The sequence below is a fragment of the Anaeroglomus insulsum genome (assembly GCF_050689095.1).
Taxonomy (GTDB): domain Bacteria; phylum Planctomycetota; class Phycisphaerae; order Sedimentisphaerales; family Anaerohalosphaeraceae; genus Anaeroglomus; species Anaeroglomus insulsum.
Genome location: NZ_JBOGCL010000007.1, coordinates 57,672 through 173,014, shown reverse-complemented (window position 1 = coordinate 173,014; position 115,343 = coordinate 57,672). Strand labels below are relative to the sequence as shown.

Here is a 115,343-nt window from a genome sequence, read left to right as displayed (position 1 = left end):
GATTATCTATCACATTTCCGGCTGCGGCGTCTGCAACGACTGCAGGCGGGGCTATATGATTTCCTGCACCAGCGAAAAATACCGCCGTGCCTATGGCTGGCAGCGGGACGGCGGGATGGCAGAGTACTTGCTGGCCGAGGAAAAAGACCTCGTCTTTCTCCCTGAGCCGCTGACCTATTCCGACGGTGCCCAGGTTGCCTGCGGTTTTGGGACTGTCTATGAAGGCCTGGAAAAAATCGGCATCTGCGGCAATGATGCAGTGCTGGTGACCGGACTGGGGCCGGTGGGGCTTGCCACGGCCATGCTGGCTCGGGCCATGGGGGCAGCCAAAATCTACGGTATCGAAGTGATTGACGAGCGGCTTGCCATTGCTCAAAAAATGAACCTCTTTGATGCGGTGTTCAAGGCTGGACCGGACAATGTTGCCCAGATTCGCAGCCTCACCGGCGGCAACGGTGTTGAACGGTCGGTCGATTGCTCCGCCAACGACAAAGCCCGACTGACCTGTATCCAGGCCACCCGCAAATGGGGTAAAATCGTATTTCTTGGCGAAGGCGGGACTTGCTCCTTCCAGCCCTCCCCGGATATAATCCACGACCAAAAGACCATCTATGGTTCCTGGGTGACTAACCTCTGGCGGATGGAAGAATTGGTCGAACGGCTGGTCCGGTGGAATATCCACCCCGAAACGCTCATTACCCACCGTTTCCCGCTGGACCGGGTCGGCGAGGCCTATGCCCTCATGGCCAGCGGCAAATGCGGCAAAGTGGCGGTGGTCTTTGACGAGGAACTGAAATAGGCAGGTTTGACTTTCAAGGAAAGGTAAACGTATGGCCCAAACAAGCTCAGGCAGCCCGGCACAACCCCTTTCGCATAAACCCGTGATTCCCAGGGATTTGATTTTTTCGTTCATTTTGGTAACGACCCTGTTTTCGCTATGGGGCTTTGCCAATGATATCACCAATCCCATGGTTGCTGCGTTCAAGAATATCCTGTTGATCAGCAATTTCGAAAGCTCGCTGGTTCAGTTTGCCTTTTATGGCGGCTATTGCGTGATGGCTTTTCCTGCCGCCTTGTTCATCAAGCGGTTCAGCTATAAAGCCGGGATTCTGGTCGGGTTGGCGTTATATGCTGCCGGGTGTCTGATGTTCATCCCCTCCGGCTGGATGATGGCGTTCTGGGCCTTCTTGATGTCCTATTTTGTAATGACCTGTGGTCTGTCGTTTCTGGAAACCAGTGCCAATCCCTATATTCTGGCGATGGGGCCAGAAGAAACCTCGACTCGCCGCCTCAATTTTGCTCAATCCTTCAACCCCATGGGGTCGCTGCTGGGGATGCTGGTGGCCCGGAATTTCATTCTCGCCAGACTGGATAGCACCGATGAAGCGACTCGCCGAACGTTGCGAGATACCGCCCCGGAGCAATTCTACACCATATGTCAGCATGATTTATCTGTGATCATTAAGCCTTATCTGATGTTAGGCCTGGTGGTGTTGGTAGCCTTTGTTATTTTTGCCGTTGCCCGATTGCCGCGCAGCAAAGGGGAAGAGGATACATCGCTGCATCTGGGAGCCACATTGATGCGGCTGCTCTCCAATAAAAAATATATCGAAGGCGTAATTGCCCAGGCCTTTTATGTGGGCGTTCAGATTATGTGCTGGACCTTTATTATTCAGTATGCCGAAAATGAACTGGGTATGAGCAAGACCAATGGCCAGATGTTCAACATGGTAGCCATGGTCATTTTTGTCAGCAGCCGTTTTATCTGCACGTTCCTGCTCAAATTCTTCAGCCCCGGCGGCTTACTGCTGAGTCTGTCCATTGGAGGATTGTTGCTGATTCTGGGTACGATTTTCATCCCCGGCAGTCCTCAAACGGGGGCCCAGTTCCAGCAGTATATTGACCAGTATCGCCAGACAGAGGGTATGGCTGCTCAACTGGCTGGCTATATTAAGGGTTTCTATTATGGAATCCTTCATGTCAAGGGGCTTGGCGGCCTGCTTTCGCTGGTTGGGGTTTCGGCCTGTATGTCGCTGATGTTCCCAACGATTTACGGCATTGCCCTCAAGGGGCTTGGTGATGATGCCAAGCTGGGAGCGGCAGGCCTGATTATGGCCATCGGCGGCGGCTGTCTGATGCCCCCCATGCAGGGATGGATTATGGACCAGAACGCAGTGAATATCGGCTTTATGGTTTTGTCCAGTACACGGGCCTCCTTTGTACTGCCGCTGATTTGTTTTGTGGTGATTGCCATTTATGGGTTTAGAACGTCCAATGTGCATGGACATAAATATTAGAATGACAAAGTCAGGAGATTCCTATGCTTAAACACATCCCCGCTATCCTGAGTCCGGAGCTGTTAAAGGTGTTGATGGAAATGGGCCATGGCGATGAAATCGTCATTGCCGATGGTAATTTTCCCGCCGCGTCCATTGCGCAGCGGCTGATTCGTGCCGATGGCCACGGCGTGCCGCCGGTCCTGGAAGCAATATTGAAGCTGTTTCCGCTGGATATCTATGTCCCCCGGCCGGTGGCCCTGATGCAGGTGGTTCCCGGCGATACCGTCAAGACTCCAATATGGGATCAGTACCGTACCATCCTCAGGGACAGCGGCGAAAAATTTACGGATTTTGAATTTGTTGAACGATTTGCATTCTATGAACGGGCCAAAAAAGCCTTTGCGGTGGTGGCCACGGGTGAATCGGCGTTGTATGCCAATATCATTCTGAAAAAAGGCGTCGTTACGAAGGATACTAATCCTGCTTGAAATTTCCCGTTTCGTTGCGGCTAAGTACACTCGCTTCAACCACGAGCTTTTTTGCTCGCGGAGTAATCATGCCCATTGGGTATAACAAAGGGTGCCTATGATGCGGCACAGGTGATGCGGGTTGTCTTGTGCGTTAAGCAGGGATAGATACTGCTTGGAGCTGCCGTTTACGGGTGAAATTGTCTTTGCCGACCTGTCTGATAGACAGAGCCATCGTTTTGGGTGCATAAAAAAAGCCCGGCGTTGATCCGGGCTTTTAAATTTCAAATGAATTCTGCAGCAAATTAAGCTTCGATGCTGTCGATGGTGACCTGCAGATATTTCTGCCGATGGCCAATCTTCTTGGCGCTGTTTTTACGTCTGCGGAAGGTCATTGCGATGACCTTGGGGCCTTTAACGACGGCGTCGGCCGCAGAAACCTTGAAGCTGGCAATAACCTTGGCACCTTCCAGGTAGGGGGTGCCGATCTTGACCTGGTCACCGTCACTGACGAACAAAACCTTGTTCAGCTCAATGGTCTTGGCATCCGGGGCAACTTCGGTCAGTTCAATATTAATAACGTCTCCCTGAGAGACCTTAAACTGTTTTCCGCCTTGTTCGATAATCGCGTACATGATGACTCCTCGATCTATACTGATAGAGTTCCAATATTTACTTTAGCATACAACAAAGACCCGTTATTTTAGTGTTCCATGAGCAATTGTAAAGAAAAAAGTTATAAACCCGTGATATTTTTCTGAAAACTTTGTTTTTACTGCTATATAAATGGATAAAATATCCATCATATATCAAAACCGTGTTTGTTTTCATAACATAAAGCCCGTACCAGGGTTTTGATTACTCTTTTTTACCTGTTTTGACGAAATATAATAAAAGTTATCATTGTAATATGTGATATAAATAGGTTGTTTTAGTCTTTTTTTAGGAGAACACCGCAGATGGAACTTGCGATGATTAATGATGATATGTTTCCAATGTCAAAAATCGACCCAGCTTATCTGGATCGCGGCATTTTTTTTGGCGACGGCGTTTATGAAGTCCTTCGCAGCTATGACGGCCAAATCTTTGCCCTCGATGAACATCTGGAACGATTTGAACGCAGCTTGCGTGAAATCTGGATTGAAAACATAGATATTGCACAAGTGCGTCGAAAAGTTTTGGAAGCCTATCAAAAATCCGGCTTTGGCAACGCCCGCTTGTATTTTCACATCACGCGTGGTTCGGAACCTCGTAACCATCTACCCGGAAAGAACTTAAATCCTAATTTCTTTCTGACTGTCAATGCATTGATCGACAAGCCCGGCGAAAAGGAACATGGCATTAAAGTCTGCACATATCCAGACTTACGCTGGAAACGCTGTGATATTAAATCACTGAATCTGCTGCCCAATGTCATGGCCAAAATGGTTGCTGAGAAAAAAGGCTGCTACGAAGCTATCCTTGTCAACGACGCTGGCGAGATCACCGAAGGCTCCGGCAGTGCATTTTTTGCTGTGGATGCCAAACAGAAGGCTCTTATAACAAGACCTCTTGGGTCTGATATTTTGCCGTCCATTACACGCAGCGTGGTTGTCAAAATAGCCAAAAACTGCGGCCTGAGTATCATCGAAAAAAATCTGACACCCGCCCAAGCGGCCCAGTGCGATGAACTGATTATGGCTGTAACCACCAAAGACATCGTCCCCATTGTTCAGTTTGACGGCCAGACTATCGGAACTGGCACCTGCGGCAAACACACCAGGGCGTTGATTGAAGAATTTGCCAAACTGGCCCGTCATCGCTGAAATCCGTCATCCTGAAATGCACAGACTGGGGCAATCTGCCATATTGGCATAGCAGTGATTCTGTATTCATATCTCTAACTTATTTTATGGAATAGAGATACAAATAATTGCTCTGCCGGCACATCGTTTGCACTAACTCTAATGGCTCGTGGGATAAATCACGAGGAAAGGAAAGTGAACGATGAAATTTGATAAATTTACAGTCAAAGTTCAGGAAGCCCTGGCGACCAGTCAGCAAATGGCCATGGCACGCAATCATACCATGATGACCCCATTGCATTTGCTGTATGTTCTGCTGGATGACCAGGAGGGACTTGGTGTTCAGATATTAAAGAAAATCGGAGCCAATGTCTCGCGAATCCATTCCATGACCGACAGTGAACTGAATCGTCTGCCCAAAGGCTCGGTGGGGACTCAGCTTATGCCGGACCCTGCCTATACTCAGGTCATTCTTGATGCCCAGAATCGGGCGGATAAGATGGGCGATGATTACCTCAGTGTTGAACATCTCCTGTTGTCACTGGCTGACATCAAAAGCGACGCCAAGGAAATCCTCAGCGTCAACTCCGTGACAGTCAAACAGATCGAACAGGCCGTGGAGGAACTTCGTGGCGGCCAGAAGGTCACCGATGACAACCCGGAAAGCAAATACAAAGCCCTCGAGCGGTTTGGGATCGATTTGCTGGAACAGGCCCGCAAGGGCAAGCTCGACCCGGTCATCGGACGCGACGATGAAATTCGCCGGTGTATGCAGGTATTGAACCGGCGGACCAAAAATAATCCGGTTCTGATTGGCGAACCCGGCGTCGGTAAAACCGCGATTGTCGAAGGGCTGGCCCAGCGGATTGTAACCGGCGATGTCCCCGCAGGCTTGAAAGATAAAAAACTGATTGCTCTGGATATGGGGGCGTTGATCGCAGGGACTAAATTCCGCGGCGAGTTCGAAGAACGTTTCAAAGCGGTATTAAAAGAAGTAACCGGCTCCAATGGACAAATTATTCTCTTTATCGATGAATTGCATACCATCGTCGGAGCAGGCAAGGCTGAAGGGGCCGTCGATGCTGGCAACCTGCTCAAGCCCGCTTTGGCACGCGGGGAATTGCGATGTATCGGGGCGACAACGCTCGATGAATACCGCAAATACATCGAAAAGGATGCGGCCCTCGAGCGGCGATTCCAGCCGATTATGGTGGATCCGCCTTCGGTTGAAGAAACGATAGCCATTCTTCGCGGACTCAAAGACCGCTACGATGCCCACCACGGCGTACGGATTGCAGATGCGGCGCTGGTGGCGGCGGCGACGTTGTCCAACCGGTATATTTCGGACCGGTTTTTGCCGGATAAAGCCATTGACCTGGTGGATGAGGCGGCATCGCGGCTGCGCATCGAAAATGATTCACTGCCTGCCGAACTGGACGATATCCGCCGTAAAATCATGCAGCTTGAGATTGAATGTCAGGCCTTGAAAAAAGAAACCGATGCGGCCAGTGCCAAACAGCTTCAGAAATCCCAAAAGCAGCTGGCGGAACTGAAGGCCCGCGACCAGGACTTAACCGCCCGCTGGGAACGCGATAAAAAAGCCATCGGACAGGTCAAGGAAATCAAAGAGAAAATCACGGCTGCCCAGATGGAGTTCGAAGATGCCCAGCGTAAAGGGGATCTGGAGCGTGCAGCCCGGCTCAAATATGAGACCCTCATCGGCCTGCAAAAACAGCTCAAGGCCGCCGAGGAAGCCCTTGCCCGAGCCAATGGCAGTACGATGGTGCATAACGAAGTAACCGAAGAGCATATTGCCCAGGTGGTCAGCAAGTGGACGGGGATTCCCGTGGCCCGGCTGATGAGCGGCCAGCGAGAGCGTCTGCTGAAGATGGAAGATGAGATTCGCAATCGCGTGGTCGGCCAGGATGAAGCGGTTGAGGCGATCTGCAATGCTGTCCGGCGGAATCGGGCCGGGCTGGGGGATCCGAATCGGCCGATTGGGGTCTTTCTGTTCCTTGGGCCGACGGGAGTGGGCAAAACCGAACTGGCCAAGGCCCTTGCGGAGTTTTTGTTTAATGACCCGGCGGGGATGGTCCGCATCGACATGAGCGAGTTTATGGAACAGCACTCCGTCGCCCGGCTGATTGGCGCTCCTCCGGGCTATGTGGGATATGAAGAAGGCGGCAGGCTGACCGAGGCGGTACGCCGTAAGCCGTATTCGGTGATTCTTCTGGACGAAATCGAGAAAGCCCATCGGGATGTGTTTAATGTCCTGCTGCAGGTGTTTGACGATGGCCGGCTGACCGATGGCAAAGGCCGCACGGTGGATTTCAAGAACACCGTGATTATCATGACCAGCAACTTTGCCAGCCAGCAGATTCTTCAGATGAGTCAGCAGCAGGGGGCCGACTGGGAGATCGAAGCCCATGTCAAAGAGGCCCTCAAGCAGTCGTTCAAGCCGGAGTTTCTCAACCGGATTGATGAGACGATTATCTTCCATACTCTGACACAGGACAACCTGAGCAAGATTGTGGATATCCAGCTGCGAAATCTGATTGCACGGCTCAAGGATCGCCACCTGACAGTGGAGTTTACCGATCGGGCACGTAAACAATTGATTGATGAAGGCTACGATCCGTCCTTCGGTGCTCGTCCGCTCAAACGGGTGATTCAGCAGCGGCTTGAAAATCCGCTGGCCCATGAGCTGCTGGCCGGAAAATTTGCCGAAGGAGATACGATTCGAGTGGATGCCGACGGCAATGTTTTTCGATTTGACAAAATCTGACGATTCCACGATACTTTGGCAGACTCAGGAACCTTGTTTCATGGAGAATAGCGATGATTATTAAAACCATCAGCGATGTTGCGGCGTCTCCGGTCCAGATGGAAGGGGCGAAAAATGTGTCTGTTCGGGTTGTCTTTGGGCCGGCGGACAAGGCTCCGACGTTTGCCATGCGGGTCTTTGAACTGGATGCCGGGGGGCATACGCCGTTCCATTCGCATGCGTTTGAGCATGAGGTGATGATTCTGTCCGGCGAGATTGCAGCGGTGACGGAAACAGGATCGATCCCCCTCAAACCCGGCCAGTGCATTCTCGTCCAGCCGAATGAAAAGCACCAGTTCAAGAATCTTTCGGCATCCAATAAAGCCAGCTTTATGTGCCTGGTGCCGATTGCGTATCAGAAATAAGCCGGGTATTCGGAAGCTGGAGAAGGTGTTGAATAAATGCGTTCGCGGCCGCGGAAAACCAGACAAAAGACCCGTTACGATTCAGTTTTGTGTTTGCGGTGCGGGCCATTGTCAGTTTTGCTCCGGCATTAGGAATCGAACCATTCTGGAAGTTGCGAGTTATCTATCAGGCCATGTTGCGTGAAATCGCCGCTCATCCGATCGAATGGAGACCGGGCCGAAATGAGCCGCGCATGGTGCGAAGAGACTGGAAACACTATCCGATGTTAACGACAACAAGAGCCGAGTGGAGGAAGGCCTATGTCGCTTAAGCAACCGCCATTCGTAACTGTCCCTAATATTTAATCCAGCAGATACAACTGGAAGTAATAAAACAGCAGAAAAAGTGTTTTATGTAAAAACTCCTGACAGGCAAAATCAGGGTGAAAGCGTAGGAGGATACTTTATGCATCCATTTAACAAATCAATCAAAGATATAACGCTAGAAGATATTGAAACATTAATTCAAGATCAGGTTCCTGAGGGTCGAACACTAGATTACAAACGGGATTTATATACAGGAAATGATAAGGGCAAGAAAGATTTTCTTATTGATGTTAGTGCATTAGCCAATACGGTAGGTGGTTATCTTATTGTCGGAATGGAAGAGTCAGAAGGTGTACCTAAATCAATTGTAGGAGTTGAAATACCTGAATTTGATAAATTGAAGTTAGATTTTGAGAACCTATTGAGGATGTCCGTTGATCCCCCAATTAGAGGGGTGGAGTTCCAAGCTATCGATGTGGCGAATAATAGAAAGGTATTAATTATTGAAGTTCCAAGAAGTATATCTCGTCCACATGCAGTAACTATTCAGAAATATCATCGTTTTCATGGCAGACATTCCAGTGGAACATATCCATTTGAGGTGAATGATATCAGGCGTGCAATACTGGAATCTGAAACGATTGCCATAAAAATTAGGAATTTCAGAAATGACAGACTTTCTTTGATATCCATTAATAACGCACCTTTACCGTTATGTTCTGGTGGGAAATTCGTTCTACATTTAATTCCCGCATCTGCTTTTGATTTGACGACAAAGATTCAATTCGAACATAATAGTCAGTATGATTTTCCTCCAATTGGTTCAAGTGGTTGGAATCACAGATTGAATTTTGATGGATATCTTACCTATGAACAAGGACATGAGAACAATTATGTGACAAGTTATACACAAATATTCAATAATGGCATTATCGAGGCAGTTGAAGGATCGATGCTGCAAGATCAATCAGACAGAAAGAAAACAATACCATCAGGGGTTTTTGAAAAAAAGATTATAGAATCAACCAATCAATATATTTCTTCTTTACAAAAATGTGGGATTACTCCACCTATTTGGCTATGTCTTTCATTACTTGGGGTGCAGAATTATGTTATGGCATTACCTCAATCTTATTATGACGATGTGGTTTGTATTGATCGGAATGATCTAATTGTACCAGAAATCCTTATAAATGATTTTAAAATAAAAACTGAACGTATTCTTAAACCTGCATTTGACTCTGTTTGGAATGCATGTGGTTTAGCTGGTTCAATTAATTACGATAAAGAAGGTAATTGGAAGCCCCGATAATGCTCCCCGAATTGAGTACCAGTGTATAAGATGGTGGTTGTGGTATAATTCAGTCGGCAATTAGAGAACAAAGGACATATGAATGATGACACACGATCGAATTGGTGGACATCAAAGCCCCTCAGGAAGGGGTAAAATATCCGGTCTGTTTGGATGGCCGGCGAGCCTGCCCGCCGGAAGACTGTGGAGGACTATGGGGATATTCAGATATTCTGGATGTATTACGAGGGAAAAAGAGCAAGCCAAGGGAGCAATTATTGGATTGGCTCGGGTATGAATTTGATCCGGAAGAATTTAATGTTGACGAGGTCTATGAGCTGCTCCGATAATCCCAGCAGAAAACCCATTTGAGAAAAGCGTTGCCGATCCTTTCACTCCGCGTCCGGCAGGGTGAATATTTATTTAAATTCATCCTTTTTTAGCTTGATTTTCATATTTTACTTATGATATGATGTTAAATCTGTATTAACTTTGGGGCGGGACAATCGCTATCTAACTTCACCCACTTTGGCGTATTAAGGTGAGAGGTGTCAAATAAGAGGCGATATATTTGTAAGTTGAAAACAGAATAAAGCAGAGCCAGAAAAAGCAGTATAAACAAGACCATACAATTGTGAGCAGTGAAACATGGAAAAGATCAGTAAAATCAGAAACATTGGAATATCGGCGCACATTGATTCGGGAAAAACCACCCTCAGTGAGCGTATTTTATATTATGCGGGTCGTATTCATCGCATTAACGAGGTCAAAGGCGATGGGGCCGGTGCCACGATGGACTATATGGAGCTGGAGCGTGAACGCGGTATTACCATTACCTCGGCAGCGACCCAGGTGGTCTGGGATGACAAGATCATCAACCTGATTGATACGCCCGGGCACGTGGATTTCACGGTGGAAGTGGAGCGTTCGCTGCGTGTGCTGGACGGGGCGATTATGGTGCTCTGTTCGGTGGGCGGAGTACAGAGCCAGTCGTTTACGGTGGACCAGCAGATGAAACGGTACCGCGTCCCTCGGATTGCCTTTATCAACAAAATGGACCGTACGGGAGCTGATCCGGAACGGGTTCGCCGGGACATTCGTGAAAAGCTGGGACTGAATGCTGTGGCGATTCAGTTAAATATGGGCGAAGGCGATACATTTGAGGGCTTGATCGACCTGATTACCATGCAGGCGGTGAGATTCGAAGGCGATAACGGCGAAAATGTGGTTCGTGGGCCGATACCGGATGCGTATAAGGATTCCGCGGTGATTGCCCGCCATGAGATGCTTGAATCGCTGAGCATGTTTAATGATGAAATGATGGAGTTGCTGCTGGATGAAAAGGAAGTCAGCGTTGAGATGATTCGCCAGACGATCCGTGAGGCGACCATCAATCGGGATATCGTGCCGGTGATGATGGGGTCTGCATTCAAAAATAAAGGCGTTCAGCTGCTGATGGATGCAGTCAGCTATTATCTGCCCAGTCCGCTGGACCGGTGCAGCTTTGCCCGCGACCACGACAATGGCGGCACTGAAACCCCGCTGGCCAGTGATCCGGAAGCACCGCTGGTGGCGATGATTTTCAAGATTGTGGACGAAACCTACGGGCAGCTCAGCTATACGCGTGTGTATCAGGGTCGGATTCTGAAGGGCCAGCATTATCGCAATGCCCGTACCAACAAGATGCAGCGTATTGGCCGTATTGTGCGGATGCATGCCAACAATCGTGAGGACATTTCCGATGCCGGTCCGGGTGATATTGTTGCTTTGCTGGGTCTGGATTGTGCCAGCGGTGATACGATTTGCGGAGAAGGGGTGAATTATTCGCTGGAAAGTATTTATGTGGCCGACCCTGTGATCAGTCTGTCGATTACGCCGGCCAGCAATGCTGACCAGGAACGGATGGCCAAGGCGTTGAACCGGTTTATGAAAGAAGACCCGACATTCCGTGTTTCCACAGACCCGGAGACCGGCCAGACGATTATTGCCGGCATGGGTGAATTGCACCTGGATGTGTACTGCGAGCGGATGCGTCGTGAGTATAAGGCCGAAGTCGTGGTGGGGGCACCGAATGTCAGTTATCGGGAAGCGCCGACGATTGAAGCGACCTTTGATTATAAGCATAAAAAGCAGACGGGTGGTTCGGGGCAGTATGCCCATGTCATTGGTCGGCTGATTCCGCTGCCGTTAAATGCAGAAACGACATATGAATTTGAGGATAATATTGTCGGCGGTCGTATTCCCGGGGAATATGTTCCTGCGGTCAATAAGGGATTCCAGGCGGCGATGAAAAAAGGTCCGCTGGCTGGTTATGAGATTGTCGGCTGCAAGATGTGTCTGGATGACGGATCGTATCATGCGGTGGACTCCAGTGAAATGGCATTCCGCATTGCGGCCCGCGATGCGTTCATTGAAGCGTTCCGCAAGTCGCGTCCGTGCCTGCTGGAGCCGATTATGAAAGTTGAAGTGGAGACCCCCAGCGAATATCAGGGGGCGATTGTCGGTGATTTAAATGCCCGTCGCGGCATTATCATGGGAGCGGAGAATCGCGGCAATCTGACCGTGATTACCGCGGAGGTGCCGCTGGCCAATATGTTCGGCTATGCCACGATTGTTCGGGGTATGAGCAAGGGCATGGCGAGCTTTTCGATGGAGATGTGCCGGTATGCTCCGGTGCCCACCAAGCTGGCCGAAGAAATCATTGCGCGTCGGCGTGAGAACGAAAAACAGGCGGCACAGAAGTAATTTGCCTGTTTTGTTGAGAGCCGTCTTTTCAAGCGGTTTCGCCCGGTGGCGGAACCGCTTTTTTGTTGGTTTAGAGTGGGGGTGGGCCGGGTGTTTGGAGACAGGTTCGTCGCGGGTCTGGAATCTCGGGCTGAAGTGTTAAAAGGCTTTGACAAAAAGAGGTTTTAGCGGTACATTGACACGTTCCAAAACAAGCCAGGAAAGCGTTTTGGGCAGTTCGACTGTTGGATTTATAAGCTATTTCACATAAGGGACTTATGGACGAATCAAATCAGGAACAGCAAGAGCCGCAAACGGCAGAGCGGATCGAGCCGATTCAGATTGTTGACGAGATGAAAACGTCGTATCTGAATTATGCGATGAGTGTGCTGGTGGCCAGGGCGCTGCCCGATGTGCGCGATGGTCTGAAACCGTCCCAGCGCCGCATTCTGGTGGCAATGAACGATTTGGGCCTTGGGCCTCGCAGCAAGCACCGTAAATGCGCCAAGATCGTCGGCGATACCAGCGGTAATTACCATCCCCATGGCGATCAGGCGACATACGGCACGCTGGTTCGGATGGGGCAGGACTGGAATATGCGGACGACGCTGGTGGACCCGCAGGGGAACTTCGGCAGCATTGATAATGACCCGCCGGCGGCGATGCGTTATACGGAAGCCCGGATGACGGCGGCAGCGGTGGATATGCTGGAGGATTTGAAGCAGGATACCGTTGATTTTGTTCCCAACTATGATGAAACCCGAACCGAACCGACGGTGCTGCCGGCGAAATTCCCGAATTTGCTGGTCAATGGTGCCACGGGTATCGCTGTGGGTATGGCGACCAATATTGCCCCGCACAATGTCGGTGAAGTCTGTGATGCGCTGCTGCTGCTGATTGACGATCCCAACTGCGGATTCAAGGATATTCTCGAAAAGCTGCCTGGGCCGGATTTTCCGACCGGGGGTATCATCTGCGGCCGCAAGGGGATTGTGGATGCGTATGTCAGCGGCAAGGGCCATTTGCGGGTGCGGTGCAAGGCCCATGTCGAGAGTCCCAAAAAGGGGCGGGAAAGTATAGTCATCACGGAAATTCCTTATATGACGGTCAAGTCGGCGATTGTGTCCAAGATTGCGGATTGTGTGCATGAGGGGCAGATCGATGAAATTGCCGATGTGCGTGACGAATCCGACCGTCAGGGAATGCGGATTGTGGTGGAACTGAAAAAGGACGCCGACAGTCAGGTTGTATTAAATAAACTCTATCGATTTACACCGCTGCAGTCCACGTTTGCGATTCAAAATGTTGCTCTGGTCAATAATCGGCCGGAAATGCTTAACATCAAGCAAATGCTGCAGTATTATATTGACCATCGTCTGGTGGTTATTCAGCGGCGGACACGGTTTTTGCTCAGAAAATACCGCCAGCGTGCTCATATTCTGGAGGGGCTGATTCTTGCCGTCAGCGATATCGATGAGATTATCAACCTGATAAAGTCCTCGCCGGATGCGCCGACCGCCAAGGAACGGCTGATGAAAAAGCCGCTGCGCCTGGCTGAAAGCCAGACATTGCGGAATATCCTGCCGGAAGCGTTTGTTGCCGAAAAGAGCCAGTCCGATCAGTTTTTGAGTGCTCAGCAGGCCGACGCGATTTTGACGATGCAATTACAGCGGCTAACGGGGCTGGAGATTGAAAAACTGGCCAAAGAATACGCCGAGATATTCAAGCAGATTAACGACTGCGAAGAACTGCTGGCCAGCCGCAAGCTGCAGCTGGATGTGATTAAGGCAGACCTGGAAGAGATCAAAAAGAAATATTCCACCCCCCGGCGGACGGAACTGGCTGGTGAAGAGGCCGAAGACATCAACATGGAAGACCTGATTGCCGACGAAGAGACTATTGTCACCATCTCGCACGCCGGATATATCAAGCGAACGCCGGTGGATGCCTATCGAAAGCAGGGACGCGGCGGGAAAGGGGTGATTGGTTCCGATACCAAAGAAGGGGATTTCCTCGAGCATTTGTTTGTGGCCTCAACGCATGATTATCTGCTGATTTTCACCAGCAAGGGCATTTGTCACTGGTTGAAGGTCTATCATATTCCGGAATTGTCTCGGCAGAGCAAGGGACGCAATATTGTGAACCTGATTCAGATTGGTGCTGACGAAAAGATCACCTCCATCCTGGCAGTGCGGGAATTCGATGACAAACGGCAGTTGATGATGGCTACGGCCAAAGGCAATGTCAAAAAAACCGTGCTGTCGGCCTATGGTAATCCCCGCAGCAGCGGCCTGATTGCGATTAAGCTGGAAGAAGGGGACAGCCTGATTGGGGCGGCGATTACCAGTGGTCAGGATGAGGTGATTTTGGGTACCGCTGACGGGATGGCGATTCGCTTCCATGAAGATCAGGTGCGGTCAATGGGACGTGCCAGTATCGGTGTTGTCGGTATTAAGCTGCGTGAGGGGGATGAAGTCGTGTCGATGGTGATTGTCGAGCCGGGGGCCTCCCTGCTGACAGTCTGCGAAAAAGGCTATGGCAAACGCACGGACCTGGATGATTATCGTCCGCAGCATCGTGGCGGACTGGGCCTGATCAATATTAAGACCACCGATCGCAATGGGCGTGTGGTGGCGATCAAGGCGGTTCACGATCACGATGAGCTGATGCTGATTACCGCCAAAGGCATGATTATCCGTACTGGACTGGATCAGGTTCGTGAAATCGGACGCAATACCGCCGGCGTGCGGATGATTCGCCTGGATGACGATGATAAGCTGGTCGCAGCGGAACGATTGATTGTGGAAGACGACCATTCCGACAAGACTGAGGCCTGATTATTCGTTCCTTCAATTGCAAACAAGTATGGCAGCCAGAAAAGCAGCACAACCCAATGAACCGTCGCCGTCGGCATTCAAGAGTCTGTATGTGATTGTGGGCCAGGATGCGTATCTGCTTGGTCAGGAAACAGAAAAATTGCTTTCACGTCTTCTGGAACCGGATCAGCGGGATATGGCACTCTATCAGCCCGAGGCGGACCAGGCTGATGGGGCGGAGGTGCTGGATGAATTGCGGACACTGCCGTTTTTGGCGGCCCGGCGGGTGGTGCTGATTAAAGAGGCCGAGCCGTTTGTGACCAAATATGCCGAATTGCTGGAAAAGTATCTGGATCATCCCAGCCCGACAGGAGTCTTGATTCTGACGGTCGGATCCTGGGACAGCCGCCGGCGATTGTCAAAGAAGGTTGCGACGGGCACTTGTGCGGAACTGATTGAGGTAGGGGAAATCAAGCCATGGCATATGAGCGGGTTTGCCTCGACCTGTGCCCAGGAGAAAGGGGTTCGGCTGGATCCCGGGGCGGCGGAGTTGCTCGTGGAATTGATCGGCAATGAGCCGGGACGTATCGTAGCGGAAATCGATAAACTCATTATGTTCAAGCACCCCGCCAAAACCATTGCCAAAAGCGATGTGGAGGATGTGATAGGTGCCAGCCGGATGTTTGATGCATTCGAGGTCATTGAGAGTCTATCCGGACAAGACAAAGGGGCGGCATTCGATCGACTGCGACGGATGTTTCAAGTCAGCCGAGATGCCGAATATACAGTGATTGGAGCGTTTGCATTTCATTTTCGACGCCTGTTTCGCTGCAAGGCCATGATCGAAAAGGGCGAATCAGAGCAGACGGCCATGCTTAAGGCTGGCGTGAAATTCCCAAAGATGCAGGAGAAATTCATCAAACAGATTCGACGATTCACCCTGCGTGATTTCGGACAGTTTTTGGCAGAGCTGGGGGGAATGGATTATCAGGCCAAAACCGGTCAGGGAGATATTCCGTCCAATATGGAAAAGTTTTTTCTGCGGATTATGAACTCATAGTGCGGTAAACACTGCCCAGGACTGGATTTGAACCAGCACGAGGTATAATCCCCATCAGGCCCTCAACCTGACGCGTCTGCCAATTCCGCCACCTGGGCTAAATCACGACTCACCGGGCCGTTGCCGGCCTGTTTTGTTGACAGAGCAGACATTATACTTGCCCCCCTGGATTTGGCAAGCCTTTTTTGAGCTTTCTGAAGGGAATGCATTATTTCCCTCGCTGGCCGGACCAAAGCATGACCTGGAGCCGCGGGCCAAAGGAAAAACCGGTTTGCAGACAATAATCGGCCAGCCACATGGATTTTTCAAGATATTGCTGACGGTCGGTCGCCTGGGGCATCAGGAAGACATTTTGAGGGCGAACCTCACCAAGCTGGTGAATGGTGCGTACCACCTCGTCGAGGTCTTCACGGGTATCGATGACAAATTTAAGCTGATAAGGGTAGGCTCCCATAAGTTGACGCAGGGCTGCCAGATTCAGGCGGATCCGTTCGTGGGTGGATGCCTGGATGGGGTCGGTCGGGGTGGAATTAGATAATTTAGGGCTGATGCTCATCAATTCACACGGCAAATCCGGGATAAACAGGATGCCCGAAGTCTCGATCGTCAGATGGATCCCAGGCCGGCGAATCAGTTTAATAAAGGCTGGCAGATTGGGTTGCGTCAAGGGTTCGCCGCCTGTAATGACGATATGGTGGGGCGAGTAACTCTGGATTTGTTCAGAGAGCCATTCGGGGGTGAATTGTGTTCCCGCTGAGCCGCTCTGGGCGTATTGGGTATCACACCAGCGGCAGCGTAACGGGCATCCGGCCAGCCGGAGAAACAGGCTGGGGACACCGGCCAGGCGGCCCTCACCCTGAAGGCTATAAAATAATTCATTGATCATCATCGATGCTCAGTTTCATCCATTTAGCCATGAAAATCAAGCGGTTTTGAGCTAAAATCGAACAAATCCGTTGAAAACTTCTTGCAAGCAAGAGAAAAATCGATATACTTTTCAGACTCTGGCAGGTTGAAAAACCTGTTCAAGGCGGCGTAGCTCAGGGGTAGAGCATGGGATTCATAAGCCCGTGGTCAGTGGTTCAAATCCACTCGCCGCTATTTTTTTTAAATCCAGACAAAAGACCTTAAAAACGCGAACGGTACCCAATTCGCGATCCCGCCCCCATCGTCTAGAGGCCCAGGACATCGGGTTCTCATCCCGGAAACAGGGGTTCGAATCCCCTTGGGGGTATTTGTAAGTGATTATTTTGTAAAGACTTGTGGTATTGCCTTGAGAGCATTTCTCATCGTAATGAACGCCATGCTGTAGTTGTCGGGACCTTTATCCGGATACGGATAGGCGTGGAAAGGCGATTTTTATCTGTTCCAAAAGGACATCTGTGTTCAGATGGGGCTTGAGGGAACAATTCAGCCATAGCCCCGGTTTTTTGCTGCGATACAAAAATCGACAAATCAAGCCTAAATTGTCCTGGATGTCTGCCGAGCAGATCGGTGTCCGACACGGATTGGCATCTTGAATAGCGGACAGGACCATATCAAGCTGTTCCAGTGAGAAGGAGAATTCACGAATATCGGAGGCGGTTGCGACAAAGGCAATCCATAACAGGTTCTTTCTGTCTTTTTGTGCCAAGTCGATGTGTACGACACAAAATTGCGATAGGGGGCTAATCTCACGAAATTCAGGCTGGGTTAGTTTTTTGAGCAGTTCAATTTGATCACGAATCTGGCGGGCTTTTTCGAACTCCAGATTTTTAGACAAAATCTGCATAGAGGCCGTCAGGTTGGCGATCTGTTCATCAGGCCCGACATTGGCAACCCGGACAGCATTTGCGATAGCCTGTTGATAATGAGCCTGTTGTTCCGGATGCAGACAGGGGCCTGGACAGGTTTTCATCTGATAATACGGACACAGGTCATATCGGCCTGAAGAAAGGCACTCGGCATTGCGGCACAAGTGAAATGCGTTAGTGAGGATTTCCGCATATTGATGGGCGTATTTGCGTGTAATGAACGGCCCCCATATGGCCGTATTGGGATTCAGTGTCGGTTTGTCCGTGACGGCAAACCACGGCAGCTTCTGGCGGGTATCGAGCTTGACAAAACAGGGCTTTGGCAACTGGACCAGATCGGCCAACTGATCTGCAAAATACATGCGGCACAGGGCAATATAGGCTTTCTGGCAGGCAAATTCACTTGGGATACTTGTATAATACACCCGTGTGCAGACTTTGGAGATGTCGGCTTTGCGAGAGGCTTTCCTCTGCTGAGTCAACAGCCGGGCACGTGCCGTACGGCGCAGATCCGCACACAACAGCATCTGAATGGGACGATCTGCGGCGTCGGCAAAAAGAATAATACCCCTGCGGGCAGGAATACCCGCAAGGGCTGGAATGATTTCAGTTTCAGAACCCAGACTCAAAGAGGATGCAAAGGACTCTTCAAGTCGGGGGGGCATCAGACATTCATTCCGCTGATAATGGTCTCGAAGGCCAGCTTGTCATTGACAACGCCCTGGACTTTGGCGGAGAATTGCCGACTTCGGACTTTGTGGATATGGCCCAGCATATACAGGCGATTACCCGGAACAACCGTTTCACGAAATTTGGTTTCGTCGATTCCGGCAAAACCGATAAAGCCCTTTAATCCGTAAATTCTCCTCATAAAGAAACTGCAAAGCTGTGCGGCAGCTTCAATCATGATGACGCCGGGCATAATAGGCCGGCCGGGAATATGTCCACGGACCCAGAATTCTTTGTCCGTAATATCTTTATAACCCAAACACATCATCTTATCGAGATCATGCCATATGATCCCGTCAAGTTGTGCCATTTCATACGATTGTGGATTGACTTCCGCGATTGCAGTGCGGTCGAACTCAACTTTGGTTAAATCCAGTTGCTTATAATCAAACAGCAGCGCTGGGGGCATAATTACCTCATACTACTAAGGGATACGGAACTCTCTATGAACGCAGCAAGGCATCCTGACACGATGACGCAAAGAGATATCGTTAATCGACCGTGCGAATCTCCAGAATCTTATTGCGGACGGTCTGGGCGGCCTGTTTGATCATCTGCATCTGCTTGCGAACACGGGTTCCAGCGGCCTTGTTGCCGCCTTCGGCCTTGTTGATGTCGTTTTCAATTTCAGCTACAAGTGTCTTGAGCTGTTCATATTCTTGCATTGCAAAACCTCCAAAGAAGATTATTAATATCGTAAAAATCCATTTGTATCTGAGTGTATCAAGCTTGGATTGGTTTGTCAAACTGAGTTTTTGATAAAATAATAAGGTTTTTATAAAGTGATGTCTTCCGGCTGAGTACCGCTTTGGGGACACTGATTTGGTATTTGCCCCTTTCACAAGGGGCTTAAGGTTACAAACCCAAAACTAAGCCTAATTTGCAGAATTGGGGTCGTTTGTTTTTTCTGCCTGAATCGGATCAATGCAGGTTTTGGTGCCCTTTTTGTCTTTCATTTGAAGCGAAAATTCATAGATGTTGTCATAGTTCCTGCCCATCGCCAAAAGGATTTTGCCGGTGGACTGCCCGTACACGACCGACCATACCGTAAAATCTTTCTGAGAGATGTTTTTCAGCAGCGTCATGGCCTGCTGGGGAGCAAGGTGTCCCTGTGCCTGTTCCAGTGTCTGCCAGGCAGTTTTGTAGCGGTTGCAGGATTTGAGTGCCCGATCCGTATCCAGGCCCGAGATAATAAAGTTGGTGGCAACCTGGAAGGGCCGTGTATTGCGGGTGATTGCTGGCGTACCATCCAGATATTCAATGATTGCCGAATTCCCTGCCGCATCATTGACCATGATATGATTGGTCGGGCTGTAGGTGAATACAATGTTGTATGTCTGGGCCAGTGCGATGGCCTCATCCACATTTTTGGCGTGGTCCAGCATCTGGCGGATAAGCTGCATCTGGCCCAGGGTCTTCTTATTCGGGTCGTTTCCGCCGTTGGATTGCGGAATCGCCATAATACCGACCGCCAGGCCATATTCATTCATGCCATCAAAGGGAATCTGGGGCGCCAGCAACAGGGCCAATTGATTCAGCAGGCCCGGCTTGGTGTTTTTATTGAATCCGAAGTAGGTGATATCGACCATGGATACGGAAGCATAACCGTCAGCAGGGTCCTTGAACAACAGCAGGGCGGCGTCGGTATTCCAGTCGAAATTCCGGCCGAATACTGCATCCGCCTGCGGACTCATCGCAGCAAAGCAGGCACACTGGGGATTATTACTCTGCGGGAGCAGCTTGTTGACTCCCCACTGTTCAAGGCAGTTCAGTCCCCGGCCGGTTTGAAGGTCTTTCATGCCATAATTGCCGTAATACCGCATGGAATAAAGCGGGAACTCATCCACTTTTTTGAATGAGCTCAGTGTTCGGCAGTCGTTGACGATGCAGCCTGTTGGGATAAAAAGAAGAAGGACTACACTCAAACGAAGTCGTATTGTCTGCTGTTGCTTGATGCGCTGCATACCCCGATGCATCATAATCAACTCCTTCCCCAAAGATTCAATGCCGCCAGATGCAATGCCAACAGACTATGTTTGACCCGGCCGTTTATCCAAACAGCTTCAACGTCAATTCCGCCACGCGCTTGCCGCGTCGGGCACATTGAGCCAGTACTCGTTCGTCGGGCCTGCCAATAGAGACCGGACCATAGTGGTCGCCCTGGGGATCTCCCTGGACTGTCATGCCATGAATCAACATGGTCTGAATGATTTCCAGAATGGTGGTTTCGTTGCCGCCGGCGATGTTGGCCGAGCTGGCAAAGGCCGCCCCGACCTTGCCGTCAAGCTTGCCGTGTTTGCTGACGGTTTCATCGAAAAACGCGGCAATTGGTGCAGCCGGTCTGCCGTAATAGGTCGGGGAACCGACCACAATCGCATCCGCCTCCAGTACATCGGAAACCTTGGCTTCGGCTACGCTTTTGCATTGGGTGGGCAATCCCGCCTGTGTCATCGCATTCGCAAAGGCCTGAGCCATGGTTTTGGTATTGCCGCTGCGGCTATAATAAATCACAATTCCTGTGGCCATGCTGAATCCTTTCCGTCTTTCTCGTCGAGGGTTTTGATATTTTTGCTGAAATCCGCCGGAGCATCGATAACAAACAAATTCTCCGGCAGCGACTTATTCAGCTCCGGCTTTGATAAAACCAGGTCGTAGATGTCACCCTGGGTGGACACCGACAGCATTCGCACCGGCAGATACAATTCGCTGTCAATCCATAAATCAATCTGGGTGTAATCGTCTTTATAAACCGAATCAGGCTTGACCTTCAGCAGCAGATGATACAGCTTCTTTTCATCTTCGGCAGGAGCAACCAGCGTGATGACAAACTGTTTCTGCAGGGTCTGTGTGCCCGAAAAACCCACAATCGGAAAGTTATGGCTGATGTAATCGAAGACTTCGACAGGCTTATCCGTGGGGGCCTGCTGGTACTGGTCGATCTGACGCAGCGTATAGTCGATCTTGGTTAGCCACACGCCATCAAAGAAATACTGTTCCTGTTTTTTCTGTTCATCACCCTCATCCTGCTTGATGGTGTCGAAATTCAGCCGCATCTTCGAGCCTTTGTCGTTCTTCTGATACAACAGGGTGCCCTTACGGAGTGTCCGGCTGTCCAGCAGTTCCGGTTCATGAATAAACAGATAATCCACGGCGGCTTTGCAGCTTTTTAATTCTTTGGCAGCATGGTTGATTTTTTCCAGCAGTTGTCCCAGCGGACTGGCCGGGTCAATGGCATTGGGATCGGTGACTTGCACCGCAGCAGAGGCCTCCGAGGCCGCTGCGGGGCTTTTGGGTTCTTCGGCAGACACAATCACGGAAAGACCGGTTGTGCACAGAACAATAACGGAATACCAGCTATATGTTTTCATTGTGTTATCCTTGCTTGGTTTCTAACGCATCGATAATTGTAAGAATCTCGTCCAGCCGGTCAATGGTAAAATCCGCCAGGGATGCAAATTGGTCGGCCTGATGATGGGTTCGTATCAGCACCGCTATTGCACCGGCATTTTTGGCACATTCCAGGTCGTGCTTGAAATCTCCGACCACCAGGGTATTGGCAGGGCTGACCCCAAACCGCTGACATAAATGACGCACCCCGAAACCATCCGGTTTCACCGGTCCATCTGTCCGATCCACAATCGCATCAAAATGCAGACCATGCAGCTCCACCACCAGCATGACGTTTTTTCTGACATTTCGGGTTAACAGGCCAATGGGAAGATGGCGCCGACGAAGGCTATCCAGAATCTCCATGGCACCTTCGTTTAGCGTGCTGTGTTGAGCGGCCCGGCTTTCATGCTCCAGGAGAATGGCTTCGGCCCGTTGACGCTGGGCTGGCGTCAACGCGGCAATCCCCTCCAGAACTCCGATGCCGGCAGGCAGACCGATATCCCGACGAATTTGGTCGAAATCCAGGAATGGCTCAGTCAGCGTTCCGTCCAAATCAAAAATGACCGCCTCGATGGTCATACCTCTGCCTCATAATCCTTTCGCATCAGCTCAATCAGATACTGTGCGGCCTTGCTGAGGGTTCGGTCTTTGCGAACGATGATACCGGTAGGGCGGTAAAAGGTTTCATTGACAAATGGAATGGCTTTTAATGACCCGCCAGATAATTCCATACGCAGGGAGGATTTAGGCAAAATGCTGATGCCGGAATTAATTTCCACAGCCCGTTTGATAGTTTCGATGTTATCAAACTCCATAATCACGCGAACCGTGATGCCATAACGGGATAAAATCGAATCAACCAGATTCCGAGTTGGGACATCCGAAGCGAAGGCAATGAATTTTTCTCCCTGAAGACGGTGGATTTCGATTTCTGTTTCACTGGCAAGCGGATGGTCGGGTGAGCACACCATCAGGAGGGGTTCATTCTCAAATGGGAAGTTCTGGATATTGCGGTCTCTGCGAGGCAGGGCTACGACACCAATATCGATACTCCCCCGGAGCAGTTTTTCATAAATGTCCTTGGCATTGTCATATTCAATGGATAAATTGACATCCGGATAAATAGCCATAAACTTTTTGATATAAGGCTGAAGCGTGTGCATTCCAATGCTGAAAATTGCGGCCAGATGGATCGAACAGGTCGTCTGATTCAACTGGGCCAATTCGTTGCTCAACCGATTATACCGCTCCAGAATGTCTTTACAGGCACGATAGAACAGCTCCCCCGAGGTTGTCAATTCGACAGGTCGTTTTTTGCGGTCAAAGAGCTGGATTTTGTGGTCCATTTCAATCTGGGCAATTTGTTGTGACACCGCAGACTGACTGATACCGTGCAGCTCGGCAGCTCGAGAAAAGTTCTTTAATTCCACTAAATCACAGAATAATTTAGCCGTTTCCAGGTTCATTAATATATCTTATGGTAAGTATTACAGGAGTTTATTTGCGTTATTCATAGAATCTATTATAAGTAGAATTTATAATTTGTAAAGTATTTGTTCCGGTTCGTTGGTGATGATTTGTGGCCTTCGCGAGGGGGCACAAATGGTGAAATAAAAAACGCAAAGAACCCAAAAAAGCATTGTCGAAAGGAAACCAAACATGTCCAAACAGTACGTCAACAGTATCATGGAGCAGGTGATTTCCCGGAACCCGGGAGAAGTCGAGTTCCATCAGGCTGTTCGGGAGGTCGCAGAAACCATTCAGCCGGTGATTGACAAGAATCCTGAATTTGCCAAAGCCAAAATCCTGGAACGCATTGTCGAGCCGGAACGGCAGATTATGTTCCGTGTTCCCTGGGTGGATGACAAAGGTCAGGTTCAGATCAATCGCGGCTTCCGTGTTCAGTTCAACAGTGCCATTGGGCCTTATAAGGGCGGCATTCGTTTTCATCCTTCGGTCTATTTGGGCATTATTAAATTTCTCGGTTTCGAGCAGATTTTCAAAAATGCGCTGACCACCACCCCCATTGGCGGCGGCAAGGGCGGCAGCGATTTTGATCCCAAAGGCAAATCCGACAATGAAGTCATGCGGTTCTGTCAGGCGTTTATGAGCGAATTGTTCCGTCATATCGGGGCGGATACCGATGTTCCGGCCGGGGATATCGGCGTCGGCGGCAGAGAAGTCGGTTATATGTTCGGCCAGTACAAAAAACTGGCTAATGTCTTCACCGGCGTGCTGACCGGCAAAGGCCTGGATTTTGGCGGCTCCCTGGTCCGCACCGAAGCCACCGGTTACGGCCTGGTGTATTTTGTCACCCGCATGCTTCAGGATCGCGGGACTGACTGGAAGGGCAAACGCGTGGTCATTTCCGGTTCAGGCAATGTGGCGATCTATGCCCATCAGAAGGCCACTGAAATGGGTGCCAAAGTCATTGCGATGTCTGACAGCAATGGTTATATCGTGGATGAAGCCGGCGTCGATCTGCAGTTGATCAAACGCATTAAAGAAGTCGAACGCGGTCGCATCAAACAGTATGCCGACGAACGCAAAGGGGCCCAGTATTTTGACAACTGGCATGGCATCTGGACGGTGCCGTGTGATATCGCATTGCCGTCGGCGACTCAGAACGAACTGGATGAAGCCGGCGCCAAGGCCCTGGTCAAGAATAAATGCATCGCTGTCGGCGAAGGTGCCAATATGCCCTCGACCCCCGAAGCGATTGAAGTGTTCCTCGATAACGGCGTGTCCTTCGGCCCGGCCAAAGCGGCCAATGCCGGCGGGGTGGCTACCAGTGCTCTGGAAATGTGCCAGAACTCCATGCGGCTGAGCTGGACCTTTGACGAAGTTGACTCTCGCCTGAAAATGATCATGAACGCCATCTATGATCAGTGCGTCAAGGCCTCCGAGGCCTATGGTGCCAAGGGCAACCTCGTCGCTGGTGCGAATATTGCCGGCTTCCTGAAAGTGGCCAAGGCCATGATGGCTCAGGGAGTGGTCTAAGCAGCCCGCCGGACATCACAAATGTGTTGAAATGTTCAGGAATCCCCTTGCTGTATGGCAAGGGGATTCTTTATTATATGCTGCAGAACAGAATCAATGATATAATCCTTGCGGGGACTTTACGATGGACCGATTTCCATATCCCAGTTCCGGATTAAACCATCTGGATGAAATGCTGGGCCGGTTTCAGTACGGCGATAACGTTGTCTGGCAGGTTGACGACCTCTTCCAGTACAAGCAGCTTGTCATTCCCTATGTACAGCGGGCTATTCGGGAACACCGCAAAATGATTTATGTGCGGTTTGCCCAGCACCAGCCGCTTCTGGAACCGCAACCTGGCCTGACGATCATTGAGCTGGATGCCGATACCGGATTTGAGACGTTTTCCACCCAGGTTCATACGATCATTTCCCAGCAGGGCAAAGGGGCCTTTTATGTGTTTGACAGTCTGTCGGATTTGCTGACGTCCTGGGCGACGGATTTGATGGTGGGCAATTTTTTTATGGTGACCTGTCCGTATCTGTACGAACTGGACACGATTGCCTATTTTGCCCTATTGCGGAATCATCATTCGTATCAGACCGTCGCACGCATTCGCGGCACGACCCAATTGCTGCTGGATGTGTATCATATTGAAGGCACGGTCTATATTCATCCGCTGAAGGTCTGGAATCGTTATTCACCGACGATGTTTTTGCCTCATCGTGACGAGCAGGATCGCATGACGCCGGTGACCAACAGTGTCGATGCAGCCCGCCTGTTTTCCTATATCTCCGACCAGGCCCGGGCTGCAACCCGCCGCAAGCTGGATTACTGGGATCAACTGTTTCTGCAGGCCGAGGAAATGCTCAATGACCCGACCATGCAGACTCAGCAGGAACAGGCCGTCGATAAACTGTGCCGGATTATGATGTGCCGTGAAGAGCGGATGCTTGCCCTGGTGAAACGTTATTTTTCGCTGCGGGATTTGCTGGATATCAAAGCCCGGCTGATCGGCACGGGCTATATCGGCGGCAAGGCTGTCGGCATGCTTCTGGCTCGTAAGATTCTGATGCAGGATACAACGTTTGACTGGCGCCAGCGGCTCGAAAAACATGATTCATTCTATATCGGTTCGGATATTTTTCATTCCTATATTGTGCAGAATGGTCTCTGGAAACTCCGGATGGAGCAGAAAACGCCGGAGGGCTATTTTTCGAAGGCCGAACCGCTGGCCCAGGGATTGCGCAAGGGCAAATTTTCCAGTGAACTCCGTGAACAGTTTCAGGAAATGATTGAGTATTTCGGCCAGTCCCCGATTATCATTCGTTCCAGCAGCCTTCTGGAAGACAGTTTTGGCAATGCATTTGCCGGAAAATATGAAAGCCTGTTTCTGGTCAATCAGGGCGACCCGGAAGATCGTTATGAGCAGTTTGAAAATGCGGTGCGGACGATTTATGCCAGCACCATGAGCGAAGATGCTCTAACCTATCGTCTGCAGCGGGGGCTGGACCAGATGGATGAACAGATGGCATTGCTGGTTCAGCGTGTTTCGGGTACCCATCACGGCCCGTATTTCTTTCCGGATATGGCCGGCGTTGGGGTTTCGTATAATACGTTCGTATGGAATAAAGACCTGAATCCGGCAGCCGGAATGCTGCGGATTGTCGTCGGGCTGGGCACGCGTGCTGTGGATCGGCCGGATGATGATTACCCCCGGCTGGTGGCGATGGATTATCCGCTGCTGCGTCCGCAGTCGTGTATGGATAATATTCGTCAGTTTTCCCAGCGTTTTATGGATGTTCTGAATATCCCGCAGAATACCCTCGAGCCGATTTCCATCAACCGCTATCTGGCCGAAAAGCCCGACTGGAATGTGGATCTGTTTGCCGTCGAAGATGAAGAAGCCGCCCGACGTATGAAACAGCTTGATATGGAAGGGACGCCGTCGTGGATTATGACGTTTGACCGGCTGTTGACCGAGACGGATTTTGTTCCCCTGATGCGTCGGCTGATGGATACCCTCCAGCGGATATATGATTACCCTGTGGATATTGAGTTTACCTACAACCAGGCGACGGGTCGTCCGGGGCAGTTGAATCTGCTGCAATGCCGTCCCCTGCAAACCCGCGGATTCGGGGCCAGGGTTCAGATTCCCGACTCGCTGCCTGCCGAGCAGATTTTGTTCCAGAGTCAGGGCGGCTTTATGGGGGGCTGTATCGCCCAGCCGATTGACCGAATTATCCTGGTTGACCCGTCGGCATATATTCAGCTTTCCCAGCAGGAAAAATACGATGTTGCCCGCCTGGTGGGCAAACTCAACCGGCAGATTTGCAATCGCGACAAAGATACGACCCTTTTGATGGGACCGGGACGGTGGGGGACCTCGACGCCATCGCTGGGAGTGCCGGTCCGATTCTCCGAAATCAGCCAGATTTCGGTTTTGTGCGAAATCTCTTACCCCGGCGGCAATCTGATGCCGGAACTGTCCTACGGCAGTCATTTCTTCCAGGACCTTGTGGAAGAGGATATTTTCTATATCGCTCTGTTCTGTGAGAAGCCCGATGTCGTGCTGCACAAACACCTTCTGCAAGGACGTGAAAACCTGCTGCGGGAATTGTTCCCCGATGCCCAAAAGTATCAGCATGTGGTGTATGTCTATGATATGCGTCATCAGAATCTCATGCTGATGGCAGATGTTTTAAGTCAGAAGCTTGTATGTTTCTTCAAAACCGCGTAAACTACGCCGACATATTGAATCCGTGGTCCGGAATTGTGACTACGATAGAGGAACAAGTCAGCGGGATTTGACCAGAAATGAATGTGGACCCAAAAAAAATAGCCGGCCAGTTGATCGAAATGGAACAATTTTTTACCGGGGATTTTGCCTTGAAAACAAAGAAAAAAGCAGATGTCACAGCTCCAGTTCAGGCATCTGCAACACAGACGGATGCCCAAACAGTGCTGGATGCGATTGCAAAACAGGTACGGGCCTGTCGAAAATGTGAGATTGGTTCTACCCGGCTCAATGCCGTCCCCGGCGACGGAAATCCGACTGCACGGCTGGTTTTTGTGGGTGAAGCTCCGGGTGCCGACGAAGACCAGCAGGGCCTGCCGTTTGTCGGCAGGGCGGGGCAATTGCTGGAAAAAATGATTAATGCCATGGGCCTGCAGCGGCGGGATGTCTTTATCTGTAATACACTTAAATGTCGTCCTCCGGAAAACCGCGATCCTAAACCCGATGAAATTTACAACTGTATGCCGTATTTGAAAAAGCAACTGGAGGCCATTCGTCCGGAAATTATTGTTGCCCTCGGTGCCCATGCTGCCAGAACGCTTTTGGATACAGACAGACCGATTGGTCAATTACGCGGCCAGTTTCATGAATACGTTTTTTCAGATGAACTCCCACCGGCGAAGCTGATGCCGACCTACCACCCCGCGTACCTCTTGCGAAACTATACCCCCGATAACCGCAAACGTGTGTGGGATGATCTGCAGAAGGTGATGGCCGAACTGGGACTTTCAAAAGAAAAAACATAAAATTATCTTGACTAAATTCACAGTTTTGGAATATAAAAAATGCAAATGGGTTGAATAAGCAGAAAAAACAACATTAAATTGGAGGGTAACGAAATGAATACCAAGTGGGTCGGAATTGTGTTGTTAGGGGGGATAGTCTCAACTCTTTCTCTCGCCGCAAGAACAGTAACTCCTTCCTATCTTAACGGCAATGTCGTGGGTTTCGAGGGCTATACCCAATGGAGTTTAGGCACACCCGGCAGTACCTGGCAGGATTGGACTAACCTGGAAGAAGGCTTTCTAGAGCTATCAAATTATTATAACCCCTATGTGGAAAAGAATCTTATCGCGTATATCACTGATTTTGGCGGATTGGGAGTAAACATCTCTGTACCGAATGTGGTATCTTCGCAAAAAACAATCTGGTTTGAGGTAGTATATCAAGGCAGCATCCAATATTCGATTGATGATATTGATAATCTTGATAACGATCCAGAAGATGTTTTGCTTTCGACTGGTTTAGATACAAACGATAATCCAATAACAGATGGGGTAGAGCTATTTTACGAAGATATTCTCAATTCCACATCCGGGTGGAAGGTGATGACCTTGGGGTGGACAGTCAAACCGAGTCCTTCAATGGAATGGTTCACATTTTACCTTCTTGGTGACACGATTGCCATTCAATCAATTTCTATAGATACTCTCTCCCATGTTGTCCCCGCCCCTGGTGCGGTGGTTTTGGCGGGCTTGGGAGCAGCGATTGCTGGATATTTCCGCCGGAAATATTAATCAAATATTAAAAATTGATAACAAATTTTTATAGTTCCTTAATAATCGACGTTATTGCTCTAATAATATGGATTTTGTATCCGTATTTTCACCTAATTTCTTGCGAATAAGACTTTTAGGTTGACTCGGTCGATGGATTTTTATATACTCATACTGTGCTGGGGTCTAAGGAGAGCCAGTATATAAATTGGGGAAAAAACAGAATTATATTTGTGAGGTGAGATATGGAGAAAACTCTTGCAAGAGCAGCAATTGCCGTTGTGTGTTTGTGTGCAATTGCTCAAGCGGCGCCGACTTACATCGATGACGGTTTGATGGCGTGGGAACGCGGGGCCGCCGGTAGTACCTGGCAGGAATGGGATTTTTCAGATATTACAAATCCTTATGCCCCCGAAAACTATTACAATCCTTATGGTGAACCGACTGCAGATTTTACAGGAACTAAAATTGAATGGAAGAGTGGGCAGTGGGTGGGGAATCAGTTATTTTCATCGATATTTGTGCCCAACAACCCAGAGCAGAACGCCATCAAAACCATTTGGTTTGAAATGGTGTACAAGTCTGATCAGCAGATTACGCCCGCAGTGTCTGTATTCGAAGACGGCCAGAACGAAAATTATGTTGTCACGAACATTTATTCCAAGGTAACTGACCTGGCCGATGAATGGAAAGTGATGACCGTTGGATGGACCATCAAACCCAATCCGGCCCAGGAATGGTTTACCTTTACGCTGGCGGAAAAATCCGCAAGTGAGTTGTTTGTGGATTATATTTCGATTGACACCCTGTGTGCGGTTCCGGCGCCGGGGGCGATTCTGCTAACGGGACTGGGTGTCAGCGTGGTGGGTATTCTTCGCAGACGGTTTGGTTCCTGAGTTTACAAAAGGAAGTGTTCTGATGCGAATTCATTATTCAACGAGTCAATGGAGGAAAAAGTGATGAGAACGAGTGTATTGGTTCTGGTGGCGGTGGGGGTTTTTTCGTCGATTTGCAATGCCTTACCGTCTTATATTGAACAAGGGCAGATGACTTGGCAGCGGGGAGATGCAGGGAGCACCTGGCAGGATTGGACATTTGACAATGGCAAAAATCCCTCTGTGCCAGACAATTATTACAATCCTTATGGCAATCCGAATGATCCGACCATGTTCGGGCCGGTGATCAACTTTACGGGTGAAGACGGCAGTGTTCCATTTCAATGGAAAAACGGTGTCTGGATGGGAGATCCTCTGATGGCCCTGATTCAGATACCCAACACGCAGGATCCCAATCCCGTCAAGTATGTCTGGTTTGAAATCAAGTATAAAATGGTTGATATGCTGATGCCGGACGTTTCTCCGGCCGGAGGCAACTACCAGATTGAACGGACTTATCTGAATGATACTTTGACCGCCGATGGCTGGCATGTCATGACGATTGGCTGGACGATCAAACCCAATCCGAATATGGAATGGTTCTCATTTGGTCTGTGGGGAACTGGCGGTTTCCTGGATTCTGTATCGATTGACACTTTGTGTACCATTCCAGAGCCGGCGACAATGCTGATTGTGGGGCTGGGTGCGGTTGGGCTGTTCAGAAAACGCATGAAATAGAATGACACGTGCTATCGATGAGCAGAGTAATGGATGGACTATTTATTAACCTGGGGACGTGGAGGTAAGGAACGATGAAACGTTTTGCTTTACTGGCAATATGCTGTTTTTCGATTATGGCCTGGAGTACTGCAAGTGCATCTGTGGTCACCTGGTCTGTGGGCGATCCGGGAACAACCTATCAGATGTGGGATTTCAATACCAACCTGAATCCTGCTGCCCCGGAAATCGATCAAAATCCATTCGGTGATGCTGTTGCAAAGATTTCCAATGGGATGAATCCTGATTTTGTCTGGGCCAATGGCGTCTGGTCCGGCACCAAGTTCAGTCTGGCCGTTGATATTCCCAATCAGCCGATTGCTAATCCATACAAAGAAGTGCTTGTGGAGCTGGTTTACAAAGGGACTATTGTTCTGGATTGGGTGATGAATGCTCAATGGGATTATTTTACGAATACCTATTCGGAAGATATTGACCTGGGCAATGGCTGGACCAAGCGTGTAGACGTATGGCGGATTGAGCCGAATCCCAATTGGGAACGGATTTGTTATGGATTCAATCCGGAAGTGACCGGGGCTCCGGCTGCAGTTGATTCGATCGCGGTCAGTACGATTTGTGTTCCGGAACCGATGACGCTGGGATTGCTGGGGCTTGGTTTTGCGGCTCTGCGGAGAAAAAAATAGCAGAATCACCGGCATTCCATTTGAGAGCGACTCATCTGCCCGTTCGATGTACCAATCGCACGGGCAGTTTTTTTGAAATCGGGTGCTATCTGATTTGCCTAAAATAGCGAATCGACCAGCGTCGGCGAGGTCATCACGATATCATAGGTGCACAGGCCGAACAGGATGATCCATCGCAGCCAGGTTAATCGGATACTCTTGCTGGCAAGTCCCCAAATGATCCCGACTGCGGCGGCGGCTGCCAAAAATAACAAGGCGGCATGACTATAGGGGGCCGGCTCAGACAGAGAGCGGCTTAACGCGAAATTGATTGCTGACAGGATCAGAGCGGCCAAAGCACATAATCCAATCCAGAATCGGTCCGCTTTTCCCGCCCAGGCCATCGCCTGAATGCCAAGCCCCGCCATGACGGATAAAAACAAGGCCGGAAAGCTCAGCCAGATGATGGGCGTTACATCCAAAATCGGCCCCAAAAGACTCAATATTACCCCCACCAGAACCGGCAGCAGGAGTGTTTCTCGTCCGGACACGGCAAACACCAAAAGCCCCATCAGGATCATTATTAACGGCACATGATAAAAGCCGATCGCCAGAGGGTGCGAGGCGAAGGTCATTGGGCAAATCAGTCCCCATAGATCGCTGATTTCCAGTATCCGATATTTTGGCATGAGAAACAGCGGACCCGCCCAGTGATGTGAGGCGATCCAGAACAAGCCTGCAATCGCCGCAAACGGCATGAGAGTCAACAAAGTGGAAACCGCTGTTTTGGCGACCCCGCCGGAATGTCCCGAATGATAATACACCGCGGGACATAAAAGCCAGGGGACCATGGCATAACAAAGCCCGGCTGTATAGTGATATTTGATAAAGCTCAGTCCCAGTGCCCCAAAACCATAAATCACACCTGCCAGGAGCGATGCGTCAAACGCACTGATCCATCGACGCGTTACCACATAACAGCCCATGGATGCCAGGATGGTATTGAGCGGCAGTAAAATCTTTTTAGGGCCGATCCCGAGCTGAAACCAGTGCGGCTGAAAAAGATAGGCTGCCAATCCCATTACCAGTATGCCCGCCGCGACTGGCTGGAGAACCCTCAATAAATCTCTGTTGCCCGGTTTGGTCACAGCAGATGTCGTTTTTTTCATGGGGTTTATTTCAGAATGACTTTTTTATGGCCGGCAGTAATCACGCCGATTTTATATACGGTTTCACCGCTTTTTTCGAGTTTTTCCTTGACTGAGTCGGCAAAATCCGGTGCTACGATCAGCACATACCCGATTCCCATATTGAATACCCGATACATTTCTGCATCATCAATGGGACCAAGTTTTTGCAGGACATTAAAAATCGGGTGCACGGGCCAGGCATTCTTTTTGAGTACGGCGTCGCAATCATCCGGCAACACGCGCGGGATATTGCCGACCAGCCCGCCGCCGGTGATATGGGCCATGCCGTGCACGACCTGCTTGCGTTTGTAGGAATTTAAAAGGCCGACGACCGAACGTACATAGATCCGGGTCGGTTCCAGCAGCACCTCACCCAGCGGGATGTCCCCCAGTTCTGCCAGCCGGTCGGAGGTCTTGAGCTTGTGGTCTTTAAAGAGCACATGTCGGACCAGCGTGTAGCCGTTGCTGTGTAGGCCGCTGGATGCCAGTCCCAGCACCACATCGCCTTTCTGGACCGTTTTACCAGTGATAATCCGATGCCGTTCCACGACACCGACGGCAAATCCGGCAAGGTCATATTCGCCGGGGCGAGTATAAATATCCGGCATTTCGGCGGTTTCGCCGCCAATCAGGGCGCAGTCGGCGATTCGGCAGCCTTTGGCGATGCTTTCCACGATTGCCGCCATGACCTCCGGATCCAGTTTGTTGATTCCCACATAATCCAGAAAAAACAGCGGCTCGGCTCCCTGAACCAGCATGTCATTGACATTCATGGCTACCAGGTCCTGGCCAATGGTTTCGTAGCGATTCATTTCCTGTGCGATCAGGACTTTGGTTCCCACGCCGTCGGTGCAGGCGACCAGCACGGGATTTTTATAATTGCGTTTAAACAATTTCTCGTCGTAGTCCAGACGGAACAATCCCGCAAAGCCGTTTTCCAGCCCAATCACACGAGGCCCATGGGTGGATGCCACCGAGCGACTGATGCGTTCAACCATAATATCATTCGCGTCGATACTGACGCCCGCCTGTTCATAGGAGATTGTTTTTTTCTTAGCCATTAGAGTTCAACATCATCAAATAATTGCATTTGGTGTCGTTCCATGGAAAATTTATTCACCACGGCAGTAACGGGAATCCGGTATTGACCGCTCCAGCAGGCGGTACAGTAATGATTGGCCGGTAAAGAGACGCATTCCAGCAGTCCTTTGAGTGAAATGTAGCCCAGTGTATCCACCCCCAGATAGTCCCGAATTTCATCCAGCGTTCGCTGGTTGGCGACCAGCTCTTCTCGTGTGGGGAAGTCCACCCCGTAAAAGCATGGGTGCTTGACGGGCGGACAGGCGACGCGCATATGTACTTCTTTGGCACCGGCGTCCCGCAGGGACTTGATTTTGCCTTTGGTGGTGGTGCCGCGAACGATTGAATCATCAATGACAATCACGCGTTTATTGCGAACCGCTTCTCGGACCACCTGCAATTTCAGCTTGACCCCCAGGTCCCGCAAATTCTGGGACGGAGAAATAAAGGTCCTGCCAACATAGTGGCTGCGGACAAAGCCCATCTCAAACGGAATGCCGCTTTCCTGTGAATATCCCACTGCGGCCGAGGTCCCCGAATCGGGGACGGGAACGACGATATCCGCCTCGACCGGATGTTCCTGGGCCAGACGCCTGCCGCAGCGTTTGCGGACCTCGTGAACATTCTCGCCAAAGATGGTGCTGCTTTGCTTGGCGAAATAGACATGCTCAAAAATACAATGGGCGGGCGTGGTGGAGCCGGGAGTGACGAAGAATCGGCTGGAGATCCCGTTTTTATCCAGGGTGACAATTTCACCCGGTTCGATATCCCGAATATACTCTGCATCGATGGTATCAAAGGCACATGTCTCGCTGGCGACGCAGTAGGCACCGTTTTTGGTTCTGCCCAGAGCCAGGGGGCGAATCCCATACGGATCACGAGCTGCTTCGATGCGGTCGGAAAATAAAAACAGAATGGAATAAGCCCCTTGTAAATGGTTCAGCACATGCCCCAGCGGGTCCGGCTTGCAGACATGGGTGGGTTTGGCCAGCAGATGGATAATGATTTCGGTGTCGTTAGAGGCCTTGAAAATCGAGCCGTAGGCTTCGTATTCATCTCGGAGCATCGAAGCATTAATAATGTTGCCATTATGAGCCACGGCGACCTGGCCTCGCGAGTATTCTCCCATAATCGGCTGGGCATTACAGGGATTCGTCGAGCCTGAGGTGGAGTACCGTACATGGCCGATGGCGATGGGATTATCCAGCCGTTCGAGAATTCCCCTCCCTGAACGAAAAACCCGGCTGACCTGTCCCATCCCGGTGAAACAGCCGATAAATTCCCCATTGCTGGAAGCAATGCCGGCTGATTCCTGACCGCGATGTTGAAGGCTGTGAAGCCCGAAATAGGTTTTTTGTACCGCTTCGGGATCTCCGAAAATGCCGAAAATCCCGCATTCTTCCCGTTTGTCGTACATATCTTTATCTATTCTCAGAAATTATCAGGTGAATACATGGTAAATCCGCTTTTCTCTGTTAAGAATTGGTTTTTTCCATGCAGCACATTGCGTAATTGGTTGAAAAATGACGATATTAGTCTAAAGCATTTAGCAGGTTAAGTCAAACGCTTTTTGAAAAGGGCAGGTTTTGTTTTTGTATGAAATGCAGAAACTGGCAAATGTATGTCGATTATTCATTTTGTCCGTCTCTGGAATCAGCGAATGAATCTGTAAATTTCTTATAGAAAACTCCCAAAGTATGGTCTATAATAGTACTTTTTATAATATTTCTTTCAGGCAAGTGTTGCCGTGAGTACGGCCATCGTTTGCTTGTACTTTTGTAAAAAGGAACGAGGTTGTCTATGAGCATTAAAGTCCCCTTGAGCCGGCCGGATATTACCGAAGCCGAAATCGAAGCCGTAACCGACGTACTGCGGACGCCGAATCTCTCGCTGGGCCCCAAGCTGGGTGAGTTCGAGAGAGCCTTTTGTCACTACACCGGGCGGAAATATGCTGTGGCGGTCAATAGCGGTACCAGCGGTCTGTATCTGTGCCTTCAGGCGATGGGAATCGGGCCTGGCGACGAGGTCATCTCGACGCCCTTTACCTTTATTGCCACGACGAATGTGATTTTGATGGTGGGGGCCAAGCCGGTTTTGGTGGATATTGACCCGGATACACTGAATATTGACCCGAAAGCCATCGAAAAGGCGATTACGCCCAAAACCAAGGCGATCATTCCGGTTGAGGCGTTCGGCAGTCCTGCGGGCTTTGATCAAATTTATGAAGTTGCCAAAAAGCATAATCTGCTGATTCTGGAAGACAGCTGCGAAGGATTAGGCTCGATGCTCAATGGCAAAAAGGTCGGTACGTTTGGGGATATGAGTGTTTTTGCTTTTTATCCCAACAAGCAGATGACCACCGGCGAAGGCGGCATGATTCTGACGGACAATGAATCGTGGGCTAATCTGTGTGTTTCGCTGCGAAGTCAGGGGCGAGGAGCCGGCGGCGGCTGGCTGGCCCATGAGCGTCTTGGCTATAATTATCGGCTGAGTGATATAAACTGCGCTCTGGGGATCGTGCAGCTTTCTCGAATTGAAGAATTTGTCGAAAAACGTCGGGCGGTTGCGAAGATGTACCAGCAGCTTCTGGCCGGGGATGATCGGATTATTGTGCCGCAGGAGCCTCAAGGTGCGAGGATGAGCTGGTTTGTATTTGTGATTCAGTTGAAGGGCTATACCCAGGAGCGTCGCAATGCCGTGATGAAAAAACTGACAGAGCGTGGTATTCAGGTCAGCAACTATTTCCCGCCGGTCCATCTGCAGCCGTTTATGATTGAGCGGTTTGGTTACAAGACAGGGGATTTCCCGCATACCGAAACGATTGGACAGCGGACGATTGCGCTGCCATTCCACAACAACCTTTCGGCAGAGGAAGTCAAGCTGGTCTGTACCGAGTTGAAAGCATGTCTTGATACGATGTAATTGGGTTTGAATCTGTTGACGGAGACAGAGGTTGCTGCCGGCAGCCGCTGTCTCCGTTTTTGTTTTGGGGATATTCTTTGGGGTCGTTCTGAGCGTCCGATAACACTTCGATAATCGGTTTGCTGAGCCTCTTTTGCCGCGTTGTGGAATGTCTTGTTTTTTGGATTGTCCAAATTGACCTGACGGGAGTTATTTCTTAGCTTTTAGATGTGGGGGCCGGTAGAAACCGAATCGGCCAGATACAAACGAGGTTTTATCGGGAGAATCATATGGGCCGTTGGCGAAGCAGGATATTGTGTGGACTGATTATGTATTGTGGCGGTTTTGCAACAGCCATTTATTACCTGGCTCCTGTTTCGCAGGATGCGGCCGACAGGCCCCCAAGGCAGGCGGTCAGTCTGAGCTGGCCGGGCAAGGCGGCCCTCAACAGCCAAGCATGTAAAGCCATTGCCGGACAGGTTGGAGACAAGATGCGTAATGTAGTCACCTTCGCCGAGGAACAGGCCAAACGAGTCGCGGAGTTATACAAGACGACCCAGGCCTGTGCAGATGAAACCAGCGGCACACGTGCCGCCGCCGATTAACAGCGAACTCCCTGTTTTCGGTATCGAACGCGCAGTCTTGTGTTTCCGCTGATGGGACATAACACTTCGCCGCAATGCCGGGTGCACCGATTTGATCGATGTACCCGGCATTCTCTTTTGGTGATTGCACTCTGGACCTGAGCTGTCCGACAGGAAAACCGCATTGGGCAGGTAATTTTAGTTGCAGATAACCGCTTTTCAGGGTATGGTTTAATACTAAACAAATATATTTTGCCGCGAGGATGGCCACAGAACCTATTGAAACCGTACTGAGCCGCGCCTCGGGCAGACAATGTCATCCAGAATCGGTATATTTCCAGGTTCCTATACTAAAAGGAGACGGGTGTGGGTCCTGAAGGGGATAGCTTGATGGAGCGGATTGAATGATGATGGGTCAGGTTGATTTGTTATTGCCGCATTTACCCTACAGCCCAGTAAAACTGGCGCTGCTGGTGGCCTGGTTCTGTCTGTGCCTGTACAGTATCCGTCGGACCTACCGTAGTCCCCTGATTTCCGACCGTTTTACGGATGCGGCTTGCCTGGCGGCCCTGTTTGTCGGACCGCTGCTGCTGATTATCCTGTTCATTGTTGATACCATTTGTCAGATTGAAGATGGCCGGATGCCGCTGCGGCGGGTTGTGCCTTATGTGTTTCACACGATTTTCCGTGTGGAACCTCCTGAAAGCCCTTGTGTCCAGTTGATGACCGATGATGGCCAGAGTCTCGATCAGGTACTTGGCCACACAGCACCTGCTGATACAGAACCGCAAGAACACCAAACGTCATTGCCAGCGGACGACACGCCCGCGCCACAGCGGCCGGTGGTGGTGGATCTGCTCGGAGATGCGGGCCTGCCCGGGAAAGAACAGCCCGCCTTGCCCGAAAAGGCATCGCAGCCGGTTCTTGAGCATGCGGGGGATTCGGTTGTTGAAATGCAGTTCCGTACCATCGTGGAAGCCTTCTGTGCTGAGGCGATGAAACGCAAAGCCAAGTGGATTATCATCGAGCCGGATATTGCTGGCGGCTATCAGGTTGGCCTTGAAATCGGCGGGCGATACCATCGCTGGCAGCAGCTTATGCCCCGCGAGGCTGCCGGGGTGTTGTCTCTGGTTCGAACCATGGCAGGCATGCCGCAGCATCCCAAAGAGGGCCGCCCCGGGACCTTTACCGGCAGGTCAGGCGGCGTCACGGCCTATTTTCGTGTGCTTGAGGTCTGTGCCCTGGCAGGGCAGCGGATGACGATTCGTGTCTATCATTCCGCACTGACTCCGCCCAAACTTGACCAGCTTGGCTATACTGCCGCCCAGCTGGCACAGATCCAAAAAGCCCTGACAAAAGACAGTGGTCTGATTCTGTTTTGCGGCCCGGCTCGCAGCGGCAAAAAAACAGCTCTGTATTCCGCTCTCGATTCGGTGCGCAGCCTGTCACGCCATATCGCCACCGTTCAGGAGCAAATCGAATTTGCCATGCTGGGAATCAACCAGACCCAGCCGCCCGCTCCGCGGTCGGTTGCGCAGATGCTGCATACCCTCGAACAAACCGATGCCGAAGTGATTATGATTGATTGTCTGGCGGATGCGGATACGGCACAGATGGCAGTTCGTCTGGCACAGAACGGTCGGCTTGTTTTAGCTGCTCTGGATGCGTCTTCTGCGGAAGCCGCCTTGGTGAAATTGACTGACTGGGGCATTCCCGCCCCGCAACTGGCTCAGGCGGTAGTGCTTATTTGTGCCCAGCGGCTCGTGGCGTGCTTGTGTCCGGTATGCAAAGTCAGGGCCCAGCTTAGCGAGTTTCAGCAGGATTATCTCGGAAATAAAAAGATTGGTACCGGCAGTATCTATGCCCCCGGCGGCTGCTCGGACTGTTTCCAGACCGGCTATATGGACCGGGCAATTCTGGCCGAAGTCATTGAGATGAATGAACCCCTGGCTCAGCAGCTTCGCGATCCCCAGTTCAACGCTGCCCGCCTGGCTGCCGAAGGCAATGACCGGATGTTCCATTATCTCCGCCGTGAGGGGATGCAATGGGTGCTGGCCGGCAAAACCTCCATGCAGGAAATCAAACGCATTATTCAGGGACTGGAGGGTAAATCATGATTGTGATTCTCTTTTTGCTCATATGGGTTGTTCTGGGCATCAAGGCAGGGGCCTATCGTATGGCAATTCATCTGTTTTGCCTGGTTGTGGCAGTGTATGCCGCGGTGATGTCCACGCCGTTTCTGCTGCAGGCCGGCCCCAAATTCTTTCTGCCGGATTGGGTTGCTGCCCTGATTTGTCTGTGTGCCGTCGGTGGTCTGATTTTTGCCGGTCTGGATTATTTCCTGTTCCGATTTTTCGTGCGGGGGGCGGATAGCTATTTCCGTCCGCTGGTGAAAATAGCCGGCGGCGCTGCGTTTGGTCTGTTGTTTGGCCATATTCTGTGGGGCTGTCTGCTGATGCTGTATTGCATGACGCCGTTATCTCGCTGGGAGTCGGCGGAAAAATTCATGCCGCGTCAGAGTGCCTGTGCCTTTGCGTCCGTATCTGTGGCCCGGGTCTGTCAGACTGTCGCCTCGATCAGCCTGGACTATCCCGACGTCGATCCAAAAGATATCACCCTGACTCTGATGGAACTGCAATAGACCGCCAGCGGTTACGGTTTTGAATCGAAAAAGCTCAAATCCCACTCATCCCGCCACCGCAGAATTGGTCTGTTGTCTTCAAACTCAATCGGCAGCCATACATACCGCCCGTCGATGGCATTTTGCGGACGCCAGCGGTCGGCCATAAAGATAAAACACCCCGGCTTGTTGGGAAGCGGCAAAACGTAGGTGCTCTGGCTGTCGAAAGTCGTCTCGGTTTTCTCGCCCTGACAGGGATTGCCCAGTTCCTTCCACGGTCCCCAGATGGATTTGGCCACCGCCGAATGGGCCGGATTGGGATTCCAGCCTGTGCATTCCGAGCCGATAAAATAGTACAGCCCATGGTGCTTGAAAATCGTCGGAGCTTCCATGTGGCCCCGCGGGAAGATCCGTACGTACTTGCCCGCGGGTTTGAGATAGTCATCCGTCAGCAGCGAGATATGAAGGGTATAGTTTTCCTCCGCTGAGTAAATATGATATGCTTTGCCGTCGTCATCGACAAACAGCGTCATATCCCGCGACATCTGCCCGCCTTCAAAATCCCGTGCCAGAAAATTGTCTTTTCCCGGCTGTTTGTCCTGCTCGGTCACATTCTCCGGCCAAACCCCTGCATTCGGACGCAGTGAATATAAATACTGATACGGCCCGGTGACTTTATCAGCCACTGCCACACCCGCACGTGCAGCGGTGTAGCCTTTGCCCCGCAGCTCCAGGTGAAACCACATGACAAATTTCCCTGTCTTGGCGTTGTAGATGACCTTGGGCCGTTCGATGATACACCCGGCGGTAATATCATGACTGGGGTCGTCCCTGACCACCGACAGGGCAACCCCTTCGTTCTTCCAGTTGTACAGATCTTTGGACGAATAGCATTGCACCCCGACCCAGGCATTATTGCCGCGGCGTCCCTCGGTCTTGTGCTCGCCGAACCAGTAATAGGTGTCCTCATGCACCAGGATTCCGCCGCCGTGGGCATTGATGTGAACCCCGTCCGTATCCGGCCAAAGCTGGCCGGGCTTAAAGCTCTTCAGCGGCGCAGCAGGAGGCTGGTCTGCTGAGGTATGGAGGGTGATAAAACAGACATAGACGAGAATTCCGCTCAATATTCTTCGCATAAGGCATTCTTTCCGAAAAGTATATAGCCGGTCCCCTGATGGGGAGTTTTTCTTTCAGATGCCCACGGAAGAACCGTCGTTACAGCAATTACTTCGATAAAGTTTTTTCCGCCGACAGTACGGTATTGAACAGCAGCATCGTAATCGTCATCGGCCCGACACCACCAGGCACGGGGGTAATTTGTGAGGCCTTTTCTTTAACGCCTTCAAAATCCACATCGCCGACCAGACGAAAGCCGCTTTTTTTGCTGGCATCATCAATCCGGTTGACGCCGACGTCGATGACCACCGCTCCGGGCTTGACCATCTCAGCAGTAATCGTATTGGGTCTGCCGGCTGCGGCGATGACAATATCTGCCCGGCGGACATGCTCGGCCAAATTTTTTGTTCGCGTATGACAGATTGTTACCGTGGCATTGCCGGTAGGGGCCTTCTGAATGAGCATATTGGCTACCGGTTTTCCGACAATATTGCTGCGTCCGACCACTACCACCTCGGCCCCATCCAGTGTCACGCCCGATCGGACCAGAAGCTGAATGACTCCATGCGGTGTGCAGGGCAAATAGGCTTCCTGCCCGACAACCATTCTGCCGACATTGACCGGATGGAAACCGTCCACATCCTTTTTCGGGTCAATCGCCAGCAGCACCGCATCTTCATTGATATGTTTGGGCAGAGGGAGCTGTACCAGAATCCCGTGTATCTTCGGGTCCTTGTTGAATTGGTCGATGATGGCCAGGAGTTCGGCTTGTGTGGTTGTGGCCGGAATGCGGTTATCACTCGAATAAATACCGATTTCCTCACAGGCTTTCTCTTTTGCTGTAACATAGGATTTCGACGCGGGGTCATCGCCCACCAGGATTACCGCTAATCCCGGTGTAACGCCTTTGGCTTTCAATGCTGTAACCTTTTGCTTTAATTCTTCGCGCATCTGGGCGGCGATCTGTTTTCCGTCGATAATCCGAGCGGTCATATAGCACTCCGATATAGGTCTGATTTCAAGTTCACGTCACTGCCCGGTATTGTAGGGCCAGAGGTTCTGTTTTACAAGGCTCAGCTGACAACTTTGATTAGATCCTTGTCTGCAGGATGGGGGTTACACAATAGATATAAACCAGCGGCTCGGTACCGGTATTTTTAATGTTATGCAGCGTGTGCGGCGGTACATACAGAATCTTTCCATAACCGACAGGAATAGTCTGGCTCTGGTCTTGCCCCAGATATGACGTACCCTGCCCGGCCAGAAAAACCAGTTGCTCCTCGTGGGCGTTGGTCGAATGCTGCCCGCATTCCTGCCCCGGCAGCAAATACACCCGCCCAGATCGCATCCCGCAGGTCTGGGGAGTGCCTCGCAACAGGGGTTGATACTCCTGAGTCTGGTTTAAATCGATGGTAAATGCTTTGTTGTCCATGCTCCAAAATCCTCTAAGTCCTTGTTTTTAATTGTATTATAAAAAACGCCAGAGGGCGTTATTATAGCGGATTTATGCTTGACTGCGTAGCAAATTCCTGATATTTTTATGCGCAGTAGCAAAAATGGAAGAATCGTATGCGCATTATAATCAAGAAATTCACGTTGGAGGGTGGTACGATGAGAGCAGCAAAATGGGTATCTTTATTGGCATGTCTGTCTTCAACTCTGGTGTATGCAGCAGATGCAACGATAGCGGAGGTTACGCATCGGCAATTACAGGCCGTTAACGCCAACGGGGTCGGCACCTATTCGGCTACAGATAAGGTTGTTTTTGAGGGGATTGTCTTAAATTCCCCCGAAGAAATGCTCAACCCCGCCCCCGGTGCAGGCTACATGGGTGGCCAGTGGCAGGTCTATATTCAGGGTGAAGGGCAGGACCATGCCGGCACGGCCATCTGGCTGGGCCAGTATTACAGCAAAGTGACCAGCTCTGATGATTATACCGATGCCGAATTGCTGGATGAACTGTGGCGCATCAATACCGACCCGAATACCGGTTATGTCTTTACACCCGGCGATCGTGTCCGCGTAACTGGGTGGTATAAATTCTACAAAGGCAAGATCAATTGCAATGAACAGCACGACAAAGCTCCATTCAAGGATTTTACCATCGAGCTGGTCAAGCCTGCAGTCGGACTGCCTGTCGCTGAGGCTGTTACACTGGATCAGCTCAAAGACGCAAATAACCAGTATATCTTTGATCCCAGTCGTCTGACCGGCCCTGAATATCATCAGGGGTGTCTGGTTCGGCTGGAGAACGTAACCATTGTGGATCCCGAAAACTGGGGTCCGAATAAAACGGTTACTGTAGCCGACGGCTCGGGCAGAACCTTTCCGGTCCTGCTGGGGCTTGGTGATGGTTTCCGGCGTTATGCCTGTCCCACAGGCCTTATCGATGTGATTGGTATCATGGACCAGGAAAGCAGCAGCTATAACGTATGCAAGGACGGCTATCGTATATGGGTAACCAATTACGACGGCAATGGTCTGGTGCTGACCCATCGCGGATATAAGCGCGGCAATCTGCCGGGCGATATCAACGGCGATTTCAAAGTGGATATTATCGATTTTGCTGAACTGGCGGGCAATTGGATGAAGTGCACGCCGGGTTTGTGTCAGTAGCCAAACCGGCCTATTGACAAAAAAAACCAGGATTGCGGCTCATCGAATGCCGCCGGGAGTCGTGAAGATGACCGTAAAAAAGGGATTTACGTTAATCGAGCTGTTGGTGGTGCTTGCCATTGTTGGCCTGCTGATTGCGATTGTGATGCCGTCACTGAATCGAGCCCGCCTGCAGGCCAAAATCCTGAGTACCAATTCGGATTTGCGACAAATTGCCCTGGCGCTGGAGTGTTACCATACCGAGCACCGCAAGTATCCGCCCACGCGTGAAGACTGCGGATCAGGGTCTCTCAAAGACCATTTATTCCAGCTTCCCGCCGAACTGACCCGCGGCGATTATCTGCCTGCCAAAAGTCCCGACGAAGCGATGAGTGTTGCGATGGAAGACCGGTTTCATCCGGGACGTACCTATAAATACCGCAGTGTCGGCGAATGCATCCGCGACCGGGATATTATCGATAAATGGACCAAAGCCCGGCTGTGGACACCGAATGGGTTTCCCGCTGCCAGCAGCCTCGACACAGACAAGGGGCAGTGGCACAGCGATATTGAGTCGTCTCCCATCAAATGGGTGGTGTTCAGTGTGGGCCCGAATTTTGATGAAGACTGGCTTTTGCGGACTGCCGCCAACCGATACCCGGTACCCAAAGAGCTTTGGTTTGGCTACACCCAGCGCAAGGGCTTTCTGGTTCGGATGCGTCTGAAAAACGGCAGTGAGATCGGTTCTTTCGAGGGGAATCCATGAATACGACCTGGGCTTCGGCAGCGAGGGTGATGATCGTTGTGATGCTGGCGTGTCTGGGTGGATGCAAAAAGACTTTGCCGCCTTCGGCAGGACAGGACGAGATTGCCGTGGCCAATGCCTATCTTGGGGCGATCGTGCGGGATCTTTGCGGCGATACCGTGCCGGTTTTTGATTTGGCCCCGCCGGGGATGTGTCCGGGGCATTTCGATATGACCCCGTCGCAGGCCTGGCGGTTATATCAGGCCCGCGTGCTGCTGGTCTTTGATTTTCAAAGCAACGTAGCCAAAGTACTCGACCGAAAAACCGCCAATGCCCCGAAGGTGATTACGCTCAAACCCGGCCCTGGGATGTGTATCCCGCAGACCTATTTGGCGATGCTCGACGAAACAGCCCAGGCACTTGGCACACTCTATCCGGATAAGTGTGAGCAGTTCCGGCTGCGGCAGGCCGAAATCAAGGAGCGTCTGGCACAGCTTGAGCAGGGCGTTAAAGCCCGCATCGAACAGGCGGGATTGACTGGCCTGAATGTGTTGACCTCACGCCATCAGGCGGAATTTTGCCGCTGGCTGGGATTAAATCCTGTGGATACCTTTGCCGGTAGTGACACTGAAACTGCCGCTCAAATCAATCAGAATCTGAGCAACACCGGCCGCAATCCCATCGCCCTGATTATTGCCAATCAACAGGAAGGGACGCAGCTTGCCAAAGCCCTGGCGGAGCATCTGGCTATTAAAGTGGCTGTCTTCAGCAATTTTCCGCAAGGGGATGCAAGCCCGGCGTTTGATGCTCTTGTGACCCGTAATGTCAATGCTCTTATCGAGGCGGTTCACTGATGGCGGGGATCAGTCTGGATGTCAAGGGGGTTACAGTCGTCCGTTCTTCCCGCACGATTCTGGATATTCCGCGGCTGCAAATCCCCGCCGGTCAGTTTGTGCACATTATTGGTACCAATGGTGCCGGCAAGACCACCCTGATGAAAATCCTGTGCGGTCTGCTGGCGCCCGACACCGGTCAGGTGCATTTCGGCTCTGCCTGCCTGACAGCCCTGAACCCCTGGAGCAAAAGCAATCTCCGCAGGCACATCGGCTATATCCCGCAATCCGCCGAGTACAACAGTCATCTGCCGTTTACCGTCCGCGAAGTTGCCGCCATGGGGCGCAGCAGTGTCAAGCCGCTGCTGACGCGCCTGACTCGCAGCGATTACGCAATCGTGGACCAATGGCTGGAGGCTGTAGGGCTGGCCGACCAAAGCCGGCAAACCTTCAACAGCCTCTCCGGCGGCGAACAGCAGAAGGTCTTGATTGCCCGGGCGATGGCTCAGCAGCCGTCGGTTTTGATGCTTGACGAGCCGACCTCCAATCTCGACATCAACTGGAAGCTGCAAATCATTGCCCTGATCCGCCGTCTGACCGCCGAGCTGAATCTGACGACGGTGATGATATCTCATGATATCCAGTCGCTGCTGCGAAAAGAAGATCGTACCGTCCTGCTCCATGCCGGACGGGTGGCCATCGACGGTCCGGCCCAGACGGTTTTCGAATCCAGCCTGGTGCGGGATATCTATCCTGGCCTGACGCCTCAATGGAACCATGGCCTTGACTCATTCCCCGGAGGCGATTAACCGATGGATTCCTTCTTCTATACGATTATTCTGGCTGGTGCGGTGGCCGGGGCATCGACCGGATTCCTCGGGGTTTATCTGGTCGGGATGCGTATTCCCTTTATCGGTATCTGTATCTCCCATGCCGCGATGGCCGGGACTATCCTTGCGGTGCTGTTCGGGATGAATCCGGTTTTGGGGGCGATGGCGTTATCGGTACTGATGGCAATGTCGATGGCCGCCATCCCTCCCGAAAAATCCCGCCTTGATACGAACGCGGGCCTTGCAATTCTGTTTTCTCTGATGCTGGGGCTGACATTTCTGGGGATGGGTCTGGTCAAAGACAGCCGTAATGAAATCCTCGGCCTGCTGTGGGGTAACATCCTGTTTGTCAGCGGCGAGTCGGTTGTGGTGATTGTCGCAACCGCCATTGTGCTGGCGGTCTTTGCGATGCTGTGCAACAAGGAATTAAAAGTCATCCTGTTCAGCCGTCAGATTGCCGCCGCCACCGGGGTGCATAGTGGTCTGGTGTACGCTCTGTTTCTGGCCCTGTGCGGGCTGATTATCTCCATCAATATCAAGCTCATCGGCGGCATGATGATTTTCAGTTTGATCACCAATCCTGCCGCTGCGGCCTATCAGCTTTGCCGCGGACATCGTTCGCTGGTTTTAACGGCAACGGTTTTCGGGATGCTGTCGGCGGTTGTGGGGTTCGGCATTTCATTCTATCTGGATTTGCCGACCGGCGCCTGCATCGTTCTGGTCAGCACGGCCATTTTTGGCTTGTCGCTGCTGGCCCGTCGGTTACGGCAGGGCGACTGAGCCGCCTTAGAACAGGCCCCGCACCTTGCCGGTCTTGACGTCCACATCGATACGGCGGAAGGCCGGGTCGGACGCTGTTCCGGGCATCAGTTTGATGTCCCCGGCAATCGGCACCACATAGCCCGCCCCCTCATAGACCATCACGTCCCGAATCGGCAGCTCCCAGCCGGTGGGCCGGCCTTTCAAATCCGGATCATGCGACAGACTCAGGTGCGTCTTGACCATACAGGTTCCCAGCGAGCGGATGTGCGGCTGGGCATCGAGCTTTTTGATTTTGGCTAAAGCCTTTTCCGAATAGGTGACGCCTTTGGCCCCGTAGATTTCCGTGGCAATCAATTCGATACGCTGCTTAAGCGGCATGTTCAGCGAATACAGATATTCAAACTCGTGTTCTTCCTGTGCCATTGCCGCGACTTTCTCGGCCAGTTCAATTGCACCTTCTCCGCCGCGCAGCCAGTGGTCGGATACCGCCGCTTCCGCCCCGGCCTGCTGGGCAATGGAACGCACCAGGTTCAGCTCCGCCTCGGTATCGGTGTAGAATTTATTGATGCACACAACCGGGCGAATGCCGGATTTGCGGACAATCTCGATATGGGCGACGAGGTTCTCGCAGCCCTTTTCCAGCAAGGCGAGATTTTCCTGCTTGTATTCCGGCGCCAGCGGGGCTCCGGGTTTGACGGCAGGGCCGCCGCCGTGCATCTTCAAGGCCCGCACCGTGCAGACCACGACCACTGCGTGCGGTTTCAGACCGGACATCCGACACTTGAGATTCCAGAATTTTTCAAAGCCGATATCCGCAGCAAAGCCGCTTTCAGTAACGACGTATTCGCACAGCCGCGTAGCCACCAGGTCCGCAATGATGCTGCTCTGGCCGATGGCGATATTGGCAAACGGGCCGGCGTGAACGAGAATCGGCTGGCCTTCGATGGTTTGGACAAGATTGGGATTGAGCGCATCGACCATCCAGGCCGTCATGGCGCCATCAACCTCCAGGTCTCGAGTCGTTACAGGATTGCCCTGTTTATCGTATGCGACGACAATTTTGGCCATCCTCTGCCGCAGGTCGGCCAGGTCTTTGGATACCGCCAGAATGGCCATCACTTCGCTGGATACGGAAATCTGGGCGCCGGATTCCATCTCGACCCCATCCATCTTGCCGCCCCGGCCAATCACGATATTCCGCAATGCCTGGGCACAGAAATCGATCGCCCATTTAATCTGGACATTAGTCGGGTCGATGTCCAGCCGGCGGAGACCAATCTTGGCCAGCTTTGCATCGTCATAGTTTGCCTCATGCTGCATCCGGGAAGTCAGCGCCACCATAGCCAGGTTGTGGGCGTTGGTTACACATTCGATGTCGCCGGTCAGGCGAATGGAAAAGGGCACCATCGGGATACATTGCGACAGGCCGCCGCCGGCTGCGGAGCCTTTGATGTTAAAGGTCGGGCCACCGCTGGGTTGACGAATTGTGCCGCAGACTCGCTTGCCCAGCTTGCCCAGACCCTGTACCAGGCCGATGGTCGTGGTGGTCTTGCCCTCGCCCAGCGGTGTGGGGGTGATCGCTGTCACATCGATATAGCGGCCGGTCGGAGCGTAACGCAGCCGCTCCAGCACCTTGGCGTAGTCAATCTTGGCCAGCTTCTCGCCCATCGGCAGCAACTCCCCATAGGCCAGCCCGAGGTCGCGGGCAAGCTGATACAGGGGTTTCATATTCTCCTCGGCCAGCTCGGCGATTTCCCAATCCTTCAGCTTGGTTGGATCCAGTTTGGTCATTCTATGTCCTCATAAAAGACAGAAATAGGCTAATTTATCTCGACTCCGCCTGTTACACTACTCTTTGTATCGTTTAAATTGTCTGATGACTATCATAAGTCGATGTTTTTTTGATACTTTTTTGCTGAAATTGCTGTTTTTGAAAGGTTTACAGCAAAATTGGGTTCGTTTGGTTTCTTCAGAGAGATGCCTTGTCCAGGATAAAAGGTGGTTTGGAGCGAAGGCTGGCGAGCGGGTGACGGGGGGGGAGCATTGTTGGTTAAAGCCCATTTAGAAGGATTATGTGTTATTGTGGACAGGCCGGATAGAGTTTGCATGACAGCCAGTCAGCAGCCAGCCCTGGCAAGTCGGCGGTATTGTACAGATCGAGCCAGCCTTGAGCGACAAGGGCAAAATCCAGCAAGTCAACCCGGCAGTCCGGCTGGCCATTGGGGCCGGTCAGGTCAAAGGCCGAGGTGAAATCCAGGATGCAGACACTTTTTGTCGTAATAGCATAATAAATATCCGCGACTTCAGTGTCAGTCATTGGGTAGTTATAAATCCGCAGGTCGTCCATAGCGGCCGTCAGTGGCTGACTGCCATCCAGCGACGAGCCGATATTCAAGAGGGCGGTTGTCTTTTGCGGTATCGTCCAGGGGCCTTCGGCGATGCGGACACCATCTGCGTAAATTCTGCCGAGCGTTCCGTCAAATACGGCACAGATTTGATGCCACTGGTCATCGGTCCGGATGCCTTCGGCTGCAGTGATATCATTTTCGGCTGTCGAAGATTTCATCCATACATCTTCGGCGGCCCCGTTGGGATTCTGCCAGTTGACCCAAAAACTGATAGTCATTGTGCGGGTTCCAAGCGTAGGGTCGAAGGCTTCGGTCTGTGCCAGGCCGTTTTGTGAATCGATCAGGACTGCACCGCCGGGTTTGCCATCAGCTCCGGCGGTAAAGACCGGAAAACCGGTTGCCTGGGCATGATGGCCGCCGACTCTATCCAGATACCTATTGCCCGAGAAATCCGCCACATCGAAAGACCAGTAAGCCGTCATCCCGAGGACCCGCAGTTGGGCAAAATGGCTTTTTGCCTGAGCTTGAGCGTTACTGACTATGCAGTAATAGGTTCCGGAGTCTGACGTCGCGAGGGTCTGGAATGTCAGGAGGGTCGTATAAGTATCTGAACTGGAATCATACGTGGTGGTCAGGGTGATGTCCGGCTCGGAAGGCAGTATTTCAATATCCCCCCGGGAATCTGCTTTAAACCATCGGACAGATGGAATCAGGGGACTCTGGAAAACGGCTGTCAGTTGGGCCGGTTGCGGCTGTTTGGCGATCACATCGGCAGGGTGTGTTACAAAAGCCGGGATATACGGATTGGAGGTAAACAGCATATCATCAGGCCCGCGGGCAATTGAACTGATGCGGACTTCATCGATTAATCCTTCAAAATTTTCGCCGGGGTCATTGCGGGCTTCATTGCCGATGGCAAAATCCGGGGCGAAATTCGGATTGATATCGCCGGACATTTGAAACGATGCCAGCTCGATAGCGGTGGTCGTTTCGACATCGAGTTTGGTCCAGTAGAATTTCAGGTTACCGGCTGTGCCTTGCTGGCCGTTATAGGTAACCGCCACATGATACCACTGACCGGCCTGATAAGCATGGTCGCCGGTCGTTGGCAACGCAGCGAGAAATTGATTGCCGCTGACGGACAGATTATTGAATTCAAGCTGGCCGGCTGTGGTGATTCGGAACTGCCAGCTTCGGCTGGCGTCCTCATCATCACCGGAGATGATTTCCATATGGTTTGGGATTGCGGTGATTGCGACAAAAGGTTTAATAATTGCTTCGAATGTAAAGGCACCGTCGGCCCCGGTAAAATAGGTGCCGACCAGCTTCTCGTCGAGGTAGGCAATGGCGGTATTGCCGCCGGTGAAGGTATCCAGTGCCGTACCGAAACCGGAGTAAGAAGCGGCGTTGGCGGTGGCATTGGACAACGTGAAGTCCAGGGCGCTGGAGGCGACAGCGTCGCGGGCATGGCCGTCAAAATGATACAGGTGAAGGGTATGCTCATCCACCGAGTACGGCCCTGGAATAATGGCATAACCACGGATGCTTACGAATCCGATCAGCAACAGGATGATATTATGGATAGGGTTCATGGCGGTTCCGGTTAATTGTCAGTATGCGGTCTGGAACACGGGTTGGGTCTGACATCAGTTTTTTCGGTAAGGTTGACTACAGCCGCCTGAAGCATTTGACTTTGTTGCTGGCGGGGTCATGGTGTGTCTGTCGGGTTCAGTTGAGCATAAAGGGCATCTGGTTACCCCCGATAGGGACATGGCCAGGTTCATCCTATGAATTCCGGGATTGAAATCTGTGAGGGATGCCCCTGACAGAGCCCCCTCACAGATAAATGCTGTCAACATACCGAATCAGATACGACGGCGTTTGAGCAGACCCACTACACCCAGCCCAAGCAATGTCATCGTTGCCGGTTCCGGAATCGCGGTATTGAATGCCGTCAATGCAACGCCATGAATGCCGACTTCATCGATCCAGCCTTCGAAATTTTCATTGCCATAGCCGCTGACCGAACGAAGTTCGTTGCCGATGCAGAACCGTGTCATGGTGGCACCGTTGAGGGGAGCGACGTTGCTCCATGATCCGGCCTGGGCGAGTGTACCGCCTGCAATTGTCCAGTACAGAGTTAATGTGCTGGTGGCAGCATTGTAGGTCACGGCAGTATGATACCATTGTCCTGCGGTATAGCTGATGGCTGCATCATAAGCTGCCACAGAGCCGGAAAGCGTCTGGAAGCGAAGTGTTTTATCATCATTCTGGATACGGAACTGGAAACCGCGGCTGCTGGCAGTGCCTGAATCACTTTCGCCGCAGATAATTTCCTGATGTGCCCCGGAATCAGCCAGCATGGGTTTAACCATCGCCTCAAAGGTAAAGGACCCATCCGCACCGATAAAGTTGGAAAGGGCTGTCAGATTGGTATAGCCTGTGGCGTCGGCGATCAGTTTTCCGGTGTTGGAAGCCTGGTTGTCAAACGTATTGGCCACACCGCCGGCCAGGGAAGCGCCTTCATAGGCGGCCACATCAAACGTCCCGGCCAGATCCTTGCCTGTGCCATTGTCGAAGTTCCAGTAATGCAGGGTGTTTGAGGTCTGCACCACCATTGCGGATGCCAGGCCTGCGATAACGCACAGCAGCATCAAGATACTCATTTTTTTCATCATTTTTCCTCCACACATATAAGAATGTTATCACCGAAGCGAATCCCGCTGACCCGCTCCGGCCTATGGGTCAGGCTGTGTATTGCCTTTAGGGTTCCTCTAAAAATTCATTTTGGCGGACAAAAATCTTCTCTTTGCCGCTTGAAAGCCATTTTTAGAGCCCCCCTTTACTTTAATCGCAATAACGGCTCAGCGAACAGTGTCCAGTCGCCGTTATTGGTGTGATCGTTTCCCTGAGTAGTCGCCAGCGTCAGGAAACTGGCGCCGGCAGGGATGCTGATACGAATGCTGTCGGCCCCATCGGACGGACTGACAGCGGTGCGTTCGTAATACGGCTGTCCATCTACCAGCACATAAAAATCAGCATTGGGCGAATCACTGAATGTTTTCTTGTCCATTAAATGTTTATAGTCATTATAGGTTTCAGAAATACCGCACAGGGCGGTAAATTCCGTCACCTCGGTCTTGTAATAGGCTCGGATTGCTTCCAGATCAAAGGTGATTCCCTGGTTGGCAGCTAAATAGATTGCAGGCCGGCCGTCCACGCCGTATTCAATGCCGTTGAGACGCAGATTGTGCCGGGGAATCTGGGCGGAAAGGGTGACTTTGTGCCAGGCCCCATTCAGAATTCCCAGCCAGTAGCGGCCGTTGGTTGGCTCAAAATCAAACTGCAAGCCCTGCGATGATATCCGGGTTGAGCCGTTGGGAATAAAAATACCATCCACAAAGATGCTGGCATCAACGGGAATATACCCTTGCGGGCCCTGAGCTGAGCTGACTGTGTCCAGCAGGTCGATATCGCCATGATAATTAATGCCTGCGTTCAGCTGCCCCGTGTTGGTGCCGTTTCCGCCGCCGACTATATCGGCCAGGTTGATGTGCCTGCTTCGGAGAATCAGTTGATGCGACGAATCAATCTGACGCAGGAAGGACTCGGTTTTAAGGGCGATTGTCTGGATTTCGGAGAGCTGGTTGACCCGACGGGCCAGACCTTCGTGAACCATCTGCGAGCTGACCATGGAATTGTTTTGCAGTGTAATAAGATTTGTTTTGCCGGCAAAGACGTGGAGTTCGGTTGTTTCGTTCAAATCGGAAAATACGCCGAATTCCGTTCCCAGATCTATAATTTTGGTATTGGGGGTATTGACCGAGAAGCCAACGCCCTGACGGGATACTTTGGCGGTCAGGCGGCCGTATTTCATTCGGAGTTCAGAAACCGAATCGAATGAAAACTCCATCGGGCCTTCCAGCAGCAATTCCACATTCTTATCGGTGATGATTTTGGCTATCCCCCCCAGCAGGTGCAGCGGAGTTGAAGCAACCAGACGTCCGCCGTCTTGGATGGGGGTATCGGACGACCACTGGGCGTCGATGGAATCGGCCAGGGTTGCCACGTCCGTCGAGACGCGGGGATTCAGGATGACATACACAATCATTATGGCCAGGGCTGCCAGGGATACCATGGCGGTAACCAGGGATGTCGTATTGATGTGAGAGACAGCCTTTTCAATGGCGACCGGTTGTGCCGGAAGCGTCTGGGGAGGCCTGGATGCAGGCTCTGTCTCCAGAGACGGTGCGTCATTTTCGGCCTGGGCCATACTGAACAGCAGGGCGTCGAGTTGTTTGCAGGACGGAGCGGAAGTTTTGGTACCCAGCGAAATTTTGCCCGGTGTGGCCAGATTGGAATACAAAAGAATGATATCATTATACAAGTGCACCGCATCGGGGGAGGATTTGAGCAGCTGTATCAGGGCTTCGTTGTCCTGGGCGGTCAGGGTCCCTTCGAGCTTTCGCAAAATCCATTCACAGAGTTGGGCTTTGGCAGCAGGCGAATTCATGAATTGGCCTCCTGGATTTTCATTGAACGATTCATGCACTCCAGCAGGGCCAGATGAATGCGGGCCATTCGTTTGTACAGGGCATTTGCGGTATTACCCAGAATGCCGGCAATTTGATTGATGTTTAATCCTTTCTGGTATTTATCCTGAAGCAGTTGCCGCTGTGGTTCAGGCAGTTTTTCCAGGCAGTTTTGCAGCATACGAAACTGCTCATCAAGGCCGTGTTCCCGCTGATTCAGGTCTTTTTCAATCGCTTCCAGGAGGTTGTGGGCCAGAAAGGCAGGTTCCTTTTTGTTGCGGTCAAAGAACTGCAGTATTTTATATCGGGATACGGATCGTGCCCAGGCAATAAAGCTGGTTCCGGATTTATACTGGTCAAAATGGTCCCATAAAAACAGGACGGTTTCCTGCATCAGGTCGTCGGCGTTGTGGACATCGCAGACCACGGCCAAAATGTAGGCATAAATGGCCTTGTGGTTGGACATAAACAACGACAAAAACTCAGCTCGATTTTTATTATTTGATTCCATCGTATCCTATTTCGATTGTTCTACTATATTCTTATCAGAAAAAAGGCCTGAATTAGCCAATGTATTTATCCTATTGAAACAAAAACATACAACCTGTCCAGAATTCAATGTATATTTGGGGTGCAAAAGTCAAGTTTTTGGATAAGGAAAACATAAAATCGAATTTTCTGGAAAAATAAAGGTTAATCTTGACTGATTTCCACTATTTAATAGAAACAGCATCGCCTATTCCAAAGCAGTATCTGATTGTTATAATGTTGTTGTTTGAACAGTATTGTACCCGGTCGGCCCAAAGTTGCGTGATTTCGAGCAATCTTCGATCCTTGTTAGTTCGGGTGGGAATATAATCGGAAGGACTGCCGGCCAAAGGAGTCGCTGTGGTCAAAATAAGGAGATTGTTATGACAGTTACACGCGGTACACCGTCGAAGGCGGTTTTAGTCGGTTTTCTTGTATTTTCGACCTTGTTTTGCGGATACACTTCTGCTGAATCAGCTCCCCGGCCGGGCAAGCCTGCCCCCAAACCTCTGTTCCGTGACCCGGTTTATGATGGCGCTGCCGACCCGGTAGTGTGCTGGAATCAGCAGGAAAACAAGTGGTTTATGTTGTACACCAACCGCCGGGCAAATGTGCCGAATACTCCGGGCGTGTCCTGGGTGCATGGGACGCCGATAGGGATTGCCGAGTCCTCTGATGGCGGGGCGACCTGGACCTATCGTGGGCAAGCGGAGATTGGCTATGGTGAAGGGGAGTTCAGCTATTGGGCGCCGGAAGTGATTGCTCATGAGGGCATATACCATATGTACCTGACCTTTGTGCCGGGGATGCATACCGACTGGTCTGGAACACGCCAGATTATTCACCTGACCAGCAGCGATTTGCTGAAATGGAAATATGAATCAACTCTTGCCCTGGCGTCGGATCGCGTCATTGATGCCTGTGTGTTTCGGATGCCCGATGGAAGCTGGCGAATGTGGTATAACAATGAAAAGGACAAGAAGTCGATCTATTATGCCGACAGCAAGGATTTATATCATTGGCAGGATGGCGGCAAGGCCATCGGCGACCAGCCGGGGGAAGGTCCCAAAGTCTTTCGGTGGAAAGACAAATATTGGATGGTGGTGGATGTGTGGAATGGGCTGGGGTTATATGTCTCCGACGATGGAATCCACTGGACACGTCAAAAGAGCAATCTGCTGGAAAAACCCGGACAGGGGACTGACGACCAGGTCAAGGGCGGACATCCCGATGTAGTGGTCAGCGGTGAGCGTGCGTATGTGTTCTACTTTACCCACCCGGGCCGCAGGGGGCCTGAAGCAAACAAAGATGCCTATGAACAGCGGCGCAGTTCGATTCAGGTCGTCGAACTGGACTATCAGGATGGGGTTGTCAGTTGTGACCGGGATGCAGTTACCTATATGGACTTAAAGCCTCCGGTTGAGCCGAAGACGGAAGCTGCGGCGGCTTCGGGCAAAGACTATAATGCCTGCGACTATGGGGCGAAAGCCGACGGCAAGACCGTCTGTACGGAAGCGATTCAGCGGGCGATAGATGTCTGTTATTTCTTTGGCGGGGGGACGGTTGTCTTTTCACCGGGGACGTATTTGACCGGCTCGGTCTTTCTGCGGGACAAGGTCAATCTGCGGGTGGATGAAGGCGTTACGATTCAGGGGGTCGAGGATGATGCCGCGTATCCGCTGGTGTTTACACGGGTGGCGGGGATTGAGATGTACTGGCCGGCGGCCCTGATTAACGCCCATTATCTCAGGGATGTGAAAATCTATGGCAAGGGAACCATAACCGGTTCGGGCAAGATGTGGTGGGATCGGTACTGGGCGATGAATAAGGATTACAGTGCCAGGGGGCTTCGCTGGGTGGTGGATTATGACTGCAAACGGCCGCGATTGATGCTGATTTATAAATCCTCGAATGTGTCGGTGGAGGAATTGACGCTCAGAGAGCCGGGCTTCTGGACGATTCATATTTGTTTTAGTGACCATGTGGTGGTGGATGGCGTGACGATTCGAGCCAATCGGGATGACCAGTTCGGCCCCAGTTCCGACGGGATTGATATCGATTCGTCCAATGATATTCTGGTACAGCATTGCGACATCGATTGCAACGACGACAACTTCTGCCTGAAGGCCGGACGCGATGCCGATGGTCTGCGAGTCAATCGGCCTACAGAGAATGTGATTATTCGGGATTGTATTGCACGGCGAGGGCACGGTCTGATTACCTTTGGCAGTGAAACCTCCGGCGGGATTCGCAATGTCGAGGTATATCGGCTTAAGGCTTTTGGGACCGGCTCGGGGATTCGTTTCAAGTCCACGCAGGGCCGCGGCGGCACGGTTGAAGATATTCAGATACATGATATTACCATGCAGAAGGTGGAAAAAACCATCGACCTGAATTACGACTGGTACCCGGCCTATAACACCGTGCCCGACGAAGTCCGCAAACAGATTGAAGCTGAGGGCAAGCCACTGCCGCTGCACTGGATGGTCTTGATGCGTCAGGTTGGGCCGGAAGAAGGCACGCCGTATATTCACGATATTACCATCAGGAATATTGAATCTATTGATTCCGAGGTGGCTTTTGCGGTGGCCGGGCGGAAAAATCAGCGGGCCGGACGGTTTATCTTTGATCATATCCTGATCAAAGCCGCAACCGCCGGTACTATCAGCAATGCCCAGGACTGGATGTTTACCAATACCAGGATCGACACGCAAGACGGCACAAAACCGCAGTTGAAAAACTGTGACAAGATACAAGGATTGGAATAAGGACAGCACAATGAACCAGGATATTTACGGAAAGAGGCCGTGTCGGTCCATCTGGACCTGTGGTGTGGGAGTGTTTGTATTATGGATTGCCGGCTGGTGTTCTATGGCGGTGGCGCAATCGGATGTTCAGCTCTGGCCGGACGTCTCCCGGCAAATGCGTCCGTGGGCCTATTGGTGGTGGATGGGTAGTGCGGTAGATAAGGATAATATTGCCTCTGAGCTTCAGGAATACCAAAAGGCCGGGATGGGCGGTGTGCATATTATTCCGATTTACGGTGCCAAAGGATATGAGGATCGCTATATCGAGTACCTTAGTCCGCAATGGATGGAGATGCTGGACTACACGGTGACCGAAGCCGACCGCCTGGGGCTGGGTGTGGATATGACGCTGGGTACCGGCTGGTGTTTCGGGGGGCCGATGATTCCTGATAGTCTGGCCAATGCCATCGTCAAATACAAGGTTGAAAAAGTAACAGGTCCGACCGAAGTCCGGTATAAAGTAAATCCGGCGGTTCAGACCCTCATGGCCTATGGCCCCAATGGGCAGATTGTGGAGCTGACTGATCAGGTTGCCGGAGGTGAGATAAAATGGTCTGCACCGCAGGGTGATTGGCAGATTTATGAACTGTGGCAGCAGCCCTCCGGACGCAAAGTCAAGCGTGCCGCCCCCGGCGGGCAGGGGCACATGCTTAATCCCTTCTCACGGCAGGCCACAGAAACATTCCTGAAAGAATTCGACAAGGTATTCAGTCAATATAAAGGGCACTTGCCCAGAGCGATTTATCATGATTCCTATGAATATGTCTGCAACTGGTCCCCGGATTTGCTCAGTGAGTTCCAAAAACGCCGGGGCTATCGACTGCAGGATTATCTGCCGGCACTGCTGGATCCCAATGCGGATCTGCAGCTTGCCGCACGCGTCAAGGCCGATTACCGCTGGACGATTTCCGAGATGATGACGGATCATTTCACGCAGACCTGGGTCCAGTGGGCCAGGTCCAAAGGCTTTCTGACGCGAAATGAGGCCCATGGTTCACCGGCCAATCTGCTTGATTTGTATGCCCTGTCCGACAGCCCTGAAACCGAATTCTTCCGATTTGACCGCAATCCCCTGGTTGCCAAATTTGCGTCCTCGGCGGCTCACACCGCAGGACGTCGATTCACCTCCTGCGAAACGGGAACCTGGCTGCAGGAGCATTTTCAGGTAACCCTGGGACATTTAAAGCCCTTTATTGACGGTCTTTTTGTCAGCGGGGTCAATCATGTCTTTTATCACGGAACGTGTTACTCACCCAAAGAGGCTCCCTGGCCGGGCTGGGTATTTTATGCCTCTACCCAGATGAACCCGCGCAATTCCATCTGGAAGGATGTTTTGGCTCTGAATACCTATCTGGCACGATGTCAATCGGTTCTCCAGACGGGCAAGCCGGACAATGATATCCTGCTGTACTGGCCAGTTTGCGATTACTGGTCCGAACCGAAGGGTCTGAATCAGGATTTAACTGTGCATGGGACCGGATGGCTGCGAGAGCAGCCGATTGGCCAGGTTGCCTCGATGCTGTGGAAAAAAGGCTATGCCTTCGATTATGTTTCCGATCGGCAGTTACTCCAGGCCAAAGCCGATTCATCAGGTGTGAGTCTTCCCGGCGGCAATTACCGGGCCATAGTAGTGCCGCCGGTGTCCTTTATTCCGCTGCAGACCCTGCAGGCACTGCATCGTCTTGCCCGGGAGGGGGCTGCAGTTCTTTTTGTGGACCATCTGCCATCCGATGTGTTTGGACTAAAGGACCTGAAAACACAGCGTAACACCATGGAGACACTGCTCCAAACGATTTCATGGGATATATCATCCGACTCGGGTCGTATGGCTTCGGTGGGCAAGGGGCGTTTTTATGTCAGTGCAGATTTGGATATCATGCTCCGATCCGCCGCGGTCCGACGGGAATCCATGGTCGATCATCCGGGGATTTACTATATCCGACGTTCGGACGAGGCCGGATACTGGTATTTTATCACCAACCAGGATGAACAATTTATCCATAATCCTGCGACACCGTGTCTGAACGACTGGGTTCCATTGTCGGTCAAGGCGGAGTCAGTTGTGATGATGGATCCCCTGACGGGCAAGTCCGGCCTGGCAGCATTCCGGAAAACAGCCGAGGGACTTACCGAGGTATATTTGCAGCTTGAACCGGGCCAGTCGATGATTTTGCGTGCCTTGAAAACGGCGGCAACCTCAACCTCAATTGCCAAATGGGACTATTTTCAAACCGCCGGCCAGCCGATTACCCTGGAAGGTCTCTGGAAGGTTCGGTTTATCGACGGCGGACCTGACATCCCGGCTCCTTTCGAAACGAAATCCCTGGCTTCGTGGACCGTTCTGGGCGATGACAACGCACGCCGATTTGCCGGCACCGCCCGCTATGCGATGGTATTCGACAAACCCGACATTGAGGCCGAAGCCTGGACGCTTGACCTTGGGCGTGTAGCCGACAGCGCCAGGGTTTTCTTGAACGGCCAGAATCTGGGGACCGTCTTTACCACACCGTTCCAAATCCGGATAGCATCCTCGGAACTTAAAGCATCCGGCAATCTGCTGGAAATCGATGTAACCAATGTCGCTGCCAATCGTATTCGCGATATGGATATCAACAAGGTCGTATGGAAAAACTTTTACGACACCAACGTGGTTAATATTGACTATAAGCCGTTTGACGCATCTGCCTGGCCGATACGGGATGCTGGTCTCCTGGGCCTGGTCCGCCTGATTCCGTTGGCAACCATTCCACTTGACAAGCCGGCTCCGGACCAGACAAATACTCTGCCGACACTGTGGATTATCGGGGATTCGACGGTCAAAAATAACACGCCAGGGCTGCAGGGATGGGGGGATCCCATTGCGGCCTATTTCGATACGACCAAAATCAACGTCAAAAACCGTGCCCTCGGCGGCCGCAGCAGCCGGACGTTTCAGACCGAAGGCCTGTGGGACAAGGTGCTTGCCGAGATGAAATCGGGGGATTTTGTTTTGATTCAGTTTGGCCATAACGACAACGGCCCGCTGAACACCGGCCGGGCAAGGGCGTCGCTTCATAACAACAGCGATGACACACAGGAAGTGGTTATGGAAGCCACTGGCAAAACCGAAATTGTACATTCCTACGGCTGGTATCTTCGCAAATATATCGCCGATGCCAAAGCCAAAGGAGCTACGCCGATTATTCTGTCTCTGGTGTCTCGCAATATCTGGGATACAGAAGGCAAAACCGTGATTCGTGCGACCGCAGATTACGCTTTATGGGCCTCTGAGGCGGCTAAACAGGGCGGTGCTGATTTTGTGGATTTGAATGCGATTATCGCCGACCATTATGAAATCCTGGGACAGGACAAAGTGAAAGCCGAATTCTTTTTGGACGATCACACTCATACCACCCCGGCCGGAGCAAAACTCAACGCAGCGTCAGTCGTTGAAGGCCTTCGGAGGCTTGAGCACTGTGGGTTATGTCAATATCTGCTTGCACAAGAAGGTCAACTACAACAATAAACGAGGCATTTATGAAAAAGATGGGATTAGCTGTATTTGTGTTATCATGGATAGCGTCGGTTGGTGCCGCATCGTATCTGGATCAATATGAAAAGAAAGAAGATTCCTGGTTTGCCGGCCCCGAGGCTAAACAGGTTGCCGAAACTTTTCTGACCTGGCAGAGTCCGGCCGGAAGCTGGCCCAAGAATGTGGATACGACGCGCAAGCCCTATACGGGGGACCCCAATGATCTTAAAGGAACATTTGATAATGGGGCGACGGTGGGAGAGATGCGTTTTCTGGCCCGCATCTTCAAGGCCACCGGTAACGAACGTTATAAACAAGCCTTCCTCAAAGGTTTTGCACATATCCTGGAGGCCCAGTATCCCTCCGGCGGCTGGCCCCAGTACTATCCCCTGAGCAAGCAGTATCATCGCCATATTACCTTTAACGATGATACCATGGTCCATTTGATGATTTTTATGCGGGATGCAGCATCCCTGCCCTTATATGATTTTCTGGATGCACAGAATCGCAAAGCAGCCCAGCAGGCCTTTGAGCGGGGTATTGACTGCATTCTCAAGTGTCAGATTCGGGTCAATGGCAAGCTGACTGTCTGGTGTGCCCAGCACGATGCGGTTGACTTTTCTCCCCGTCCGGGCCGCAGTTATGAACTGGTATCGCTGAGTGGTTCCGAAAGCGCCTCGATTCTGCGGCTGCTGATGTCGCTGGACAATCCCGGCCCTGAAGTCATTGACGCTGTCATGGCCGGGGCACAGTGGTATGAAGCGTCTGTGATTCACGGCATTCGGATCACCAAATCAGGCGGCAATCGTGTTGCCGTCGAGGATCCGCATGCGGAACCTCTCTGGGCCCGCTTTTATGAGATTGAAACCAATCGTCCCTTTTTTGCCGACCGCGACGGAGTCAAATATTATGATTTCAATGATTTGGGACCGGACCGTCGGAATGGCTACTCCTGGTATGGCGGCTGGGGCCAGACCGTTGCCAATGAGTATCGCAAATGGCAGAAGAAATGGGCTGACCGGATTGCCGCCCGTGACAGCAAATAAAAAAGGCGGGCAGTGTACACCACCCGCCTTGGTTTGAAACGTTATTTTTAAACTGTTACGGACATTCCGGATACATGCCGCAGGTCAGCCATTGAGCTGCAAAGATTGCAAAATCACCAAGGTCCACTTTGCAGTTTCCATCCCAGTCATAGGCCGGTTTGGTTCTGCAGAAGTTGCCCGCAATATCCGAATACATATCCGCGACATTATCCGCGGTGAGGGCATAGTTATACAGACGAATGTCATCCATCGAGCCGGCATATAAGGCATCCGCCGACCAGTTGCTTTTACCGATATAGTTGCTGGTACGGGTGACAATCGCCGGTGTCTGGGTAATGGTGCCGGTCTGAATAGGCAGCCCGTTTTTATAAAGGACGACATTGCCCTGATCATCCATGGTTGCAACAAACATTTGCCATTCATTTAACGCGATGGCATTGGTGGCGGTAATCGTAGTGCCGGCTGTCCCGCCATAGACCGTAAAGCTCAGGCTGTTTGATGTGCCGTTTCGGCTCAGATAAATGATGTCGCTGTAAGTCGTCCCATCATAATTGCCAAAGTCCAGGAATCTCGCCCAGCTTCCAGCGGCGGTGGGTTTGGCCCAGACCGAAATCGTAACGCCGGGGAGAAAATCCTCAAAACTGTTGGGTTCACGGATATAATCATTGACGCCGTCAAATACCATGGCCTGGCCTGTTTTATCATTGACACCGGCTGCAAAGACAGGATCTCCGAACAACGTGCCGTTCTGATTGCTGCCCGAGGCATCCGCTGCGTCGCCGTCCAGCTTCCAGTGGGCCAGCAGCCGCTTGATGGACAGCCGAGCCGGATTGGTTCGGGTTTCGCCGGGATTGGTGGCCTTGCAGTAGTAATAGCCCTGATCGGCTGTGGTGACATTGGTTAAAGTCAGGGTCGGGGAGTTGGTGCCGACCAGAACATCGTCAGCGTCGGTGTTGTTGGCATTATCGACACTTCGGTACCAGGCATAAGTAATCGGAGTGGCACTGCTCAAAGCGACGGTAAATTCCGCCGTTTCGCCTTTGCCGTCAAACTTGGATTGCTTGGCGGGTGATGTCTGCTGGGTCACTACCGGTGTGGATGTAGCAGTAAAGCTCCAGAACTGGCCGGGCAGATTGGGTTCGCTGGGCAGAGGATCGCCAATGTAGCAATCCACACGCCAGTAATAGGTGCCGGGATTCAGCGGAGTTTGAAAGTGTGGAAAGTCATTAATCGCAACCGAGCTGCCTGCCGGGGACAGCGTGATTTTATCCATGGTCAGCAGGTTGGGTTCTGTGCCCAGATAGACATCGCATTTCCCGATGCCGGGCTGATTGAGATTCCAGCTTAACGTCGTCAGCAGATCTTTATTGACAACGGCTTTGTCCTCAGGCTCAGGATTGCTGGCGCCGCCGGGGATATAGGTGATAGTCAGCACAGGCCGATATTCCACAGTGGCATTTTCTTTGGTGGCCAGGCCATAACCTCGGGCACCGCTGCCATCCTGTCGGATGATGAAAGTGACCAGGCCGTTGTCGTTGACTCGACTCTGCAGGAAATTGACCAGCGGAGCGCCTGTGGTGGTGATAGTTGTTCCCGGAGCATAACCCCCGCCGGTTCCGTTGACGATAGTCTCGGTGGTACCGGTAGCGTCATCTGAATCCAGGTTAGTCAGCCGGGCCAAATCGAGTGTCCCGCCGGAGGCCGACCAGTTGACTTCCAATCCGGTGTTGCTTTGATTTAATGTTGCCTCATCCCAGTCTTGCGGGGTATTGCCGGCGACATTGTTTAATCCATGCAAACCATACCGGCCGGTCACAACGGTATCATTCCGGGGGGCGCCGCCGGATACGGTCATCTTTAAGCTGGCATCCAGAACCGTTGAAATGCTTAATCCTCTCAGGTCAAATCGCACATAGCCCATATAGTACGTTGATGTTGCTCCATAAATGTACATATAGGTGTCAGCTCCATAGGTGGCCGTTGCACTCCGGATTCCTGTGTCGGCGGAGCTGACTACGGTGGTGGTGACGTCTGCGTGGGCAGCAAGCCCGCACATGCACGCCAAAAGAATCATAAACCATACTTTTCTTCTCATAACTGAACCTCCTAAATAAAGTTAATAAGTTCCTTAGAGCACGAATTCCTAAGGCATATGTTTTAATGTCAGCACCGGCCTGCCGAACAAAACCCAATCGCAGCCGATGGAAGACCGCTGGTAGTCCGGATTATCGTCCGAGTTTTCACCTTCCGTGGCGATTAAGGTTAAGAAACTATCCTGGTCCCGGAGGTCTATTTTAAGTAAATCCTGGAGTCCTTTTTGGGTGACTCCAGTCCTGGCATAGCGGACCTGGCCATCCACCAGGACCCAGATATCGACATTGAAAGGTCCCGGAGCGGTATCGCACACACCGACTTCAGATACAAATTGTTCGATTGTGGCTCCCGGCAGGCGGCTGCGGAAGGCATTCAAGTCGAAGGTGATGCCCAGATTGGCGTGGAGAAAGATGCTGGGATTCTGCGGCAGGCTGTAGTTGGTTCCCCCCAGAAACAGCGACAAATCCTTGAATTCGCTGGGGGTGTTGGAGACCGGGGCATAAAAAATCCCGTGTGTGGGCGGGCATTCTTTGAATACATGTCCGGCTGAACTGACGATTTGTTCGGTGGTTCCATCCGGAACAAATACACCATTGATGAAGGCATTGGACGCTACGGCTGTAAACCGATTGCCGGCCTTTCGGCTCGACCGATTGATAGCCTCAAACGTTCCGGAAAGCGGGTTGATTCCCATGTTGGGCCTGCCGGCCTCGAATCCATTGCCGCCGCCAACCACATCGGCCAGGCTGATTTCATTTTGTCCCCGCCAGATCAGACTGCTTTTGGAATCAATCGCTTTGACGAATCCCGTGGGATTCAGCTCAATTCGATGGGCCGAGGACGGAGTGGCTGCATACGCCTGGCCGGCCGAGACATCGACGGTTGTTTTTGCGGCATTTTTATTGCCGGTAATAAACAGCGTTTTGCCGCGAAATACATGCACTTCCGAACGGTCATGCAGTTCTGCCAGCACACCAAATTCTGTCCCGAGGTCAATGATGCGTGAGTTTTTGGTCTGTACCGTAAAACCGCTGCCGGCAGGCCCGACGGTGGAATACAATTTCCCATAGTTCATGGCAATTTCTGACGAATTGGTAAAGCGAAATTCCGCTGGCCCTTCCAGAAGCAATTTGACTCCGTGGTCGGTTTGCATTTCCAGCACCCCCGAAAGCAGTTGAATAGGCTCCAGTTCCACTGAAACACGATAGCCAGGCCTGATGGGATGGCTGGAAGACCATTTTGCGTGAATCGAATCGGTGATGGTGGCTACCTCAAAGGTGGTTTGGGGTTTGAGATAAATAAAAATCAGCAGAAAAACCAGGGCCGCCAGAGATGCAATCGCCGTGATGATCGGAGTTTTGGAGATATTGTGCGAGACCCGGTGGATAGGCACCGGCGAACAAGATGTCTGGATCTCGCGCGGCAGTTCAATCCGCTCGGCCGTACGCTCGTAATCACCCAGTATCTCAAGCACGTCCAGGGGGACAGAAGGATCACACAGGCCTGTCTTCTCCGGGTGCTGGAGTGTCTGTGTGATTGTCGGGTTATGGCGGGTGGCCGCCTGAAGATTGCACAGCTCCGTACACAGCGTAATATAATCCAGATAGATATCCTGGGCCTGAGGGAGTGTCTGGAGCATCTGGTTCAATTCTGCAAATTCGGCATCCGTCAAAACCTCTTCACGTAATGCCCCCAGCAGGGTCAGGAGTCTGTTTAACTGCTCTGGCGTCATCTTCATATCAGTTCGCCCTCCGCCAGAGTACGCCGGACACATAACAGCAGCCGGGCGTGAATCTTATTGAATAATTTATACAGGGAATGGACTTCTTTGCCGGTCTGACGGGCGACGCTTTGAGTTGTGGCTCCCGGCTCATACCGCATTTCAATCAGCGACCGTTCATGGTCATGCAGCTTCTGAATACATTGTTTCAGCACGCGTATTCGTTCATCCGTATTGGGATTGGTGGACAGGATTTTTTGTGACAAGGACTGGATGGTTTCTTCGCTGAAGTATAGTTTATTGGTCTTTTTAATTTTGTAGTAATTCAGGACCTGAAAATGAGCGATTCGCAAGGCCCATGCACTGAAATTCGTGCCTTTTTCGAATTCGCCGAATTTCGACCACATCACCGAGGCCGATTCCTGAATAATATCATCCACATCAGACCAATTGGGAATCAGTGCCCTGACGTATCCATAGATCCGCCGTTCGTTAGCCAGATACAGCTTGATAAAAAGCTGGTAATCCTCGTTGTGTATTTTATGATCCGGCATATCTTGAATATCTTCATTCATTAAGACGTCCTGGTTCCTTAATGAATAATAGACAAACTCTGAGAAATTGGATGGTTTTTTAAAAAAATTATGCCCGGGTCAGCAAATCGCGGCAAAACTCTGTTTCTAAAAAGAATTTTAGCAAATCTATTGGCGGATTTGCTATATAATAAGGGCTAACCATGGGGGCAAGCGTGTTATGGGGTATTGGCAGCTTTCTTTGTGTGTTATTTAAGTAATTGTGTATTAAATGGTTTACGGCTAAAAACTAAAATGAAAGCAAATCCAGCAATCAAACAAACGATGTCCATTTTACTGTATGTTTTTGCCGCCGGCCTGGTTTGTGCCGACAGTACCTGGGTAGGGGCAGTCAGCACTGATTTTATGGATTCCGCCAATTGGAATCCTGCCGGTGCTCCCAATGGTGTCGTGTCTATCGGGCCTGGCAGCCCCAATAACCCTGTTTTTTCGAATACCTCTGTATCTTATTATTCTGTATCATCTTTGCCTGTTAATGCGGGAGGGGTGTTGACGGTTTCAGCGGGTGAGTTGCGGCCAGGCAGTGCCACTTACTGGAATGGAACCATCTTCATTACCGGCGGCTCACTGAATGTCAGAAATAACCTTTATATCGGCAGCGGCTCAGGCACTGGTGTTGTGACCATTACCGGAGGAACCTTAGTCTGTAAAAGCACATTGACGGTCGGGTATGGTTCAGGAAGCAGCGGACTGCTGAATATTTGGGGGGGCGCGGTGTATATGGGGGGGGCTCGAGTGGCTTATAATGGAGCGACGGGCAAAATAAACATCCGAAACGAGGGGGTCGTTCGCTGTACAGGGGATGCGGTTGGTTTTTTTACGGGTTTAGTGGATGCGGGACTGCTGACAACTGAGCCAGGATGGAAAGTCGATATTATTTATAGTGAAGCACTCAATCAAACCATCGTAACGACAACGCAATTATCAACTCCAAAACGCTATATGGAAAAACTGGACCGCGGCGTGGTTGCTGTCTGGCAGGGCGGCGGCAAGGTCTATATCGGATGGCGAATGTTGGGTACGGACCCGATGGACATCGCATTTAATGTCTATCGTGATTCTGTCAAAATAAACACAAGCCCGATTACAGCATCGACCAATTATGTGGATACCGGCGGCAGTGCGGGCAGTCTCTACCGTATCGCCGCCGTGATTGACGGCGTGGAACAGGAGTTCTCCGATCCGGTTGCAGTGTGGGGGACTTTTTATCATGATATCCCGCTTCAAGTGCCTGCCGGCGGCACCACACTTGATGGGGTTAGCTATACCTACAGCCCCAATGATGCCAGTGTGGGGGATGTTGACGGCGATGGCCAGTATGAAATCATTCTCAAATGGGAGCCATCCAACGCCAAGGATAATTCTCAGTCCGGCTACACGGGCAACGTCTATTTGGACGCCTACGAAATCGACGGTACGTTCTTGTGGCGAATCGATCTGGGCGTCAATATCCGTGCCGGTGCTCATTACACCCAGTTTATGGTTTATGATTTCGATGGGGACGGCAGGGCTGAAATTGCCTGCAAAACAGCCGATGGAACGGTGGATGGTGTTGGAAATGTAATTGGCAATCCCGCTGCGGACTGGCGAAATTCCAGCGGCTATATTTTGGCCGGGCCAGAATATTTTACGGTCTTTGACGGACAAACGGGGGCGATTCTGGATACCGCAAATTATGTGGTTCCGCGTCATCCTTCGACGCTGACGCCAACGCCATCTCAAATTAAAGCAATCTGGGGGGATGATTATGGCAACCGTGTCGATCGGTTTCTGGCTTGTGTGGCGTATCTGGATGGAGAACGTCCCAGCATCGTGATGTGTCGCGGGTATTATACGCGAACGGTGCTGGCGGCGTGGGATTTTCGATATGGCAAACTCAGTCTGCGATGGGTATTTGACAGTGATGACGGCACCGCAGGCAACAGTGCCTATCGCGGTCAGGGCAATCATAATCTCAGCGTGGCCGATGTGGACGGCGATGGTAAAGATGAAATTATGTATGGTGCCTGTGCAATTGACGACACCGGCAAGGGGCTGTATTCCACCGGATTGGGTCACGGGGATGCGATGCATGTGTCGGACCTTGACCCGAGCCGGCCGGGATATGAAGTATTTACCATCCACGAGGGTGACGGAACACCCGGGGCATCGTTTCGGGATGCCAACACCGGCCAGATCCTCTGGCAGACGGACAATGCCGACGTCGGGCGAGGAGTGTCTGCAGATATTGACCCGCGGTATCCAGGCTATGAATGCTGGGGCTTTGGCGGCATACGCAGTTGTTCGGGGCAGGTCATTACCACGACCAACCCGCCGTCAACCAATTTTGCAATCTGGTGGGATGGCGATCTATTGCGGGAGCTGCTGGATGGTACAAAACTGGATAAATGGAATGCCGCAGCAGGCTCTTCCAGCCGGCTTCTGACGATCTATAATTACGGTGTGTCAAGCAACAATGGCACCAAATCCAATCCCTGTCTTCAGGCGGATATTCTCGGGGACTGGCGTGAAGAAATCATATTGCGGACCAGTGATAATACCCGCCTGCGGATTTTCACAACGACGATTCCTGCGACATATCGATTCTATACGCTGATGCACGACCCGGTTTACCGACTGGCTGTGGCCTGGCAGAATGTGGCCTACAATCAGCCGCCGCACACCAGCTTTTATTTGGGCGAAGGAATGACCCAGCCGCCTTATCCGGCAATACGACTGGTTGGCGACCGGACTGGAACCGTACTTCGGGAATGGTGGAATGGCATTGCCGGCGATCAGGTCAGCGATTTGACATCCAATCCGAATTATCCTGATCATCCCTCTGGTTTGGAATATCTGCCCCGTCTTGAGATCCCCTCCAATTTTGGTAACAGCTATGGCAGCCGCATCCGCGGATATCTTCGCCCCGCCCAAAGCGGCAGCTATACCTTCTGGATTGCCGGGGATGATTCCTGCCAGTTGTGGCTCAGTCCGGATGCTGTACCGGATAAAGCCACGCTGATTGCATCGGTTCCAGGCTGGACAAATCCATACCAATGGGATAAATACAGCTCCCAGCAATCCGCATCTGTGGAATTGCTGGCTGGCCGGAAATATTATATTGAGGTCCTGCACAAAGACAAAGACGGCGCAGATCACATGGCTGTCGCCTGGCAGGGGCAGGGATTTTCCCGACACATCATTGACGGGACGTATCTGAGTCCATGGACAGGGCCGATACGATGCGATATCTCACAAGATGGATTGATTAATCAATCGGACTTTTCGTTGTTCGCAGCTCAGTGGCTGAAAACGGATTGCAGGATACCGCTTGAGATCGATTTCAATGGAGATTGCCAGGTGGACATGCTTGATTGTATTATTCTGGTAGAACATTGGCTTAAATAGCCTTTTATGTACTCTAAAGAAGATAGGCAATAACCAAATAATGCCCCGGAAATATGGATGCAAGATTGACTTATCGATGAAAAGTTGATAGTATTTGCGTTTTATTCTTCAATACCTAATTCAGGAGATGAGAGTGCGAGTATTATCAGGTATTCAGCCATCGGGTAAGTTGCATATAGGTAATTATTTCGGTGCGATGCGGCAGAATCTCAAGCTGCAGGATGAAAATGAAGGTTTTTACTTCATTGCCGATTATCATGCGCTAACATCGAATCCAGCCTCCGAGGACCTTCGCCAGCGTATATTGGATGTTGCGATGGACTATCTGGCCCTGGGATTGGATCCCAAAAAATCCGTGTTCTGGCGGCAATCCGATGTCCCTGAAGTGACTGAACTGACCTGGTTTTTGTCCTGTGTCACGCCGCTGGGGCTGCTTCAGCGATGCACCACGTATAAAGATAAAGTGGCTCAGGGCTTATCGCCGAACCTGGGCTTGTTTACGTATCCTGCGTTGATGGCTGCGGATATTTTACTGTTCAAGAGCGACCTGGTGCCCGTGGGTGCCGACCAGAAGCAGCATCTGGAGATGACCCGCGATATGGCGCAGCGCTTTAATAATGCCTATGGCGAAATCTTTCCGCTGCCTAAAGATTACATCCTGGAGTCGGTGGCCGTAGTGCCCGGTGTGGATGGGCGCAAGATGAGCAAAAGCTATGGCAACACCATCGAGATATTCGAGCCGGAAAACAGTGTCAAGAAAAAAGTCATGAGTATCGTCACGGATTCGACTCCGGTCGAAGCTCCCAAGGATCCGACCAAATGCAATGTGTTTGCCATGCTCAAGCTGTTTGCCAGTCCTCAGGAGCTTGCCGAATGGGATCAGAAATATCGGCAGGGCGGTATGGGATATGGACATGCCAAAAAGCGGCTGGTCGAAATGATTCACGAGTATTTTCGTCCCTACCGTGAGAAACGCAGGGATCTCCAGAACAATCTGGATGAGGTGGAAAAGATTTTGCAGGAGGGGGCTCAGCGGGCCCGTGCCATCGGCAGACAGACTATCGATGAGGTTCGCAAGGCCGTGGGGTTGTGCCCCCTGGGGAAGGCATGAACGAATATCGTGTCAATTTAGAGGTGTTTGCCGGTCCGCTGGACCTGCTGCTGTACTTGGTCCGCAAGGAAGAAGTCGATATTTACGATATTCCCATCGCGCGTATCACAGCGCAATATATTGAATATATCCAGATGATGCAGTCTCTGGATATTGATCTGGCTGGGGATTTTCTGATTATGGCAGCAACGCTGATGGAAATCAAATCCGCCATGCTGTTGCCCCGTACCGAGACGGAAACCACCGAGCAGGCACAGACCGACGACCCCCGGGCCGAGCTGGTGCGTCAGCTTCTGGAATACAAACGGATCAAAGATGCCGCGAATCTCCTGGCCCATGCTGCCCAGCAACGCGAACAGCGATTTACTCGTCCGGATACGATTCTGTCCAGTATCAAAAACAGTGCTGAGCCGGAGCTGGACCTGGATCAGGTTAGTATCTGGACGCTGCTGGAAGCCTTTGATGCCATTATGAAGGCCACAGGGTATACTTCCAGCTATAGTCATATCACCGACGAAACGCCCATTGACTTGTACCAGATTGAGGTTCTGCATCGACTTCAGGTCGAAGGTCCGTTGACGTTTGAAAAAATCTTTCAGGGCAAAACCAACAAACTGGTGATGATAGGCCTGTTTTTGGCGATGCTGGAGCTGATGCGCAATCAGCTTATCCGTGTTGAGCAGACCGAAATTAAAGGACCTATTTATTTGACGGCACTGACCGACCGACCCGCCGAGCAGGCGGTGCAGCAGGCCATTCTCTCTCGTATGGCAGTCGAGCAGCAGCATCCAGAGACACAACAATCGGAGCAAGAAGACCAGCAGGCTCAAGACACATTGGCCAACAGCTCTGGCGAGGGGCCGACCGCTCATCCTTTATCGGATGAGGACGATATCTTAGACGACGATGATCCGCTTATAGCGGAGTTAAACACGATTGATATTCCGGAATTATCGGACAAATCTGCACCGCAGCCGCGTATCCGCATCCAGGAAATTCCTGCCGAGTCCGATAAAAACGCTCCTCTGAACTCCAATACAATACACACCGACGAACACATCGAATCAGATTGATAGTCCACGCACTGTTGCGGGCTCATTTTGGGCTTTTCGTGATCAAGTTGATGGGTATAGGTAAAAATACCCATTTGTGTGGTGGAAAAATACGTACATTTCAGTGAAATCACTTAATGTTTATTTCTGTCATTGTCGATATGGGGAATAGAGAGAATTGAATGTCGATGCGAACGTAAACTGTAAACCAAAGCAGTGATTTAACAAACCGGACAGCGCGTGGGAATAAGGAGTACCGTGCTGTTACTGAGGTCGATAATGTACTTTGAGTCTGCACACACAAGCAAAGGCAAGGATGCTGTTTCATCTTTTTTATGGGACTCTACAGGGAGCTGTCGGTGGGCACAGGATGTGATACAAGTCAATCCCGTCATTCTGCGTCAGCGGTATACCGTGCAGCAGGCCATTGAGCATTTCATTTTGCAGCCACTCGACACATTGCTGGTTGTTCAGGAGGCCGAATTGTCACGTTGTATGAAGCTGGCTGGTCGAGTCTGCATTAAGGATATTTTGCGTCTCATTTTGCCCAGCCTTTTACGCAAGGATATGACGGGATTTCACGACGTGCTGAGTACTCCGGTTCATGATCTGGTGATTGCTCATCCCAAAACAGTCACCCCCTGGACAGCGATTGTCGATGTGATAACGGCCATGCAGGCTGATTACACCCAGGTTATAGGGATAGAACAGGATGGAAAGCTGGTTGGTCAAGCAACCTCTGGTACGATTGTGAAACTGTTGGCTTCGATTGTTTCAGATGCTCCTGAGATGCCTGGCATAGAGGCTTACGGTGTGTCGCGTATATGCGCCCATGACTTGATGGCTGGGTATGTGATTTGCCTGGAACCGGGAGATGATATCGCCAGGGCGATCTGTCTTTTTCTGGCAACAGCGGCCCGATATATTCCGGTCCTGGACAAGCAAGCCCGACTCGTCGGAATCATATCTCAGCAGGATATCCTCAATTATGTGGCTTCGCTGATGGACCCGGTCAGTCTGTCTGTATTTGAAAACAAGGACCATATTCTTGACCGTCCTGTCTGTTCGCTGTTATCCAAAGAATCACAGACGATCTCCAACAAAGCCGCTTTGCCCAATGCCGTACAATTACTTGCCTGTTATTCCTCCGGCTGCCTTGCAGTCACGGATAGTCAGAATAAATTTTGCGGAATTCTGGGGTATTCGGAATTGTTCAATTGGATTGTGCGGCATCCGCAAATTTTTTCAGCGTAGCGAAATTTCCCAAATATCCATCCAAACTGTAGCTATAGAGTCTGCTGTTTTTTAATCATAGACCTATATATAGGTCTATCTATCCTGCGACACATCCAATTTTGTGATCCTCATGCATTTCTTGATGGTAATTCACGGTTTTGTGACGGGTTTGAAATATTCACCATTATTTTCAAAAGCAGTATTTTTACGGATATGATTTCATTTCAGTCAGTCCTATAATGAATACATTATAGACAGTCCAATGCAGCCAGATAGCTTTTGGCAAGTGATGTTATGGAGTTCATCAGGTGTTCTGCCTTGGCCTTGACCCGCAAGAATGCAATTCCATAGCCTCCGTTGTACAGCGAAGTTCATCCTATTTGCACGTCGTTGAGCAGCTATGTTTTGCGATAATTTGTCTCTTTTCTGGTCAGGAGATACGATTATGAGCAAACGCATATTGTTTCTATTGCTGGGAGTAGCTCTGTCGGCGATTGCAATGGGCAGCTACTCCTACACCGTCAGCGGCAAGGTCTATTATAGCAGTACGGGCACCATTGTGTCGGAACCTACTGTAACGCTGGAAATCGAATGGGTTTCCGGGGGGTGGTCGAGCACAACCCAAACAGGCGGAAGAGATGGATCCTTTTCGTTTAGTGTCACATCCGATACGGATCCCAAAGGCAAGAAGATGAAACTGAAAGCCTCGAAGAGCATTTACGTCGGCAGTACCGTCTGGATTTGTGCCAGTTATTCTGAAAGCAAGAATGTCTGGATTTCAAGCACGATTCAGATGAATCCGAATCTTGCTGTTGAGCTTGATCCTTCCAATTTTGCCTCAGTGGGCATGCAGCCGCCTTTAACTGTCACCGCGTATCTGGATAATCCCGCACCCTATGTCATCGAGGTATCCGGGTTTTATGTACAATTGACTTATGATCCATCCAAAATGAATTGTACAGGAATAGGACCAGCCGATCCCCGGATTATGGTGAATTATAATCTACAGGAGGGAATGATTGAGGTCTGGGGTGAAACGATGATGCCGGTCCCGATTCTTCCAAAAGAAAGCCCAACCTCGTTCTTTGACGTGTTTTTTGATGCCTATGCGGTGCTTGACCCGCTCTTTACCTCTGTGATTCTCGGCGAAAAAACAACGCTGTATCCGGCCTTGTCTCCAGGGCAGCAGATCATGATGCCTTATCCATCCAGAACTGATATCCTGATGGGTGAGCCGGAAAAAGCCCAGGCCGTGGTCTATATCAACGGCTTGGGTGAATGGTCGCGGGCACTGGAGGGACAAAGTCCGGCTCCGGGAATTCGTCCGATGAGTATGACCCAGTGGGAAGAGTATATCAGGTACTGGAACGATCCCGATTCAGTAAAAGAAGGGGATCCGTATCCGGAAACAACCTTTGTGCCTTGTGATAAAGAATATGGTTCCGGATTATTATATGTCTGGCCGGGGGATTCCGGTGGCATCGGCGGATCGGGAGGTATACAGGATGCCGGGTTGGTGATGGCATGGATGCCGTCGGAAAGACTCTGGGAATCAGGGGACTATGCCAGCGCATGGCGATATGACTATGGCTGGGATCCAGACTTGACCAATTGCACGATTCAGATTACGGTAACCCCGCCGGCCCCGCCTGTCGGGAGTAAATCCCATATTAGGGCCGTGTCGTTTTCAATTGTTGATATTGCCGGCAGAAGGCGGTCATGGTGGTGGGCGGTGCCTGCGGCCATTCCGTTGGGCGTGCCCACAACGGTTACGATTAATACGGCGATGGTGGGAATCAATGCCACCACACCTGTTGCGACAGGGTATATGAATGCACCGGGTTTTGATTTGACCCAGTCACAATTCTTTGATGTGGATGAGAATTTCCAGTATATCTTTGGTCAGCAGCCGGTGCCTCCGCCCGGTCAGCAGCAGTTTATGGCCTGGAATTACTGGCATTGGCTCAGAGTCACCAGGAATACCCAGGCTCGGAAATGGTTCTATATCAAGTATGGTCAGCCGCCGGTGGCCATCGGGGATGGCAATCCGCCTTTGATCAGAGGCTGGGATGAACCTTCGCTCTATTGGCCGCCGCAAACTCCGATTATCGCGGATGACTGGCCGTGCAAGGATGATCGACCCATTACCGATATCCACTGGTGGGGTTCCTTTATCGGATGGAACAAGCCCTATCTGCCGAAGGTTATACCCAAAGCGTTCCATATTGGGATCTGGACGGATGTTCCTGCCGGGATAGATGCGCCTTACAGCCATCCGGGCAAGTTAATCTGGGAAAATGTATGCACCAAGTGGATATGGAATTTTGCCGGCTATGATGTGGATCCGCGATGCGACTATCCCGATATGATCTGCCAAAAAGATGAGGCTTGTTTCCAGTTCACTCAGCTTCTAAGTGAAAACGAATGGTTTTATCAAAAACCGCAGACCGATCCGGCCGTACCGAATATCTACTGGCTGAGTATTGCAGCGATTTATCCGGCAACCCCCGACGGCCTCCCGCCGGCTTATCCGTGGGGCTGGAAGACCCGCCCGCATAAGTTTAATGACGACGCGGTGCAGATTGCCAGCACCGATATCTGGCCGATCAAACTGGGGTCTACCTATCTCAATGGGGTTCCGATCCAGTTGCCGTCATGGCCGGCGCCGAATGGTCAGTCCTGGGATATGGCGTTTGAGCTGAGTACCAACAAACCGACGATTCCTGCCAGTGCCGACTTGAATTACAGTGGATTTGTGGATTTGGCTGATTTTGCTTTGTTTGCCCAGCAATGGTTAACCTCACAACCATAACGGGGCATGATTCGTGGGAGGCAGGGGTGATGTAACAGTGAGGGGAGAAACTGTTGAAAAGCCGGATCTGATGGTTGGATCCGGCTTTCATTTTATTAAGCCCGTCAGAGTCTATTTGGCTTTGTGTATATCATTTATTATAATTTTAGTATCAACACTGATACGGGGGTTCGAATTTGGGACGTGGATTAAAACCTGAGTTGTAATATCTTTTTTTACGATGTTTTCCATACCTCGTTTGGCCCAGTCCGGACCGGTGCGCCCATCGCCGGTCCGGACACACCTTATCTTTTTTATTGGTAATTTCCCTGTTAAGATCACGTTGTGCGTGTTGCATTTAATAATTACCTATGCCTCGATGTTTCTTTTTTTCAACATTTCCTGTTTTTCTTGAATTATCCAAATTGAAGGCCTATAAAAACAAAAGAATAAGTATTATTGCAGAATGGAATGTTGTAAAATATAAACAAAACAGGATATTTTTATTTTACAATAGTTTGTAAAAGAGACAGCGGTTTTTGTTGTAAGTAATTATATCATAATGCCTTAAGTTTTTTTTAGGCGGAAAGTCTGGTTTGGTCTCGGGTCTGGCATAATCATTGCAAATTTACAAGACAATGTTTCGTCGTGTGGCATAATTAATCATGCTGGCTTTATATGCGATGAAGAGGGTATGAACTCCGACTCAGCTTCGGAAGAGGGTGTAATGGAGCCGTTTTCAAGGATTCGGCTCCTCTTTTTTTGCGCAAAAATCCTTTGATTTACAGGGCTTATCGCTATAATCCCCAGTATGGAAAAAGCTGTATATCGAATTTTGGATGCCAATTTCAACCGAGCCAGAGAAGCGTTACGGGGCATGGAGGAATATTGCAGGTTTGTTCTGAATAATTCCACCCTGTCTGGTCGTGTGAAAGCCCTGCGTCATGCGTTATGTCAGACGGTGGCCCAGTTGGAGCAGGGTAAGTTGCTCTGTTCGCGTGATTCGCAACATGATGTCGGCCAGGCACTTCGCTTTGAAGGACAAATGAAGCGTGTCACCCTGGAGGATTGTTTTGTAGCGTCGGCCAAACGTATCACCGAAGCCCTGCGTGCCATGGCTGAGGTTGGGCAGACGATCTCCCCATCGCTGTATGATGCCTTTGAAAAGCTTCGTTTCGAGGCATATACCCTTGAAAAAGATATTTATATTACAGGATTTGGTTATTTACGCATGAAAAAAGTCCGGCTCTATGTGCTGCTGACTGTAAAGACCGAGCAGGATAGACTGGCTTTGCCGGAATTAACCAAAGGATGCATAGCTGGAGGGGCGGATTGTTTGCAGCTTCGCTGCAAGGGGCTGCCGGATCGGGAGGTACTCAATCTCTCAGAAACCTTTGCGGATTTATGCCGGCAGGGGGAGGTTATCAGTATTATTAATGACAGTCCGGATGTTGCAATTCTCAGTGGTGCCGATGGTGTTCATTTGGGGCAGGATGATCTCCCCGTTGACAAAATCCGTCTGCTGCAGCCACGTCCTCTGATTGCCGGGATGAGTACGCATAACGTCGACCAATTGCGTCAGTCGCTCGTGCAGCCGTGTGATTATGTTGCGTTGGGGCCTGTATTTGCAACACAAACCAAATCCCACGAACCCGCAGCAGGGCTTTCTTATTTAATTCAGGCCATGGATATCCTCAAACAAAGTTCGATGAGCCATGTTGCGATCGGCGGCATAACATTGGATAATGTACACCAGGTATTGGAACAAGGTGTCTATTGTATTGCGGTATGCGGAGCCATTTGTTCCGCCGATTCTCCCGAGAAGGCCTGCCGGGATTTTAAACGGATATTGGACTCTTTTGTCTTGGATTGTAATTAGCAAATCGTGCCGATTTTTGGGCTAAATTTTGAGGTGTTTTGTTTTACGAACACATTGTCCACAAAAAATCAACACGAATGTACATACCGCAAAATCGAGGGTTACGATTTTACTATATATTGAATAATATACATACCGGTTGGTCTATTTTTTAATAAGCTATTCTGATATAGATTGTATGTTATTGTAAATCAATAATTTACGATTGATTTGTTCGTACTGTATAAAGTCTGAAGGTTTTTTTATTGCAAGCGGGGTGTTTCAAGTGGTCCATTTAGAGATAAAACAAGTCATTTATTGATGTTAAATATGCAAGTTTTTAACAAGTTTTCCACAGATCTTTTGCGGCCTATCATAATACTAAAACAGGATGGATATAATCAAAAAAAATTTCGATATCTTAGGCCCTTTTTTATGAATCATCCTAACGTCTTATTTGATAAAATGATAATCCGTTAATCAATCTGTATGGCATAAGCGTGTGATTTGAATATGTGCCGGCGGATAAATACGCTTGACAAAAAAGCTTGAATTCATGAGAATGCCAGTCCTGAATAGTTTGAATAGCAGTGAAATAGTAGAGCGTATGGCAAATCAGACATCAGCAAAAGGACTGGCCGGACAAGTCATTGGCGGCCTGATGCGGCGCGGCGGCGGGGGCATGGGGCTGCGTATGACGGCGATGATCGATGTTATCTTCCTGTTGCTAACCTTTTTTGTTCTGACAGCACGATTTCCCAGGCCCGAAGCGAATTTGCCGGTGGTCATGCCCAAGCCTTCTACAGAAACGGCTGCGGTTTCCGATAAAGGCCCTATGAAAATATATCTTAAGGCAATCCCTTCCGGCTGTCAGGTGACATTGGGCGAAACGAACCCAATTGAATTGTTACAGGATGACATCGAGGTTGGATTAGCGTCGGTTACAAATGATTTTCTGGATGCGGCCAAGTCGTTTAATATTGCAGAACATGGGCTTGAGTTATATTGCGAAGATGCTGTCGAGTGGGATTACGTGGTTAAGGTATATGATGTGCTGTATCGCTCCGGGGCGAGAAAGATTGCCTTTGTAACACAGGACAAAAAGAAGCCATAATGGTTATATAATTTCAAATAGGGAAGTTAGCGGGTGAAAACGATAGGGCAAATTGCAGTCATTCTGGTCGTCAGCCTGCTGGCGGCCCTGCTGGTTTGGCCCAGAAAGAAAAAACATTCCCCAGGAGGGTGCGGGGCAAATTGCACATGTCATCTAAAGGATGATTCTCACTGTCGCAAAAAGACTGAAGACCAGGACCGAGACGGTTGAATTCTCTTCTATTTGGGCCATCCTGCCCAGATAATCAGTATCCCAAAAGCCAGGGCGGTAAGACCCCAAACGCGAAAAATCCATTGCGGCTGCCGCAGGATATATTCAAAAAGTCTTTGGCTTCGCGTTTTGGGAATAAAAAACATCGAAAGGCTGCCAATGGTGGTCAGTATCCCGATCAGAATAATAATCCAGGGGCGAGTGCAGGATGTGGCCCTTATCAGGAACAGAATGCCGATAGCTGTCTTGATGCCGCTGGATAGATATAAAAAGGGCGTTTTTTTGCAGACGTGAAGGATTTTGCTCAGTACGGTTGGCTGCATGATGACGCTGCAGCCCATTGCCGCGGTAAACAGTCCGATCAAACAAATCAGATATGCCATGGCTTGTTTTTCTGCTATGAACAGAAACCTCCATTGGGATATTATTCAACGGGTTCAATCATATCTGCACTGATTTCCACACTGGTTGCCTGTCCGAGCATTTCGACGGCTAATACCAGTCTGAGATTTTTGTCACCCTGACGAACGACAAAACCTTCAGTGCCCATCAGCGGGCCTGCGATGACCTTGCATTTTTGTCCGACTTTGATGTATTCGTGCGGCTGAAGGGTCTTGCCTGCCAGCAGGGCCTTTTCGATGGGCAGCAGTTCTGCAACCAGCCTGGCCTGATCATACACAGGGATAACCGTTGCAATTCGGTTGGTTTTCAATACTTCCAGGCGGTCGTTTTCATTGCCGCAGAAAAAAACATAACTGGTAAAAACAGGCAGCAGTGAGCGGGTTGTCCGGCTGGTTTTCCGGCTGACCTTCCAGGACATCGGCAGGAAATACTGGATGGACTTGCCGGCCATGGCCCACGCCACGGCCTTCTCGTTGCGGCTGCGGGTATGGGCAACCCACCAAGTCCCTTGAAAATCAATAATAGATTTATCTTCCGGGTAGATAATCGGAGGATTCTGGCTTTCTTTAAGCATATTCTATTCCGTAAACCAAGTTGTGAATTCAAGCTTCTGCGTACCGGGCAAGATTATACAAAATATGCGGCGATTGTCCACTTTCAATGGCAAATAAAAAAGCCCATCCTGTGGGACGGGCTTTCGATGTAGGGGTTGACTTCTTACCATGAAGCGACTTCTTACCCCGTTATCGTTTCTCTTGGATGAGCATTGTGATACTGTTCTTTCATACGGCTGGTTGTTACATGGGTGTAAATCTGGGTAGTTGACAGGGATTGATGTCCCAGCAGTTCCTGGACGCTGCGGAGGTCGGCGCCGTTGTTGAGCATGTGGGTAGCAAAGCTGTGCCGCAGGGTATGCGGACTGATTGCCGGATCCAGGCCCGCCTCAATCAGATATTTATCCATTTTACGACGGACACTGCGGGTGCTGAGTCGTTTGCCGTGCTTGTTGGCAAACAGGACTTTGCTATCGAAAGCCGGGTCGCATTCCATCCGGCGATTGCGGTATTCCAGATAGTGCTGAATGGCCTGCAGGGCGCGAGAGCCAATGGGACAAATACGTTCCTTTTTGCCTTTGCCGCGGATGTGGAGGACTTCACTGAGAAAGTCCACATCGTCTAAGTTCAGCGCCACCAGTTCGCTGACACGCATGCCGGTGCTGTACATGGTTTCGAGCATGGCGCGGTCACGGGCACCCAGCCATGAGTCGGCGGGGGGGGTGTCCAGCAATTTCTGAATCTGTTCATATTCCAGGAATTTGGGCAGTTTCTTTTCCTGCTTGGGAGTCTTGATGGTGCTGACGGGGTTGTTTGTCAGATAGTGCCGTTTGACCAGGAATTTATAGAAGCTTCGGAGTGTCGCCAGCTTGCGTGCCAGGGTTGATTTGGAATACTGATGTTCATTCAGCGATGCCATATAGCTGCGAATGGTATTGACATCCGCTGCCAGCAGCAGCTGGTCCACTTTCTGCTCGGTCTGAACGGCTGTGGCAGTTCCACCATCGTTTCCGGATTCAGTTTGAGAGGCGTTATCGGTCGATTTCTGAAGATGGGCAACAAATTGCTCCAAGTCAGTACCGTAACAGCGAGAAGTATAGTCTGAAAAATGCTTCTCAAACTTGAGGTAACTGATAAATTCCTGAATGGTGGCGGCGTCTTTCATAGTCTTTTCCTTAGTTTTATCCGTTTACGGGGGCATCCCCAGACCAAATCCGTTTGGTATTATTGGAGAGATTGCATCGGATCCGGCAAGTCCCGATACAAAAGCTCATCGGCCTGACCTATCAGGGACTGGCTGAGTTTGAAGCTCAACACGGCGGCATCAAACCAGTCAAACCCGGATTTTTCATCCGAAGCAGCGGCAACCAGGGCGTCTAAAAGCTGAGCCTCGCATCCACTTTCATACCGGTAGATGTATTGCTGATCGCCTTTATTCAAAACCAGCTGCTTTTTGATTGCTTCCATAACGACTTCTCCAGATTATCAGAACAACTCTCCTATTCTTTTTTTATCGGGCTGAATGACAATCTCTTAAGTCCTATTTTGAAAAAAATGCAGAATTTATGGAACCTTCGTAAGCTCCATACAGGATTTATCGACCGATAACTTAAGGCTCTTCACGCAAAAATGCGGATTTATGGGAGGGTTTTTAGAGGGGAAGTCTATGATGGAGGACTTGAGTCAGTTATTTTGGATGCGGTTTGTAGTAAATATGTCCATCTCTTGTTTCAGAGATAATACATCCGGCATCAAGGAGTTTTTTTATGGCATAAAGTACGGCCTTTTTCTCTGCTCCCAGGCTGGAGGCCAAGCCCTCAATTGTGCAAGGACGCCGGACGAGGGTTTCCATGACGGATTCGGGTGTGCAGTCTGCCGAGCCGGTCTTGTCTTTGGGAAAATCGGCAATGACTTCAGCATTTCGGCCCAGTTTTTGTGCAATCTCAGCCATTTTTTGTGGTGAGACCGCTCGAATCTCAGGATGAGCAGTGGGACGAACTGCTGTATTGAGCTGTACTTTATCGGGTTTGATTTGGTCAATGATATGCCCGAGATTATGCAGCGCTGCATCTGAGGTATTGATATCTTCACAAATGAACACTTCCAGCCAGAGTTGTCCCTGATAGATGTGTCGGAAAGCGATGAGGCCTTCGACAAATCGGGAGAAATCTATTTCCGGATGGGGATGGTTTAGTTTCTGAAACGTTTCGCTGTCGCCGGCATCGAGAGAAGGCAGCACGACATCCGCTTTGGCGCAATCATCTCTCACGTCCGGCCGCCAAAGCAGACTGCCATTGGTAATGACTGCAACCGGAATGGTTGTCTGTTCGTGGATGCGGTCAATCAGCCAACCGAGGCCAGAATTCAGGGTTGGCTCTCCTGAACCGCTGATTGTGATGTAATCCGCTTTCAACCCCGTCTGGAGGCGATGCTGAATCTCGGCCAGGACATCCTGCAATGGGACGTATTCTTTGCGTTCAATCGATTGTGTTGCATCCATGCCCAGCTGGCAATACAGACAGTTCTGTGTGCAGGTTTTCAGCGGTACAATATCTACACCCAGACTCAGTCCCAGTCGGCGGGATGGGACGGGGCCAAACAGATATTTTTCTTTTTGACTCATTTGCGGATCAGGTCAAAAATGGTTTTACAGGTTTTAATCAGGGATTCGACCTTGTGCAGCTCCAGCATACAGGCGGCATCACAAAGAGCCTTTTCCGGTTGCGGGTGGACTTCCATAAACAGGGCGTTGGCGCCTGCGGCAACTGCAGCTCGTGCAAGGACCGGAGCCAGCTCACGACTGCCCCCGCTGGCCTGGCCAAGCCCGCCTGGACGCTGCGTGCTGTGGGTACAGTCAAAAACCACAGGACAATCCAGCGATTGCATCTCCGGGATAGCGGTCATGTCATTAACCAGTCGGTTGTATCCAAAAAAAGTACCGCGTTCGGTCAGCATGATTTGTGTATTTCCGCACTCCCGGACTTTGTTGACGGCATTTTTCATTTCGGAGGGAGATACGAATTGTCCCTTTTTAACATTGATGACTTTGCCGGTTTTAGCGCAGGCTGCAAGCAGGTCGGTCTGACGGCATAAAAATGCGGGAATTTGAAGGACATCAACGACTTTGGAGGCGGGTTGAGCCTGATTCGGTTCGTGGATATCCGTCACCAGCGGCAGGCCGGTTTTGGCTTTGATGTGAGCCAGCGTTTTTAAGCCCTGTTCCAGACCCGGACCGCGAAAGCTGTTGATACTGGTTCGATTGGCTTTGTCAAAACTGGCTTTAAAGACGATCTTTACGCCGGTGTTGCGGCTGATACGGACTAATTCCTGGGCAATCTCGAGACACAGGCCTTCCTCTTCGATGACACAGGGGCCTGCCAACACAAAAAATTCGCCCTCTAATCCAGCCTGGATATTTCCGATTTGAAACTGATTTGCCATAATTGAATTCCTGTTTCGTTTCTATGGGATGCCCGCCTTAGCCAATCATTCTTCGGATGCGTGTACGAATTCCGGCCGGTTTTGCCCCGGGGGGAACAACGACCTGAATTGCGGCGGGGATAATACTGATGTCCACAGGCAGAGCCGGGCCGGGATCACCATCTAATTCAGTGGGGATGTGGTTGACAGAGGATTCGATACGAATCGATTTGGCCTGTGTATAGAGCGTGTTTCTGGATTTCAGATGGGTTTTCAGCACCGTACAAGCTGCATGTTTGAGCAGTTTCCAGCAGCTTGCACAGCGAAAGATACATACATCCAGAAGGCCATCGCTGTAGTTGGCTTTTTTGAGAATCTCCAGACCGATTGCATATCGCGAAATATTACCGACAAAAACCAATCCCGGACCTTCGAAAAAAGCATTGCCGTCAATAAACACTTTCATCGGCGGGAATGTATAATCCCAGAATGTTCTCCAGATTGGCCAGAAATAGGTCAAATGGCTGATATGGCCTTTGCGGACGGCCTGGACACGCTGCACGACCTTTCCGTCGAAGCCGAATCCGGCGATTGAAGTAAAGTAGATATCGTTGGCCTTACCCAGATCCAGAGAGCGCAGCTGGCCGTTTTCGAAGGCGTTGATGACCGTTTCCAGACGAACATCATAGCCCAGTTCATTGGCCAGCAGATTTTCCGTCCCGCAAGGCAGAACCAACAGCGGTTTCGCTGAACCGCTCAGGCCGCAGACCACCTCCCGGATGGTGCCATCTCCGCCGGCGCCAACGACCAGCGAGCAATCGGGATTGGCCGCGGCCTGCTGGGCCAGTTGCCGGCCATGTTCAAGGGATCGAGTAAACTCGACTTTGAGCGGATAGCCTTTTTGGTCCAGATAGGCGCGGAATCCGCTGACCAGCCGCTTGTTGCTGCTGGCTCCGGATTTCGGATTGACAATCAGGGTAATTAAGCCGTTTTTGGGTATCATTTCTGTACTATCATCCACACAGTCATTTCTGTTGATGAACAAGAACAATACCCCGGAATGTGAAAATAATCAACCCTCATTTGCCAAGATTCAGCCGGGCAGCCATCATCCGGGCATAACCTTCGGAGACATGATTGGCGGGATTAAGCCCCAGTTTGACGAGGACGGACCGGACAACGTGTTCCGATGGGCCTTCCACTTCAACGAAAAGACCTAATTGGGAGACCTCGTCCAGGCAGATTTCACAGTGATCCAGCAGCCAGATTTGACGGGTCTTTTGAATGGTGAGGCTTTCCCGAAAACCGAGACTTCGAAAAATGGTTACCAGAGCCTGTGCGTCATCGAGTTGAACTTGATATTCCGGGCGGGACTTGAAGGCGGATTCCTGGCGGGGGCCTTTGTAGGTTAGAATGGTCTGCGGGGGCTGGGTATCCGAAAGGCGTTTGCGAAGACGAAGACCACAGTCTTTTTTTATCAGTTCCACGGCACCATTATCAAAGTAGATGTCTTCTTCCCGCACGGTGTCTTTGGGGACAGCCTTCAGACCTTTGAGCTTGTCGGCGATGGGTTTTAAATCAGCAACCGGAATTTTGGCTTCGATTTCCAATGCCATGGATTATATCCACAGAATGTTCTGACACACTACCATTTGATGCGAATGCCTTTTTCGCGTGCATCCGCTGCCCATTTTTTAATTTGCTCCAGCGCCATTTCGAGTTCCTGAGAGCTGTCGAGCAGATTTTCAAACAGTCGGCCGTCATTGAGCATCCTCCCCATGGACCCTTGGCCGTCGTTGAGCTTGGCCAGAATCTGCCGGAAATCCCGGATGCCCGTTTCCAGTTCCTGGGTGGTGTTGATCAGATTCTCATACAGCCTGTCGTCGTTGAGCAGTTTGCCCAGAGAGCCTTTGCCGTCATTGATGGTTGTCAGGGTCTGCTGAAAATTCGCGATGGCCGTATTCAGGTGATCGGCAAGACGAACAATCTGCTGGTTTCCGGTTGTGGAAAACTGCTGGATGGACTGGAGTGTTTCCCCGGCCTGTTCGGATACAACGCTGACGTGAGCCAGTGTCTTTTTAACGTTGGCGATGTTATCCGGATCTCCGATAATGCGATTGGTATTGTCTGAGAGGGTTGTTATGGATACCAGCAGGTGTTCGAGCTTTTTCTGAATTTCCGGCGGGAAGAAGTCGCTGCTCAGTCCCATCGATCCATTCAGAATCATCTGGTCGCACAAAAATTTGGTTCTTGGCTGATCGGCAATCAGGGGTTCCGGCAGCTCATCCGAATTGGCCTGTAATTCGATAAAACTGCTGCCCAGTCCTCGTTTCATGAGTTTGACATCTACGTTGGATGGGATATTGCGATATTTTTTGTCAATGGCCAGGGTAACATGCACTTCGTGCCAGGCCTTGCCGGTAGTCTGGTCTTCCACATATTGGGGAGGGCTGACGACCACGACACGCCCAATCTGATAGCCGCAAAACTGTACAGGGGTTTCTTTCTGGACGCCGGGGGCTTCGCGAAATTTGACAAGCACATTAAACGATTTGGCCTGGCTGACGAATAGCGGCAGGTCTCGGAACAGGTTCAGCAAAAAGATAAAAAGAATAAACGCCACCAGCACAAACAGGCCGACGATAAAATTTCGTCTTTTTTGAATCGTGTTATAATCAGTCATGGTTCCAGCGTCTTTTCTGTTTTTGAGGGTTGAAAAAACAAGTCACGTATGGCTCGAAGCGGGTAGCCGCTCTGGTTGAGCTTTTTAATCATCCGGATTTTATTGATTGCCTCCTCGTCAAAGAGCCGTCTGCCGGTGGGGGTAGTCTGTGTCGGTTCCAGCAGGCCGATCATCAGATAATACTGCACCGTCTGTCTGGACACGCCGGCCCGGCTGGCGGCGAGTCCGATAGCGACCATCTTTTTATCGTTGGCATCAGGCATCCGAAGCGGAATCTCTGTCGTTACATTGTCTGGTTTTCATGGAAACAAGCCGTCGTGTTACCTTCTCGACCAATTCCATAAAAAGTGTTTCATACTGGTTATAGGACATTGTCTGGAGGTTATCCATTCTATCCGATTCCGTTTTTTTCGACATTTTAGGCGAAATAATTAAGACATAATCCGCAGATGGATAGAGATTGTGCTGGTTGAGTCTAAATGCTTCGCGGGCAAGGCGTTTAAGCCGATTTCGGAGGATGGGTTTGCCAGTCGTTTTACTGATGGAGACTCCGAAACGAGGTGTTCCAGAGGTATTGATGCAGGCAAAAAGACGAAACGGTCCCCGCCCGGCCGAGATTTTGGCCGCCAGAATCTGCTTAAAGTCTTCGTTGGAGCAAATACGCTGGGATTTTTTGTAAAACAATCGTTTCAAAAAGACCTCTCAAATCAGGGAATCATTCTTAAGGGGGACTCTAAAAAATGCTTTTGAGCGGCAAAAAGAGTCCTTTGTCCGCCAAAATGGATGATTAGAGGACCCCTAAACTATATCGGCAAACCAGAGAAACGAAACCAGCAAATGTGAGATTAAAATTGAGTGGGGAGGCTACCGTAAATCTGGGAAAACAGCTTGAGAATTATATAGGCCATAATGCCCATCAGACCAAAATAGAACAGCTTGGGGAGCCAATTGGCGATGAGTTCAAACCGAAAGCGAGCCTTGTCCAGATAAATTTGCCCCAGTTTCTCGGACGCATTATCCAAATTGCCGGATTCTTCTCCGATGTTCCACAGTTCCAGGAATTCCACATCGAGATTTTGGCTAAAACCCTGTGACATGGGGGTACCATTTCGGGCAGCATCGTATCCGCCTTTAAGGCGATGTTTGATAGCTTCATTGCCGCAGGATTCATGAGATAGCAGAGCACATTCGATGATTGGGACGCCGGCTTTATACATGATGGAGAAGGTGTAACAGAAGCGTCCTATGGCCAGATACCGCAGTGCTGAGCCGAGCATGGGGATCCTCAGGAACAGTTCATCGAAGACGCGGCGAACCAAGCCTTGCTGCGGGAAAAATCGGCAAATCAGGCCGATCAAAATGACAGGCCCATAAAAGAATGACAGGATAGTCAGGACGCGAGGAAAATAGGTGCTCCAGTCCATTCCGCTCAGGGCGATCAGTGGAATAGGGAGGATGAAAGCAGCAAGATGAATAATAAAAATTGGGTAAGCCAGATCTGCTATTATTAGTCGCTTGAGTTTTCGGCGGAGTTCATACCACTGGCTCAGACTGTTTAACACTTCGGCCAACTGGCCGGTTTGTTCGCCGATTTTAGTGAGGGTGATATCCAGTTTGGCAAAGTAACGAGGTCGCCTGGACATAGATTCGGATAATTCGTATCCGCCGCTGACTTCCCGCTCAATCTCAGACAGATGCTTTTTCCATCTCCTGGATGCATTGTTTTGCACGGTGTGCAGAGCACGAAGAATCGGAAGTCCCGCTGAAAGAAGCGTGGATAAGTTCTGGTACAGGTTAATCCGAAAATCAGCCATGGACACTCAGGCAAGCTCCTTAGCCGGAAAACGATTCGTCAGGCTTCCAGCATTCCTGCGCAAAAGGCAAGCTCCTGCACGGTCACCAATATCCCGCTGCATTTGGACAGGCTGCCTGTAATCGTTTCAATTCGACGAATGATTTCATTACTGAGCTTGCGCTCAACAATGGCGACGATCATTTTGCAGAATTCCGGATGGTCATGATTGGACGCAGCGGCAAAAAGCGGGATGGCTTTGAGATACTGATAGATATTCTGCGAATCCACGACAGACAAGGATGCCCCCTCGATACCTGCGATGGAACCCAGGATTTTTTCAAACGTCAGGCGATCCTGAATGAAGATATGCAATTGATTTTTTTTGCCCGGTTCATAGGTCGGAATATCCCCTTCAGCAGCCTGGAGAAACTTTTCATAGAGCGCCTTGGCAGTTTTGGCGGCGATCATTTTCCGGACCAGAGCGGCATCCTGAAGAGCCTGCGAAATGGAAGACAGCAACCGGATGTGTGTGGTACTGTCTGTGGTCGGGGCGATGATGAAAATAACCAGATGCACCTTTTTGTGATCGGGGGCATCAAAATCTACGCCATCGGGGATGGAAATTAATCCCACTACGAAATCGTGGACATTTTTCAGGCGGCAATGGGGGATAGCAATACCGTTACCGAAAGCCGTGGAGCCAAACGTTTCACGATCCTGGAGGGCTTCCAGAATCGTCTCTTCGGAAATGTTGCGGCATAGAGGGCTTTTCCCGGCAAGTGCGGCAATTTCACATAAGACCATGGCCTTGTCTTCAACCGAGGCTTGAGCCCGGATGCACTCCACGCGAACTACGTCAGATAACTTCATTCCACCATTTCCTGTCTAAAATCCCAGATTCATCGGAGCTGCACCTGCATCAAGGCTGTTGGGTTCGGCGGCAGCGGCTTCTTCCGTAAAGCCTTTGGCTTTCTGTTCCTCCATGGCCTTTTGTTCCTGATCGAGGAAGGGGATAATCAGGTTGTCCCCGGCATATTCCAGTTTCAGATCAGCGATGCGAGCAAGCAGTTTTGTGACTTCTTCTTCCTGCGCCGGGCCGCGAAGTCTGCGCCAGTCGATGAATTCTTTTTTAATCCCTTCCAGAATCATGGCGGTGTCCACCGGCAGGGTCGGGATAAAGTCCAGGCCTTTGGTCAGGAGCATGGCCGTAGCGGACTGATTGAACATCATGCCGTATTCTTTGGCTTTCTGCATGAGCTGTTCCAGTTCGGCATCAACTTTCTCAGCGGTGTCAAAATCGCTGAGGCGGTCGGCCAGGCGGCTCTTGTTTTTGAGTGTCAGCATCTGAGCTTTGAGGGCTGCCAATTCCGCTTCTTTGGCACCGGTCCGAAGCTGACCGCTGGCGGCAAAGGCATCGTCAAATGCTTTTCGAGCCAGTTCAAACGCTTCCATGGCTTTTTGGGCCAGCGTTGCATCCGGAGCAGATGCCACCGGCGAAGTGATGCCTTCGGGGACTACAGTCTGATAGGTTGCCAGGATGCCTTCAAGGCGTGTTCCCATGTCTGAGGTATAAAGGACTTTCTGGGAGTAGAGTGAAGCCAGCAGGGCATAAGCATTCCCCAGGGACATGCTCAGATTGGGTTCCAGTTGTCGAGCATTGATTTGTTTGAACTTGGCGATGGCCTGTTCGACAGCGGCGATCACGGCGTCGGTTTTCTGCAGATGCTCCTGGATCTGTTTTGTCAAGATTTCTGTTTGTTCGGCCAGGGCTTTTTTCCCGGCGGCAATCTCCTGGGCCAGTTCCTGCTGCTGAACATGCAATTGTTCACGAGACGAAGATGTCTTTAATGCCTGCAACTTGTCTTGTGCGTTCTGCAAGTCATTTGAAAGACGTTGAAGATGAGGCTGGATAATGGCCAATTGCGAATTGACCTGTGCCAGGGCGTTTTCTGCATCTTGAGCTTTCAGGGTAAAAGGCTTTTTCTGGTCTTTGATATCAAAAGCAGCCTTTTCGAGGTCGGCTTTCTGCTGGCCGGAAGCCGTATTGGCCTGCCGGAGCAGGTCGTCAGCCTGCGATTCAAGGGCCAGCATTTTATCGCGGTTTTCGGTGAATTCGTTCTCAAGAGCGGCTTTCTTTTCGGTGAGTTGTTTGACATCCGCCTGAGCCTTGACAATTTTGCCTTTGAGGCTGGTTGGTTCCTGCTCGGTGCCAATCCAGGTCTGGAGTTCGGAGATTTCAGCATCCGATAAGGACAGAAGTTTCTGTACCCGTTCGGACTGAGCAGTCAGGTCGGCCAGTTGTTCCAGTTTGAGATTGAAGGCTTCGATGGACTGATTCAGGGTGTAGGTATCAATCTGCAGCTGAGCACGATCCTTCTGGGCCTGTGTGATCATCAACCCGGCGGTACTGAACAAAGACGAGCTTCCGGTAAGACCGGTTGGGCGGGTGCTGGACAGGGCTGCCTGGAGAGACTCTTGAGCAGCCTGTGCATCCCGATTTTTGTTGTATTGGGCCAGGGCGGCTGCAGTACTTTTTTGAAGTTTTTTAGCGGCGGCATCTTCGGGATTGTCTTTGCAGCTTGCCAGACCCACCATGACGACACTGACCATCAGGGACGAAATCACTTGAGTATGTTTCATACGTCTCACCGGAAATCTCCATAAATAAAGCCTTTAGGTGTTCGTATGGTACCCACGGGGGGCTATTTCTGTCAAGACATTTTCTGACAGGCAGATAAATGAGGGAAAATGACCAATCCAGTCGGTATCCGCAGACAGATTGGCCTATCCACAGGGCCCAAGCCCCCCTTTGTATTGCTGGTTATTGCTGAATGGGGGCCGGCTGCATGTTTTGGGTAATCTGGACTTTGGCCGATAGCCGGTCTGGTATTGTTGGAGCCTCCTGGGAGGTCAGTTCAACGCAATTCTGGCCAAAGGAGCGAATTTTCCGATAGCGTCTGTCAAGAAGAGTATCTATTTTGAGACGTTTAAGCTCTGCAAGTGATTTTAAGAGGAACTGTTCAACGTTATAAATGGTATCGTGAACATTGCGATGAGCGCCCCCCAGAGGTTCGGGGATGACTGCATCAATTAGGTTGAGCTGCATAAGGTCTTTGGCCGTGAGCTTCAGGGCTTCGGCGGCCTTGGGAGCCTGGGAGCCGTCATGCCAGAGGATGGCTGCACAGCCCTCCGGTGAAATGACCGAATAGTAAGAATATTGCAGCATCGCAAGTTTATCCCCAACGCCAATGCCCAGAGCACCGCCAGAACCGCCTTCGCCGATGACAACGCAGATAATCGGTACCCGTAACCGCGACATTTCCATCAGATTGACTGCAATCGCCTGGGCCTGGCCGCGTTCTTCGGCACCGATGCCGGGGTAGGCGCCCGGGGTGTCAATCAACGTGATAATGGGCAGGCCGAATTTCTCTGCCAGCTTCATTTTCAGCAACGCCTTGCGATATCCTTCCGGGTTGGCACATCCGAAATTGCAGGCAATCTTTTCTTTAATATCTTTGCCTTTGTTCTGGCCAACAATCATGACCTTCTCACGTCCGATTTGGCCCAACGCGGTGACAATGGCACGGTCATCGCCATAACAGCGGTCGCCGTGAAGAATTCGGACATCCTTAAACAACAGACTCAGATAATCACTGAGCAGAGGACGCTGGGGATGGCGGGAAACCTGGACCGTTTGCCAGGCCGACAGATTGGCGTAAATGTCTTTCAGCAACTGGGTTTGCTCTTTTTGAAGCTGGCGAATTTGGGGGCCATTGGGGCCCTGCAGGGAATTGTCCTGTTTACGCAGCTCTTCGATTTGCCGGTCCAGCCTGGCAATTTGATCTTCAAAGGGTAAATAAACAGGCGCAGACGATTTTATTTCTACTGCAGACATATTGTCTTTTTGTTCCTTAAGAGTCCTAATTATAAATTTACTTTAAGATTAATGTCCCCCGACAGGCATTGCTTTCAATGGTTGCCCGAAGAGGCTTGCATATTAATACACGCTTGAAATTTACTGCTTTGCCAACGCATTAGCAAAGGATATATAAAACATCCGTTTACGCCGAAGGTAAACAGAAGAAATATGCGAGTTATTGCCTCTGTAATTACAATAATTATGCAGATAATATAGCATTTTTACTGTCCGATGGGAAGAAAAAAATTGACTTGGCAGTCTATTGGCGTTACTTTCTGGAGGAACAGTTGTGTTTGCAGGGAAACATATAAAATGTTTAAATTAAATGGGTTGCAAAAAATCAGCGTAATTGGCATGGGGTTGCTTGGGGCCAGTGTGACCATGGCTTGTCTGCGTGCTTTTCCGAAAGTTTTTACGGTCGGCTACAGCCATCGTGCGTCCACCCGGCACAAGTCACGTCAGTTGAACGTGGCCAATCAGATTGCCGAAACGCTGGAAGAGGCTGTGTGTGATGCGGATATTGTGATTCTGGCGACCCCAATTTTAACATTTGAAACTTACTTTGGTCAGATTGCTCCTTTTTTGAAGCCGGGGGCGATCGTAACTGATGTTGGCTCAACCAAAGCTCTTGTTCATCAATGGGCCGATAAAAACCTGCCCCGAAATGTTTATTATGTGGGTTCCCATCCCATAGCCGGGTCGGAAAAGCGGGGCGTGGAGTATGCTCGCGACGACCTGTTAACGTCGGCCAGATGTATTCTGACCCACACGGTCAAAACCAATACTCACGCAATCCGATTATTGCGACAGTTCTGGTCGGAATTAGGCTGCAATGTGGTGACTCTGGACCCTAAAAAACATGATCGGATCTTTGGCCTGATTAGTCATTTGCCGCATGTTCTGGCAGCTGCTTTGATTAATAGCAGCGATTTTGAGGATATGAAGTTTGCTGGCAAGGGATTTATTGATACCTCCCGGATTGCCTCCGGCCCGGCCGATGTCTGGATGGATATTGTGCTGACCAATCATCACAATATTGTGAAAGGACTTGATCGGGTTATCAGGCAATTGAATATGATGAAAAAGGCGATCTCTGCCCAGAATTCAGACAAAGTGAATCAGCTTCTGGAATCGGCTCGTGCAAAACGTGAAAAATTAATTGCGTATAAACTCAAGAAACGCGAGCTGCTTTAGGCTTTTTTTAATTAAAGCAAGATATTGTCTTGAAATAAGCTCCATTCGAAAGATTTTATATTTTTAAATTGACTGAGATGGTGTTTTGTGTTAATATACGACCATATAAGTCGTACTAAGGTGTGGCACATGAAAATATCGATGAAAACGGATTATGCGTTGCGGGTGTTGTTTACGCTGGTGGAAGAATATCAGCGTGGTCCGATTCCGATTCGGGAGCTGGCTGACCGCAACAAGGTCCCCAAGCGGTTTCTGGAGCAGATTATGCTCGAGATGAAATCCCGGGGCTGGGTTCAGAGTGCCATGGGCAAGCAGGGCGGTTATATCCTGGCTAAAAGCCCAGATAAAATCACAGCAGGGGAGGTCATACGGCATTTTGACGGCGTATTGGCACCTATTGGCTGTGTTTCGGTTTACCATTATGAATCCTGCTCGCAGGAGCCGGTGTGTCGTTTTCGCAGACTGTTTTTGGATGTGCGTAATCATACAGCCCAGTTGATGGATTCAGCGACTCTGGAAAGCATTTATCGAGGTGTTCCGGTGCGACGGGAGGAAGTTTTTAATTTGGAGTTGATTGGCGGAGCAGGGATATAGTTTTTTTGTTTTTTAAGTACGACTAAAATGGTCGAATAAAAGCGTGAAAGACCCATTAGCAGGAGAAGAGTATGGCTATCCAATCATGGATCAAAACAATTGTATTGGGCGTATTGGCGTTGAGCATTCCGGGCTTTGGCAAAGACATCAAATTGCTGAATGTGTCGTATGACCCAACGCGGGAATTGTATCAGGAGTTTAACAAGGAATTTGCAGCGTATTGGAAGGAAAAGACCGGTGATACGGTGGTGATAAACCAGTCGCATGGCGGTTCCGGCAAGCAGGCCCGTGCCGTCATCGATGGACTGGAAGCCGATGTGGTGACCCTGGCTTTAGCGTATGATATTGATGCCATCGCGGACAAGGCCAAGCTGTTTCCCAAAACTTGGCAGTCCCGGCTTCCGCATAACAGTTCGCCATATACCTCGACGATTGTGTTTTTGGTGCGCAAAGGCAATCCCAAACAGATTAAAGACTGGGATGACCTGATTCAGCCGGGGGTATCGGTCATTACGCCCAATCCCAAGACCTCCGGCGGTGCCCGCTGGAATTATCTGGCAGCCTGGGCGTTTGCCCTGGAACAGTATAAAACCCGGCATCCGGAGCACAACGATGCGGAGCAATCCACAGAGGCCGATGCCTATGCACGCGATTTTGTCAGCAAGCTGTTCAGGAATGTTCCGGTATTGGATTCCGGCGCCCGAGGCGCTACCACCACCTTTGTGCAGCGGGGAATCGGCGATGTCTTTTTGTCTTGGGAAAACGAGGCCTTCCTGGCAATCAAGGAATTTGGTGCCGATCAATTTGAGATGGTTATTCCATCCCTGAGTATTCTGGCAGAACCGCCGGTTACGGTTGTGGATAAGGTTGTGGATCGCCGCGGGACGCGCGAGGTGGCTGAGGCTTATTTGGAATTTCTCTATTCGGAAAAGGGGCAGGACATTGCCGCCAGGAATTTTTACCGTCCGCGGCTGGAATCGGTCGCCAAAAACTATGCCCAGCGGTTCCCCAAAATAAAAATGATTACGATTGATGAGGTCTTTGGGGGCTGGCAGAAAGCTCAGAAACGCCATTTTGATGACGGCGGAGTCTTTGACCAGATTTATGGAATTAAATAATCAACAGAACAATCAAACCGAAGGCGGCCGGTTATGACGGCTGGATGGCCAGTACGATGAAAATACGGAATAAACCTACGCATGTACTTCCCGGTTTTGGGCTGACGCTTGGATTTTCGATGTTCTACCTGTGCCTGATCGTTCTGATACCGTTGTCGGCTCTGTTTGTGTCCGCGTTACGCATGGATGCCGGTCATTTTTGGCAAACCATTACATCCCCGCGTGTGCTGGCGTCCTATCGGCTGACATTCGGGGCGTCATTTGCGGCTGCGATCATTAATGCTGTCTTCGGGCTGCTGGTTGCATGGGTTTTGGTACGATACCGGTTTGCCGGACGCAAGCTGATTGATGCGATGGTGGATTTGCCGTTTGCCTTGCCGACGGCGGTGGCCGGGATTGCCCTGACGACCCTGTATGCTCCCACTGGCTGGATGGGGCGTCTGCTGGCCCCGCTGGGGATTAAGGCGGCCTTTACACCGCTGGGGATTGTGATTGCCCTGACCTTTATCGGGCTGCCGTTTGTGGTACGCATGGTACAGCCGGTGCTGGAAGACCTCGGCACGGAAATCGAAGAAGCGGCGGCCAGTCTGGGAGCAACGCCCTTTCAGACCTTTCGGCGAATACTCTTTCCTGAATTGCTGCCGTCATTGTTGACGGGATTTGCCCTGGCATTTGCACGGGCGCTGGGCGAATATGGTTCGGTGGTGTTTATTGCGGGCAATATGCCGATGAAAACGGAGATTGCACCGCTGCTGATTGTCACCAAGCTGGAACAGTATGATTACGCGGGGGCGACAGCGATTGCCCTGGTGATGCTGGTGCTGTCGTTTATTCTGCTGCTGATGATTAATCTTTTGCAGCGATGGACACAAAGGAGCAGACAATGTCAATGACTTATATTCAATCGCATTTGCGTCAGACGCACCCTGCTTACAGGGGACGATGGACACCCTTGATTCTGACCCTGATAGCCATCCTGTTTCTGGGTCTGTTTTTGGTTCTGCCGCTGGCAGTCGTCTTTGTGGAGGCGTTTCGCAAAGGCATCGGTGTGTATTTGCAGTCTTTTTCCGACCCCGATGCACGGTCGGCGATGCGGCTGACACTGCTGGTTACGCTGGTGGTGATTCCGCTGAATCTGGTCTTTGGTGTGGCCGCGTCCTGGGCGATTACCAAATTCGAGTTTTACGGCAAAGGTCTGTTGCTGACCCTGATTGATTTGCCGTTTGCGATTTCACCGGTTATTTCGGGGGTCATCTTTGTGATGTTGTTCGGGTTACACGGCTGGTTTGGTCCCTGGCTGATGGAACACCATATCAAGATTATTTTTGCCTTGCCGGGGATTGTCCTGACAACTTTGTTTGTGACGTTTCCGTTTATCGCGCGGGAATTGATTCCGCTGATGCAGTCGCAGGGCACCGAACAGGAACAGGCGGCGCTGGTCCTGGGTGCCAGCGGCTGGCAGATGTTTTGGCGGGTGACTCTGCCCAATATCAAATGGGGTCTGCTGTATGGTGTCATTCTCTGCAATGCCCGGGCCATCGGCGAATTCGGGGCGGTCTCGGTGGTCTCCGGCCATATTCGCGGCCAGACCAATACGGTCCCGCTGCATATTGAAATTCTGTACAATGAGTATAATTTTGTCGGGGCATTTGCGATGGCTTCACTGCTGACCCTGCTGGCGCTGATTACGCTGGCGGCGAAAACCCTTGTGGAATGGAAGACTAAAAAAGATCAGGCCAAGGCTGTCGTCGGAGGCATACGATGAGTATTCAGATCACCAATATCAGCAAGACATTCGGATCATTTACCGCCTTGAAAAACGTTAGTCTGACGATTCGCAGCGGTGAGTTGATGGCTTTGCTGGGCCCCTCCGGCTGCGGCAAGACAACGTTGCTGCGAATTATCGCGGGGCTGGAGCAGCCTGATCCCGGCAGCGGGCCGGTTTTGTTTCATGACGATGATGTCAGTGCCCAGTCTGTCCGGCAGCGTCGAGTCGGCTTTGTTTTTCAGCATTATTCGCTGTTTCGCCATATGAATATTTTTGAAAATGTAGCCTTTGGCCTGACCGTGCGTCCACGCAAATTCCGCCCCAGCAAAGACGAAATCCGGAATCGCGTGTACGCATTGCTCAAGCTGGTTCAGCTGGAGCGCCATGCCGGGATGTATCCGCATCAGCTTTCCGGCGGTCAGCGGCAGCGGGTGGCGCTGGCCCGGTCGCTGGCGGTCGAGCCGAAAATCCTGCTGCTGGACGAGCCGTTCGGGGCGCTGGATGCCAAAGTCCGCAAGGAGTTACGGCAATGGCTGCGGAAACTTCATGACGAAATGTCCATTACCAGCGTGTTTGTCACCCACGACCAGGAAGAAGCCCTTGAGGTGGCCGACCGGATTGCGGTGCTCAATGCCGGCCGGATTGAGCAGGTTGGAGCGCCGGAGGAAGTCTATGATAATCCGGCCAATCCGTTTGTGTTCAATTTTCTGGGCAATGTCAATATCTTCCATGGCCGTGCGGGAGAGGGGCGTCATTTATTTGGCGGGCATGAGGCCGAACCTATGTCCCGAACAGCGGCTTATGTCCGACCGCACGATATTGACATTGTTCGACAGTGTACCCCCGATGCGATTGCCGCCAGAGTTGTCCATATCGCACCTGTGGGGCCGATTGCCCGTGTTCAGCTTGTTCGGCAGGATACCCAGGAGACGGTGGAAGCAGAGATTACCCGTCAGCATTATAATGAATTAATGCTGCATGCAGGTGAATCTGTATTCATCCGATTAAGAAATGCCCGTTTTTTTGCGGACGATTACTCGATATAATACGTATAACTTCTGGTCGCAGGTGATTCCCGACAGGGTTAACCGGAAAAAGAAAGGATTGAATTATGACCAATATTCATGACACGATTATCCAGACTGTGGGCAAAACCCCGCTGGTAAAAATCAATAAACTGATTCCCGGCGGCAGAGTTCTGGCCAAGCTGGAAAGCCGCAATCCGCTGGCTTCCGTCAAGGACCGCATTGGTGTGGCGATGATTGAAGCCGGAGAGCGGGCCGGAAAGATTAATCATAAAACCGTGATTATTGAGCCGACCAGCGGCAATACCGGTATTGCGTTGGCTTTTGTCTGTGCGGTCAAGGGATATCGGCTGTTTCTGACGATGCCCGAGTCGATGAGTATAGAACGCCGCAAGGTGCTCAAGGCTCTCGGGGCAGAATTAATATTAACTCCGGCTGCCAGCGGGATGAAAGGAGCGGTTGCTGCCGCGCTGGAAATCGCTTCCGCCGAAGCCAATTCGTTTGTGCCGCAGCAGTTTGAGAATCCTGCCAATCCCGAGGCTCATCGCCGCACGACCGCCGAGGAAATCTGGACCGATACCCAGGGTAAAGTCGATATGGTTGTCGCCGGGGTTGGCACCGGCGGAACGATTACCGGCATTGCTGAAGTGATCAAATCCCGCAATCCTGCCTTCAAAGCGATTGCTGTCGAACCGGCCCAAAGCCCTGTCCTGACCCAGACGCTGGCCGGTCAGGAGATCAAACCCGCCCCGCACAAGATACAGGGCATTGGTGCGGGATTTGTTCCCAAGACACTAAACCTCAAGGTGATTGATGAAGTGGTTGCCGTGGATCAGGATGAGGCGATTGACTGGGCACGGCGTGCGGCCAGGCTTGAAGGGTTGTTTGTCGGTATCTCCTCTGGGGCAGCGCTGCGTGCGGCGGATATCGTTGCGTCCCGGCCGGAAAATAAAGACAAGACCATCGTGGTGATCACCCCCAGTTTTGGCGAGCGGTATTTATCCTCAGTTCTGTTTGCCGACATTGTTGCCTGATTTGGGACGAAATAAAACCATTTAAGGAGAACCTGTGAAATTTGCAACCAAAGCCCTCCGGACTGGATAGGAGCCGGACCCGACTACCGGATCAGTGATTGTTCCGATTTATCAAAGTGCCAATTTTGTGTTTAAGGATGTCGGTAAGCCCAGTGCCTTTGAATAGTCCCGCAACGACGGTACCAGGTGCAGTCGTCCTTCCATCTGAGCATAAAAAAAGCCCCGCCAGAAGACGGGGCTTTGTGTTGGTGTCTATGGGAATAAGCGAAATGTAAACCGCTTATTTCTTGCGACGCAGCAGCAGTCCGCCCAGTGTCAGCAGGGCCATCGTTGCCGGTTCGGGAATGACATTGACTGCAATTTCATCGATCTGGGCGATTCCAGTACCGGTACTCTTGACGAGAATACCCAGAGTCCCGCCGACCGATTCCGGAGTGGCAGCAATGCCGGTGGTGCTGTTGTACCAGATATGCTGTGACATCCAGTCGCTGTTAATGGCCTGGACGTAGGTTCCGAAAACATTGGCCGGGTTGTCATAGAACAAAGAGACTGTCCATTCACCCGTGCCTGTCCAACCCCAGCGGGCAGCGATATAGGAAATATCAAATACATCACCGGCCTTAATGGTGTAGGAACTCATCGTATAGGCGGCATCACCGGAACTCATAAAGCCGGCATTTTGATAACCATACCCGCCAAGCCACCAGCCGACATCGGCAGCCTCAACCCCGGCGTCATTCAATTCTCCGGCAGCGCCGTTACGATAGTTGGTCCAGCCTGCAATCTCTGGAGCATAGGGCGCGTCAAAGCCTTTAAACGGTCCATTGCCGGTAGTCACAATCCCGGAATCAAAATCGATGTTCACAAATGAATCGATGACCACGGCCTGTGACACAGTGGCCAACGCAGCCACCATACCTAAAACCAATACCTTCTTCATCTTCACGATCCTCCGAAAAAATGGTTACAATAAAACGTTTTACAGAACGTTTACGTCCCTCTTATTATTGACACACTTTGGCGAGATGTTGAAATGAGTATATGATGATATTTCCCACACCTCTTCCAAATTCCCTATCTTTCCAACGAAATATTAACCTATTACTCATAGCAAAATCAAGAAAAAATCGGTTCAGAGACCAAAAAAGCCTGCCTGTGATAATTGTAACCCATTATATTTCAAAGGGATACACGTTTTTATGTGGGGTGTTGTTTTTGTTCCATCCCCACCAAAAAAATGAGGGATGGCCCCGCAGCAAAGTGCTACTTGGCAGCATCCCCAATTTAACCATATACTCAGAATTCCAAGCAAGGTCTGGATATGGATTATTGGTTGGAATTCTTGGGTGTTTCCTTGCGAAGATAGTGTTTTCGGCTGATGGGGCTTACCGGCCGGCCATCTCTGGCTATTTTTACACAGGATACGATGGCGCTGTTGCGCAGGGTGAAGGGTTCTTCGTAGTAAAGACTGCTGCTGTTGGGGTCGGACCCGTCGAGGGTGTAATGGATTCGGTAGGGGCCGTCAACCACAAAATCGCTGAAGGATACGTCGATCGGCGAGGTGAATTCGGTTTCTTCCGGGTAAATTTCCGGCCCATATATAATTTCAGGCTCGCTATCAAATGTTAATTCAATGACCGTTACAACAGGATCCAGGGCTTTTTCGGGGACAGCCAATACGACATTGATCGGTTCGCAGGTAATCCCAATCGGGCAATTCGGGTCTTGAAGAAAATGTGCCGATACGGGATTGCTGACCAATCCCGGCAGGACAAGCCTGCCGTCAGCGGGCCAGTCGAAGATGTGGAGGTACAGGCGATGGCCTTTGGTGGTACTGCGTCCGAAAGTCAGCTCTTTGAACCGGCTTGCCGTCGTACCGTAAATACTGTCGCCGTTAATGTGGATCCATTGGCCGATTTGCTCCAGCCGCTGGAGGGATTCGGGCGGAAAAAGGCCTTCTGCGGTGGGGCCGACATTTAATAGGAAATTGCCGCCCTTGGATACAATATCCACGAGCTTGCGAATTAAATCGGGACCGCTTTTATAATTTTTGTCGGCTTTGTTGTATCCCCAGTGATCGTTCATCGTCATGCAGGTTTCCCAGTCATAAAGGAGTCCTGTTGCGGGGATCTCCTGTTCGGGGGTTCCGAAGTCTCCGACCGCCTCGTTGGGATCGTACGTCCCGGCCATGCCCTGGCGACCCTTGCCGACGCGGTTGTTGATAATCATATCCGGCTTCAGACTGCGGACGTACTGATATAAATCGCGTCCTCGTTCTTCGGTCCATGTATTCTCCCACTCCCCATCAAACCAGAGGACCGCCGGTTCATAACGGGAGATTATTTCTTTAAGCTGTCCTTTCATATACTGGACATAACGGTCAAAGTTGGCTCCCTCCGCCGGGCGTTTTTCCCATCTGCGGCGAGGCAGATAATCAGGATGGTGCCAATCCATAATGGAATAATAGGTGCAGAACTTCAGCCCCTGTTTGCGGCATTCTTCGGATAACTCCTTGAGAATGTCGCGATGGAATGGGGTATGCATCACGGTATAGTCGGTCAGCGTGCTGTCAAACAGACAGAAACCGTCATGATGCTTGCTGGTGATGACGAGGTATTTGACTCCGCTGGACTGGGCAATGCGGACCCAGTCTGCAGCATTAAATTTTGCGGGATTGAATCGTGTGGCGATTTGGGTGTAATCGTCAAGGGGGATTTGAGCCTCATTCTGGATCCATTCTCCATAATGAGTCTTGCCGTTCCATTGTCCTGCCGGCTCGGCATAGAGGCCCCAGTGAATAAACATCCCAAAGCGGGCCTGTCGCCACCAGGCCATTCGCATGTTTTTGTATTCGGCAGGTTCATTCAGAAAAGGGGAAAGGCCAGCGGCTGCCGCTTCATGCTTCAGGCCTGCGGGTTCCGCCGCTGCATAGAGGTAGCTAGTCAGTATGGCGGCCAGCAGAAAGCCTCGCAGGGTCATTGGATGCATCATGCCGATTCCTTTCAGAGTCATACACGAACCCCTGTGTGATGGAGAGCAAACAAACAGTACCTCCCGTGCAAGGATATCCAAATCAGGAAATTCATTTCGTTAAACCGCGGACAAGGTTATTGCTTCTTTTCTTCACGGCTTTTTCGAGCTCGATCCTGGAGAATATCCAGTTTGGATCGGATTTCGGTTGCCATCCGGCTGTTAGGGAAGTTTTGCACAATTTCTTTGCCTGTTTCCAGGGCGGACAACCAATTGCGTTCTGTTACGGCCATGGTAAACTGAACCCCAAGATTGTGCAGTTTGGTTTTGAAGACGGTGCTGGCTGATTCCTGCAGTGCCAGCGCTTCGGTGGGAGTCAGATATTGATCCAGTTCTTTGAGGATGGCCAGGCTCCTGTCCGTATCCTTGGCCTGCACTGCTCTGTCCCATTCACAAAGCAGCTCACCTTTTCGTAAATCTTTGCGTTCCCGCAGACGCGAGGGCATAGATTTGGCTTTTTCCGAATAGGGAAACATTTTCATTAACGTATCGATTTGGGCTGCTGCCTGGGCCCAGCGGGCCTGGTCCATCAATTCTTCGATATGCGTGATAATCTGCTGGACCCGTCCTTCTTCAGTCGAAGTGCGGTATTTCTCAGCTATCGTTTGAAGTTTGACTCCCAATTGCTGATAGCGGGGGGATTCTCCCATCGCTTTAAGCATCGATTCCACGGCATCGAAATCGTGCTGATGCAATTGGGTCAATGCGGCCTCGCCCAATTCAAGTTGTTCTATGTCCTGAAAAGCAATCTCCTTGGCTGTATCACTCAGATGAGATGCTTTATTGATTTGGGTAAGAAGGGTGTTGCTGCGGGCCATCACTTCTGTCAAATTGTCCAGTTTAATTTCAATTTCTTTGGATGATTGCACGCATTCCCACAGTAATAACACCATGGAAAAAGATAGAATAAGGGTTGCAAAACCAATCAAAACAAAAAACAACCATTCAAAAAATCGGGCAGTGGCGTGCTGTTCATAACATTTAAAGAGGAACTCGAGAAGGAATACGACAAAAGCGACCGCCAAAACTGCCGCAAACATTTGATGCCATTTGATACGCCATAATTGTGAGTCTTTGGGGGCCTTCAGGAAGTTCATATTTCTCTCCTTAGTCAGAACAATCAAGGCCAACTTTCTTCCTCTAATTATACCTCTGGACAGGAGTCTTTGTCAAAATGATTATGGTATATTGTAGCATGAATGTAAAGAATCAGGACGGATATGTCCGCATAAAAAAACGCTACAGGCAAAAGACATGGTCAAGTAAAACATAGAACGTGATGTATGGGTGTTGAGTTAATAAATAGAACAAACAATATCTTAATAATCCGTCTTTAACCAGTTTTCTGTTAACGGAATCAGATCGTTGGGTTCGACAACATAATTCCTGTTGAAATCTGCATAAATGCATAGGCTGTTCGGATCGGTCGGTGTATTGGGATCGGGATTATTGGACGCAAAGATGCCCGAAAAGTCTGGAACGGAGAGGATTGTGTTTGGATCCATGGGAACATTCGGATCCCACGGATGCGTATCACAGACACAGAGCCATTCTCTTGAAAAAAGGGACAAATCGTCCAGATTGACTGTGCAATCTTTGTTGAGGTCGCCCAGCAGAACGCCGGGTCCGCAAATCAACAAATTGTCAATCGCCAGATAGCTTTCATAAATGGTATCTGCCCCTCCATCATTCACGCTCATGGTAAGATGATACCACCCTTCTTGTTCTGGAGTGATGGTGTACGAAAAATCCTTCCATGTTTCGGTGCTTCCGTAATCTCCGACACTATCTACGGAACAGAAGACGATAGAAATATCGGACAGCGTGTACGGAGGCGGGTTGTTCGGATCAACTATCGGATTTAACACAATCGTGCCTGTATCGGTAAAGGGCCGATAATCACAGGTTCCAAAAAAGAAAGAGCCGGTAATCGTTGTCCCGGCCGGGAGGAACAAGTCCTGATAAGCCTGGGAAAAGGCTATCTTTGAGTCGGAGCCAAGCCCCATATCGCCTGTGGAAAGGACCAGGAATTTTTCTCCGTCAACAGGACTGGGAATCCACCACTTGACTGGTTGATTGTAATTAATGCTGGGATAAAACACAGAATGTATTCCCGCATAGTTTACAAGGTCCCAGTCCAATGGAGGTACAAACGGTAACGAATTCGGCTCCGTCGGTCCAGCGTATTCAAAACTCCTATTCTGGATCTGTCCGAAAACCGAAAACGAAATAATCAATAATAAAAATAAGTGCAACCCCGGCATCCTCATGGTTCTGGTTCTCGAAATTTCCCATATTATATCAACTTGGAACCATTGATACAACTCCTTTGCAATAGCATCTTTATACTTTATATCTATGAAGACGACAAAAGACAGGGGATGTTTCAGTTAAATTGATAATTTTGCAAAAATGAGGGAGTGTTTATAATTGTCAACAGGACTTCTAAGTCATTTTGCTGCAATTAGATAGAGATAATATGTCAAAGGGTTGTCTTGGTGGATGTTGATAAAACACAACGCCATTGCAAGACCGTTATAAACGCCGGCTTACAAAAACCTGATTAAAGCTTTTCTTTTTGTTTTAATAAACGGGATTTTGCTGCCTTTGGCCTATAAAACGGCCCTGGACAGCACTGACGGAATAGAAATTGCTTATGCAATTCGAATAACGGTATGCAACATAGTGAAAGCGATTATGAATAGCCGGGGGCTAATAAAATGAATAACGAAGCCATGTTTGAAAAACAGTTGCAGGAGCTGTTGAGGGAAATAGGCCCGCTGCCAGAGCCTTCCTATCAGAAATTGGTTGATCTGGCCCGGCAAACTCAGCAAAGCAGGCAGCAGCTTAAAGATAGCATAGGTAAACTTCAGGATTCGCTGGATTATCTCCGTGTGAGCGTCAAGTATCTCTTGTTTGATCTGGAGGCCACGCGTCGGGAAAATGCCTATCTTAAAAGCCTGCTGCAGAAGATGGAATAATAATAAAAGACACAATCGACTCGGTTTATTCTGAATCGATTGTGTCTTTTTATTGCCTTAGATGACTGGTGTTTCTATATCACAATATTGACTAACCTGCCTTTGATGACAATCACTTTTTTGGGCTGTTTGCCTGCGATAGCGGCCTGGACTTTTTGACTGGCCAGGGCGACTTTTTCCAGTTCCGCCTCGGATGCATCGGCGGCCACGACAATTTTATCTTTAATTTTACCCAGCACCTGGACAGCGATTTCGACCTGCTGGGCTTTGGCCAGTTCCGGATCGAATGCCGGCCAGGGTTCGTAGGCCAGGGTTGTACAATGGCCCAGCTTTTCCCACAGTTCTTCGCAGATGTGTGGTGCGAATGGCGACAGGATCAGGACAAATTGTTCAAGGACAGTTTTGGGTCGAACATCGCAGCGGCCCAGATGATTGACAAAAATCATCATCTGGCTGATGGCGGTATTGAACGCAAAGCCTTCGATATCCTGGGTGACCTTCTGAATAGTCTGGTGCAGAATCCGCAGGGTATCGGCATCCGGAGCGGTATCCTGCACGGCCTTGTGCAGATTGCCGGTTTCCTGATCCACGATCAGTCGCCAGACTTTTCCAAGGAAGCGGTGTACCCCCTCAACCCCCTGCATACTCCAGGGTTTGGTTGCCTCCAGCGGCCCCATAAACATCTCGTACAGACGCATGGAGTCGGCACCATAGTCGGCGATGACTTTGTCGGGATTGATGACGTTGCCGCGGGACTTGCTCATTTTCTGGTTGTCTTCGCCCAGAATCATCCCCTGGTTGACCAGCTTCTTGAATGGTTCCTGCGAGGAGGTGTAGCCCAGGTCAAACAGCAGCTTGTGCCAGAACCGTGAATACAGCAGATGCAGCACCGCATGTTCGGCACCGCCGATGTACAAATCCACCGGAAGCCAGTACTGTTCTTTTTCCGGGTCAAAGGCTGCGTTGGGATTTTTTGCATCCGTATAGCGGAGGTAATACCAGCAGCTTCCCGCCCATTGCGGCATGGTATTGGTTTCGCGTTTGGCTTTGGTGCCGTCGGGCAGAGTAACATTGACCCAGTGGGAGGCTTTGGCCAGGGGAGGTTCGCCGGTGCCGGTGGGCTTGAAATCTTCGACTTCCGGCAGTCCCAGCGGCAGGTCGCTTTCCTTCAGGGCAATGGTGCGGTCGCCTTCGGTGTGCAGAATCGGGAACGGTTCACCCCAATACCGCTGCCGGCTGAACAGCCAGTCACGCAGCTTGAAATTGACGGTTTTTTTGCCGAGGCCTTGTTCTTCCAGCCAGGCGGTGATTTTTTCCTTGAATTCCGGGGTCTTAAGCCCATTAAATTGGCCGGAGTTGATGGCGATGCCATTGTCACTGAAGCAAATTTCACCTTTTTCCGCCTGGGCAGCCAAGTCGGGATTTTCAGGCTTGACGACCTGAATAATCGGCAGGCCGAATTTTTTGGCAAATTCAAAGTCGCGGTCGTCGTGAGCGGGTACGGCCATAATCGCGCCGGTGCCGTAGCTGATGAGCACATAATCGCTGATCCAGACGGGGATTTTCTGCCCGTTGACCGGATTGATGGCATAGGCGCCGGTGAACTGGCCGGTTTTGTCTTTGGCCAGGTCGGTGCGGTCGAGGTCGCTTTTGCGGGCGGCCTGTTCCTTATAGTCTGCGACGGCCTGCTTGTATTGGGCTGTGGTAATCACATCGACCAGCGGATGTTCCGGGGCCATGACCATATAGGTTGCACCGAACAGGGTATCGGGGCGGGTGGTAAAGACCCGCAGTTTGGCATCGTGGCCGTCCAGCTGGAAGTCCACCTCGGCACCGACGCTTTTGCCGATCCAGTCCTGCTGGAGTTTTTTGATTGATTCGGACCAGTCCAGCCCTTCCAATCCGTCCAGCAGCCGCTGGGCGTATTTGGTGATGCGCAGCATCCACTGCCGCATGGGTTTGCGGATAACCGGGTGGCCGCCGCGTTCGCTGACGCCGCCGACCACTTCTTCATTGGCCAGCACAGTGCCCAACGCCGGACACCAGTTGACGGGGGCATAGGATTCATACGCCAGTCGATGGTCGTTGATATATTTCTCGACAGCGTCTGGTCCCTGGGCCTGGATTTCGGCAGGAATGGGCAATTCCTCAATGGGCCGAGCTTTTTGCAGGGTTTCATCAAACCAGCTATTGTAGAATTTCAGGAAAATCCACTGGGTCCATTTATAGTAATTGATATCGGTCGTATCGACCTGCCGGTCCCAGTCGTAGGAAAAGCCCAGCGACTGAATCTGGCGTCGCATGTTATCGATGTTTTTCTGGGTGGTGATGGCCGGATGAGTACCGGTTTGGACGGCATACTGCTCAGCGGGCAGACCGAAGGCGTCCCAGCCGATGGGGTGCAGGACGTTGAATCCCTTCATCCGTTTATAGCGAGCGACGATATCGCTGGCGGTGTAGCCTTCCGGGTGACCGACATGCAGGCCGGCGCCGGACGGATAGGGGAACATATCCAGCACATAATATTTGGGACGCTGTTCCAGCGGCAAGGACGGATCGGGCTGGGCGGTTTTGGTCTTCGTCGAGCCATCAGGGGCCGCGAAGGTCTTGTTCGAGATCCAGTAGTCCTGCCATTTTTTTTCTATTTGTGTAAAGTTGTATCCGCCTTTTTCCATGGTTATATACCTTACTTCCGGCTGTTCATTCATGTTTTATGCGAAAGAATAAACCGGGGATTATACTATTTTCTGGGGGAAAGAAAAGCTGTAATTTGAAGTATTCAGACAAGGGCAAGCGGCAGCCCCCGGGGTGTCCTTCCTGATAAGACTATACAACAGCTATTTTATCGATACGTGTGTGGCCTAACGACAGGCTATTCAGCAACTGCTGTACGGGGTTTTGTCCATTGATGCAGTGGGGGGGATCGTTATTTCTGGTTTCTGGCGTGCTTTGATGTGGACATATGAAGGTATAAATATATCAAAATCTTGGTTTGTTGTGCAAAAGTTGGATAAAATTATTTCACTTTTTGGCCTTTGGGGGATAAGATACCCCGAATACCCGCCGGGCGGGTATTCAATAATTCATAGAAGATAACAAGAGCAGGCAGGATTCCGCCTTGGGCGGAACCATTTTGTTAGGGACCCAACGTGAGACAGTGGCGATTTGAGATTACCAGTCGGCAGGGTGTTGCCGATGTGCACGGAAAAGCCACGCTTGGCAGCATCCGTGAGCTGGCGATTCAGTCCGTGGACGATGTGCATTTTACACGGGTGTATCTGATTGAAGCGGATTTTGATGAGGCATTTGCCCAACGGGTAGGGCGGGAACTGCTTGCCGACCCCGTATGTCAGGAATATGTCATTGGTCATGCACCGCTGCCTTCGGGGGCCGTGCAGGCGACCCAGGTGGAAGTCCACCTCAAAAGCGGCGTGACCGATCCGACGGCCGAATCCGTTCTGGCGGCGCTGAAAGACATGGGGGCCAAAGCGGTTGCCAGTGTGCGTACCGCGCGCAAATATGTGTTGTTTGGGCCCGTATCGCAGGAGGATGTGCAGACTATCTGCCGTCGTGTCCTGGCCAACGACTGTATTGAGGAAGTGGTTTACGGTAGTGATGCCGAGCCGCCAAGCCCGCATACCCAGCCGTATCAGATGAAGCTGGTGCATGTCCCGATTCGTGAGCTGGATGATGAAGGCCTTGTCCGTCTGAGCAAAGAAAAAGACCTGTTTTTGAATCTGACCGAGATGCGGACGATTCAGGGTTATTTCAATCGCATCGGCCGCGAACCCACCGACATCGAGTTGGAGTCGCTGGCCCAGACCTGGAGCGAGCATTGTGTTCATAAGACATTGAAAAGTGCCGTCGAGATGGACTATGACGGCAAGACCATACGCTTTGGCAACCTGCTCAAGGAGACGGTTTTCAAGGCGACGCAGGAACTGAACAAAGACTGGTGCATTTCGGTGTTTGCCGACAACGCCGGCGTGATTGAGTTTGAGCCGGATATGGCGGTCTGTTTTAAGGTGGAAACCCACAATCACCCCTCGGCCCTGGACCCCTACGGTGGTTCGGCAACGGGCATCGGCGGAGTGATTCGTGACCCGATGGGTACCGGAATGGGGGCCAAACCGGTCGCCAATACCGATATTTTCTGTTTTGCCCGGCCGGATATGCCTTTGTCTGAGGTGCCCAAGGGAGTGCTGCACCCCCGGCGGATTATGAAGGGTGTTGTCTCCGGCGTGCGTGACTATGGCAACCGGATGGGGATTCCCACCATTAACGGGGCGATTTATTTTGATGATCGTTATGTCGCCAATCCGCTGGTTTTCTGCGGCAATATCGGCCTGATTCCCCGTGATAAATGCTTTAAACATCAGAAATCCGGGGATTATATCGTTGTCGTCGGCGGTCGGACCGGACGTGATGGCATCCACGGTGCCACATTCTCCAGCGGCGAGATGACCCACGAACATGAGACGATTTTTTCTCATGCTGTCCAGATTGGTAATGCGATTACCGAAAAGAAGATGCTGGATGTACTGTTGATGGCCCGTGATCAGGGATTGTATGATGCCATTACCGATTGCGGTGCGGGGGGCCTTTCCAGTGCTGTTGGCGAAATGGGCGAAAAACTTGGTGCCGTCGTGGATTTGGATAAGGTGCCGCTCAAATACGCCGGACTGAGTTATACGGAAATCTGGATCAGCGAGGCCCAGGAGCGGATGGTTATTGCGGTCCGTCCTGAGCAAATAGACAAGACGCTGGCTCTGTTTGCGTCTGAAGATGTGGAAGCCACGGTCATCGGGCGGTTTACTGATGACAAGCAGCTTGTCCTGCGATACAACGGCGTGGAAGTCGGTCGGCTGGACATGGAATTCCTGCACGAAGGGATTTCCAAGTATTCCCGCAAGGCGATATGGACTACCCCAAAACTGTCGGAACCGTCCCTTGCTGAAAAGAAAAACTACAACGACGAGCTTCTGGCGATTTTGTCCAGTTACAACGTTGCCAGCAAAGAATGGGTCATTCGTCAATATGACCATGAAGTGCAGGGCGGCAGTGTGATCAAGCCCCTGACCGGGATTGCCAACGATGGTCCTTCTGATGCGGCGGTTATCCGTCCGCTGCATCATTCGGATCGCGGGATTGCGGTGGCCTGCGGGATGAATCCATTCTATGGCGATATCGATCCTTACTGGATGGCTCTGTCGGGCATCGATGAAGCGATTCGCAACCTGATTTGCGTGGGGGCCCGGCCCGACCGAATTGCCCTGCTGGATAACTTCTGCTGGGGCAATTGCAATCGTCCGACGACCTTTGGTACGCTGGTGCGTGCGGCGCAGGCCTGCTATGACGGGGCGATCGGTTTCGGTACGCCGTTTATCTCCGGCAAGGATTCGCTCAATAATGAATTTGTCTGCGAAGATGGTCGGGTGATTTCGATTCCCGCGACACTGCTGATCAGTGCCATCGGGATCGTGGATGATGTCAACCAATGTGTGACCATGGATGTCAAACAGGCGGGTAATTTGCTGTTTGTGGTGGGTTCGACAGCCAATGAATTAGGCGGTTCCCATTATTATCGACTGCACGGCCAATTGGGTGCCAATGTTCCCAAAGTTGAGATCAGCAGGGCACTGCGAACAGCTCAAAAGCTCAGTGAGGCCATCCGCAAGGGCCTGGTGCGAAGCTGTCATGATTGTTCCGAAGGCGGGCTGGCTGTGGCACTGGCGGAAATGGCGTTTGCCGGCGGTTTGGGCATCCAAGCTGATTTGCGCGGTCTGCCGACGACCGAAGAGTGCGTGCGAACCGATGCCCAGTTGTTTAGTGAATCCAATAGCCGGTATATCGTGGAAGTTGCTCCGTCGCATTTTCATGAATTTGCATCGCTGATGTCGCATGTGCCGTTTGGTCAGATTGGTGAAGTGGTACATACCGACCGGTTGACCATTCGCAGCCGCAAACAGCAGGTGGTCGTGGATTGCGATCTGGCCTCTCTGAAACAGGCATGGCAAAAGCCGCTGGCATGGAAATGATAACCCGAAGGAATTTCAATCAAAAGATTAGCTTTCAGGCAGAAAATAAACGATGAAACAGGCAAAAGTATTAGTGTTGCGTGCGGCAGGAGTGAATTGTGACCTCGAAACCCAGGTGGCCTTTGAACTGGCCGGAGCCGCGGGCGAGCGTATTCATATCAACCGGTTGATTGAAAAGCCGTCCCTGCTGGATGGGTTTGATATTCTGGTTTTCCCCGGCGGATTCAGCTACGGCGATGATGTCGCTGCCGGCAAAGTGCTGGCCAACCAGGTTGTGCATCACCTGGCCGAGCCGCTGCATCGGTTTATTGAACAGGGCAAGCTGATTCTGGGCATCTGCAACGGTTTTCAGGTCTTGATTAAAACCGGTCTGCTGCCCGATCTTGACGGTAAAGCCCAGCCGAGCCTGACGGATATGCCCGCCACGCTGACTGACAATGACAGCGGCAAATATGAGGATCGCTGGGTTTATCTGCAGCCCGGCACCAACCGCTGCGTATTTCTGGATCCCGCCCGGCGCCTGTATATCCCGGTGGCCCACGGCGAAGGCAAGATTCTTGTCAAAGACTCGCAGACTCTCGAACGCATTATCGCCAACGGCCATGTGGCTTTTCGGTATGTCGATGAACACGGCAAGCCCGGCCCATTCCCCATTAATCCCAACGGTTCTACCGACGATATCGCCGCATTGACCGATTCGACAGGCCGGGTGATGGGAATGATGCCGCATCCGGAACGGTTTGTCCGCTGGACACAGCATCCCCGATGGACACGGCTGACGGCAAAGCAGAAAGAAGGCATGCCGGATGGGATGACGATCTTCACCAATGCGGTTCGCTATGTGGAGTCCAACTTATAAGGGCTGCCTGGTCTGGTTTCCGGAGGTCTCCGGGAGTATGAGGTCATGACGCACTCCCGAAAACTGGTGTTTGGATGGTATGATTACGCCGTTTTCCTGGGTTATTTTGTTTACGCTTCCGGATCGATAGTCCTTCCCATTGTCCTGGTATCGCTGGCTCGTGAGCTGAAATTTACGCTGGAAGAAGGGGGGCTCAGTGCCGGCGGGGCGTTATCCATTGGCCGTGCAGGGATGATTTTGATTTTTATGCTGTTGTGCGGATTTATGGCCGGCCGGTGGGGTAAACGCCGTGTTTTTGGGGTGTCGCTGTTGCTGACTGCAATTGGTCTTGGATTATCGGCTTGGGCATCCAATTACGGCATTTTATTTTTTGCCTTGATGGTTACTGGAATTGGCGAAGGGGCTATTGAGGGACTGGCAACACCATTTGTGCAGGACTTGCACCCGGACCAGCCGGGACGATATTTGAATTTTGCTCACGCCTTCTGGCCGATTGGACTTCTGTTTACGGTTCTTTTGTTTGGATGGCTGTTGTCTGTTGGGGTGTCCTGGCGGGTGATGATGGCATCAGTTGCCTTCGCTGCCCTCCTTCCAGCGGCAATGCTGCTGGTGCCGCCAAACAAGTATCCCTGCCCCGAACATCCTGAGCCGTTGCACTGGTCTGTGGTTCATCGTCAGGCAATGACGATTCTTGGGATTCGACGATTCTGGCTGTTTTTTGCGGCGATGTTTGTTGCTGGCGGTGGAGAAATCTGTCTGACGTTCTGGTCGGCCAGCTATATCCAATTACATTTTTCGGCTACAGCCTGGTCTGGTGCTGTCGGAACCGCTGTTTTTGCTGCAGGCATGATCTTGGGCAGAACCCTCTGGGCTTATTTTATCCGACAGCATCAGCTTAGCAGGCTGGTCGTCATCTCTGCGATGGGAGGGACTCTCATTACGCTGTGTTTTCCCATGCTGAATCATTTGGGGCTTTTCTTTATCCTGCTGTTTCTGGCCGGATTTGCTACGGCTCCCTTCTGGCCCAGTATTCAGAGCTATTGCACCGATTGCCTGCCCGATGCAGATAAGACCATGATATTTATTCTACTGTCCTGTTCGGGCATTCCCGGATGTGCATTCTTTACCTGGCTGATGGGGTATATCGGGAATTTAAGCGGCAGTCTGGGGCTGGCATTCTATCTGGTTCCAGCGTGTTATCTCCTGCTGGCCCTGATGATTGGGATTGACCGGATGACTCATCAGTCATGGGAGTCGAAAAAAGTTTCCGCTCTTGTTTGTCGGGATTAAAATCCCAAGTCAGGCTTTGCTATGCATTTTGAATGTCGCAAGGAGCGGTATTTGGGGAGTTAGAAAACGGCTTATCACGTTGAATGTCCCATAATTTCATAATGCATTCCATAATACTGGTCACATAAACACTTCTTGGACTTGATGCCTTGAATCAGATTACATAAAATAAGATACACGCAGGGGCATGCACGTAGAGCATCGGAGTGCAAACACGTTTTTTTGAAATAATGCCTAAACCAAGATAGAATAAATCGACTATTATTTAATTGTTAACAAAAATAAAAATTTCCGGGGTAATTTTAACCTCGAAGGGTATTTAGCAGTAGGAAAAATAGTGAAGCAAGGGCATGTACATAATTTCAGTGATGCGATAGATAGATAAACAAACGGCAGGGTGTTGATTACATGAAAGAAACATCCCTTCAGTTCGATGGGAATGATCGTGAAAAGTCAAGCAAAGACGACTTTATCAGTTTGTTTTTATCCAATCAGCGTCGTATTTTCACGTTTATTCTTATGTTTGTCCCCAATCGGTCTGATGCCGAGGACCTGATGCAGGAGACGGCATCTTGGATGTGGAAAAATTTTGACGAATACAAACCCGGAACTAATTTCGGGGCTTGGGGTGTTCAGGTGGCTCGTTATAAGATTCTCAAATTGCATAATCGAACCCAGAATAGCCGGTTGAAATTTGGTGGCGATCTGGTGGACCTGATAGATGCCAGGGCTGAACAGGTTCTGGATAGTGCTTCTCTGAAAATACATGCCTTACGCAAATGTATTTCCGGAATGACCGAGCAGAATCGCCGGCTATTGTATTTGCGTTATGAAGAGGGAATGTCTCCGCAAAAGCTGGCTCAGATGCTGGGGCGTCCGGTACATGGACTCTATAAGACCATGGCTCGGATTCATAAAATGCTGCTTCGATGTGTTCGGCAGAAATTGATTGCCGAGGGAGACGAGTAATGCCGCAGGATAGACCCATCGAACTGGACGAGCTGATTCTCAAGGAGATAGATGGCGTTATCACCGACCAGGAATTCGCCGAACTATCGGAGTGTCTGCGGCGTGATCCGGAGTCGCTTGATTATTATCTTGATTTTATGACGCTGTGTGCCGGCATTCTCAAGCCCGGCGAAGTTACTCTCTGTGATAATGCCTGCTGTTCAGTCTATTCAGCCGAAGAGATTGGTCAGTCGGCCCTCTGGATGGCGCTGGCGGAAAACGAGCGCACTGCCGAGGCAATTCATCTGGAAAAAGCAGAGCCTTTGCCCTCGCTGAATACCCCGCTTGAGATAGCCGCTCGCAGGCAGAATGTGTCGCGTGTGGCACTCTATACGGCGATTGTCTCCACGGCAGCGCTGCTGTTGATGATTGCATTTGTGGTGACCCATCCCCGACAGAGCCGGGATGCCGTGGCCACTCTGACCGGCAGCAGCCAGGCGGTATGGAGCGAAACACCCGGCCTTTCCAAAGACAACAACCGCCTGTATACGCATTCCACATTGAATCTGCTGGAAGGATTTGCGGAAATTACGTTCGATAACCAGGCCCGGATTATCCTGCAGTCTCCGACCCGGATCGATATTGAAGATTATAATCAGATCTATCTGAGCAGCGGGAAATTATCCGCAGTGATTCCACCTTCTGCGGTTGGATTTGTGGTTCGTACTGCAGCGGCCACCGTGGTGGATTACGGGACGGAATTCGGCGTTACAGCGGATGCCGCCGGGCATACGGAAGCCCATGTCTTTGAAGGCAGAGTGGAACTGCGAAGTGGTTCGGATCCGATTCGATTTGCAGGGCTTATGAAGCTGACCAAAGGTCTGGCCGGTCGTGTCAGCGAAACCGGTCAGCTTATGCCGGAAGTGATGCCGGCGCTGCCGTCGTCCTATGTTCGGCATCTGCCCGCAAAGCCGACATTCGGCCAGCCGGGCAAACGTTTAGATTTAGCCGATATTGTCGGGGGGGGCAATGGTTTTGGGACAGGCCAGGACTGTGTCGGGATAGAACCTATCTCCGGCAAGATCGTCAAGGATTTGCTGCTGGTGAATCGAAAGCTGGGGCGTTCACAGTATTTTCCGGTTCCCGAAAACCCCTTCATTGATGGGGTGTTTGTGCCTTTTGGAGGGGATGCTCCGCAGATTGTCACATCACAGGGGCACCTTTTTGACCAGTGTCCAGCAACGGACGGCTGTTATTGGATTGAGATTACCAATAAGCCGGTTGCCAGTATCGGTGGGAATGCCGGCGGGGAGGCTCTTGATCTCCATCTGGTTCGTCTGGGCGGAATCCAGTTCGGCGTACCGATGCATCCGGGTATTATGATGCACTCCAATACGGGGATTACGTTTGATTTGGATGCCATCCGGGCATCGATTCCCGGTGTGCGCATCCGTCGTTTTACGGCCTTGTGTGGTATGTCAGACACCGTAATTCAGCAAAATGTTAAAGCGGACATGTGGGTTCTGATAGATGGTCAAAAGCGACGACAGGAACATTTAATCTATAACCAGACCAGTCATTATACGAATATCGAGGTGGACATTGATGACCACGATCGATTTTTAACGCTTGTGTCAACCGATGGCGGAGACAGCAATGGTGGTGACTGGACCTTCTTTGGCGATCCGGCTTTGGAACTGGAGCCGGTCTGGCAGCAACGTCCCTAATCTGAGTTCTTTTACAAATCCATCAATCGCTGCTTTGATGCAGAAGTGTTAGTGGCATATGAATGACTCTGTCCTGTCAGAAAGGAGGGCCGTGTTGGTCTTAAATAAGAGGCAGTGATAACACATTGTAAAAAGAGTAATGGTTCATTCAAATCATGTTATTGTTTAGGAGAGGTGTTATGAGTAAAGCAAGCAAATGTCTATGGGTCGCTGTGTTGGCGACGATGACGGTGATGTCCCTGCAGGCGTCTGCGGCGTCTATTTCGATGAATTTTGTCGAAAACGCAACCAACCAGATCCTGGCTGGAGGAACTCCGATTGGCCCGATCGGAACAGATGGTGTTTACTGGAATCACAATTCCGCGGTAGGTACTCCCTGGGCAACCAACTCGATG

General features: G+C 50.9%; 96 protein-coding genes, 3 tRNA genes and 1 pseudogene (2 of these 100 cut by a window edge). 55 read left to right on the top strand and 45 right to left on the bottom strand.

The features are described from left to right. The 3 genes in view from ACQ9LF_RS08185 to fucU are tightly spaced (at most 31 nt apart) and all read left to right on the top strand, a layout consistent with a single transcriptional unit that may run on beyond the window. Nucleotides 1-799: the 3' portion of a zinc-dependent alcohol dehydrogenase family protein gene (locus tag ACQ9LF_RS08185; RefSeq protein ID WP_462488898.1), read on the top strand. Its footprint begins 266 nt before the window's first position; the window shows 799 of its 1,065 coding nt (coding positions 267-1,065); its start codon lies off the left edge, out of view; its stop codon occupies nucleotides 797-799. Between the two features lie 31 nt (nucleotides 800-830). Then, nucleotides 831-2,297 carry an L-fucose:H+ symporter permease gene (gene fucP, locus ACQ9LF_RS08180; RefSeq protein ID WP_462488897.1) on the top strand — a complete coding sequence of 489 codons (1,467 nt, stop codon included), beginning with the start codon at nucleotides 831-833 and terminating at the stop codon, nucleotides 2,295-2,297. 23 nt (nucleotides 2,298-2,320) lie between these two features. Then, nucleotides 2,321-2,767, top strand: a complete 447-nt coding sequence (gene fucU / locus ACQ9LF_RS08175) for an L-fucose mutarotase (RefSeq protein WP_462488896.1) — start codon at nucleotides 2,321-2,323, stop codon at nucleotides 2,765-2,767. Between the two features lie 284 nt (nucleotides 2,768-3,051). On the opposite strand, the gene rplU is transcribed toward fucU, so the two are convergent. Then, nucleotides 3,052-3,381 carry a 50S ribosomal protein L21 gene (gene rplU, locus ACQ9LF_RS08170; protein ID WP_462488895.1) on the bottom strand — a complete coding sequence of 110 codons (330 nt, stop codon included), beginning with the start codon at nucleotides 3,379-3,381 and terminating at the stop codon, nucleotides 3,052-3,054. A 324-nt stretch (nucleotides 3,382-3,705) separates the two neighbouring features. On the opposite strand from rplU, the gene ACQ9LF_RS08165 reads away from it, so the two are divergent. The 9 genes from ACQ9LF_RS08165 to holA all read left to right on the top strand — a co-directional run bounded on the left by ACQ9LF_RS08165 (nucleotide 3,706) and on the right by holA (nucleotide 15,916). Continuing rightward, nucleotides 3,706-4,551, top strand: coding sequence for an aminotransferase class IV (locus ACQ9LF_RS08165; RefSeq protein WP_462488894.1), 846 nt, complete (start codon nucleotides 3,706-3,708; stop codon nucleotides 4,549-4,551). 181 nt (nucleotides 4,552-4,732) lie between these two features. Continuing rightward, nucleotides 4,733-7,315 carry an ATP-dependent chaperone ClpB gene (clpB, locus tag ACQ9LF_RS08160; protein ID WP_462488893.1) on the top strand — a complete coding sequence of 861 codons (2,583 nt, stop codon included), beginning with the start codon at nucleotides 4,733-4,735 and terminating at the stop codon, nucleotides 7,313-7,315. A 53-nt stretch (nucleotides 7,316-7,368) separates the two neighbouring features. Continuing rightward, complete coding sequence (locus tag ACQ9LF_RS08155; RefSeq protein ID WP_462488892.1) at nucleotides 7,369-7,719, top strand: cupin domain-containing protein; 351 nt, start codon at nucleotides 7,369-7,371, stop codon at nucleotides 7,717-7,719. An 89-nt stretch (nucleotides 7,720-7,808) separates the two neighbouring features. Next, nucleotides 7,809-8,030, top strand: coding sequence for a hypothetical protein (locus tag ACQ9LF_RS08150; RefSeq protein ID WP_462488891.1), 222 nt, complete (start codon nucleotides 7,809-7,811; stop codon nucleotides 8,028-8,030). 134 nt (nucleotides 8,031-8,164) lie between these two features. Further along, complete coding sequence (locus tag ACQ9LF_RS08145) at nucleotides 8,165-9,337, top strand: AlbA family DNA-binding domain-containing protein (RefSeq protein WP_462488890.1); 1,173 nt, start codon at nucleotides 8,165-8,167, stop codon at nucleotides 9,335-9,337. 101 nt (nucleotides 9,338-9,438) lie between these two features. After that, nucleotides 9,439-9,666: an IS1096 element passenger TnpR family protein gene (locus ACQ9LF_RS08140; RefSeq protein ID WP_462488889.1), complete on the top strand. Its 228-nt coding sequence runs from the start codon at nucleotides 9,439-9,441 to the stop codon at nucleotides 9,664-9,666. A 298-nt stretch (nucleotides 9,667-9,964) separates the two neighbouring features. Continuing rightward, nucleotides 9,965-12,061, top strand: coding sequence for an elongation factor G (fusA, locus tag ACQ9LF_RS08135; protein ID WP_462488888.1), 2,097 nt, complete (start codon nucleotides 9,965-9,967; stop codon nucleotides 12,059-12,061). Between the two features lie 257 nt (nucleotides 12,062-12,318). After that, entirely contained in the window at nucleotides 12,319-14,877 is a 2,559-nt protein-coding gene (gene gyrA, locus ACQ9LF_RS08130) for a DNA gyrase subunit A (protein WP_462488887.1), read from the top strand. Between the two features lie 28 nt (nucleotides 14,878-14,905). Further along, nucleotides 14,906-15,916 carry a DNA polymerase III subunit delta gene (gene holA / locus ACQ9LF_RS08125; RefSeq protein ID WP_462488886.1) on the top strand — a complete coding sequence of 337 codons (1,011 nt, stop codon included), beginning with the start codon at nucleotides 14,906-14,908 and terminating at the stop codon, nucleotides 15,914-15,916. Between the two features lie 12 nt (nucleotides 15,917-15,928). On the opposite strand, the gene ACQ9LF_RS08120 is transcribed toward holA, so the two are convergent. Further along, nucleotides 15,929-16,014, bottom strand: a tRNA-Leu gene (locus ACQ9LF_RS08120). A 110-nt stretch (nucleotides 16,015-16,124) separates the two neighbouring features. Next, on the bottom strand, nucleotides 16,125-16,805 hold the full coding sequence (locus tag ACQ9LF_RS08115) for a 7-carboxy-7-deazaguanine synthase QueE (RefSeq protein ID WP_462488885.1): 681 nt from the start codon (nucleotides 16,803-16,805) through the stop codon (nucleotides 16,125-16,127). 140 nt (nucleotides 16,806-16,945) lie between these two features. Between ACQ9LF_RS08115 and ACQ9LF_RS08110 the strand changes: the two genes are divergently transcribed. Both ACQ9LF_RS08110 and ACQ9LF_RS08105 read left to right on the top strand, forming a co-directional pair. Next, a tRNA-Met gene (locus ACQ9LF_RS08110) sits at nucleotides 16,946-17,017 on the top strand. Nucleotides 17,018-17,077: 60 nt separating this feature from the next. Further along, nucleotides 17,078-17,150 (top strand) — tRNA-Glu (locus tag ACQ9LF_RS08105). A 90-nt stretch (nucleotides 17,151-17,240) separates the two neighbouring features. On the opposite strand, the gene ACQ9LF_RS08100 is transcribed toward ACQ9LF_RS08105, so the two are convergent. The 8 genes from ACQ9LF_RS08100 to ACQ9LF_RS08065 all read right to left on the bottom strand — a co-directional run bounded on the left by ACQ9LF_RS08100 (nucleotide 17,241) and on the right by ACQ9LF_RS08065 (nucleotide 23,294). Continuing rightward, on the bottom strand, nucleotides 17,241-18,374 hold the full coding sequence (locus ACQ9LF_RS08100; RefSeq protein ID WP_462488884.1) for a UvrB/UvrC motif-containing protein: 1,134 nt from the start codon (nucleotides 18,372-18,374) through the stop codon (nucleotides 17,241-17,243). Continuing rightward, nucleotides 18,374-18,847: a 3-hydroxyacyl-ACP dehydratase FabZ family protein gene (locus tag ACQ9LF_RS08095; RefSeq protein ID WP_462488883.1), complete on the bottom strand. Its 474-nt coding sequence runs from the start codon at nucleotides 18,845-18,847 to the stop codon at nucleotides 18,374-18,376. Before ACQ9LF_RS08095 ends, ACQ9LF_RS08100 begins: the two co-directional genes overlap by 1 nt. A gap of 82 nt (nucleotides 18,848-18,929) precedes the next feature. After that, nucleotides 18,930-19,103, bottom strand: coding sequence for a histone H1 (locus ACQ9LF_RS08090; RefSeq protein WP_462488882.1), 174 nt, complete (start codon nucleotides 19,101-19,103; stop codon nucleotides 18,930-18,932). A 210-nt stretch (nucleotides 19,104-19,313) separates the two neighbouring features. After that, nucleotides 19,314-20,417: a carcinine hydrolase/isopenicillin-N N-acyltransferase family protein gene (locus ACQ9LF_RS08085; RefSeq protein WP_462488881.1), complete on the bottom strand. Its 1,104-nt coding sequence runs from the start codon at nucleotides 20,415-20,417 to the stop codon at nucleotides 19,314-19,316. Between the two features lie 70 nt (nucleotides 20,418-20,487). Further along, entirely contained in the window at nucleotides 20,488-20,964 is a 477-nt protein-coding gene (locus ACQ9LF_RS08080; protein ID WP_462488880.1) for a flavodoxin family protein, read from the bottom strand. Then, nucleotides 20,946-21,806: a LolA family protein gene (locus tag ACQ9LF_RS08075; protein ID WP_462488879.1), complete on the bottom strand. Its 861-nt coding sequence runs from the start codon at nucleotides 21,804-21,806 to the stop codon at nucleotides 20,946-20,948. Before ACQ9LF_RS08075 ends, ACQ9LF_RS08080 begins: the two co-directional genes overlap by 19 nt. 4 nt (nucleotides 21,807-21,810) lie before the next feature. After that, nucleotides 21,811-22,407 carry an HAD family hydrolase gene (locus ACQ9LF_RS08070; protein ID WP_462488878.1) on the bottom strand — a complete coding sequence of 199 codons (597 nt, stop codon included), beginning with the start codon at nucleotides 22,405-22,407 and terminating at the stop codon, nucleotides 21,811-21,813. Further along, nucleotides 22,404-23,294 carry a LysR family transcriptional regulator gene (locus ACQ9LF_RS08065; protein ID WP_462488877.1) on the bottom strand — a complete coding sequence of 297 codons (891 nt, stop codon included), beginning with the start codon at nucleotides 23,292-23,294 and terminating at the stop codon, nucleotides 22,404-22,406. The genes ACQ9LF_RS08070 and ACQ9LF_RS08065 overlap by 4 nt, the downstream gene beginning before the upstream one ends. 193 nt (nucleotides 23,295-23,487) lie before the next feature. Here ACQ9LF_RS08065 and gdhA point away from each other — a divergent pair, with 193 nt between their 5' ends. The 7 genes from gdhA to ACQ9LF_RS08030 all read left to right on the top strand — a co-directional run bounded on the left by gdhA (nucleotide 23,488) and on the right by ACQ9LF_RS08030 (nucleotide 31,396). Then, nucleotides 23,488-24,828 (top strand): NADP-specific glutamate dehydrogenase, encoded by a 1,341-nt coding sequence (gdhA, locus tag ACQ9LF_RS08060; protein ID WP_462488876.1) that lies wholly within the window; start codon nucleotides 23,488-23,490, stop codon nucleotides 24,826-24,828. A gap of 124 nt (nucleotides 24,829-24,952) precedes the next feature. Further along, the gene (locus ACQ9LF_RS08055; RefSeq protein ID WP_462488875.1) at nucleotides 24,953-27,547 is read left to right on the top strand and encodes a PEP/pyruvate-binding domain-containing protein; all 2,595 of its coding nucleotides are present in this window, start codon (nucleotides 24,953-24,955) and stop codon (nucleotides 27,545-27,547) included. 83 nt (nucleotides 27,548-27,630) lie between these two features. Then, complete coding sequence (locus tag ACQ9LF_RS08050) at nucleotides 27,631-28,350, top strand: uracil-DNA glycosylase (protein ID WP_462488874.1); 720 nt, start codon at nucleotides 27,631-27,633, stop codon at nucleotides 28,348-28,350. A gap of 93 nt (nucleotides 28,351-28,443) precedes the next feature. Next, the gene (locus ACQ9LF_RS08045; RefSeq protein WP_462488873.1) at nucleotides 28,444-29,121 is read left to right on the top strand and encodes a hypothetical protein; all 678 of its coding nucleotides are present in this window, start codon (nucleotides 28,444-28,446) and stop codon (nucleotides 29,119-29,121) included. A gap of 224 nt (nucleotides 29,122-29,345) precedes the next feature. Further along, nucleotides 29,346-29,996, top strand: a complete 651-nt coding sequence (locus ACQ9LF_RS08040; RefSeq protein WP_462488872.1) for a hypothetical protein — start codon at nucleotides 29,346-29,348, stop codon at nucleotides 29,994-29,996. A 63-nt stretch (nucleotides 29,997-30,059) separates the two neighbouring features. Next, nucleotides 30,060-30,713 (top strand): PEP-CTERM sorting domain-containing protein, encoded by a 654-nt coding sequence (locus ACQ9LF_RS08035; protein ID WP_462488871.1) that lies wholly within the window; start codon nucleotides 30,060-30,062, stop codon nucleotides 30,711-30,713. Nucleotides 30,714-30,787: 74 nt separating this feature from the next. Continuing rightward, entirely contained in the window at nucleotides 30,788-31,396 is a 609-nt protein-coding gene (locus ACQ9LF_RS08030) for a PEP-CTERM sorting domain-containing protein (RefSeq protein ID WP_462488870.1), read from the top strand. Between the two features lie 98 nt (nucleotides 31,397-31,494). Here ACQ9LF_RS08030 and ACQ9LF_RS08025 read toward each other — a convergent pair whose 3' ends face one another. From ACQ9LF_RS08025 to purF, 3 genes are read right to left on the bottom strand one after another with little or no spacing between them, the layout of a single operon-like run. Further along, nucleotides 31,495-32,544 (bottom strand): hypothetical protein, encoded by a 1,050-nt coding sequence (locus ACQ9LF_RS08025; protein WP_462488869.1) that lies wholly within the window; start codon nucleotides 32,542-32,544, stop codon nucleotides 31,495-31,497. A gap of 5 nt (nucleotides 32,545-32,549) precedes the next feature. Then, entirely contained in the window at nucleotides 32,550-33,626 is a 1,077-nt protein-coding gene (gene purM / locus ACQ9LF_RS08020; protein ID WP_462488868.1) for a phosphoribosylformylglycinamidine cyclo-ligase, read from the bottom strand. Continuing rightward, nucleotides 33,626-35,062: an amidophosphoribosyltransferase gene (gene purF, locus ACQ9LF_RS08015; protein ID WP_462488867.1), complete on the bottom strand. Its 1,437-nt coding sequence runs from the start codon at nucleotides 35,060-35,062 to the stop codon at nucleotides 33,626-33,628. The genes purM and purF overlap by 1 nt, the downstream gene beginning before the upstream one ends. 383 nt (nucleotides 35,063-35,445) lie before the next feature. Between purF and ACQ9LF_RS08010 the strand changes: the two genes are divergently transcribed. The 4 genes from ACQ9LF_RS08010 (at nucleotide 35,446) to ACQ9LF_RS07995 (ending at nucleotide 39,771) form a co-directional block, all read left to right on the top strand. Then, nucleotides 35,446-36,567 carry a DegT/DnrJ/EryC1/StrS family aminotransferase gene (locus ACQ9LF_RS08010; protein ID WP_462488866.1) on the top strand — a complete coding sequence of 374 codons (1,122 nt, stop codon included), beginning with the start codon at nucleotides 35,446-35,448 and terminating at the stop codon, nucleotides 36,565-36,567. A gap of 269 nt (nucleotides 36,568-36,836) precedes the next feature. Further along, a complete protein-coding gene (locus ACQ9LF_RS08005) occupies nucleotides 36,837-37,151 on the top strand; it encodes a hypothetical protein (RefSeq protein WP_462488865.1) in 315 nt (104 codons plus the stop codon). Between the two features lie 383 nt (nucleotides 37,152-37,534). Continuing rightward, complete coding sequence (locus ACQ9LF_RS08000) at nucleotides 37,535-39,247, top strand: GspE/PulE family protein (protein WP_462488864.1); 1,713 nt, start codon at nucleotides 37,535-37,537, stop codon at nucleotides 39,245-39,247. After that, nucleotides 39,244-39,771, top strand: coding sequence for a hypothetical protein (locus tag ACQ9LF_RS07995; protein WP_462488863.1), 528 nt, complete (start codon nucleotides 39,244-39,246; stop codon nucleotides 39,769-39,771). Before ACQ9LF_RS08000 ends, ACQ9LF_RS07995 begins: the two co-directional genes overlap by 4 nt. Nucleotides 39,772-39,782: 11 nt before the next feature. Here ACQ9LF_RS07995 and ACQ9LF_RS07990 read toward each other — a convergent pair whose 3' ends face one another. The 3 genes from ACQ9LF_RS07990 to ACQ9LF_RS07980 form a co-directional block, all read right to left on the bottom strand. Next, nucleotides 39,783-40,886: a glycoside hydrolase family 43 protein gene (locus ACQ9LF_RS07990; RefSeq protein WP_462488862.1), complete on the bottom strand. Its 1,104-nt coding sequence runs from the start codon at nucleotides 40,884-40,886 to the stop codon at nucleotides 39,783-39,785. A gap of 88 nt (nucleotides 40,887-40,974) precedes the next feature. Beyond that, nucleotides 40,975-41,859: a bifunctional methylenetetrahydrofolate dehydrogenase/methenyltetrahydrofolate cyclohydrolase FolD gene (gene folD, locus ACQ9LF_RS07985; protein WP_462488861.1), complete on the bottom strand. Its 885-nt coding sequence runs from the start codon at nucleotides 41,857-41,859 to the stop codon at nucleotides 40,975-40,977. A gap of 97 nt (nucleotides 41,860-41,956) precedes the next feature. Next, entirely contained in the window at nucleotides 41,957-42,298 is a 342-nt protein-coding gene (locus ACQ9LF_RS07980) for a cupin domain-containing protein (RefSeq protein WP_462488860.1), read from the bottom strand. 179 nt (nucleotides 42,299-42,477) lie between these two features. Between ACQ9LF_RS07980 and ACQ9LF_RS07975 the strand changes: the two genes are divergently transcribed. From ACQ9LF_RS07975 to ACQ9LF_RS07955, 5 genes are all read left to right on the top strand, one after another. Beyond that, on the top strand, nucleotides 42,478-43,482 hold the full coding sequence (locus ACQ9LF_RS07975; protein WP_462488859.1) for a hypothetical protein: 1,005 nt from the start codon (nucleotides 42,478-42,480) through the stop codon (nucleotides 43,480-43,482). Nucleotides 43,483-43,549: 67 nt separating this feature from the next. Then, nucleotides 43,550-44,227, top strand: coding sequence for a prepilin-type N-terminal cleavage/methylation domain-containing protein (locus ACQ9LF_RS07970; protein WP_462488858.1), 678 nt, complete (start codon nucleotides 43,550-43,552; stop codon nucleotides 44,225-44,227). Then, on the top strand, nucleotides 44,224-45,060 hold the full coding sequence (locus tag ACQ9LF_RS07965; RefSeq protein WP_462488857.1) for a metal ABC transporter substrate-binding protein: 837 nt from the start codon (nucleotides 44,224-44,226) through the stop codon (nucleotides 45,058-45,060). Before ACQ9LF_RS07970 ends, ACQ9LF_RS07965 begins: the two co-directional genes overlap by 4 nt. After that, on the top strand, nucleotides 45,060-45,848 hold the full coding sequence (locus tag ACQ9LF_RS07960; protein WP_462488856.1) for an ABC transporter ATP-binding protein: 789 nt from the start codon (nucleotides 45,060-45,062) through the stop codon (nucleotides 45,846-45,848). Before ACQ9LF_RS07965 ends, ACQ9LF_RS07960 begins: the two co-directional genes overlap by 1 nt. Before the next feature lie 3 nt (nucleotides 45,849-45,851). After that, nucleotides 45,852-46,649, top strand: coding sequence for a metal ABC transporter permease (locus ACQ9LF_RS07955; RefSeq protein WP_462488855.1), 798 nt, complete (start codon nucleotides 45,852-45,854; stop codon nucleotides 46,647-46,649). 6 nt (nucleotides 46,650-46,655) lie between these two features. Here the strand turns inward: ACQ9LF_RS07955 and ACQ9LF_RS07950 are convergent, their stop codons facing one another. The 5 genes from ACQ9LF_RS07950 to ACQ9LF_RS07930 all read right to left on the bottom strand — a co-directional run bounded on the left by ACQ9LF_RS07950 (nucleotide 46,656) and on the right by ACQ9LF_RS07930 (nucleotide 54,022). Beyond that, nucleotides 46,656-48,422, bottom strand: a complete 1,767-nt coding sequence (locus ACQ9LF_RS07950; protein ID WP_462488854.1) for a formate--tetrahydrofolate ligase — start codon at nucleotides 48,420-48,422, stop codon at nucleotides 46,656-46,658. A gap of 286 nt (nucleotides 48,423-48,708) precedes the next feature. Beyond that, on the bottom strand, nucleotides 48,709-50,571 hold the full coding sequence (locus ACQ9LF_RS07945; RefSeq protein ID WP_462488853.1) for a LamG-like jellyroll fold domain-containing protein: 1,863 nt from the start codon (nucleotides 50,569-50,571) through the stop codon (nucleotides 48,709-48,711). A gap of 273 nt (nucleotides 50,572-50,844) precedes the next feature. Continuing rightward, complete coding sequence (locus ACQ9LF_RS07940) at nucleotides 50,845-51,657, bottom strand: LamG-like jellyroll fold domain-containing protein (protein ID WP_462488852.1); 813 nt, start codon at nucleotides 51,655-51,657, stop codon at nucleotides 50,845-50,847. 164 nt (nucleotides 51,658-51,821) lie between these two features. Then, on the bottom strand, nucleotides 51,822-53,492 hold the full coding sequence (locus ACQ9LF_RS07935; RefSeq protein WP_462488851.1) for an NPCBM/NEW2 domain-containing protein: 1,671 nt from the start codon (nucleotides 53,490-53,492) through the stop codon (nucleotides 51,822-51,824). Further along, nucleotides 53,489-54,022, bottom strand: a complete 534-nt coding sequence (locus ACQ9LF_RS07930; RefSeq protein WP_462488850.1) for a sigma-70 family RNA polymerase sigma factor — start codon at nucleotides 54,020-54,022, stop codon at nucleotides 53,489-53,491. The genes ACQ9LF_RS07935 and ACQ9LF_RS07930 overlap by 4 nt, the downstream gene beginning before the upstream one ends. Nucleotides 54,023-54,422: 400 nt before the next feature. Between ACQ9LF_RS07930 and ACQ9LF_RS07925 the strand changes: the two genes are divergently transcribed. From ACQ9LF_RS07925 to pelA, 3 genes are read left to right on the top strand one after another with little or no spacing between them, the layout of a single operon-like run. After that, nucleotides 54,423-56,807 carry a glycosyl hydrolase family 28 protein gene (locus ACQ9LF_RS07925; RefSeq protein WP_462488849.1) on the top strand — a complete coding sequence of 795 codons (2,385 nt, stop codon included), beginning with the start codon at nucleotides 54,423-54,425 and terminating at the stop codon, nucleotides 56,805-56,807. A gap of 10 nt (nucleotides 56,808-56,817) precedes the next feature. Then, a complete protein-coding gene (locus ACQ9LF_RS07920; RefSeq protein ID WP_462488848.1) occupies nucleotides 56,818-60,351 on the top strand; it encodes a glycosyl hydrolase in 3,534 nt (1,177 codons plus the stop codon). An 11-nt stretch (nucleotides 60,352-60,362) separates the two neighbouring features. Further along, entirely contained in the window at nucleotides 60,363-61,403 is a 1,041-nt protein-coding gene (pelA, locus tag ACQ9LF_RS07915; protein WP_462488847.1) for a pectate lyase, read from the top strand. A gap of 55 nt (nucleotides 61,404-61,458) precedes the next feature. On the opposite strand, the gene ACQ9LF_RS07910 is transcribed toward pelA, so the two are convergent. The 3 genes from ACQ9LF_RS07910 to ACQ9LF_RS07900 are packed head-to-tail and all read right to left on the bottom strand — an operon-like array spanning nucleotide 61,459 to nucleotide 65,792. Next, on the bottom strand, nucleotides 61,459-63,498 hold the full coding sequence (locus ACQ9LF_RS07910; protein ID WP_462488846.1) for a LamG-like jellyroll fold domain-containing protein: 2,040 nt from the start codon (nucleotides 63,496-63,498) through the stop codon (nucleotides 61,459-61,461). A 48-nt stretch (nucleotides 63,499-63,546) separates the two neighbouring features. After that, the gene (locus ACQ9LF_RS07905) at nucleotides 63,547-65,235 is read right to left on the bottom strand and encodes a FecR domain-containing protein (RefSeq protein WP_462488845.1); all 1,689 of its coding nucleotides are present in this window, start codon (nucleotides 65,233-65,235) and stop codon (nucleotides 63,547-63,549) included. Continuing rightward, nucleotides 65,232-65,792, bottom strand: a complete 561-nt coding sequence (locus ACQ9LF_RS07900; RefSeq protein WP_462488844.1) for a sigma-70 family RNA polymerase sigma factor — start codon at nucleotides 65,790-65,792, stop codon at nucleotides 65,232-65,234. Before ACQ9LF_RS07900 ends, ACQ9LF_RS07905 begins: the two co-directional genes overlap by 4 nt. Before the next feature lie 894 nt (nucleotides 65,793-66,686). On the opposite strand from ACQ9LF_RS07900, the pseudogene ACQ9LF_RS07895 reads away from it, so the two are divergent. From ACQ9LF_RS07895 to ACQ9LF_RS07860, 8 genes and pseudogenes are all read left to right on the top strand, one after another. Beyond that, nucleotides 66,687-68,522 (top strand): annotated as a pseudogene (locus ACQ9LF_RS07895) (rhamnogalacturonan lyase); the annotation flags it as partial. Further along, the gene (locus ACQ9LF_RS07890) at nucleotides 68,496-69,197 is read left to right on the top strand and encodes a PA14 domain-containing protein (protein ID WP_462488910.1); all 702 of its coding nucleotides are present in this window, start codon (nucleotides 68,496-68,498) and stop codon (nucleotides 69,195-69,197) included. The pseudogene ACQ9LF_RS07895 and the gene ACQ9LF_RS07890, both read left to right, overlap by 27 nt. A 133-nt stretch (nucleotides 69,198-69,330) precedes the next feature. Beyond that, nucleotides 69,331-70,308, top strand: coding sequence for a tryptophan--tRNA ligase (gene trpS / locus ACQ9LF_RS07885; RefSeq protein ID WP_462488843.1), 978 nt, complete (start codon nucleotides 69,331-69,333; stop codon nucleotides 70,306-70,308). Beyond that, nucleotides 70,305-71,381 carry a segregation and condensation protein A gene (locus ACQ9LF_RS07880; RefSeq protein ID WP_462488842.1) on the top strand — a complete coding sequence of 359 codons (1,077 nt, stop codon included), beginning with the start codon at nucleotides 70,305-70,307 and terminating at the stop codon, nucleotides 71,379-71,381. Before trpS ends, ACQ9LF_RS07880 begins: the two co-directional genes overlap by 4 nt. Before the next feature lie 351 nt (nucleotides 71,382-71,732). Beyond that, complete coding sequence (locus tag ACQ9LF_RS07875; RefSeq protein WP_462488841.1) at nucleotides 71,733-72,614, top strand: CBS domain-containing protein; 882 nt, start codon at nucleotides 71,733-71,735, stop codon at nucleotides 72,612-72,614. A 427-nt stretch (nucleotides 72,615-73,041) separates the two neighbouring features. Further along, nucleotides 73,042-75,408, top strand: a complete 2,367-nt coding sequence (locus ACQ9LF_RS07870) for a DUF7901 domain-containing protein (RefSeq protein ID WP_462488840.1) — start codon at nucleotides 73,042-73,044, stop codon at nucleotides 75,406-75,408. 790 nt (nucleotides 75,409-76,198) lie between these two features. After that, nucleotides 76,199-77,266 carry a thiamine phosphate synthase gene (gene thiE, locus ACQ9LF_RS07865; RefSeq protein ID WP_462488839.1) on the top strand — a complete coding sequence of 356 codons (1,068 nt, stop codon included), beginning with the start codon at nucleotides 76,199-76,201 and terminating at the stop codon, nucleotides 77,264-77,266. Between the two features lie 514 nt (nucleotides 77,267-77,780). Continuing rightward, nucleotides 77,781-78,359: an ExbD/TolR family protein gene (locus tag ACQ9LF_RS07860; RefSeq protein WP_462488838.1), complete on the top strand. Its 579-nt coding sequence runs from the start codon at nucleotides 77,781-77,783 to the stop codon at nucleotides 78,357-78,359. Between the two features lie 218 nt (nucleotides 78,360-78,577). Here the strand turns inward: ACQ9LF_RS07860 and ACQ9LF_RS07855 are convergent, their stop codons facing one another. The 15 genes from ACQ9LF_RS07855 to ACQ9LF_RS07785 form a co-directional block, all read right to left on the bottom strand. Continuing rightward, nucleotides 78,578-78,952 (bottom strand): hypothetical protein, encoded by a 375-nt coding sequence (locus ACQ9LF_RS07855; protein ID WP_462488837.1) that lies wholly within the window; start codon nucleotides 78,950-78,952, stop codon nucleotides 78,578-78,580. A 41-nt stretch (nucleotides 78,953-78,993) separates the two neighbouring features. After that, on the bottom strand, nucleotides 78,994-79,545 hold the full coding sequence (gene nusG, locus ACQ9LF_RS07850) for a transcription termination/antitermination protein NusG (protein ID WP_462488836.1): 552 nt from the start codon (nucleotides 79,543-79,545) through the stop codon (nucleotides 78,994-78,996). A gap of 161 nt (nucleotides 79,546-79,706) precedes the next feature. Further along, on the bottom strand, nucleotides 79,707-80,690 hold the full coding sequence (gene xerC, locus ACQ9LF_RS07845) for a tyrosine recombinase XerC (RefSeq protein ID WP_462488835.1): 984 nt from the start codon (nucleotides 80,688-80,690) through the stop codon (nucleotides 79,707-79,709). Between the two features lie 59 nt (nucleotides 80,691-80,749). After that, entirely contained in the window at nucleotides 80,750-80,992 is a 243-nt protein-coding gene (locus ACQ9LF_RS07840) for a hypothetical protein (protein WP_462488834.1), read from the bottom strand. Between the two features lie 220 nt (nucleotides 80,993-81,212). Beyond that, nucleotides 81,213-82,148 carry a radical SAM protein gene (locus ACQ9LF_RS07835; protein WP_462488833.1) on the bottom strand — a complete coding sequence of 312 codons (936 nt, stop codon included), beginning with the start codon at nucleotides 82,146-82,148 and terminating at the stop codon, nucleotides 81,213-81,215. Then, nucleotides 82,145-82,966 (bottom strand): 3-deoxy-8-phosphooctulonate synthase, encoded by an 822-nt coding sequence (gene kdsA / locus ACQ9LF_RS07830; RefSeq protein WP_462488832.1) that lies wholly within the window; start codon nucleotides 82,964-82,966, stop codon nucleotides 82,145-82,147. Before kdsA ends, ACQ9LF_RS07835 begins: the two co-directional genes overlap by 4 nt. Nucleotides 82,967-83,003: 37 nt before the next feature. Next, nucleotides 83,004-83,966 (bottom strand): diacylglycerol/lipid kinase family protein, encoded by a 963-nt coding sequence (locus ACQ9LF_RS07825; protein WP_462488831.1) that lies wholly within the window; start codon nucleotides 83,964-83,966, stop codon nucleotides 83,004-83,006. A 58-nt stretch (nucleotides 83,967-84,024) separates the two neighbouring features. Continuing rightward, nucleotides 84,025-84,561 (bottom strand): class IV adenylate cyclase, encoded by a 537-nt coding sequence (gene cyaB, locus ACQ9LF_RS07820; protein WP_462488830.1) that lies wholly within the window; start codon nucleotides 84,559-84,561, stop codon nucleotides 84,025-84,027. A 29-nt stretch (nucleotides 84,562-84,590) separates the two neighbouring features. Continuing rightward, complete coding sequence (locus tag ACQ9LF_RS07815) at nucleotides 84,591-85,628, bottom strand: MlaD family protein (protein WP_462488829.1); 1,038 nt, start codon at nucleotides 85,626-85,628, stop codon at nucleotides 84,591-84,593. Beyond that, nucleotides 85,625-85,891 carry a helix-turn-helix domain-containing protein gene (locus ACQ9LF_RS07810; RefSeq protein WP_462488828.1) on the bottom strand — a complete coding sequence of 89 codons (267 nt, stop codon included), beginning with the start codon at nucleotides 85,889-85,891 and terminating at the stop codon, nucleotides 85,625-85,627. The genes ACQ9LF_RS07815 and ACQ9LF_RS07810 overlap by 4 nt, the downstream gene beginning before the upstream one ends. Then, on the bottom strand, nucleotides 85,884-86,321 hold the full coding sequence (gene rnpA / locus ACQ9LF_RS07805) for a ribonuclease P protein component (RefSeq protein ID WP_462488827.1): 438 nt from the start codon (nucleotides 86,319-86,321) through the stop codon (nucleotides 85,884-85,886). Before rnpA ends, ACQ9LF_RS07810 begins: the two co-directional genes overlap by 8 nt. A gap of 152 nt (nucleotides 86,322-86,473) precedes the next feature. Then, nucleotides 86,474-87,442, bottom strand: coding sequence for a type II secretion system F family protein (locus tag ACQ9LF_RS07800; protein ID WP_462488909.1), 969 nt, complete (start codon nucleotides 87,440-87,442; stop codon nucleotides 86,474-86,476). A gap of 38 nt (nucleotides 87,443-87,480) precedes the next feature. Next, entirely contained in the window at nucleotides 87,481-88,293 is an 813-nt protein-coding gene (locus ACQ9LF_RS07795) for a PTS sugar transporter subunit IIA (RefSeq protein ID WP_462488826.1), read from the bottom strand. 15 nt (nucleotides 88,294-88,308) lie between these two features. Continuing rightward, nucleotides 88,309-90,063 carry a hypothetical protein gene (locus ACQ9LF_RS07790; protein WP_462488825.1) on the bottom strand — a complete coding sequence of 585 codons (1,755 nt, stop codon included), beginning with the start codon at nucleotides 90,061-90,063 and terminating at the stop codon, nucleotides 88,309-88,311. 181 nt (nucleotides 90,064-90,244) lie between these two features. Continuing rightward, the gene (locus ACQ9LF_RS07785; protein ID WP_462488824.1) at nucleotides 90,245-91,318 is read right to left on the bottom strand and encodes an acetyl-CoA carboxylase carboxyltransferase subunit alpha; all 1,074 of its coding nucleotides are present in this window, start codon (nucleotides 91,316-91,318) and stop codon (nucleotides 90,245-90,247) included. 336 nt (nucleotides 91,319-91,654) lie between these two features. Here ACQ9LF_RS07785 and ACQ9LF_RS07780 point away from each other — a divergent pair, with 336 nt between their 5' ends. The 7 genes from ACQ9LF_RS07780 to cysK all read left to right on the top strand — a co-directional run bounded on the left by ACQ9LF_RS07780 (nucleotide 91,655) and on the right by cysK (nucleotide 98,075). Continuing rightward, nucleotides 91,655-92,536: a prephenate dehydrogenase gene (locus tag ACQ9LF_RS07780; protein ID WP_462488823.1), complete on the top strand. Its 882-nt coding sequence runs from the start codon at nucleotides 91,655-91,657 to the stop codon at nucleotides 92,534-92,536. Between the two features lie 129 nt (nucleotides 92,537-92,665). Then, a complete protein-coding gene (locus tag ACQ9LF_RS07775) occupies nucleotides 92,666-93,130 on the top strand; it encodes an RrF2 family transcriptional regulator (protein WP_462488822.1) in 465 nt (154 codons plus the stop codon). A gap of 71 nt (nucleotides 93,131-93,201) precedes the next feature. Next, on the top strand, nucleotides 93,202-94,248 hold the full coding sequence (locus ACQ9LF_RS07770) for a sulfate ABC transporter substrate-binding protein (protein ID WP_462488821.1): 1,047 nt from the start codon (nucleotides 93,202-93,204) through the stop codon (nucleotides 94,246-94,248). A gap of 56 nt (nucleotides 94,249-94,304) precedes the next feature. Further along, the gene (gene cysT, locus ACQ9LF_RS07765) at nucleotides 94,305-95,141 is read left to right on the top strand and encodes a sulfate ABC transporter permease subunit CysT (RefSeq protein ID WP_462488820.1); all 837 of its coding nucleotides are present in this window, start codon (nucleotides 94,305-94,307) and stop codon (nucleotides 95,139-95,141) included. Beyond that, nucleotides 95,132-96,013: a sulfate ABC transporter permease subunit CysW gene (gene cysW / locus ACQ9LF_RS07760; RefSeq protein WP_462488819.1), complete on the top strand. Its 882-nt coding sequence runs from the start codon at nucleotides 95,132-95,134 to the stop codon at nucleotides 96,011-96,013. Before cysT ends, cysW begins: the two co-directional genes overlap by 10 nt. Then, a complete protein-coding gene (locus ACQ9LF_RS07755; protein ID WP_462488818.1) occupies nucleotides 96,010-97,062 on the top strand; it encodes a sulfate/molybdate ABC transporter ATP-binding protein in 1,053 nt (350 codons plus the stop codon). The genes cysW and ACQ9LF_RS07755 overlap by 4 nt, the downstream gene beginning before the upstream one ends. Nucleotides 97,063-97,127: 65 nt before the next feature. Continuing rightward, on the top strand, nucleotides 97,128-98,075 hold the full coding sequence (gene cysK, locus ACQ9LF_RS07750) for a cysteine synthase A (RefSeq protein ID WP_462488817.1): 948 nt from the start codon (nucleotides 97,128-97,130) through the stop codon (nucleotides 98,073-98,075). Between the two features lie 280 nt (nucleotides 98,076-98,355). On the opposite strand, the gene ACQ9LF_RS07745 is transcribed toward cysK, so the two are convergent. From ACQ9LF_RS07745 to ACQ9LF_RS07730, 4 genes are all read right to left on the bottom strand, one after another. After that, nucleotides 98,356-99,015, bottom strand: coding sequence for a PEP-CTERM sorting domain-containing protein (locus ACQ9LF_RS07745; RefSeq protein WP_462488816.1), 660 nt, complete (start codon nucleotides 99,013-99,015; stop codon nucleotides 98,356-98,358). Between the two features lie 386 nt (nucleotides 99,016-99,401). After that, on the bottom strand, nucleotides 99,402-101,087 hold the full coding sequence (locus tag ACQ9LF_RS07740) for an alpha-L-fucosidase (RefSeq protein WP_462488815.1): 1,686 nt from the start codon (nucleotides 101,085-101,087) through the stop codon (nucleotides 99,402-99,404). A gap of 95 nt (nucleotides 101,088-101,182) precedes the next feature. Further along, the gene (locus tag ACQ9LF_RS07735) at nucleotides 101,183-102,202 is read right to left on the bottom strand and encodes a hypothetical protein (protein WP_462488814.1); all 1,020 of its coding nucleotides are present in this window, start codon (nucleotides 102,200-102,202) and stop codon (nucleotides 101,183-101,185) included. Between the two features lie 222 nt (nucleotides 102,203-102,424). Continuing rightward, on the bottom strand, nucleotides 102,425-103,207 hold the full coding sequence (locus ACQ9LF_RS07730) for a hypothetical protein (RefSeq protein ID WP_462488813.1): 783 nt from the start codon (nucleotides 103,205-103,207) through the stop codon (nucleotides 102,425-102,427). 618 nt (nucleotides 103,208-103,825) lie between these two features. On the opposite strand from ACQ9LF_RS07730, the gene ACQ9LF_RS07725 reads away from it, so the two are divergent. Beyond that, nucleotides 103,826-104,086 (top strand): hypothetical protein, encoded by a 261-nt coding sequence (locus ACQ9LF_RS07725; RefSeq protein ID WP_462488812.1) that lies wholly within the window; start codon nucleotides 103,826-103,828, stop codon nucleotides 104,084-104,086. Nucleotides 104,087-104,160: 74 nt separating this feature from the next. Here the strand turns inward: ACQ9LF_RS07725 and leuS are convergent, their stop codons facing one another. Beyond that, entirely contained in the window at nucleotides 104,161-106,761 is a 2,601-nt protein-coding gene (gene leuS / locus ACQ9LF_RS07720; RefSeq protein WP_462488811.1) for a leucine--tRNA ligase, read from the bottom strand. Nucleotides 106,762-107,235: 474 nt separating this feature from the next. Between leuS and purL the strand changes: the two genes are divergently transcribed. The 6 genes from purL to ACQ9LF_RS07690 all read left to right on the top strand — a co-directional run. Then, nucleotides 107,236-110,124: a phosphoribosylformylglycinamidine synthase subunit PurL gene (gene purL, locus ACQ9LF_RS07715; protein WP_462488810.1), complete on the top strand. Its 2,889-nt coding sequence runs from the start codon at nucleotides 107,236-107,238 to the stop codon at nucleotides 110,122-110,124. A gap of 52 nt (nucleotides 110,125-110,176) precedes the next feature. Beyond that, nucleotides 110,177-110,983, top strand: coding sequence for a phosphoribosylformylglycinamidine synthase I (purQ, locus tag ACQ9LF_RS07710; protein WP_462488809.1), 807 nt, complete (start codon nucleotides 110,177-110,179; stop codon nucleotides 110,981-110,983). A gap of 45 nt (nucleotides 110,984-111,028) precedes the next feature. Then, on the top strand, nucleotides 111,029-112,273 hold the full coding sequence (locus ACQ9LF_RS07705; protein WP_462488808.1) for an MFS transporter: 1,245 nt from the start codon (nucleotides 111,029-111,031) through the stop codon (nucleotides 112,271-112,273). A 408-nt stretch (nucleotides 112,274-112,681) separates the two neighbouring features. Next, the gene (locus ACQ9LF_RS07700) at nucleotides 112,682-113,242 is read left to right on the top strand and encodes a sigma-70 family RNA polymerase sigma factor (RefSeq protein ID WP_462488807.1); all 561 of its coding nucleotides are present in this window, start codon (nucleotides 112,682-112,684) and stop codon (nucleotides 113,240-113,242) included. Next, the gene (locus tag ACQ9LF_RS07695) at nucleotides 113,242-114,948 is read left to right on the top strand and encodes an NPCBM/NEW2 domain-containing protein (protein ID WP_462488806.1); all 1,707 of its coding nucleotides are present in this window, start codon (nucleotides 113,242-113,244) and stop codon (nucleotides 114,946-114,948) included. Before ACQ9LF_RS07700 ends, ACQ9LF_RS07695 begins: the two co-directional genes overlap by 1 nt. A 179-nt stretch (nucleotides 114,949-115,127) precedes the next feature. Next, on the top strand, nucleotides 115,128-115,343 hold the start of the coding sequence (locus ACQ9LF_RS07690) for a LamG-like jellyroll fold domain-containing protein (RefSeq protein WP_462488805.1). It continues 1,893 nt past the right edge of the window; only the first 216 of its 2,109 coding nucleotides appear in the window; the start codon lies at nucleotides 115,128-115,130; its stop codon lies beyond the right edge, outside the window.

Bases quoted from the DNA above. Each gene is read 5' to 3' on its own strand.
- ACQ9LF_RS07920 (WP_462488848.1), top strand. From the start codon at position 56,818: ATGAACCAGGATATTTACGGAAAGAGGCCGTGTCGGTCCATCTGGACC.
- cysK (WP_462488817.1), top strand. From the start codon at position 97,128: ATGACCAATATTCATGACACGATTATCCAGACTGTGGGCAAAACCCCG.
- ACQ9LF_RS07905 (WP_462488845.1), bottom strand. From the start codon at position 65,235: ATGAAGATGACGCCAGAGCAGTTAAACAGACTCCTGACCCTGCTGGGG.
- ACQ9LF_RS07705 (WP_462488808.1), top strand. From the start codon at position 111,029: ATGACGCACTCCCGAAAACTGGTGTTTGGATGGTATGATTACGCCGTT.
- ACQ9LF_RS08085 (WP_462488881.1), bottom strand. From the start codon at position 20,417: ATGATGCATCGGGGTATGCAGCGCATCAAGCAACAGCAGACAATACGA.
- ACQ9LF_RS07775 (WP_462488822.1), top strand. From the start codon at position 92,666: ATGAAAATATCGATGAAAACGGATTATGCGTTGCGGGTGTTGTTTACG.
- ACQ9LF_RS07870 (WP_462488840.1), top strand. From the start codon at position 73,042: ATGAGCAAACGCATATTGTTTCTATTGCTGGGAGTAGCTCTGTCGGCG.
- holA (WP_462488886.1), top strand. From the start codon at position 14,906: ATGGCAGCCAGAAAAGCAGCACAACCCAATGAACCGTCGCCGTCGGCA.
- fucP (WP_462488897.1), top strand. From the start codon at position 831: ATGGCCCAAACAAGCTCAGGCAGCCCGGCACAACCCCTTTCGCATAAA.
- ACQ9LF_RS08075 (WP_462488879.1), bottom strand. From the start codon at position 21,806: ATGAAAACATATAGCTGGTATTCCGTTATTGTTCTGTGCACAACCGGT.
- ACQ9LF_RS07880 (WP_462488842.1), top strand. From the start codon at position 70,305: ATGAACGAATATCGTGTCAATTTAGAGGTGTTTGCCGGTCCGCTGGAC.
- purM (WP_462488868.1), bottom strand. From the start codon at position 33,626: ATGGCTAAGAAAAAAACAATCTCCTATGAACAGGCGGGCGTCAGTATC.
- ACQ9LF_RS08045 (WP_462488873.1), top strand. From the start codon at position 28,444: ATGAATACCAAGTGGGTCGGAATTGTGTTGTTAGGGGGGATAGTCTCA.
- ACQ9LF_RS07965 (WP_462488857.1), top strand. From the start codon at position 44,224: ATGAATACGACCTGGGCTTCGGCAGCGAGGGTGATGATCGTTGTGATG.
- ACQ9LF_RS07975 (WP_462488859.1), top strand. From the start codon at position 42,478: ATGAGAGCAGCAAAATGGGTATCTTTATTGGCATGTCTGTCTTCAACT.
- cysT (WP_462488820.1), top strand. From the start codon at position 94,305: ATGAAAATACGGAATAAACCTACGCATGTACTTCCCGGTTTTGGGCTG.
- fucU (WP_462488896.1), top strand. From the start codon at position 2,321: ATGCTTAAACACATCCCCGCTATCCTGAGTCCGGAGCTGTTAAAGGTG.
- ACQ9LF_RS07835 (WP_462488833.1), bottom strand. From the start codon at position 82,148: ATGAGTCAAAAAGAAAAATATCTGTTTGGCCCCGTCCCATCCCGCCGA.
- ACQ9LF_RS07950 (WP_462488854.1), bottom strand. From the start codon at position 48,422: ATGACCAAACTGGATCCAACCAAGCTGAAGGATTGGGAAATCGCCGAG.
- ACQ9LF_RS07990 (WP_462488862.1), bottom strand. From the start codon at position 40,886: ATGCGAAGAATATTGAGCGGAATTCTCGTCTATGTCTGTTTTATCACC.
- leuS (WP_462488811.1), bottom strand. From the start codon at position 106,761: ATGGAAAAAGGCGGATACAACTTTACACAAATAGAAAAAAAATGGCAG.
- ACQ9LF_RS08090 (WP_462488882.1), bottom strand. From the start codon at position 19,103: ATGCAAGAATATGAACAGCTCAAGACACTTGTAGCTGAAATTGAAAAC.
- clpB (WP_462488893.1), top strand. From the start codon at position 4,733: ATGAAATTTGATAAATTTACAGTCAAAGTTCAGGAAGCCCTGGCGACC.
- ACQ9LF_RS07770 (WP_462488821.1), top strand. From the start codon at position 93,202: ATGGCTATCCAATCATGGATCAAAACAATTGTATTGGGCGTATTGGCG.
- ACQ9LF_RS08100 (WP_462488884.1), bottom strand. From the start codon at position 18,374: ATGCCCCCCCGACTTGAAGAGTCCTTTGCATCCTCTTTGAGTCTGGGT.
- ACQ9LF_RS08065 (WP_462488877.1), bottom strand. From the start codon at position 23,294: ATGAACCTGGAAACGGCTAAATTATTCTGTGATTTAGTGGAATTAAAG.
- ACQ9LF_RS07970 (WP_462488858.1), top strand. From the start codon at position 43,550: ATGACCGTAAAAAAGGGATTTACGTTAATCGAGCTGTTGGTGGTGCTT.
- ACQ9LF_RS07910 (WP_462488846.1), bottom strand. From the start codon at position 63,498: ATGAGAAGAAAAGTATGGTTTATGATTCTTTTGGCGTGCATGTGCGGG.
- ACQ9LF_RS07995 (WP_462488863.1), top strand. From the start codon at position 39,244: ATGATTGTGATTCTCTTTTTGCTCATATGGGTTGTTCTGGGCATCAAG.
- ACQ9LF_RS08025 (WP_462488869.1), bottom strand. From the start codon at position 32,544: ATGAAAAAAACGACATCTGCTGTGACCAAACCGGGCAACAGAGATTTA.
- ACQ9LF_RS07960 (WP_462488856.1), top strand. From the start codon at position 45,060: ATGGCGGGGATCAGTCTGGATGTCAAGGGGGTTACAGTCGTCCGTTCT.
- ACQ9LF_RS08010 (WP_462488866.1), top strand. From the start codon at position 35,446: ATGAGCATTAAAGTCCCCTTGAGCCGGCCGGATATTACCGAAGCCGAA.
- ACQ9LF_RS08115 (WP_462488885.1), bottom strand. From the start codon at position 16,805: ATGATGATCAATGAATTATTTTATAGCCTTCAGGGTGAGGGCCGCCTG.
- ACQ9LF_RS07940 (WP_462488852.1), bottom strand. From the start codon at position 51,657: ATGATGAAAAAAATGAGTATCTTGATGCTGCTGTGCGTTATCGCAGGC.
- ACQ9LF_RS08145 (WP_462488890.1), top strand. From the start codon at position 8,165: ATGCATCCATTTAACAAATCAATCAAAGATATAACGCTAGAAGATATT.
- ACQ9LF_RS07855 (WP_462488837.1), bottom strand. From the start codon at position 78,952: ATGGCATATCTGATTTGTTTGATCGGACTGTTTACCGCGGCAATGGGC.
- pelA (WP_462488847.1), top strand. From the start codon at position 60,363: ATGAAAAAGATGGGATTAGCTGTATTTGTGTTATCATGGATAGCGTCG.
- purF (WP_462488867.1), bottom strand. From the start codon at position 35,062: ATGTACGACAAACGGGAAGAATGCGGGATTTTCGGCATTTTCGGAGAT.
- gdhA (WP_462488876.1), top strand. From the start codon at position 23,488: ATGTCCAAACAGTACGTCAACAGTATCATGGAGCAGGTGATTTCCCGG.
- ACQ9LF_RS08080 (WP_462488880.1), bottom strand. From the start codon at position 20,964: ATGGCCACAGGAATTGTGATTTATTATAGCCGCAGCGGCAATACCAAA.
- ACQ9LF_RS08155 (WP_462488892.1), top strand. From the start codon at position 7,369: ATGATTATTAAAACCATCAGCGATGTTGCGGCGTCTCCGGTCCAGATG.
- cyaB (WP_462488830.1), bottom strand. From the start codon at position 84,561: ATGGCATTGGAAATCGAAGCCAAAATTCCGGTTGCTGATTTAAAACCC.
- nusG (WP_462488836.1), bottom strand. From the start codon at position 79,545: ATGCTTAAAGAAAGCCAGAATCCTCCGATTATCTACCCGGAAGATAAA.
- ACQ9LF_RS08070 (WP_462488878.1), bottom strand. From the start codon at position 22,407: ATGACCATCGAGGCGGTCATTTTTGATTTGGACGGAACGCTGACTGAG.
- ACQ9LF_RS07780 (WP_462488823.1), top strand. From the start codon at position 91,655: ATGTTTAAATTAAATGGGTTGCAAAAAATCAGCGTAATTGGCATGGGG.
- ACQ9LF_RS07815 (WP_462488829.1), bottom strand. From the start codon at position 85,628: ATGACTGATTATAACACGATTCAAAAAAGACGAAATTTTATCGTCGGC.
- ACQ9LF_RS07755 (WP_462488818.1), top strand. From the start codon at position 96,010: ATGAGTATTCAGATCACCAATATCAGCAAGACATTCGGATCATTTACC.
- ACQ9LF_RS07785 (WP_462488824.1), bottom strand. From the start codon at position 91,318: ATGTCTGCAGTAGAAATAAAATCGTCTGCGCCTGTTTATTTACCCTTT.
- ACQ9LF_RS08040 (WP_462488872.1), top strand. From the start codon at position 29,346: ATGGAGAAAACTCTTGCAAGAGCAGCAATTGCCGTTGTGTGTTTGTGT.
- ACQ9LF_RS07935 (WP_462488851.1), bottom strand. From the start codon at position 53,492: ATGAATTCGCCTGCTGCCAAAGCCCAACTCTGTGAATGGATTTTGCGA.
- ACQ9LF_RS07745 (WP_462488816.1), bottom strand. From the start codon at position 99,015: ATGAAGAAGGTATTGGTTTTAGGTATGGTGGCTGCGTTGGCCACTGTG.
- fusA (WP_462488888.1), top strand. From the start codon at position 9,965: ATGGAAAAGATCAGTAAAATCAGAAACATTGGAATATCGGCGCACATT.
- ACQ9LF_RS08095 (WP_462488883.1), bottom strand. From the start codon at position 18,847: ATGCCCCCAGCGCTGCTGTTTGATTATAAGCAACTGGATTTAACCAAA.
- ACQ9LF_RS08035 (WP_462488871.1), top strand. From the start codon at position 30,060: ATGAGAACGAGTGTATTGGTTCTGGTGGCGGTGGGGGTTTTTTCGTCG.
- folD (WP_462488861.1), bottom strand. From the start codon at position 41,859: ATGACCGCTCGGATTATCGACGGAAAACAGATCGCCGCCCAGATGCGC.
- ACQ9LF_RS07790 (WP_462488825.1), bottom strand. From the start codon at position 90,063: ATGAAACATACTCAAGTGATTTCGTCCCTGATGGTCAGTGTCGTCATG.
- ACQ9LF_RS07840 (WP_462488834.1), bottom strand. From the start codon at position 80,992: ATGGAAGCAATCAAAAAGCAGCTGGTTTTGAATAAAGGCGATCAGCAA.
- ACQ9LF_RS07700 (WP_462488807.1), top strand. From the start codon at position 112,682: ATGAAAGAAACATCCCTTCAGTTCGATGGGAATGATCGTGAAAAGTCA.
- ACQ9LF_RS07740 (WP_462488815.1), bottom strand. From the start codon at position 101,087: ATGACTCTGAAAGGAATCGGCATGATGCATCCAATGACCCTGCGAGGC.
- ACQ9LF_RS07945 (WP_462488853.1), bottom strand. From the start codon at position 50,571: ATGAACCCTATCCATAATATCATCCTGTTGCTGATCGGATTCGTAAGC.
- cysW (WP_462488819.1), top strand. From the start codon at position 95,132: ATGTCAATGACTTATATTCAATCGCATTTGCGTCAGACGCACCCTGCT.
- ACQ9LF_RS07810 (WP_462488828.1), bottom strand. From the start codon at position 85,891: ATGCCTGATGCCAACGATAAAAAGATGGTCGCTATCGGACTCGCCGCC.
- ACQ9LF_RS07695 (WP_462488806.1), top strand. From the start codon at position 113,242: ATGCCGCAGGATAGACCCATCGAACTGGACGAGCTGATTCTCAAGGAG.
- ACQ9LF_RS08030 (WP_462488870.1), top strand. From the start codon at position 30,788: ATGAAACGTTTTGCTTTACTGGCAATATGCTGTTTTTCGATTATGGCC.
- ACQ9LF_RS07900 (WP_462488844.1), bottom strand. From the start codon at position 65,792: ATGAATGAAGATATTCAAGATATGCCGGATCATAAAATACACAACGAG.
- ACQ9LF_RS08055 (WP_462488875.1), top strand. From the start codon at position 24,953: ATGGACCGATTTCCATATCCCAGTTCCGGATTAAACCATCTGGATGAA.
- ACQ9LF_RS07800 (WP_462488909.1), bottom strand. From the start codon at position 87,442: ATGGCTGATTTTCGGATTAACCTGTACCAGAACTTATCCACGCTTCTT.
- rplU (WP_462488895.1), bottom strand. From the start codon at position 3,381: ATGTACGCGATTATCGAACAAGGCGGAAAACAGTTTAAGGTCTCTCAG.
- gyrA (WP_462488887.1), top strand. From the start codon at position 12,319: ATGGACGAATCAAATCAGGAACAGCAAGAGCCGCAAACGGCAGAGCGG.
- ACQ9LF_RS07795 (WP_462488826.1), bottom strand. From the start codon at position 88,293: ATGAAGTTATCTGACGTAGTTCGCGTGGAGTGCATCCGGGCTCAAGCC.
- ACQ9LF_RS07725 (WP_462488812.1), top strand. From the start codon at position 103,826: ATGAATAACGAAGCCATGTTTGAAAAACAGTTGCAGGAGCTGTTGAGG.
- kdsA (WP_462488832.1), bottom strand. From the start codon at position 82,966: ATGGCAAATCAGTTTCAAATCGGAAATATCCAGGCTGGATTAGAGGGC.
- ACQ9LF_RS08005 (WP_462488865.1), top strand. From the start codon at position 36,837: ATGGGCCGTTGGCGAAGCAGGATATTGTGTGGACTGATTATGTATTGT.
- purQ (WP_462488809.1), top strand. From the start codon at position 110,177: ATGAAACAGGCAAAAGTATTAGTGTTGCGTGCGGCAGGAGTGAATTGT.
- ACQ9LF_RS07930 (WP_462488850.1), bottom strand. From the start codon at position 54,022: ATGGAATCAAATAATAAAAATCGAGCTGAGTTTTTGTCGTTGTTTATG.
- ACQ9LF_RS08000 (WP_462488864.1), top strand. From the start codon at position 37,535: ATGATGATGGGTCAGGTTGATTTGTTATTGCCGCATTTACCCTACAGC.
- ACQ9LF_RS07955 (WP_462488855.1), top strand. From the start codon at position 45,852: ATGGATTCCTTCTTCTATACGATTATTCTGGCTGGTGCGGTGGCCGGG.
- thiE (WP_462488839.1), top strand. From the start codon at position 76,199: ATGGAAAAAGCTGTATATCGAATTTTGGATGCCAATTTCAACCGAGCC.
- xerC (WP_462488835.1), bottom strand. From the start codon at position 80,690: ATGAAAGACGCCGCCACCATTCAGGAATTTATCAGTTACCTCAAGTTT.
- ACQ9LF_RS07735 (WP_462488814.1), bottom strand. From the start codon at position 102,202: ATGAACTTCCTGAAGGCCCCCAAAGACTCACAATTATGGCGTATCAAA.
- ACQ9LF_RS07925 (WP_462488849.1), top strand. From the start codon at position 54,423: ATGACAGTTACACGCGGTACACCGTCGAAGGCGGTTTTAGTCGGTTTT.
- ACQ9LF_RS07890 (WP_462488910.1), top strand. From the start codon at position 68,496: ATGACCCAGCCGCCTTATCCGGCAATACGACTGGTTGGCGACCGGACT.
- ACQ9LF_RS08165 (WP_462488894.1), top strand. From the start codon at position 3,706: ATGGAACTTGCGATGATTAATGATGATATGTTTCCAATGTCAAAAATC.
- ACQ9LF_RS07980 (WP_462488860.1), bottom strand. From the start codon at position 42,298: ATGGACAACAAAGCATTTACCATCGATTTAAACCAGACTCAGGAGTAT.